The organism is Sanguibacter gelidistatuariae (assembly GCF_900096585.1).
In the GTDB taxonomy this organism is placed as follows: Bacteria; Actinomycetota; Actinomycetes; order Actinomycetales; family Cellulomonadaceae; genus Sanguibacter; species Sanguibacter gelidistatuariae.
This window is the reverse complement of sequence record NZ_FMYH01000004.1, coordinates 57,672-172,418: the sequence shown is the minus strand read 5'-3', so window position 1 is coordinate 172,418 and position 114,747 is coordinate 57,672. Positions and strand designations below refer to the sequence as shown.

Here is a 114,747-nt window from a genome sequence, read left to right as displayed (position 1 = left end):
CTCCTTGACCGTGAGGGCGTCCTGCAGGATGACGGTGAGGTCGCCGGCGCGCTCGGGGGCCATGGTCGCGATCGTGTCCGGCAGCTGGGCGGCGAGCACGGGGTCGATCTCGACCGCGACGACGCTCATGCCGGCCTCGAGCAGGCCGAGGGTCAGCGACCCGAGACCCGGGCCGACCTCGACGACGCGCTGGCCCGGCGTGAGCCCGGCCGCACGGACGATCTTGCGCACCGTCCCGGCGTCGTGCACGAAGTTCTGGCCCAGGGTCTTGGTGGGCCGGACGCCCAAACGCCCCGCCAGGTCGCGGATCTGTGCCGGACCGAGCAGGGCGTTCGAGGTATCAGTCATACGGATGAGCCTAAAGGTTCAACCGCGGTGCTGCGTCAGGTGACCGTCAGCGAAGTCCGAGCTTGGACGAGCAGGCAGGCCACTGTCCCCATCCGGAGCGGGCCTGGAGGGCCTGCGCAAGGCGCGTCTGCTCCGCGGCGCTGGCCTGCGAGGGCAGACCCGTTCCGCCGAGAGACTGCCACGTACCGACCGTGAACTGGTACAGGCCGTGGTACAGCCCGTTGCTCGAGATGATCGAGGCATTCCCGCCGGACTCGCACTGGGCGAGCTTGCCCCACACGTCACCGGTGGCCACGACTGGGGCGGGCGCGGCTGCGGCTGCGCCCTCTGTGGTGGTCGCGGTGGCGGCTGGTGCCGCTGCCTTCGGCGTGACGACCTTCGGGCGCTCCTTGGTTCCCTGGGCGACCACCTTGGTCACGGGGGCGAGCGCCACCGTGTCCGAGACGAGCGTGCGGGACTCCTCGACGCCGTCGACCGTGGTGACGGAGAAGACGGTGCTCTGCTGGCCTTCGACGCCCTCGACCTTGGTCTTGGCCGCGAGGTCCTTGTACCGGGTGGAGTCGTCCTCTGTGACCGTCTCGAAGGGGATCGCCGCGTCGACGGTCTGCTCGGCCACAGTCACGCGGTTGACGACGATCGCGAGCTCGGTGTCGTCCAGGCGCGGGTCGGTGATGACGTCCGGGGTGGCCTCGGTGGACGGCTCAGCCGCCGCCGGGTCTTCCGCGGGGGCCGCCGGGTCTGCGGCGTCTGCGGCAAATGCAGCCGGGTCGACCTCGAGCGCTGCCGCGTCTGCTGCCGGAGCTGCTGCAGCCGCCTGGGCGGCCTCACGGTCGGCGAGCTGCTGCTGGGCGACGAGCGCCTCTGCGGTGGGGACGTGCTGAACCGAGACCCGGTCGAGCTCGCCGAGCTCGACACCCTGGTCCGTGAGGACCTCGGAGACGTCCGTGGCGCCGCTGGGCACCTCGGTGACCGCGCCGTCCACCTTGAGCTGGACGGGGCCCTCGAGAGAGAGACGCAGACCGAGGTCAACACGCCCGTCACCGGCAGACCGGGATGCGACGAGGCTGACCTCGTCGGCGCGGCCGGCATAGGCGGCGAGCAACTCGTCGGCGTCGACCGCGGTCGTGGTGATGGTCGTGGCCACGCCGTCCTGCTGGAGGGTGATCTCACGCGCATAGCGCACCACGACGTCGGCATCGTCGCTCAGCTCGGCGTTCTTCGACGGGGCGACGACGTCGTCCGCGCCGACCGTGATGCCACGCTCGGAGAGCAGGCCCTCGACGGAACCGGCGAAGGTCGAGACGGTCTGGACGTTGCCGTCGACGTCCAGGGTGATGGTCTTGTGGGCGGTCGCATACACTGCGGAACCGCCTGCGACGAGGGCTAAGGCCAGTCCACCGGCGATGATCGGCCAGGTGCGGCGCCTCGTGCGGCCACTGGTGTGGCTGGGTGCGTCAGGTTCGACGCTGTCTGAGGAGAGGGTCCATGCGGGGGTTGATGCGGCGTCGGCGAGGTTGAGAGTCTCACCAGGCTTCGTCGTACGCGCGCCGGAGCGTGCGGAGGAAGCGCTGAAGGGGTTTTTCACGAGTGTCCAGACGTGGATCCATCCGGGCACAGAACTGTGGCTGCGGGATTGCACCGCCGCCCCGAGGGGCTCCACGTCGATTCTGATCCGGCCGTCGCAAGCGAGCGTCAGACGGTAGAAACCGTCCGTTCTCACCTGCATCGCCAGGGCCTGTCCGGTCGTGGGACCTCACAGAAAAACACCTTGGCGACGTTCGACCGTAACCGATCCGTGACCATGCGCCAAGTCATGCACGCGATCTTCACACCGTGTTTGGGCGTTTCTGCTTGCCTCGGGCCGCCCTCCCCTCCCCCGCCAACCCCGCTGAGTGTACGAAAATGCGCGTCTCGCGACGGCGTGTGGCGTACAAAATCGTGCACTCAGCGGAGGGGGCGTGTTCGACGGGGCCGGGGGTCCAGCAGAGGGGTCAGTACCAGCCCTTGTTCTTGGAGTGGGCCCACGCGTCGCAGGGGGTGCCGTAACGGCCCTGGATGTAGCCGAGGCCCCAGGTGATCTGGGTCGCGGCGTTCGTGCGCCAGTCAGCCCCCACGCTGGCCATCTTCGACCCGGGCATGGCCTGCGGGATGCCATAGGCTCCGCTCGAGGCGTTGGCCGCGGTGACGCTCCACTTGCTCTCCTTGGTCCACAGCGACTCCAGGCAGGCGTACTGGTCGTCGCCCCAGCCCTTCTCGAGGGCCATCGCCTGCCCCAGCGCCCGCGCCGTCCCCGGATCGACGCTCACGAGCGACGGGTCGGGCAGCTCCAGGGTGCCGATGTGGACGATCTCGTTGCGCGCCGCGACGGTCACCTGCTGGGCGACGACGGTGCGCGCTGTCTCCACGCCGTCAACGAGGGTCACGTCGTAGGTGGTGACCGCCTGGCCCAGCTTGCCCGCCTGCTTGACGATCCGCTGACCGACGACGAGCTTGGGGTCCTGGACCTCCTCGACCGTGAACGGCAGCACCTCCGAGACCGAGGTGGCACTCTCCCCCGCGCGGCCGATCGTGATGACCTGGCCGTCGGCGGCCGGGCTGGTGAGTTCGACAGAGACCATGTCCCCGGGGTTGAGGATCACCCCGGCGGTCGCGAGCACGTCACGCACGCTCTCCTGGGTGGTCACGACGGCGATCTGCTGGCCGTCGATCGCGATCGTCACGTTCTTGACCGTGGAGATCTTCAGCTGCGCGCGCCCGAGCGCCTCGCTCCGGGACGCCGACACGCTCGCACCGTCGGTGCGCGGTCCGATCTCATCAAGAACCTCACCCACCGTGAGGGCCGTGGACTGGATGGACTGCGGCGCGCCGTCGATCTCGAGGTCGACCGTCTTCATGGTCCGCACGACGATGAGGTCTCCGTCGGAGACGGCGCTCGCCGCGGAGGGGAACACCACGTCCTCGGCGCTGATGGTCACCTGATGGCCGGCCAGCACGTCCCCGACGGTGCTGCCGAAGGCCGAGACCGTCCGGACGTCACCGTCGATCTCGATCGTGATCGTCTTGTGCATCGTGGTGAAGGCCGTCGTAGCGGCCACCAGGGCCACCAGGACGGCTCCCTGGACCACGCGTCGGACGGGGCTGTGGACGGGGCGGCGCTGGCCGCTGATCCGGTCTTTCGAGCTCACGCCGGGTATCCCTCTCCACAGCTTCGGGTGCTTGCGCACAGTCTGGCACGGTCGGTCGTCGCGTTCATAGTCCGGCGGGTCCGCCACCCGGTCGCCGGGCGGGCTCGGCCCTCTCCAGACATGATCGGCACATCCTGGCCCGAACTCAACCACCGTGGGCCGGGTGGTTGCCCGCCCTTCACCACGGGCCGTACACCTGCTCGGAGGTGGCGTCGATCGCGCGGCAGGCCTGCTCGAGGGGCACGTCCTGGACCGAAGCGATCGTCGCCATGGTCAGCGCGGCCAGGTAGGGCGCGTTCGGGCGGCCGCGGAAGGGGTGCGGGGTGAGGTAGGGCGCGTCGGTCTCCACGAGCACCTGGGCCAACGGGGTCGCCCGCAGCGCCGCGCGCAGCTCGTTGTTGGCTCCGAAGGTCACCGGCCCGGCGAAGGACAGGAACCAGCCCTGCCCTGCGCACAGCCGGGCCATCTCCGCGTCCCCGGAGAAGCAGTGGAAGACCGTCCGCTCGGGTGCGCCGTCGGCCGCGAGGATGTCCAGGACCTCCTGGTGGGCGTCGCGGTCGTGGATCTGCAGTGCGAGACCCAGCTCCTTGGCGAGCGCGATATGCGCGCGGAAGGACTCCCGCTGAGCGGCCAGGCCCAGGTCACCGGTGCGGAAGAGGTCCATCCCGGTCTCCCCGATCGCCCGGATCCGGTCGTTGCCGCGGGCGATCGCAGCGATCTCGGCGATCGCCTCGTCCAGCCCGACGCCGTGCCGCTCGGCCTGGGCGGGCACCAGCCCGTCCGGGCCGACGTCGAGCATGCCGGCGTGCAGCGGTGCCTCGTTGGGGTGGATCGCGACGGCCCCGACCAGCTCGGGGTGGCCGAGCACCGCCCGGTCGGTCCACCGTGCGGCGGGCAGGTCGCAGCCGACCTGGACCATCCGCGTGACGCCGACGGCGCGCGCCGCGGCCAGGAGGTCGGCCACGGCGGGCACCGGCGCGCCGTCGGGCAGGACGTCGGGGATGGACTCCAGGTGGGTGTGGTTGTCCACAACCGGCCAAGGCAGCGCCGCCGGGGCGGGCGGCCAGCTCAGGTCGCGCTCACGCTTCTTGCCCACGTCGCTCAGGCCTTGGCGTCGTCCAGCCGGGGGAACAGCGACGGAACCTTGGTCACCTGGGTTCCCGGTGCGAGCGTCCCGAAGGTCGCCGCGGTCTGGACCGGCTGCGCGCCGAGCGGGCCGAGCTGAGCCTGAGCGCCGAGCGAGGTCCACAGACCCTCGGCCGCCTTGGGAATGACCGGGTTGAGCAGGATCGCCAGGGTCCGCAGCGCGTCGGCCGAGGTCACCAGGATGGTCGCCAGGCGACCGCCCTCCACACCCAGGCCGCCCTCGCCGATCTCACCGGGGAGCTTGGCGACCTTCCACGGCTCGGTCTCGGTGAGGTACATGTTGGTCGCGTCCACGAGCGTCCAGATCGCATTGATCGCCTCGTTCGGGGAGATCTTGTCGATCGCGGCCTCGGCGTCGGCCACGGCCTTCGCCGCGACGCCCGCGAGCGCCGTCTCGGCGTCGCTGATCGACCCGGTCCGCGGCAGCGAGCCACCGAAGTTCTTGACGATCATCGCCGCGACCCGCGAGGCGAGGTTGCCGAAGCCGTTGGCCAGCTCGGCGTTGTAGCGCGCGGCCAGGTCCTCCCACGAGAAGGACCCGTCCTGGCCGAAGGGGATCGCCCGCATGAAGTAGTAGCGGAAGGCGTCCGAACCGAACTCGTCGATGATCTGGCTCGGGGCGATGCCGGTGAGCTTGGACTTGCTCATCTTCTCCCCGCCCACCAGCAGCCAGCCGTGGGCGAAGATCGTCTTGGGCAGCGGCAGCCCGGCGGCCATGAGCATGGCCGGCCAGATGACCGCGTGGAAGCGCAGGATGTCCTTGCCGACCAGGTGCACGTTCGCCGGCCACAGCGCCGCGAAGCGCTCCTGGTCGCCCGCATCGGGCGAGTCCAGTCCGACGGCGGTCGCGTAGTTGAGCAGCGCGTCGAACCACACGTAGAGCACGTGGGAGGTGTCCCAGGGGATAGGGATGCCCCAGTTGAAGGTGTTGCGGGAGATCGACAGGTCCTGCAGGCCGCCCTTGACGAAGGCGAGCACCTCGTTGCGGGCGCTCGCCGGCTGGACGAACTCGGGGTGGGCCTCGTAGAGAGCGAGCAGCCGGTCGGCATAGGCGCTCATCTTGAAGAAGTAGTTCTGCTCGGAGAGCATCTCGACCGGCTTGGAGTGGATCGGGCAGAGCTTGAGGCCCTCGTACTCCCCCGTCCCGTCGATGAGGTCACCGGGGAGCTTGTACTCCTCGCAGCCCACGCAGTACGGGCCCTCGTAGGAGCCGGCGTAGATCTCACCCTTGTCGTGCAGGCCCTGGATGAAGGCCTGGACCCGCTCGGTGTGGCGCGGCTGGGTGGTGCGGATGAAGTCGTCGTTGCGCGCGTCCAGGGTCTCCAGGACCGGCTTCCAGGACGACTCCACGAGGCGGTCGGCCCACTCCTGCGGGGTGACCCCGTTCTCCTCGGCGGTACGCATGACCTTCTGCCCGTGCTCGTCGGTCCCGGTGAGGAACCACACGTTCTCCTGCCGCTGGCGGTGCCAGCGGGTCAGGACGTCCCCGGCGACCGTCGTGTACGCGTGCCCGATGTGCGGGGCGTCGTTCACGTAGTAGATCGGCGTGGTGAGGTAGAAGGACTGCGCCCCAGCGGGCGCTGCGTTCTCGTCGTGAGCCATGCAGCCAATGTTAAGGCGTCTTGCGACCAGCCAGAATCAGAGTCCGTCGTTGTGGACGACGCCGGTCGCGGCCTCCCGCGGGCGGCGTCAGGACGCCGGGGCGACCGCGAGCAGGAGGAGCTGGTCGTCGCCTTCGCGTGGGGTGCCGCGCCCGTCCGTGTTGTTGGTCAGGACCGCAAGCGAGCCGTCCTGGCTGGCCACGACGGCGCGCAGCCGTCCGTACTCCCCCGCGAGCAGCTCCTGCGGCTCGCCCACGCCGCGGTCGGCGAGCGGCAGGCGCCACAGGCGCTCCCCGCGCAACCCCGCGAGGTACACGCCCTCGTCCGTGACGGCCAGACCGCTCGGTGAGGCGTCCGACGTCGGCCAGGTCACGAGCGGGTCGATGAAGCCGTCGGCCTCGCCGCCGGTCCCCTCGACGTCGGGCCAGCCGTAGTTGCCGCCCGCGACGATGAGGTTGAGCTCGTCGAAGGTGTCCTGCCCGAACTCCGAGGCGAACATCCGCCCGTCCGCGGACCAGCCCAGTCCCTGGACGTTGCGGTGCCCCAGGCTCCACACCGGCGAGCCGGGGACGGGGTTGCCCGCGGGCACTTTGCCGTCTGCGGTCACCCGCAGGATCTTCCCGGCGAGGGAGTCCGGGTCCTGGGCGTGGCGGGAATCGCCTGCGTCACCGGTCGAGATGTAGAGGTAGCCGTCGGGGCCGAAGGCCAGCTGGCCGCCGTTGTGGTTGCCTGCCGCCGGGATGTCGCTGACGATCGTGGTGAGCGGTCCGAGCCTGGCCCCGTCGAGCTCGCCGCGGAGCACCTCGTTCCCAGACTCGCCCGTGCGGTAGACGAACACGAGGTGATCCTCGGCGAAGGTCGGGGAGACGGCCACGCCGAGCAGCCCGGCCTCGCCGTCTCCCACGGTCCGGTCCCGCAGGTCGTCGGCGCCCGTGCCGCTGACGGGCGTCGGGGCGCCGCCGGGGCGCACGATCAGGACCGCATGGTCGTCGCGCTGGGTGACCAGCCACGCGCCGTCGGGCAGCTGGGCCAGGCCCCAGGGCGCGGCGAGGCCGGTCGCGACCGCCCCGGTGACCGTGACGGTCACCTCGGGCACGGCCGGAACGTCCGAGCCGGCCGGCGCGGAGGCGCTGGGTTCGGGTTCGGGTTCGGCGCTCGTGGAGGTGGCCGCCGTCGACGTGGCGGCCGGGGCTGCGTCGTCGTCGTTCGAGCAGGCTGCGAGCGCGCAGACGGCGACCATCGTCGCGATGGCTACGGTGCGCCGTCCGGGAGCAGTCACAGCAGGGTCAACCCCTTTTTCAGTCCTCTGACGGCCTGACCGATGCGGTGCTCGTTCTCGATCAGGGCGAAGCGCACGAACTCGTCGCCTCCGGCACCGAAGCCGACGCCGGGTGAAACGGCCACGTCGCAGGTCTCGATGACCAGCTTGGCGAACTCGATGGACCCCATCGCCCGGTAGGGCTCGGGGATCCGGGCCCAGACGAACATGGTGCCCGCCGGCTTCGTGATGTCCCAGCCGATGCGGTTCAGGCCGTCGCAGAGCGCGTTCCGGCGGGACTCGTAGACCTCGGAGACCTCGGCGGGGAAGTCGAGGGCCTCGTTGAGGGTCACCGTCGCGGCGATCTGGATCGGCTGGAACGTCCCGTAGTCGAGGTAGCTCTTGAGCTTGCCGAGCGCACCGACCACGTCCTCGCGCCCGACGAGGAAGGCGACCCGCCAGCCGGCCATCGAGTACGACTTCGTCATCGAGTAGAGCTCGACGGCGACGTCGGTCGCGCCCTCACACTGCATGATCGACGGCGGCGTCCACCCGTCGAAGCTCATGTCCGCGTAGGCGAGGTCGTGCACGAGGACGACGTCGCGGTCCTTCGCCCAGTCCACAAGCCGCTGCAGGTCGCTGAGCTGGGCGATGGTCGTGGTCGGGTTGTGCGGGAAGGACAGCACGACGACGCGCGGCTTGGGCCAGCCCAGCTCCCATGCCTCCATCACCCGGTCGATGAAGCCCGCGGCGTCGTCCCCGTCGCCGATCGGCACCTGTCGGGCGTCTGCGCCGGCGAAGTACGGGCCCCAGATGTGGATGGGGTAGCTGGGCGTCGGCACGATCGCCGCGTCACCGGGCTGCAGCAGGACCCACATGAGGTGGCTGAACCCTTCCTTGGCGCCGATCGTGGAGATGATCTGGGTCTCGGGGTCCAGGGTGACGCCGAACCGCCGCTGGTAGAGGTCGGCAACCGCCTGGCGCAGCTTGGGGATCCCGCGGGAGGCGGAGTAGCGGTGGTTGCGCTGGTTCTGCGCGGCCTCGGCGAGCTTGTCCACCGCGATCTGCGGGCTCGGCAGGTCCGGGTTGCCGAAGCCGAGGTCGACGATGTCCCGCCCCTCGCGGCGGGCCGCGAGCTTGAGCGAGTCGATGATCGTGAAGACGTACGGCGGCAGGCCGGGGATGCGGCGGAACTCGATCTCACGGGGCATGGGGGAAGCGTAATACCGCGCAGCCCGCTGCGGCGGGAGATCTCACCACCGCTGGACGCCCGCACTCGATACTGTGGACCCATGAGCAGCCCCGCCTTCGGTACCCATCGCGCCCTCATCGTCGTCGACGTCCAGCCCACCTTCTGCGAAGGTGGCGCGCTCGCGGTCGCCGGAGGCAACGCCGTAGCGCACGCCATCGCGGTCTTCGCGGCCGACCGGCGCGACGACTATGACCTGGTGGTCACGACCCAGGACTGGCACATCGACCCGGGCGAGCACTTCTCCGAGGCTCCCGACTTCGTCGACACCTGGCCACCTCACGGGGTCGCCGGGACCGCCGAGGCCGAGCTGCACCCCGCGCTCGCCGAGCTGGCTCCCGAGGTGAGCGTCAAGAAAGGCCAGTACGCGGCCGCGTACTCCGGCTTCGAGGGGCGCGACGGCGACGGGAACCTGCTCGTGGACATTTTGCACGCAGAGACGATCACCGCGGTCGACGTCGTCGGGATCGCGGAGTCGCACTGCGTCAAGGCGACCGCGCTGGACGCGCTCGCTCTGGGGTTCGCCACCCGGGTGTTCAGCAACCTCACGGTCCCGGTCACCCCCGAGCAGGGGGCTGCCGCACGAGCCGAGATGACCCGGGCCGGGGTGCTGGTGGGCCTCGCCTGAGGCACACCAGGTTCGGCCGTCACCGGACAGCGGGCCAGATCCAACGCGTAGACGTATGCCGCGACGCTCTCGCCCCAGGACGACGCGCCCATTCCCAGATTCAAAAAACTGCTCGGCCATCCCGCGTCATGTTCGACAGATCTCGCAGTCTTCCCCTGTGACGGACGACACGGCGGGACGCCTCCCGCGTGACTTCGCCCGTGAAAGTGCCGTACACACCGCGGCTGCACGACGGAGGACCCCATGGCTACCAGCTCATCATCTGCCCCACCTCGCGGAGCTGCCCCACGACACCGACGCGCCCGGCGCGGCCTCGCAACGATGTCCCGTCTCCGACGGGCCACGGCCGCCCTCGTTGCAGTCCTGCTGGCCGCGATCGCCGTCGTGAGTCTCCCGGTCGCATCCCAGGCGACCGAGCTGGACGCCGTCACCGGCGTCACCATCACCACGTCCGGTGATCCCATCACCCAGTACCAAAAGCTCAAGATCGACGCGACCTGGGCGGTGCCTGACGCCGCCGTGGCGGGTGACACCTTCTCGTTGGCGTTCCCCACGGATCCCAAGCTGAGCGGCTTCGTCGACACCTTCGACCTCAAGGACCCCACGGGCGCGGTCGTGGCGACCTGCACGGTGGCCCCCGCCGGCTTCGAGTGCACGCTGTCCTCCTACGTCAACGACCGCAAGAACGTCAGCGGCACCCTGAGCTTCTACGCGTCCTTCACCGAGACGAGCACGAACGAGGAAGTCACGTTCGTCGCCGGTTCGAGCGCAACCATCGTGGTCGCGATCCCTGGGGGAGTCGGTGAGGTGGGCGAGGGCACCTTCGAGCCCATCACCACGCCGACGAAGTGGGGCTGGGTCGCCGACGGCACGGCCGAGACCGTGTGGCAGATCTACCTGCCCTCCAAGGATGTCGTCGGCCAGGACGGCACGCCGATCACCCTGACCGACACGATCGACCCCCGCCTGATCCCCGACATGACCACGTTCACGATCGACTTCGTGCTCGACTCCGAGTGGAACGGCGGCGACTGGGGCAACAACGTCGTCCGCCTCGCCGCGGATGCCTCCGACGGCTACGCCCTCACCGAGGGTCCCACCGCGAACCAGTTCCAGGTCAAGATCAACTACACGCCTGAGGCCACCGGCACCTTCATCATTCAGTACTGGGCCCCGCTGCCCACTGAGCGCGTCAACGGCGACACCTACGCGAACACGATCGCCGGGTCTGAGGCCTGGTCGACCAACGGCACGGCCTTCTATCAGGGGGCGAGCGGCGACGGCAACGGCGACATGGTCCGCAGCCTCGCCCTGACCAAGAAGGTCGACGGCATCGCCCCGGCCGGCAGCTTCGCCTTCTCAGTCGACTGCACGGTGGACGGCACCAGCCTCGCCACCTTCCCGCGAACGCTCACCCTCGCGGCCGACGAGGTCGCCTATATCCAGTCGATCCCTGTGGGCAGCGTCTGTGTGATCACCGAGACGGACAACCTCGGCGCGACCTCGGTCACCTACTCCGACTCGGACACGGTGACCGTGACCGCGGACTCCCCCGCCCTGATCCAAGTCACGGCGACCAACCACTTCGTGGTACCCCCGGTCAAGGTCGGCGCCCTGGCCGTCACGAAGGCCGTGACCGGTGACGGTGTCGTCCCCGCAGGCACCGAGTACGCCGTCGACTACTCCTACGTCCTCGACGGCAACACCGTCACGGGGACGCTGCCGGTTCTCGCCGGAGCCACCGCGACCCTCGAGGACCTGCCGGTCGGAACCGTGGTGACCCTCACCGAACCGGTGATCCCCGCCGTGACTGGGGCCGCCTGGGGCGCGCCGGCATTCACCATCGCCGGCGCAACCGCAACACCCACCCCCAGCATCGACGTGACCATCGCCGCCGACTCCACGGTCGCGGTGAACCTCACCAACACCACCACCCGCGTGCCCGACGTCGAGCTGGGCTCGATCGCGGTGACCAAGTCCGTCACCGGGCCGGCTGCCTCGCTCGTCCCGGCCGATACCGCCTACGCGGTGGCATACTCCTACACCCTCGACGGACAGGTCGTCACGGGGACGCTGCCGGTTCTCGCCGGAGCCACCGCGACCATCGAGGACCTGCCGGTCGGAACCGTGGTGACCCTCACCGAACCGGTGATCCCCGCCGTCACGAACGTGCAGTGGGGTTCACCGACCTTCACCGTCGCCTCCGCCACGACCCCCACCTCTGCGGCCGTGACCGTCTCCGCCGGTGCGACTGCGGTCGCCGTGACCAATACGGCCGCTCGCACGCCGGTCGTGGGTGTGCTCAGCACGAGCGGAACCGCGCCGACCGGCGCGTACACGCTCCCCAGCTCGGGTGGGCTCGCCATGACGGGCGCCTCCCCGCTCGCCGCGCTGCTCACCGCGGCCGGCCTGGCCATCGCGGGAATCGCCATGGTCAGCTCGCGACGCACGCGCAGCGAACGCTGATTCGTCTCTCCGTGGACCCGGTCAGGAGCTCGTGCTGAGCGCGGCGTACGCGCCGCCGCTCGCCACGAGCTCCGCGTGCGAGCCGACCTCCACGATCCGCCCGTTCTCCATGACCGCGATGCGGTCGGCACCGCGGATCGTGGACAGCCGGTGCGCGACGACGAAGGTCGTCCGCCCGGCCATGAGCCGTTCCAGCGCCTGCTGGACGAGGCGTTCCGACGTCCCGTCCAGGGCCGAGGTCGCCTCGTCCAGGACGAGCACCCGAGGGTTGCGGATGAGCGCACGGGCGATTGCGATCCGCTGGCGCTGTCCGCCCGAGAGGCGCGAGCCGCGCTCTCCGATGACGGCGTGCAGCCCGCCCATCTCCTCCACGAATCCCGCGGCGTTCGCGTCTGACAGCGCAGCGAGCACCACCTCGTCGGAGAGGTCCTTGCTGCCGTAGGTCACGTTGTCGCGCACCGAGCCCTCGAAGAGCAAGGACTCCTGCGGCACGACGGCGATGTGCTTGCGGTAGGAACGCAGGTCCAGCTCGGCCATGTCCTGGCCGTCGACGAGGATCCGCCCGGACGTGGGCCGCAGGAACCCGATGACCATGTTGAGCACGGTCGACTTGCCCGAGCCCGACGGACCGACCAGCGCGATCGTCTCCCCGGCGGGCACGTCGAGGGTGAGGTCGGAGATCGCCGGAGCCGCGGCGTCGTCGTACTGGTAGGCCACCTGCTCGAAGGTGACCCGGCCGTCGACGGCGGGCACGCTCATCTTGCCGTCGTTGTGTTCGATGTCCTCCTCGGACAGGACGTCGGCCATGGACCGCACCGACTCGAGCCCCTTGGTGATGACCGGGGCGAGGTTCATCAGCACGGTGACCGAGCCGGTCAGCTGCATGAAGTAGCTCGAGAGCATGACGATGTCGCCTGGAGTCAGGTCGAAGGTGCCGGTGTAGGCAGCCCACGCGGCGCCGATCAGGCAGGCCACCGAGAGCAGCTGGAACGTGATCCAGGCGAGTGCTCCGAAGCGTCCGTTGAGCATGTCGAGGCGGATGCCGGCGTCGCGCACGCCGACCAGGGTGCCGTCCAGGCGGTCCAGCTCGCGGTTCTCCAGGGCGTGCGCGCGGGTGATCGGGATGAGGTGGGTCATCTCCGAGACACGCGCGGACATCGCCTCGACCTGCTTGCGGAAGGCCGCGTTGCGGTCCTTCATGCGCCGGCGGGTCGCAAAGACCAGGCCAGCGGCGATCGGCACCGTGACCAGGAAGACCGGCAGGAACTCCGGCGTCCGCACGGCTGTGAGGACCAGCGCGCCGGCCAGGGTGGACACCGCGCCCATGGTCGAGTCGAAGGTCTGCCGGGAGGCCTCCACGACGTTCTCGACGTCGCGCACGATCTTGGCCTGCAGCACGCCGGCGCTCATCCGTCGGTGGTAGCCGATCGACAGCTCTTGCAGGCGCCGGGCCAGGGACATCCGCAGGTTCGTCTCGACCGTGCGTACAGACTGGCTGAGCCAGCGGATGTAGAGGACGGACAGCGGCAGGTTCTGGGCGATGACGACGGCCATGATCGCGGCGACCACCCACAGCTGGGACAGCGGGCGCTTCTCGACCACGATGTCGATGACCTCGGCCGTGAGGACCGGCATGAGCCATACGGGCGAGTGCTTGACCGCGTAGGCCGCCGCGGCCCCGGCGAGGCGCCATCGCTGGTCGGAGAACAGCTTGGCGGTCGTGCGCGCCGGGTACGCACCGTCGTACCAGTCTTCGATCGGTGCGCTCTCACGGGTCATCGGACCATTCTCGCGCATCGATCGAATCCATTCGATCGCCTGCCCGACGACGAAGCCCGGCCGGGCAGGCGACGTCGCCTCGCGCTACTTCTTCGGCCCCGCCGGTCGGGCCGGCTTCGCGGCGAGCGCGGCCGCATAGAGGTCGCGCTTAGGCACTCCGGCCGCCGCGGCGACTTCTGCCACGGCCTCCTTGAGCCGTTCTCCGGCGTCGGCCCGGGTCAGCACCTCGGCGACGAGCTCGGCGGTGGTCGCCGACTCCCGCTCAGGGGCACCCGCTACGACGATCGAGATCTCCCCGCGCAGCTGCTCCCCGGCCGCCCGCTCGGCGAGCTCGCGCAGCCCACCACGGATGACCTCCTCATAGGTCTTGGTGAGCTCGCGGCAGATGGCGGCCTTGCGGTCGTCGCCGAAACCGTCGGCCATCGCAGCGAGGGTCACGTCGACGCGGTGCGGGGACTCGAAGAACACCATCGTGCGGCGCTCGGCGGCAAGCAGCTCGAAGGCCCGAGCCCGCTCCCCCGGCTTGCGCGGCGGGAAGCCCTCGAAGCAGAACCGGTCCGTGGGCAGCCCCGACACCGCGAGCGCGGTGAGCACGGCGCTCGGTCCCGGCGCCGACGTCACCGGCAGCCCGCGCTCGATCGCCCGAGTGACGATGCGGTAGCCCGGGTCGGACACGCTCGGCATACCGGCGTCCGTCACGAGCAGGACCGTGCCCCCGCCGGCGACGACGTCAAGCAGCTCGTCGGCCCGCGCCGTCTCGTTGTGCTCGTGGTAGCTGATCACCCGCCCACCCGGCTTGAGCTCGAGCCGGCCGGCCAGCGCGTGCAGCCGTCGGGTGTCCTCCGCCGCGATCACATCCGCCTCGGTGAGGAGGCGACGCAGGCGCGGTGAGGCGTCTTCGACGTCGCCGATGGGCGTTCCGGCAAGGATAAGGCGGCCTGTCATGGGGCCAAGCCTGCCACGTCCCCCTACGATGGCTGGCGTGATGGGGAGCGAGAGGGCCAGCGACGAGGTCGGCGGAGACGGGCCGGACGCGGCGGAGCCCGTCCGGTCGGGCGACGTGCAGGCAGATTCTGCGGGTTCAGCCGCGCTGGAGGCGAACGGCTCGAGCGGCTTGAGCGACGTCGGACCAGACGCGTCTGGTCCCTCCGACCCGGCGCCCGCCGGGGACACCGAACGCTCCCTGCTCACCCGGCTCTTCTCCGCCCGGGTACTCGCCCTCGGGACGACAAGCTCCGACCGGTTCTGGTCCTGGATGGGTCCGGCCCTCGTCGCCGCGCTCGCCGCGCTGCTACGCCTGATCAACCTCGGCCACCCCCGCACCCTCGTCTTCGACGAGACCTATTACGTCAAGGGCGCCTTCACACTGCTCATGGCCGGTTTTGAGGCCGAGTGGCCCGACGACGCCAACCCGAGCTTCGAGTCCGGCAACCAGGACATCTACCTCAACTACGCCGACTACGTGGTCCACCCTCCGGTGGGCAAGTGGATGATCGCCCTCGGCATGCGGATCGGCGGCCCGGAGAATTCCTGGGCCTGGCGCCTGGCCCCGGCGATCGTCGGCATCATCGCGGTCTTCCTGCTGGCCCGCACCGCCCGACAGCTCTTCGGCTCGACGGCCTTCGGGGTCATCGCCGGCGGCCTGTTCGCGATCGACGGCGTCGCGATCGTCCACTCGCGCACCGCCCTGCTCGACGTCTTCGTCATGTTCTGGGTCGTTGTCGCCTTCGCCTGCCTCGTCGCCGACCGAAACTGGTCCCGACGCCGTCTCGCCGCCAGGGCCGCCCCCTTGATCGACTCCGGGGTCGGGCTGGGCCGGTTCGGACCGAGGCTCGGTTTCCGCTGGTGGCGTTTCGCCGCCGCGATCGCCCTGGGCCTGGCCTGCGGCACGAAGTGGTCCGGGCTGTACTTCTTCGCCGTCTTCGCGGTCGTATCTGTCCTGTGGGACGCCACGGCACGGCGCGCCGTCGGCATCCGACTGTGGCCGCTCGCCGCGCTCGTGCGCGACGCACTGCCCGCCGCAGCAGTCATGGTGCCCACCGTGCTGCTCACCTACCTGGCCTCGTGGTCGGCCTGGTTCGCCAACCCGAACTCCTACGACCGGGACTGGTGGGAGAAGAACCCGCACGTGTACCCGAGCTGGCTGCCAGACGTCCTGGTGAGCTGGGGCGATGCGCTGCGCTCCCTGTGGGCGTACCACGAGGCGATGTGGAAGTTCCACACGACGCTGACCAACCCGCACACCTACATGGCCAACCCCTGGGGCTGGCTGCTGCAGCTGCGCCCGACGTCGTTCTACTGGAACAAGACCACTGACGGGACCGGTGGCTGCGGGGCCCAGGAGTGCACCCAGGCGATCACCTCCGTAGGCAACCCGCTCATCTGGTGGCTCGCGACGGTGGCGCTCGTCTTTGCGCTCTATATGCTGCTGCGCTACCGCGACTGGCGGGCCGGCGCCGTGCTGGCTGGGCTGCTCGCCGGCTGGGTCCCCTGGCTGTTCATCACTGATCGCACGATCTTCACCTTCTACACGATCGCCTTCGCGCCGTGGATGTATCTGGCCCTGACGTACGCCCTCGTGGTCGGCTGGGAGCAGCTGGCCCACGACCCGGTGCAACGACGCCGGGCGCGCTGGGCCATCGGGGCACTGCTGGGCCTCATCGTCGTGATCAGCGGATTCTTCTACCCGATCTGGGTGGGCATGGAGGTGCCGTACTCGTTCTGGCACATGCACATGTGGCTGCGGAGCTGGATCTAGGTCTCGTCTCCCGACCTCCGCAGGAGTCGAGGCAGGCTGGTGCCCGACGTGCGCCCGCTCAGGGAACCACGTACCCCGCGGCGCGGAACAGCTCGTACCACTCGGCGCGAGTCAACGGCAGGTCGGAGCCAAGCGCAGCCCCTGCGACCCTGGCCGCGTTGGTCGTCCCGAGCACCACCTGCATGCGGGCTGGGTGGCGAGTGATCCAGGCTGTCGCGATCGCGATCGGCGGAACCTGGTAGGCCGCAGCGAGCCGGTTGATGACGGCGTTGAGCTCCGGGTACTTCGGGGAGTCGAAGAACACTCCGGTGAAGAACCCTGCCTGGAACGGCGACCATGCCTGGATCGTGATGTCGTTCAGCCTGCAGTAGTCGAGCACACCACCGTCGCGGACCACGGACTGGTCCTGTGCCTGCATGTTCCCGGCGACCCCCTGCGCGATCATCGGTGCGTGGGTGATCGAGAGCTGGAGCTGGTTGGCCACGAGCGGTTGGGTGACGTGGCGGCGCAGCAGCTCGATCTGGCCCGGCGTGTGGTTCGAGACGCCGAAGGCCCGGACCTTGCCCGCTGCGGACAGCTCGTCGAAGGCGCGCGCGACCTCCTCGGGCTCGACGAGGGCGTCGGGACGGTGCAGCAGCAGGATGTCGATGTAGTCGGTGTCCAGGGCCGCAAGCGAGCCGTTGACGGATTCGATGATGTGCTCGTAGGAGAAGTCGAAGTACGGTCCCTCTCGCACGATGCCGCACTTTGTCTGGATGGTCGTCGCCTCACGCTCGGACGCGGTCAGCCGCATCGCCTCGGCGAACCGCCGCTCGCACGCGTGCAATTCGCCGCCATAGACGTCAGCGTGGTCCACGAAGGTGATGCCTGCGTCCCTGGCAGTGCCCACGAGATCACGGACGGCGTCGTCGGACATGTCTCCGATGCGCATGAGCCCAAGGACCACGTTGGGGACGACGATGTCCGTGCCTGGCAGGGTAAAGGTCTTCATGGCGGTCTCCTTGAGGTTGTGCGGCCCGTCGCCTGACGGGCCGGTGGAGCGATGTGAGGTCACGCGGCGGACAGCCGTGCAACCTCGTCCGGGCTCAGGACGAGGTCGGCAGCACGCACCGAGTCCTGGATGCTCGTGGGCCGCGAGGCCCCTGGGATGGGGATGACAACTGGTGCGAGAGCAAGCTCCCACGCGAGCACCGCCTGCTGGACGCTCACCTCGTGAGCCTGGGCGACCTCCTGGAAGGCCGCATGGCGCGTGCCGAGCTCGGCGGCGTTCGCGATGCCGCCCAGCGGGCTCCATGGCAGGAAGGCGATGGCACGCCGTGCGCAGTGCGCAAGCTCAACCTGGCTCGAGCGGAAGCGCGGGGAGAACTGGTTCTGCACGGAAACCAGGCGTCCGCCGAGCACCTCGTCGGCCAGGTCGATCTGCTCAACGGTCGCATTCGAGATACCAGCCATGAGGATGACCCCCTCGTCGAGAAGCTCGGCCAGTGCGCCGACGGAGTCCGCGTAGGGAACCGCGGGGTCCGGGCGATGGAACTGGTAGAGGCCAATCGCGTCCACGCCCAGGCGTTGGGCGGACGCCCTGGCTGCCTGCTTGAGGTAGGCGGGGTCGCCGTTCTGGGTCCAGGAGCCGTCACCGGGACGCAGGTGACCGCCCTTGGTTGCCACCAGGACCGCAGCTGAGCCAGGGCCGTAGCTGCGCAGTGCCCGGGCGATCAGCTCTTCGTTGTGACCGACCTCGTTGGCGTCCCGGTGGTAGGAGTCAGCAGTGTCGATGAGGGTCACGCCGGCGTCGAGCGCGGCGTGAATGGTCGCCACGGAACGTGCCTCGTCGGGGCGCCCCTCGATCGACATCGGCATGCCGCCGAGTCCGATCGCGCTGACCTGTCGATCGCCAAGGGTGCGGTGCTGCATGGAGTGCCTCGCTTCGAATCGTGGGCGGGCCGCGAGGGCCCGTGCACCTGAGCGTAGAAAGGACTAACCTAGAAGTCCAACACTTGTTGGTTCTGTCATTCATGATCGGGAGTGCTGAATGGATCTGCGGCAGATGGAATACCTCGTCGCACTGGCGGACGAGCAGCAGTTCACGCGCGCCGCAGCGGTCACAGGTGTGTCCCAGTCCGGGCTGTCCGCAGCCATCCGCAGTCTCGAGAGCGAGCTCAACAGCGCCCTGTTCACCCGGACGACCCGTCGCGTCGAGCCCACGGCAGCCGGTCTAGCCCTGCTCCCCTACGCCAGATCCATGCTGGCACAGGCGACCGCCGCCCGAGATGCGGTGGTCCAAGCAACCCATGAGGTCTCCGGCACCTTGCACATCGGCTCCGAACAATGCCTCGGGGTGATCGACGTCCCACCCCTGCTCGAACGGTTCCACCGCCGCTTCCCCCAGGTGGAGATCCGCTTCACCCAGGCCGGCTCACACGAGCTGCTCGCCCTTGTGCGCGAGGACGAACTCGACGTCGCCTTCGTTGCCACGACAGATCACCTCGGCTCCCTGTCTCAGACGATCCTCGGTAGCGAGCCCCTGGTCCTGCTGTGCCCTCCCGAGCACCGCCTCGCCGAGCGCTCACGACTGGAGTGGAGCGACCTGACCGACGAGAACTTCATCGACTTCCACGCCTCCTGGGGTGTGCGCCCCCTCAACGACTCCGCGTGCGACGTCCACGGGATACGCCGCCGCGTCCGCTTCACCGTCAATGACGTCCACACCCTGCTCGACCTCGTCGACCGCGGCCTGGGCATCGCCCTCGTCCCCCAGCACATCGCCGCCAAGCCGCAGGCCGCCCGCCTGATCTCCGTGGCCGTCCCTGAGGACCGCGCACCCCGGTGGGTCGTCTCCGTCGTGGCGGGCCCGTGGGACCGCACCACATCGCTCGCGCCGCACCTGCTCGAGCTCCTCGACGACGCACCAGCCTGCCGCACCGCGACCCACACGACTGCGGATCACTAGGCCCGCGGCACGACCCGGCTCACCCCCGTGCCACCACCACCGGCAGGGGACCGAGCACGACATCCGGCTCCGTCCGACAGGCGTGCTCAGTGTCCGTCGCAGAGACACGGGTGTGAGGCGCTGCTGCTCACCGCAAGGACTACCTGTTCCCGCTGGTCTTCCTGGTGGAGCCGTCCACCGTTACCCTCGTCTGACATCACCACAGTTCAGGAGATGCTCCATGCCACGCCAGCTTCGCCCAGGCCAACGAGCCGAGATCTACCTCTTGGACGTGACCTCAGGTCACAAGACCCTTCGCTTCTCCACCGACTCGATCCTTGTCGAAGCACCGAACTGGAGTCCCGACGGTCGCTCGCTGATCGTCAACGGAGACGGCCACCTCTTCAGGCTCGGCGTCGACACCGGACCTCTCGAGCAGATCGATCTGGGCGACGTCCCGGACATCAACAATGATCACGTCCTCAGCCCAGACGGCCGCTTCGCCTACGTCTCATCCGATGACGGGCACATCTACGCCGTCGCGCTCACCGGCACAGACACTCGACGGGTGACGAACGACCGTGGCCCGGACTTCAGGCACTACCTCCACGGCATTTCTCCGGATGGGACGCTCCTCGCCTACATCGGGATGCAGATTCTCGACGACGGCGTGCGGACCAATGTCTATACCGTCCCTGCAGCCGGGGGCCAGGACATCCAGCTCACCGACGACGACTTCCCCGACGACGGTGCAGAGTTCTCTCCCGACGGTCAGTGGATCTACTTCAACTCTGAGCGAGCCTCGACCGCACCCGGGCACGCGCAGCTCTTCCGGATGCCTGCCGCCGGCGGCACGATCGAGCAGCTGACCGACGACGAGCGTGTCAACTGGTTCCCCCACCCTGCACCGGACGGTCGCTCTCTGGTCTACGTGAGCTTCCCGCTGGGGACGCTTGGGCACCCCGCCGACAAGGATGTCATCGTGCGTCTGCGCGACGAGGACGGAACCATCCGGGACCTGGACCACCTGTTCGGTGGACAGGGCACCATCAACGTCCCCAGCTGGGAGCCGAACGGTACACGTATCGCCTTCGTCGCCTACCCGGTGGACCACGCCGCCTGAGTCGCTCCGGAACTGCGCCGCGCCGCCCGACCCTGAGTCGGGCGGCGCCGCCTCAGCGCGCCGAGCGGAACTGCGCGGTGAGCGGGCACTGGAACGGGTCACGCGAGGCGATGCCGACCCGGTTGAGGTAGTCGATGACGATGCGGTAGGAGTCGATGAGCGTCGTCTCGGTGTACTTGATCCCACGGGAGGCGCAGAACTCGATGACCATCGGTCGGACCTGACGCAGCGCGGGACTCGGCATGCTCGGGAAGAGGTGGTGCTCGATCTGGAAGTTGAGGCCGCCCATGAAGACGTCGACCCAGCGCCCGCCGCGGATGTTGCGGCTCATGAGCACCTGGCGGCGCAGGAAGTCGATCTTCACGTCCGGGGCGATGACCGGCATTCCCTTGTGGTTCGGGGCGAAGGACGCCCCCATGAGCAGGCCGAACATGGCGAGCTGGACACCAAGGAAGGCGAAGCCGAGGCCGACCGGCATGAGCAGGAAGATCGCGGCGACGAAGCCGATCAGGCGGATCAGGACGAAGATGATCTCGACGGCGCGGCGCTTGACCGGCTCCTTGCCGAAGATCGTCTTGAGCCCGTTGACGTGCAGGTTGAGGCCTTCGAGCAGCAGCAGCGGGAAGAACAGGTGACCCTGGCGGGCCGCGAACCAGGCGCGGACCCCGGTCGTGGACTCCTCGAGCGTCTCGGTCTCCCAGACCAGGACGCCGTTGATCATGTCCGGGTCGGTGCCCAGCACGTTCGGCTTCTGGTGGTGCTTGGAGTGCTTGTGCAGCCACCAGCCGTAGCTGAGACCGCCGAAGAGGTTGGCGATGACGAGGCTGGCCCAGTCGTTCCACTGGCCGGACTTGAAGATCTGGCGGTGCGCGGCGTCGTGCCCGAGGAAGGCCATCTGGGTGAACAGCACGCCGAGCACGCCCGCGATCGCGAGCTGCCACCAGGAGCTGCCGAGCAGGACCATGCCCACCCCGCACGCGGCGAGGAGCACGACGAGGGCCGCGAACCGGGCCCAGTAGTAGGCGTAGCGACGCCGCATGAGGCCGGTCTCCTGGACCGTGCGGGTCAGCGCCGAGAAGTCGCTCACCTGCCGCTCACGGGCCGACACCGGCTTCGCCAGAGTGTCGCCTTGACCTATCACCGCACTGCTAGCCATGATCATCGTCCGCTCGTCGCCTGGAGACGGACACCGAACAGGCGCCCTTCAGCCGACTCTACGGAACCGTAGGTTAGCGATCCAGGGGGCTGTCCCCCCTATCTGAGGGCAAGTTCTCCCGCCCCCAACCGCCGGGCGGGCTCGAATGTCTCTGTGCCTCAGACGCAGAACGGGTTGGCACCCGCGCCTGGAGAGCGTCGTCGACGCTCTCCGGCTGCGGGCACCAACCCGGGTGGAGGGACTCAGACCTCGGTGACCTCGAAGGGCTCAGCCTCAACAGCGGCCCGCGCCTGGGAGGACTCGCGCTGAGCGGAGAAGGGCTGCCCGGCGACGGTCAGTCCGTCAACACGCACGCCGCCCAGCGCCGCAGCCGGCCCCGCGACGACGACGCCGTTCGGGATGTCGGCCGAGACGCCCAGAGCCGCCTGCAGCACCACGATGGACGAGGCCGCGGACCACGCCTGAGGACGGCAGGCCGCCGGGTACGGAATGGCGCGGGGGACAACCTCGGTCGAGTCGCCAGAGTGGAGCTCCGGGACCCGGAAGCCGAAGTCCGACGCCGCGCGCAACAGTCCGGAGGACAGCTCCTGAGCCTGCTCGACGAGCCCTTCACGCATGAGACCTTCGATGACCACCGCGGTGTCGTGGATCCACACCGAACCACCGTGGTACTTCAACGGCCAGTAGCCCTGCGAGCTGGTGGCCATGGTGCGCAGCCCGTACCCGGAGCTCATCTCCGGGTCGACCAGCCTGTCGGCCACGACCAGGGCCTCGTCGGGGCTGAGGATGCCCGTACCCAGGAGGTGGCCCATGTTGCTGGTGACCGTGTTGACGACCTTCTTGTGACCGTCGAGAGCGATCCCGGGGTAGGCACCGAGGTCGTCCTGCAACCAGAAGGCGGCGCGGAAACGGTCGGCCATGGCAGCGGCCCACCCGCGCCACGCGTCGGCGCCGTCGAGGCCGAAGGCCTCGAGGAGCGCAGCTCCCGACATGGCCGCCTCGTAGGCGTAGCCCTGGACCTCGGCCAGCGCGATGGGGCCGACCGCCAAGGTTCCGTCGGTGAACTGGATCGAGTCCCCGGAGTCCTTCCAGCCCTGGTTGGCGAGGCCGCGGCCGGTCTCGTCGATGTACTCCAGGAACCCGTCGCCGTCGGCGTCGGCATAGTCGCGGAGCCATCCGAGGGCGGCCTGGAGGTTGGGCAGGAGCGCTTCAACCTCGACGGCGGGCATGCCCCAGCGCCAGGCGTCGTGCAGGAGGGTGATCCACAGGGGGGTCGCGTCGACCGTCCCGTAGTAGATCGGCGGGAGGACGACGTCGTCGCCGTCGACGCTGAGCTCGGCGCGGCGGACCTCGTGGAGGATCTTGCCCGGCTGCTCGGCCGTCGTCTGGTCGATCTTGGTGCCTTGGTAGGCAGCGAGGGTGCGCAGGGTCCCGGCGGCAAGCGCGGTTCCCAGGGGCAGCATCATGCGGGCGGCGATGATCGAGTCGCGACCGAACAGCGTGAAGAACCAGGGCGCTCCGGCGGCGAGGAACACGTCGTCGGGCGTGCGCTTGCTGGCCATCTGCAGGCTTTCGAGGTCGTCGAGCGCCTGTGCCACCCAGGCGGTCAAGCGCGGGTCGTCTGCGACGACCACGGGACGGGACCAGACGGCGCCAGCCGAGCTCGCTCCGTCCACGACCGCGTCGTGGTCGACGGCGCTCAACGTCCAGGAGAGGACCACCGGTGAGCCGTTGGCCACGCGGACGGTCCACGTCGCGGTGGGTCGATCGGGGTGGTCGAGGTTCAGGGTCGCGCCCGGGGTCGAGACGACGACGTCGACCGTGCCGTCCGTCCACGTGAGGTTGTCCCCGTCGAGGGTGGCAGGGACCTCACGGAGAGGCGCCCCTCCCTTGACCTTTTCCATCGTCGCGAAATCGTTGCCCAGCACGATGGTGATGCGCGCGTCGACGGGGTCAGCAGCGGCACAGCTGAAGGTGATGGTCTCGGTGACCTCGCCCGCGCGGACCGTGCGCACACGCTCCACACGGGTGGTCGGGTCGGCTCCGGGGCCGTCGACCCCACGGGCGAGGGAGCTGATCTGAACGGATCCGGGACCGGCCGGGGCGGAGCCGATCATCTCGGGCTCTTCGCCGCCAACGTGCACGATCGCGGTCGAGAGGACGCGGACGTCGGAGTGGAAAAAGCCTTGCGCCCCGGTGTGACGAACCTGTCCGTCGGCGCCCGACCAGGCCTGCGTCGGTGCGCTCAGGGCGACGAGCAGCTCGTGAAGCAGGGGCTGGCGCTGAATGGGCGCACCGTCTGACTGCGCCGCGCCGTCGGCAGTCGTGAGTGGAGTGTCCAACATCTATGTTCCTCCAGACAGCCTGGGCCGTCAGATCGTTGCACTTGACATGAGCCACGGTTGAAGACATCCTGAGGTCCACCCCAGATTTGATCGATCAACACATGTGCCTAAGAGACTAGTTGATCGATCCAAACTGGCAAAGCACCTGGTGCGCCGATGCTCCGGGGGTAGTTATTTCGGACCGACGCTGAACTCGCGAAGGAGCGATGGGATGTTACACACGCAGGGCGCACGACCAACGCTGGCGTCAGTCGCAGCAATCGCTGGCGTCTCACGCCAGACAGTCTCCAACGTCCTCAACGAGCCCTCACGCGTTCAGGCCGAGACCCTCGCCAAGGTCCGCGCGGTCCTCGACGAGGTGAACTACCGCCCGCACCTCGCCGCGCGCCAGCTGCGCACCAAGCGCTCCCGGGTCATCGGACTTCGCCTCGAGCAGGTCACCGACGGGATCAACGGCGCCGTCCTCGACCGCTTCTTGCACGCCTTCACCGAGGGGGCGCAACGGCATGGCTACCGTATCTCCCTCTTCACCGCCGACGACGACGCCGGCGAGATCGCCCGCTACGGCGAGCTGCTCGACACCACAGACATCGACGCCTTCGTGCTCACCAGCACCCACCACGGCGACGTCCGCACCGAGTGGCTGAGCGCGCGCGACATCCCCTTCGTCACCTTCGGTCGCCCCTGGGCCCTCCCCCACGCCGCCGTGTCCGGCACTGCTCCCCATGCCTGGGTCGACGTCGACGGAAGCTTCGGAACCCGCTCCGCCACAGAGCACCTGCTGAGCAGCGGCCACCGCCGCATCGCCTTCATCGGCTGGCCGGCAGGCTCGGGTACCGGCGACGAACGTCGGCTCGGATGGCAGCAGGCCATGCGCACCTCCGGGCTGGGCGACGACGAGCTGGACCTCCTCGATCTGCAGACCGCCGACGGCGTCAACGAAGGAGCTGCCGCCATCCGCAGCCTCACCGGCCACCCGGCCGCCCCCACGGCCGTCGTCTGCGCCTCAGACTCGCTGGCCCTCGGGGCTCTCGAAGCCTCGCGCTCCCTCGGCGAGACCTTCGCCGTCGTCGGTTTTGATGACACCCCGGTCGCCGCTGCCATCGGGCTGACGTCCGTCGCCCAACCATTGATCGCCGTCGCTGAGGCGGCCCTCGACCTGCTCATCGCTCAGCTTGAGGATCGTCCAGACTCCACCGGGCACCGCCTCCTGCCTCCCCGGCTGGTCCCCCGCCGATCCACGGCGACGCCCCCCACAACTACCTGACCCGGCAAACCCGCCACCTCTAGAGGAGAATCATGTTTCACAAGAAGATGATGCTCACCGTAGCCATGACGGCTGTGGGAGCACTTGCGCTTGCTGCGTGCGGCGGCGGTTCCGACGACTCAAATGGCGCAAGCTCCGAGTCAGCATCGACCATCAACGTGCTCATCGGTTCGTCCGGCGACGCTGAGACCAAAGCAGTCACGGACGCCGTTGCGGCCTGGTCGACCGAGTCCGGCGTCAAGGCGAAGGTCAGTGTCGCCTCCGACATCGCGCAGCAGCTGTCCCAGGGATTCGCCAGTGGCAACCCCGCGGACGTGTTCTACCTGACCAACGACACCATCGCGACCTATGCGTCCAACGGTTCGCTGGACCCCTTCGTGGAGGGCTTGTCCAACAAGGACGACTTCTACCCCACGATCATGGATTCCTTCACCTACGACGGCCAGGTCTACGCCGCACCGAAGGACTTCTCCACCCTTGCTCTGATCATCAACAGCGACAAGTGGGCCGCAGCCGGCCTGACCGACGCTGACATCCCCACCAGCTGGGACGAGCTCAGCACGGTCGCTGCGAAGCTCACCACCGGTGACACCGTCGGCCTGTCGATCAGCCCCGAGTTCGCCCGCGTGGGTGCGTTCTTCGCTCAGAACGGCGGCTGGCTCGTCGACGACAAGGGAGCCGTCACGGCGGACTCCCCCGAGAACGTCGAAGCGCTGACCTACGTCCAGAGCCTGCTCACGTCCGGATCCATGAAGTACGCCTCTGAGGTCGGGGCCGGTTGGGGTGGCGAAGCGTTCGGAACGGGTGCCGCTGCGATGACCATCGAGGGCAACTGGATCACCGGTGCGCTCACGAACACCTACCCAGACGTCAAGTACACCGTCGCTGAGCTGCCTGCGGGCCCCGCCGGCAAGGGCACCATGCAGTTCAACGGTGGGTGGGGAATCGCCGCCGACTCCCAGAACAAGGACAACGCCACCAAGCTCGTCGAGTACCTGACGCAGCCCACGCAGCAGCTGACCTTCGCCACGGACTTCGGTGTGATGCCCGCTGTCGTCTCCACCGCTGACCAGTGGAAGACCGACAACCCGGCTCTTGCACCGTTCATCGAAGGCGCCGACTACGCCAAGTCGATCCCGAACATCGTCGGGATCAAGGACGTCATCGACGAGCTCAACTCCCAGATCCAGTCATTGAGCACCGGGGACCCCAAGACCATCCTCGAGAGCACCCAGACGAACCTGGAATCCATCAGCAAGTAGCTCGTCAGCAGTTCTCACTCAGTGGGCGCTGGCCACCTCACGGTGACCAGCGCCCACTGGACCATCTTTACAACGATTTACATCACGGAACGAGAGACCCTTGGCTGGCATGATGAAACGCCTCAAGAAACCAAAAGAAGGCGGCGCACACGGGCACGAAGCCGTCGCAGGCTGGCTGTTCATCAGCCCCATGGTCATCATCCTGGGACTGTTCCTGGTCATCCCGGTCCTCATGGCAGCATGGGTCTCCGTCTCTGACTGGACCGGTCGCGGGAGCCCCTTCGCCAGCACGGTGAACTTCGTGGGCACCGACAACTACGCCAAGCTGCTGACAGAGCCCGGGCTGGCGCAGTCCGACTTCGGTATGTCCATCAAGAACAACAGCTATTACGTGCTGCTGGTCATCCCCATCCAGACAGCACTCTCACTGTTCTTGGCTGTCATGGTCAACCGTCGCGTCCTCAAGGGTCGCGGGTTCTTCCGGACGGCTTTCTACTTCCCGTCGGTGACCAGCTCCGTCGCGATCACCGTCATCTTCCTCTTCTTGTTCTCCACGACCGGTGCTGTGAACAAGGCGCTCCATGCCATCGGTGTGAACGGTCCGCAGTGGTTCTCTGATCCCAAGGGGATCCTCCACATGGCCCTGGGCAACATGGGGATAGACACCCCACCAGCGGCCCTGGCCGGCCACGGATTCTTGGGGAACAGCTGGTGGCAGTGGCTCTCCGGCCCCAGCCCCGCCATGTGCGTGTTCATCATCATGGCGGTCTTCACCACCTCCGGCACGTTCATGCTCCTGTTCATCTCTGCCCTGCAGAACCTGCAGGGTGAGGTCGAGGAGGCGGGCATCATGGACGGCGCCAGCGGGTGGCAGCGGTTCTGGCACATCACGTTGCCGATGCTCAAGCCGACGACGTTCACCGTGCTGACCCTGGGGCTCATCGGGACGTGGCAGGTATTCGACCAGATCTACGTCGGGACGAAAGGCAACCCGTCGAAGACCACGTTGACCCCGGCGTACCTGTCGTACAGCTCGTCGTTCCAGAACAACCAGTGGGGTCGCGGTGCGGCCATCGCGTTCATCCTGTTCGCGATCATCGTCGCCATGACGATCCTGCAGCGCATCGTGCTGCGGGACCGCAAGACTCTGCCCAAGCGCAAGCGTTTCTACCGCGACGGACCACCCAGCGCCGTCGTCCCAGCGACGCCTACATCTCCTCTGGTTCCGACAGCGTCCGGCGCCCAGATGGATGACTCCACACCCGGCGAAGGGGACCAACGATGACCGCCAGCGAACTTCAACACACCGTTCCTGAGGTTCGTAGCGCGAAGAACCGACGCTTCGACAAGCTGGCTCGCCGCAGCCGCTACAGCGGGATCCTCGTGTACATCGCGCTGGGCATCCTGGCGCTGGTCTACATCTACCCGTTCCTCATCTCGATCGCGAACTCCTTCAAGCTGGACCCTGATGCGGCTGCGAACCCCATCAGCCTGATCCCTCAGACGTTCAGCACCGAGGCGTTGCAGCGTCTCTTCGAGGCGGACTTCCCGACGTGGTTCAAGAACTCCGCCATCGTGACGGTCGTGGTGACCAGCGGTCGGGTGTTCTTCAACTCCCTCGCCGGGTACGCCTTGTCGCGGTTGCGGTTTCCTGGGCGCGGGCTGGTCTTCGCCTTGCTCATCGCGGTCATGTCCGTCCCGTCGGTCGTCCTGCTCATCCCGAAGTTCTTGGTCATCAACGAGCTGGGCATGTATGACACGTACGCCGGTATGACCATCCCGTTGCTGGCAGACGCCGCGGGGATCTTCATCATGAAGAACTTCTTCGAGTCGATCCCCGCGTCGGTCGAGGAGGCAGCCCGCATCGACGGGGCTGGGGTGTTCCGCCGGTTCTGGTCCGTGGTTCTCCCGATGGCTCGACCTGCTCTGGTCACCATCTTCATTCTGTCGTTCCAAGGATCCTGGAACGAGATGTCACACATGATCATCTCGACGCAGTCGCCTGAGCTGTTCACCCTCACGAAGGGTGTTGCTCAACTTGCATCTGGGGCGCTGAGCGCCGGAACCCAGTACCCCATCAAGCTGGCCGCCGCCACGATCATGACGATTCCTGTCGCGGTGCTGTTCTTCATCTTCCAGAAGAAGATCATGAACTCCTCCGACGGTGCCGTGAAGGAGTAGCTCTCCGCCACGCCAGAGCGGCTCAGGGCCGGTGCTCCCCACACGGGGACCACCGGCCCTGAGCCGTTTCGCGGGGCTAGTTGGCAGCGGTGGGGCAGTGCGGCACTGACGGGACCATGACCGTTCCGTCTGCGCGTCGTTGCCCTGCTGCCACGAGCACGGTCGGGTGGCCGTCGATCCGGGGGCCTTGTCCGTCCAGCGCGATGATCTGCGGAGCATCAGTCACTGTGACGGGGACGCCGCGGACCATGACGTCCGCCGTGTCGCCGTCCTCGACGACCAGCTCGATCTCGGTGGGACGCACGCAGACCCGCACGCGGGTGCCCTTGAGCGTGATCCGGTAGGTGAGGTCGTCCCAGCCCAGGGGGAGGCGCGGGTCGATCGTGATGACGCCACGGTGGTCGCGCATGCCTCCGAAGCCGAAGACGAGGGACTCCCAGATTCCACCGGCGGAGGCGACGTGCACACCGTCGGCGGTGTTGTGGTGGAGGTCGCCCAGGTCGACGAAGAGCGACGACGTGAAGTACTCCAGCGCGAGGTCCTGGTAGCCCACCTCGGCGGCGATGATCGACTGGACCACGGCTGAGAGCGTGGAGTCACCCGTGGTGATCGGGTCGTAGTACTGGAAGTCTGCGAGCTTCTCTTCCGGGGTGAAGTCCTCCCCCTGCAAGAACAGCGCGAGCACGACGTCGGCCTGCTTGAGCACCTGGAAGCGGTAGATGACCAGCGGGTGGTAGTGCAGCAGGAGCGGGCGGTTGGACGCGGGGGTGTTGGGCAGGTCCCACATCTCACGTTCGAGGAAGTGCGAGTCCTGCGGGTGGATGCCGAGCTCTTTGTCGTAGGGGATGCACATCCCTTCCGCTGCGCGGCCCCACTCCTTGACCTCGTCGAGATCGAGGTTCAACCGCGACACCATGCGCTCGTAGGCGATGGGGTCTTCGGTGCGGAGCCGGTAGACCTCTTCGACGGCGCGGCGCAGGTTGAACCGTGCCATGACGTTCGTGTAGAGGTTGTTGTCGACGACGGTCGTGTACTCGTCGGGTCCGGTGACGCCGTGGATGTTGAAGACCTCGGCCCCGTTGGTGCGCCAGAACCCGAGGTCGGCCCACATGCGGGCGGTCTCGACGAGGATGTCGATCGCCTCCCGGGACATGAAGTCCGTGTCGCCCGTGGCGCCGACGTACTGGCTCAGCGCGTAGGAGATGTCCGCGTCGATGTGGTACTGCGCGGTTCCCGCTGCGTAGTACGCGGAGGCCTCTTCACCGTTGATGGTGCGCCACGGGAACAGCGCCCCGTCCTGGGTGAGCTCTCGTGCCCGACGGCGCGCGGCGTCGAGCATGGCGTAGCGGAAGCGCAGGGCGCTGCGGGCGCTGTGCGGGGAGGTGTACGTCAGGTACGGCAGGACGTAGATCTCCTGGTCCCAGAAGTAGTGGCCGCTGTACCCGGAGCCCGTGAGGCCCTTCGCGGGGACGCCGTTGGTCTCGGCGCGCGCGGTGGCCTGCGCGAGCTGGAAGAGGTTCCAGCGGACGGCCTGCTGCAGCTCGGGCTGCCCGCCGATGACCACGTCGGTGCGGGCCCAGTAGTCGTCGAGCCACTCCTGCTGCTTCTCGAACTGGACGTCGATGCCCTCGGTGATGACGCGGTCGAGGGTGCGGCGGCAGCGGTCGACCAGCTCGAGCGGCGGGATGCCGCGGGAGGTGTGGTAGCTGACGGTCTTGGTGACGGTGATCGTCTGGCCGGGCTTGGCCTTGACACGGTAGACGTGCTTGGCGAAGTCCTTGTCGATCTCGGTGAGGAGCTCGTAGTCGTTGTCGGTGACGATCTTGTGGTCGGCCGCGACGGCGAGGGTCATCCCTGAGTCGGTGCAGCGGTAGGTCAGGACCGCACGCTCGTCGCTGATCCACTGCGAGCACGGCTGCAGGACGCGACCTTCGAACTGTTCGGCCTTGCGGGGGTCGAAGCCCTCGCCCATGGCTGCCGAAGGGACGTTGTACTCGTCCTGACCGTCCTGGCGGTTGAGGATCTGACTGGAGATCACCACTGGGGCGTCGTCGTCGAGCATGGTGACCTCGAAGGTCATGATGGCGAGATGGCGCTCGGTGAAGGAGACCATGCGCTGGGCACGCACGTGCACCCGTTTGCCCGACGGCGTCTGCCAGACGAGGTCACGGCTGAGCACCCCGGAGGAGAAGTCGAGGGAGCGGTCGTAGGAGAGCAGGTCGGCGACACTGAGGAGCAGCGGCTCGTCATCGACGTAGAGACGGATGATCTTGGCGTCCGGGACGTTGACGATCGTCTGGCCGACCTTCGCGAAGCCGTATGCCTCCTCTGCATGGCGGATGGCCCAGGTCTCGTGGAATCCGTTGATGAAGGTCCCGTGCGCGTGGGAGTCGCGTCCTTCGGGGACGTTCCCGCGCATGCCGAGATATCCGTTGCCCACGGAGAACAGCGTCTCGCTGACGCCGAGGTCCTTGGCGCAGTACACCGACTCGGTCAGCCGCCAGGGGTCGACGGGGAACCGGCCCCGGTCGATTGGATCGATCAAATCGCTGACGTCGATTCCGCCAGGAAAAGTTGTTGTCACGAGGGGTCCTTCGGAAGTCGAACGGTCAAAGAGTCATCAGTCAGCTCGCCCAGGTCGGCGACGACAACATCGGCTCCCGCCTCGAGGAGGGCTTCGACTCCGGCGCCACGATCAACACCGATGACCAGACCAAAACTACCAGCCCGGCCGGAGGCAACACCAGATAGTGCGTCCTCGACGACAACGGCGGCCGAGGCCGGAACACCCAGCAACGACGCCGCGTACTCGTAGGTGTCAGGCGCAGGCTTACCCGGCAGGCCCTTCGCCGCTGCGACCTGCCCGTCGATGACGACCTCGAAGCGATCGCTGAGACCAGCAGCGGCCAGCACAACCGGGGCGTTGCGCGAGCTCGAGACCACGGCGACCTTGGCCCCCGTCTTCGCCAACGCGTCGAGGAACTTCACCGACCCGGGGTACGGGTCCACGCCGTCCTTCTCCAGGATCGATGAGAACACGGCATTCTTACGGTTCCCCAGACCGCACACCGTCTCCTGGTCAGCCGCGTCGCTCGGGTCGCCATAGGGCAGCTCGATGCCACGGGACTCCAGGAAGGAACGCACACCTTCGTAGCGGGGCTTGCCGTCGACATAGTCGAAGTAGTCACGCTCGGTGTACTCGGGGCTGAGGCCGCGAGCCTCCAGGTAGGTGTTGAAGAGCTCGGACCAGGCCAGCATGTGAACGTCCGCGGTGGGTGTCAGCACCCCGTCGAGATCGAAGAGGTAGGCAGCAAAATCGTGTTGATGGGTCACCCAAGAAGTGTAGAAGGCCCGCCACCCACGGCCGCACGCGTCAGCCGAGCCGCTTCTCCAGCCGGATCCGCACCTCGTCGCCCGCAGCGTCCTTGCCGACCGCCTTGCGCAGCGCCGCCCGCAGCGGGAGCCGGTGCAGCCCGCTGCCCGAGGGCATGAGCGTCGCGGCGAAGTGGTGCCCGTCGACGGTCCCGGTGACCTTCACGGCCTTGCGGGTCCCAAGGAGCTCGACCGAGCCGGGCACCGTGAGGTAGGTGTCGAAGGCACCGTCCTTCTGCAGCTGTGCCGTGAACTCGTGATCAAGCGTGAGCGGGTCATCCAGCATTGCCATTGCGGTCTCCTCCAGAACGGGGCGCCCGGCCCTGTCGACGACCGGATCATCGTCAGACTATCGCCTCGAGCGCGGCGCGAGTCACCTCGGCCGCGCTCGTCCCCGCGTCGCGCACGCAAGAAAAAAGGAGTCCCACCCCGCATGGGGTGAGACTCCTCGTGGTGATTCTCGGTGGAGCTAAGGAGATTCGAACTCCTGACCTCTTCGATGCGAACGAAGCGCGCTACCAGCTGCGCCATAGCCCCTCCACTGCAGGAAACGAACTCCCGAAGCGTTATCTAGGTTAGCACCACGGGAGACCCACTGAGCACCACGGCGACTTCGACGGCAAGCATCGTGCCAGGCGAGCCGCACCCGGGTGGGTTCGCTACTCCCCCGCCGCGCGGCGTCGGGCAAGGACGGAGTTGAGGTTGACGCCGAGGCTGTCGCTGGGCGCCTCCGCCTCGCTCGTGGCCGACGACGCGTCACCGGCCGTCTCCTCGACCGGCGCGCTGTCACCGGCTGCGAGCTCGGCCCGGCGCGCCTGGGTGATCTGCGCCATCTCGGCGGTCAGCGGCGCCGGCTCCCAGCGCGGGGCCGCGGACTTCATCGTGTAGACGGGGCGAGGAACCGGGACGGACGTCCACTCCGCGGCACCGGTCGCCTCGTCGGCTGACGTGTCGGCCTTGTCAGCCGCAGTGTCGACGCCCCTGTCGAAGCTCGTGCCCGCGGTGACGACTGCGCCGTCGGCCTCGGCGAGCACCACGGTGGCTTCCTCGACGGCGCTCGACGCCGTGCTTGCCGACGCCACCTCCGCCAGAGCCGGCCGGTCATCCGCGACGGTCGCCCCCTCGGCGGAAGAGGCCGCGGCGGTCACGGCCGCGGCTGGGCGCACCCGGGCGATCATCTGGGTGTGGGACTGCGAGGACTTCACGGCGCGGCCGGTCACCTGCGGGCGGATGGCAGGAGCCGGACGTCCGGCCAGGCGGACATCGGTCGGCGCTGCGGCGGCGGCCCGGCGCACGCGCTCACGCCCTTCCCATGCGGCGTCGGCCCGGGCGTGGGCCCGCACAGCCCGGCGGCCGAGCGCGAGGACCGCGCCGAGCAGGACTGCCGGTGCGAGCACGAACCAGCTCGAGACGGAGGTCCCGGCGGCGAGCGCGCCCGTCCCGGCCGTCAGCACGAGCAAGGTCACGGTGAGCAGCGCGCGGCGCCGCGCAGCCGCCGCACGGCGGGCATGCAGCCCCGCGCGTACAGGTGCGGCCGCGGATGTCGGGGAGGGTGGTTGCTCCATGTCCTGCTCTCCTTCCGGGTGGTGGCGCCTGGGCCGCACGGACATCCCGTGAGGCGGGGTCAAGAGTGGTGCGTTCAAGCTGGACGACGTCGTGCAGTCGCCGTGGGAGTGCAGCGCTACGGCGGTCGATCCCCGGCCGACCTTCCTCGCTGCTCCGGCGTTTGCCGAGGCACCCGAGGTCGCGACGGCCAGCACCCGGAGATTCCCGGAGAACCGGTCGTTGACTCGCGATTCGAGCATCTGCTGCCGTTGGCGCAGCCGGTGCGGGACCAGATAGGCCAACCACAGACCGACCACTGCCAGAACGACGACGCCGGCTAGTGAGTCCACACGACGACGTTAGGTGAGGCGATACACCCTGACGCGGACGCGCCCCGGTGTGTCGTGCGGACAAGTTACACCTATGCAATTCTTCCACAGGCGCAGGCGCGCGGTCTGCTACTGCTGGCCCCGCCAGCGGGCGAGCAGACCGCCGGGGACCTCCTCGGCCGTCACCGCGAAGGTCCGGTGATCGCACCAGCGGCCCTGGATGTGCAGGTAGGCGACCCTCAGGCCCTCGTCGCGCAGACCAAGCTTGGCCACCACCCGCAGGCTCGGTGCGTTCTCGGGGCGGATGTTCACCTCGATCCGGTGCAGGCCCAGCTCGAAGAGGCAGTAGTCGGCCGCGAGCGCGACCGCCGTCGGCGCGATCCCCCGACCCGCGACGTGCTCGCTCACCCAGTACCCGATGCTGGCCGAGCACATCGACCCGTAGGTGATCGAGGAGACGGTCAGCTGGCCCACGAGCTCGCCGTCGAGCTCGATCGCGAAGGGGAGGGTCGTGCCGTCTCGGGCCGCGCCGTCGAGCAGGCGGACGTACTCACCGAAGGTGGGAGCCGATCGGCTCCTCCCGCCGGGATGGCGACCGGGGAGCACGGGCGGGAGGGTCGCCTCCCAGCGGTCGAGCCAGTCGGCGTTGTGCTCGCGCACGTCCATCCAGTCGTCACGATCGCGGCGGACGAGCCGCCGCAGGATGAGCGTGCCGCCGGGCGGGTCGGTGAAGGAGTCGTCGCGCAGCACGACCGGCCAGGCCGGCGAGCGTCGCCAGAACGCCATGCTCACGCCTCGAGGACCAAACAGTGCACCCTGTCCCCGAACCGCACCTCGGTGTCCCCCTCGGGGACGACCGCGAGGGCGTTGGCCTCCGCGAGAGCGGCCACGGACAGCTCTTCCAGCCGGGTCGGGTCTCCGACCGGGGTGACCTGGTACCCCTCCTCGGGCGAGCCGACCAGCGTGGCCGGCACGAACTGGCGGATGCCTGCCGGGCTGCGCCAGCCGACCGCGGCGTGCGCGGCGACGGACGGCCGGTAGATCTCGGTGTACCCAGCCATGGCACGCAGCGCCGGGCGGACGAACACCTCGTAGGAGATCTGCGCGGCGACCGGGTGCCCGGGCAGGGAGAAGACCGGGATGGTGTCACCGGGCGCGCCCGTGTCGACGCCGATCCCGGCGTAGAGGGTGCCCAGGCCCTGGTTGCGGCCGGGCATCATCGCGACGTGGTCGAAGCGCACGGTGCCCAGCGGTGCGAGCACGTCCTTGAGGGTGTCGTGCGAGCCCTCGCTCAGCCCGCCAGTGGTGATCAGCAGGTCCGCGCGCACGAGCTGGTCCTCGATCGCGTCCCTGAGCTTGGCCTGGTCGTCGCTGACCGGGGCGACCTGGATCGCGATCGCACCGGCGTCCTGGACCGCGGTGCGCAGCGACGGGCCGTTCGCGTCGAACACCCCAGGGCGGGGTGAACCGGGCTGGACGAGCTCGTCGCCGACCGGGAGAATCACCACCCGGGGAGCTGGGTGCACCCGGATCCTGGCGTAGCCCAGGCTCGCGGCGAAGGCCAGCTGGCGGGCGTCGAGGCGGATGCCGGCACGCAGCCCCACGGAACCGGCCGCGCCGTCGGCTCCGACGGCGCGCACGTTGGCCCCCTGGCCGAACTCGGCGGTGATCCGCACCCGCGCCTCACCTCGGTCGGTGGCCCAGACCGGAACCAGAGTGTCGGCCCCGATAGGCATCGGTACCCCGGAGCTCAGCAGCACGCTCTGCCCGGGCACCAGGCGGAAGGGCTCGTCGGCGGCCGACCACACGTCGTGGATCACCGGGAGCACGACGGGCTCCTGAGCACTGGCCCCCGTGAGGTCCCGGGCAAAGACGGCGTAGCCGTCGCACGTGGCCAAGGGCCGGGCGGGGATGTTCTCGGTGACGACGATGTCTGCGGCGAGGATGCAGCCGGCCGCGTCCGTGAGGACGACGTCGAGGGCGGGGACCGGAAGGGCCACAGCGAGGACGGCGGCGAGCTGGTCCTGGACGCTCTTCACCGGATCACCGGGAGGTCACGGGTCGTGGGGCGCACGGCGTTCCAGCAGTCATGAACCACAGGCTAGTGCAGAAAAGCACATCCCCTGCGAACATCTCCGAGAGACACCATCCGCACCATTTCTTTGAGATACTTTGACCATGAGTAGTCCAGCGCAGCCCTACCCTGTCCGCCCGTCCCTCGATGCGGAGGACGCCAAGATCGCCCTCCGTGGGGCGATACGTGCGGCACGCGAGACCCGCAGCGAACGACGGCGCGACGAGGCGGCGAAGGCGCTGGCCGAGATCCTCCTGACCATCCCCGAGGTCCGCGACGCCCAGCGGGTGGGCCTCTACGCCGCTCGACCCCACGAGCCCGGCACCTCGGCGCTCATGTCCATGCTCGACGCGCTCGGCAAGCAGATCCTGCTCCCCGTGCTCGGAGCCGGGCTGCAGCGTGACTGGGCCCTGTACGCAGGGGAGGACGACCTCCTCCAGCGCGCCCCCGGGCGCCCGCCCGAGCCGTCGACCGAAGCACTCGGTCCGGAGGCGCTCGAGACGGCCGACGTCGTCATCGCCCCGGCCCTCGCGGTCGACACCCACGGCAACCGGCTCGGACAGGGCGGCGGCTGGTACGACCGCGCCCTCGCGCACGTGCGCCCGGGCGTCAAGGTGATCGCCGTCGTCTTCCCCGAAGAGATCTACGACGCCGCAGAGCGTCCGCTGCCCCGCGAGGACCACGACCGCCGGGTCGACGGCGTGGCCACCCCGCTGGAATGGCACTGGATCACCGGCTGACCCAGCCGGGCGGGTCAGCCCGGCCGGCCCGTTCCGGCTGTCCGTCCTGGCTGTCCGTTCCGGCTGTCCGTTCCGGCTGTCCGTTCCGGCTGTCCGTTCCGGCTGTCCGTTCCGGCTGTCCGTTCCGGCTGTCCGTTCCGGCTGTCAGTTCCGGCTGTCCGTCAGGGCGTGAGGGTGAGCGTGTCCTTCCCTGCGGCGGTGACGGCCTTCTCGGTGAACTGCCAGGAGTACGTCTCCCCGGCGGCCCACCGGTCGAGCTGGTCGGCGTAGTGCGAGCTGGCAGGGTGCCCTGACGTCCCGGTCACCACGACCCAGGTCGATCGGTCCAGGTCGGCGAGGTCGACCACCATCCGCATCGACGGCCCCGACGTCACGTCGTAGGAGCCGGAGGACGCGTCCCAGCCGGTCGCGTTGATGATCGAGGACCCTCCGCCCATCTCGACGGGACTGGGGTTGACGAAGCCGCGGACCACCCCGGGGATGCTCGACCCGCCGAGAACCGGGTGCTGCAGCGCGAGGCGGTGCAGCTTGCCCCACTCCCACTCGTCGGCCTTCCGGCCGAGCTTCTTGGTGAGCTGCTCGCGCGCCTTGACGAGCGCCTGCGTGAAGATCTCGTCCCGGGTCTCCACGACGTTGACCGTCCTGCGGTCGTCCCACCACAGGCTCGTCGGATCATCCAGGTGCGTGCGGACGACCTCGAGCCACCGGCTCCCCCCGTCCGGGGCGGACGCGTCGGAGAGCTCGTCGTCGAAGGTCAGTGACAACAGCTCGACCCAGACCGCGGCGAAGTACGCGGCCGGCGCCGAGTCGGCGTCCTGGCTGTAGTCCCAGCCGACAAGCAGGTCCTGGCCCGCCCGGTCGAAGGTGTTGGTGATCGTCTGTTCCAGGAGCGTGGGGACAAGCACCTCGGCATAGGGGTTGAAGGTGTCGTTCTGGATTCGCGCCATCGCGGCAACGCTGATCGGGCGGCCCGCCTCGATCTCGGTCTCGAGCAGGTCCCGGATGCGTTCGGAGCGGTAGCCATAGTCCCAGTCCAGGGCGAGGAAGGGACCGGCTCCGGCCGGTCCGACGGCCTGGTTGGCCGCGACGATGAACCCCTCGACCGGGTCGAGCACCGACGGCATGGCGGCAGGGTCGACCCAACCCTGCCAGTCGTACCGGGAGTCCCAACCGGGCCGGGGCCAGGTGCCGTCGGAGGGGACCGCACCGGAGACCTCGTCGCGCACCGGGATCCGCCCCGGGGCCTGGTAGCCGATGTGTCCGTCGACGGTCGCGAAGATGATGTTCTGGGAGGGCACCTCGAAGTACTCGGCGGCGGCCTTGATGTCCTGGGCCGATGCGGACGTGTCCATCGCGAAGATGGCCTGGGCGGTCAGCCCAGGGGTCAGTGCCGTCCATCCGAGAGAGACCTCGTAGCTCGAGCGCCGGACCGGCTCGCCGTCGACGCCGGTGACCGGGGTCGAGCCGGTCTCGTCGAGGTCGAGCACGCCGGAGACGATCGGGCCGTGCCCGGTGGACCGGATGACAAGCTCGATGTCCTCGCCGCCGTTGACCTTGATCGTCTCGGTGCGGGTGGTCAGGTCGACCCAGGCACCGTCCACCTCGTAGGTGGCGCCACTGGTCCGCTCAAGGAAGAAGTCGGTCACGTCCGCGCCCAGGTTGGTGATCCCCCAGGCCAGCGACGCGTTGTGGCCGATGATCACGCCGGGGAATCCGGCGAAGGAGAAGCCGGACACGTCGAAAGGGCAGGCCGCGCTCGTCGTCAAGCAGTGCAAGCCGACCTGGGACCAGATGCTCGGCACGCCCAGGCTCAGGTGCGGGTCGTTGGCCAGCAGGGGGCTGCCCGTGTCGGTCAGGGCTCCGGACACGACCCAGGAGTTGGAGCCGATCCCCTCGCCGTCGCCGACCAGCACGGGGACCGCGTCGATCGCGCGGGCGGCAGAATCGACGGCGAGCGCCAGCCCAGCGTCCTCGGGGTCGTAGAGGCTGGCGGTCGAGGACGCGCCCGCCCCGTCGGCCGTCTCTCCCAGCGCCGGCGCGGGGTTGGCCGCGAGGTTTGCGCTCGCCTGGTCGGCGTCGAGGATCGGGGGGTTGAGCTCCTCGGGGTAGACCGGGAAGAGCTCGTTGACCCGGGCCACGTCGCCGATGCTGGCGAAGGCCTGGGCCCGTCCGAGCTCGTCGTCGTAGTTCCCCCGCAGGTCCCAGGCCATCGCCTTGAGCCAGGCGAGGGAGTCGATCGGGTCCCACTTCTCCGGGGCGTCGACATCGACCTGGAGGCCGAGCACCGTGTACTCGAAGGCGATGTCCCCCGGTGCGCGGCCGTCGAGGTAGGCATTCACACCGTCGGCGTAGGCCGTCAGGTAGGACTTCGTCGGCGCGTCGAGGATCTCCCACTCCGCCTCGGCGACGTGGCGCCACCCGAAGGTCCGGATGACCTTGTCCGCCTCGATCGCGTCCGGGTTGTCTCCGACGAGCTCGGCGAGGCGTCCGGACGTCACGTGGCGGCGGTAGTCCATCTCGAAGAAACGGTCCTGCGCCTGGACGTACCCCTGGGCCTGGAAGAGGTCCTCGGGGGTCGAGGCGTAGATGTCGGGGACGCCTTGCGCGTCACGGACCACGCGCACGGTCCCGCTCAGGCCCGGGATGGTCTCCTCCCCGCCTGCTGACGGCAGCGGACGGCGGGTGACGACCACCACGGCGACGACGGTCGCGACGAGGGCGAGCACGACCAGGACGGCCACCGTGACGAGGGAACGACGAAGGATCACATTGCGATGAGGCACGGTGCGAGACTACTTGCTCCCACTGACACGGCGCGCTTCCACCGCGTCCACGGTCCGGCGTATGATTAGCACTCAGTTGCTTCGAGTGCCAACCCTCGACCGCGCGCGATGTCACCTCGCCGCCGGTCGGGTCGGCACCACCCACTACAGGATCACAGGAGACTTCGTGCCCCTCTACGCGTACACCTGCACCGCGTGCGGCCACAACTTCGACATCCACCAGTCCTTCGCCGACGACTCGCTCACAGTGTGCCCCGAGTGCGATGGCCTGCTGCGCAAGGTCTTCTCCCCCGTCGGAGTCGTCTTCAAAGGGTCGGGCTTCTACCGCACCGACAACAAGGCCGCGTCGAAGTCGAAGGTGCCCGCCTCCACCAAGGCGTCGGAGTCCTCGAGCTCGGCCAAGGAGTCCACGGCCGCACCCGCATCAAGCGGCTCGACGCCCAGCTCCGCACCCGCCTCCGCTTCGTCGTCGTCCTCGTCGTCGTCTTCCGCTTCATCGTCGAGCGCCGCACCGGCGGCCGCGAAGTAGCCGCCAGCAGGATCGGACGGCCCAAGAGGTCGCCCACAGCGGAAGCATCGGGGCGCTTCTCAGCGTTCTGAGCGCCCCGTCCAGCCGGTCCACCACGCCCGCGCTTAGCGTGCAGGCATGACCGATCGCCCGGCTCACCCCGCCCGCCCCTCGCCCCGCGCCGCGTCGCTGCACGGCCCCTCCGTGCGTGCCCGACGCCGCCTGCGCGGCCTGGTCTGGAAGGCCCGGTTCCTGCTCTCGGCCGGCGCGCTCGGCCTCGCGGCCGCGATCACCGTGGGCCGTCTGCAGCCGCCTCCCCCGGTGCTCGAGACGATCGTGGTCGCGGACCGAGCGGTCCTCGCCGGGGAGTCGTTGACCGCGGACGACGTCCGCACGACCCAGGTCCCCCCGCGGTCCCGACCCGCCGACGCGCTGCGCGACCCGGCCGAGGCTGTCGGGCGAATCCTGGCGATACCGGTGTCCGAGGGAACCGTGCTCAGCGCGCCGGTCCTGGTCGCGCCGCGCGGCGGTCCGCAGGGGCCGCCCGGGACGGTGGTGGCAGCCGTCCGCCTCGGGGAGCCCGCCCTTGCCCGCATCGTCGGGCCGGGGATGCACGTCGATCTTCTCGCCCCCTCCCAGAACGACGATCCAACGTCCGACGACGCGGCTGCGGCCACGTATCTGGCACGCCGCGCGCTGGTCCTGCCTGGGCCGCTCGCGGCGGCCTCCGACGCCGGGAACGGCCTGTCCCAGGGGACCAGTTCCGGGGACGAGGCCGCCGACCTCATCCTCGTCGCGGTGACGCCGGAGGAAGCCACATTCTTGGCGAACGTCGCTGGTCGGGGTGCGATCACGGCGGTCGTCGTGCAATGATCGACCGGGCGGAGCGTCCGATCTTCACCGCTCCGCCATGGCAGGGTTCATCCGCGAGTCCGTGACCCGGACCCGGACCCGGACCCGGACCCGGACCCGGACCCGGACCCGGACCCGGACCAGAGTCGACCAGCCCCTATGCACGGTGTCTTGTCAGTGCTTCTGCCGAGCCAGACAGCCCATCGCGAAATCAGAGAGGGAACCCTATGAAGAACGTGCTCGACGGTTTCAAAGAATTCATCATGCGTGGCAACGTCGTCGACCTCGCAGTCGGCATCATCATCGGCGGTGCCTTTGCCAAGGTCGTCACTGCCCTCACCGAGGGCATCCTCACGCCGATCATCGCCATGATCTTCGGCGAGCCGAATCTCGACGCGGTCGGGCGCTTCACTCTCAACGGGGCGCACTTCCTCCCCGGGATGCTACTCACCGCGCTGATCAATTTCCTGATCATTGCCGCAGCCTTGTACTTCTTTGTCGTGGTGCCGATCAACCACCTGCAGAAGCTGCGCAAGCGTGGGCTGATCGAGGAGCCCGAGGGCCCCTCCGAGGACGTCCTGCTGCTTCAGCAGATCCGCGACCTGCTCGTGGCCCAGAACGGCGGCCAGGGCACATCCGGTCACGGTCCGGCCGGGCCTGTCCCACCCGCGCCTCCCGTCGGCTACTGACGGCAGCCGGCACCAGCTGACGGCAAGCCGCAGACGCGAGCTGCCCGTCAGAACTGAACGCATGACACGAGCGGCTGACCCCAGGGTCAGCCGCTCGTGTCATGCGCGCTCCGGCTTGATCGCGCGCAGCACGGCACCGATCCCCCGGGACCACGCTCACCAGTGCGGCGGGACGTCTCTCTTCAGCTGCTCGTCGTTGCTGTCGCCTCCGGCGACCGGCGGCTCGGACCACCCGGTGGGCGCCTCGTCCGTGCTCAGCCCAGAGACGGTCTCGGTCTCCACCCCGGCGCGCACGACCCGCCGGTGACGGCGCTGACGGGCTGGCTGCGCCGGAGCGACGGCCGGGGTGCCTGTCCCGGACGGGTCCGGCGCCGAACGATCTGTGACTGATCCATCTGATCCTGCAGTCATGCACTCATCATCCACCGAGGATGCGGCGCACCGCGCCGGCGACCGCGGTGTCCACCCGGGTGCTGCGGCGGGTGATCCCGAGCTCGGCACGCAGCGCACCGGCCAGCTGCTCGGAGTCACGGTCGATCTGGTCGCTCGCGATCCACGCAACGAGCTCGTCAAGCTCGTTGTCCCCGTACGCCGAGATCGGCAGCCCCGGTTCGACGTCGGGCCGGGAGGTCCGCATGGCCGCCGGGCCACCCGCGCGCACGCCGGCAGCGGGTTCTGCGGCGCCACTACTCTCGGCTGCCTCGCCGCCGGCATCGACGACCTTCCCGTCTGGTCCCACGAGCGCGACCGCTCCGGTCACCGCGACCGGGGCGGACGGGTCGACGAGGTCCTCGTCACCGGTCCCCTGAGCCTCCTCGAGCACGACCAGCGCCGCGTCGTCGAGGACGACCATCGGCAGTGTGCCGGTGACCGGCTGGCGGGCGGCGCGGCGTCGGGCCTCGATCTCGAAGACGGCCTCGCGGATGCGGTTCGCCTGGCCCTCGGGATCGAGGAACAAGGACACCGACCATACTTGGATGACCTGCCAGCCGAGCCGTTCGAGCCGTTCTGCGCGCTGACGGTCACGGACCCGGATGCTCGGCTCGTCGGTGTAGTTCGCGTCGTCGGTCAGGACCGCGACGAGCAGCTCACCGGGCAGGTCGGGGTGGCCCACCACAAGCGGGATCTGCTCGCCACCCACGGCGCCGTGCTGGGTCTCGACCGTGAGCCCGGTGCGCCACAGGCGCTCGGCGAGGTCGATGACCAGACGGTCGGGGTGCGGCTGGTCGGCACTGGGCGACGCGTCGTCGTGCTGGGTCGCGTGCTGCGGGTCGGTGCGGTGCTCGGCGAAGTCGAGCAGCGCGCCCAGGAGCTGGGCGCCGGTGCCCCGCAGGCGCTCGGGGTCGAGGTCCTCTGCGCCGAAGCAGCTGACCACGGAGAGCCGGCGGCGGGTCGCCCCGACCGCGTTGAGCAGCAGCGCCTGGCCGGTCGGCCCGGAGATGTCGCCGAAGCGGTGCAGCACGCGCCCGTGCGGGGTACGCCCGAACCCGACCGAGAAGATGATCGCCTCACGGGTGAGGCCAGCGACGCTCTTGAGGTCGGAGATAACGACCGGCTCCCGTCGGCGCGGGTCGAAGAACGGGCCCAGCGCGGCGTTCTGGCGCACCTGGGACAGGATCGCCTCGCGCACCCGGTCGGCGTGCACCCGGGAGCCGGTGATGATCGCGAGGGACTCGTCCGGCCGGTCGAGCGCGTGGTTGATCGCGAGCTCGACGACCCGGTCCACCTCGACCTGGGTGGACTCGACCGCGCCGGAGGCCGCGTCGGGCATCCCGGCGCCGTCGACCGCGTCGAAGGTGACCAGCCGCTCTGCGGACGGCAGCGGCATCGGTCGCAGGACCCCCTGGTAGCCGTTGTTGACGAGGAAGGCAGTGAGCAGCGGGTCGCGCCGGGAGGCGTCGCCGGCGAGCGCGACCGTGGGCAGCAGGGCGGCCAGGGCGGGCACCGCTTCGCCCGGGGCGCAGCGTGCGTCACCGACGACGACGACCTGACGTCCGCGTGCGATCGCCGACAGGACCGACTCGACGGGGAGGTGCTGGGCGGCATCGAGGATGACGAGGTCGACCGTGCGGTGCGCGGGCAGCAGGTGCGGCACGAGCGTCGGGGTCGCGATGAGGCACGGGCGCAGCTTGCGCAGCACGTCACCAAAGTCGTCGTTCGCCACGCGCACGCTCGTCAGGGACTCCTCGACGAGCTGGGCGAACAGGCCCTCGGCCTGGTCGCGGTTGTCGCGCAGTGCGCCGTGGATCTGCTGGACCGCGGCGGCCCGGATCGGGGTCCCCAGGGACTCCACGTGGGCCCGGTCCAGGCGGCGGAAACGGTCGGCGAGGGCCTCGATGCCCTGTCCGTCGACCTCGGCGAGGTGCGGGTCGGCCGCGAGGATCTGCTCGAACACCGAGCTCCACCAGGCGAGGTCGAGCTCCGCCTCGACCAGGCCCACCTCGACCCGGCGCGCGGAGAGGTCCTCGAGCAACGGCCCCAGCCCGACGAAGGCAAGCTCGCGCACCACCCGGGTGCGTTCGGGGAGGGAGTGCAGCGCCGACCGATCATCGAGCAGCTTCTGCAGCCGATCGGTCACGTCGCCCAGCGAGAGGTCCGCGAGCCCCGCGCCCCCCGGGGTCGTGGCCAGCACGGCGTCGAGCGCCACGAAGTCGGTCATGACCGAGGCGTAGGTCTCCTCGATCCCGGCGAGGCCCTCAGGCAGGCGAGGCCAGCCGCCGCTCGGGCAGTGGGCCGCCCAGGTCTCGCGCTGCGCCTGCACCTCGAGCAGACCCGCGTGCAGGTCGGCGATCCGGGTACCCGGGCGGATCATGTCCTTGGCCCGCTTGACGAGGCGGCGCCGGTGCAGGCCGCTCATCTCGATCGAGTTCTCCGAGCGCCACTGGCGCGAGGCGGTCGCCGCGACGAGGTCGTCCGCAGTCCGCTCGAAGACCATCGGCTGGAAGACGTCCAGGGTGGTGCGCATGCCCGCGAGCATCGCCAGCTGCTCACCCCACTGGCTCACGGTGCGTGGCGGGAGCACTCCGGTGTCCTCGGCGACGGCCGTGATCTGCGTCCGCAGGTCGGTCAGCGTCCGGTCGAGCAGCCGGGTGATCCGGTCCACGGCGTCGGCGGCGCCGTCCTCGGTCTCCAGGTCCGCCCCGAACCACGGGGTGGAGGCCGGCCGGAGGGTGAAGGCATCGAGGTTGGCCGCGCGGACGAGGTCGGCGCCGACGGCAGGACGGGTCGCGGCGATCCGGGCCAGGGGCCCGGCCGCGAGCCGGACCTGGGTGGCCGGTGACGGGCGCTCGGACGTCAGTCGGGCGAGCGCCTGCAGCGCGTCGTAGGCGGAGATGCCCCACGGCGCATGGGCCTGGTGCAGCCCGTCGATCGTCCGGCTGAGCCGGGTGCGGGTCTCCACGAGCTGCAGGCGCAGGTCGGCCAGCGCGGCGGCGTCGATGTGCGGGGCCTCGAGGGTCATCGCGCCGAGCAGGCGCCGGGAGACGCTGGCGCGCCAGCTGGGGTGCGGGGTGACGTCGAGGACGAGGTCGTCGAGCCCAAGCTCGGCCAGGCGCAGGCTCAGCGCGTCTGCGGCGCGACGGTGCCCGGGGACGTACAGCACGCTGCGCCCGATCGCGGCGGCCTCGGCGACGACCGCGGCGATCGCTCCGGTCGAGTCCGCACCGACGGGGGCGTCGATGAAGAGGTGGCTGCCGGTGGCCAGGGCGTCGAGCACGCTGCGCCCGGACGGGTCGAGGTCGCCGACGCCGCGTTCCATGTTCGGCTCGGCGTCGCCGGTGTGCGGCGCGGGGAGCGGGTGGGCGAGCGACTTGATCGCGGCGGGGTCGCCGGCGAGGGCGGCGATGATCTCGTGGCGCTCGAGGCCGACCATGAGGTCGTCCAGGTCGTCGACGAGCATCTGTCCCGGGTGCACGAACGTCCCCACGAGCAGCTTGTCGACCATCGTGAAGTCGCTCAGCACGGCGCTGCCGAGGGAGTTGATGCGGTCCAGGGCGGTGGACGGGTCGAAGCCGGAGCCGGTGAACGCGCCGCGGGCCAGCGCGGCCGGGTCGAGCAGCGCACCGCGCGAGCGCAGCGCCCGGGCCAGGACGGGATTGATCTCGGCGGTCGGCTCGAGGGTGAGCTCGTAGTCGGACTCCCCGCCCCCACGCGCCTGGATGTTGATCGGGCGCAGCAGGACGGGTGCGCGGACCGTGCGCACGCTCTCCCGGACCGGGGCTGCGTCGTCGTACACGCCCTGGCCTGCGGGCTGGCTGCCGGTCGCCCGGGCCAGCGCCGCCATGTCGTCGGCCGCCTGGTCGACGACGTGCTCGGTCCAGGTCGCGACGCCGATCGCGAGGTAGGTCGGCGCGACGCCGTAGCGCTCGCCCTGCTCCTGGGAGCGCTGGGCCACTGCCCGTGCCCGACGCCGCGCCACCGGCAGCGAGCTGCCCTCGCGGAAGACGTTCGCCAGCCGGGTGCTCCGGCCGGCGAAGAGCTGGGCGATGCCGGAGGGGTGCGCTGCGGTCAGGTCGAGCACGGCGTCGCCGAGCAGGCCGACGTCAGCGAGCGTCGAGCCGCCGGCAAGGGCGACGAGCGTGGCGCGCCACCGGTCCACGGCGGCTCCCACGATCTCCCCGGTCGTCGCCTGCTTGACGATCGTGGGGACAGCCTGGCTGGCCTGGTCCGCGCCGACGCCGGGCGTGGTACCTGCCGCAGACGGGTCGGTCGCGGTGCTGTGAGTCATGTCGGGGTTCTCTCCGTGGACGAGTCTGGCGTGGAGGAGCGCACCCGCGTCCGGTCCAAGGAGGCGCCCCGGTGCCCCGGCGCGTGCTCGCGATCGGGAAGTGTCACCCTGGCACGCTAACCGGCCCGGAGGCGAAACGACCCCTGACGCGCCGAGGGCCCGCGATCTGAGGCGGGACGCGCGGTGTACGGGATGTGGTGAAGGAAGCCTGTCCGGAAGCCGCTGGCTGAGCGACGGGGGCCGTCCCGCGCCCGGCTCGCGCCGCGCCCGAGCGCACGAGCCCGGACATGAAGACAGTGCGTGCCGCGCAGGGGGCAGGCGGCACGCACTGTCGAAGAAGAGTGTGCACGCACAAATCGGCGGAGTCAATGCCCAAGGCGAACGTTCACAACCTGCGCCGCCCCTCTGTGACTCAGATCACAGGGAAAACGTGTATCAGGAACCGCGCCCTGCGCTCCGCGCGCGAGGTTTCTGCGGCCAGATGCCGCGCATCTGGCTGGGTCGGGTAATCTGGTCACGCTCACGCGCCCGTAGCTCAGGGGATAGAGCACCGCTCTCCTAAAGCGGGTGTCGGCAGTTCGAATCTGCCCGGGCGCACCATAGATCGGCTCGCGGCCGTGCCGTCTCAGCATCAAGCGGCATCGGTCTGGTCAGGGCAGGGCGCGCATCCACGTCAGCAGGTCAGGTATCGCGGCGGTCGCGACCGTGGCATGGGTCTTGTCGGGATAGACATGCGATTCGATGCGTGTGCCGGCCTGCTGCTGGGAGGCGACATAGGCGGCGGTGATCTCGGGTCGCACGAGAGTGTCTTTCGCGCCTTGCGCGACGAACAGCGGCATCAGGAGCGGTGCGAGGGTAGGTGAGTTCTCCGCGAGCAGTTCGCTCCAGCCTGGCGCGGTCGCGGGGTCGGTCGAGATGAATCCTCCGATGAGGGGTTTCGCGATCGCGTGGAGCGCGTCGTTCTGCCCGAGCAGGCACAGTCGCGCCATCGATGGTGCGGCTTCCGCTCCCGCGTCGGTGAGGATCGTCGTGAGCGGGTCCGCCGGGAGTCGGGAAGCGTAGGCGTCAGCGTAGGCGGTGAAGGCGTAGGCGCCGATCGAGACGCCGGCCACGTCGCCGATGTCAGCGTCCAGAAGCGCGCCGAGCTCGGTCGCCGGAGCGGCGACCGCGACGCCTGCGACGCTCAGCTCCGGCGCGTACGACGCGGCCTCCTGAGCTGCGAACAGGGCCGCATGCCCGCCCTGGGAATGACCCCACAGCACAACGCGGTTGCTGGCGTCGACGTCGTCCATGGTGCGGGCCGCGCGGACGATATCGAGGACGTTCGCCGCCTCGGTCGCGCCGATCAGATAGGAGGGTGGACCCGCGACCCCCATCCCGGAGTAGTCGGTTGCCACGACGACGTTCCCGGCTGCGAGCAGATCCGTGAGGCCCTCGATGAAGACGAACGGTGCGATACCGCTCGAGGGCGCGCACCGTGGAGCCGACCCGGTCGTCGGATGCGCCCAGGAGATGACGGTCCGCCCACCTGCCGGCGCCGGAGAGGCGGGCACCACGACGACACCCGAGACGAGGATGTCCGCACCGGACACATCCGTGGAATGGTAGATGAGCCGCCATGCTCGTGCTCCGTCGGGCGTCCCCGTGATCGGCTCCAGCCGCACGATCGTGCCCGGCGCTGCGGGCGTGGGGGTCGGCGCGTCGTAGAACGGTGCGACGGACGATTCCGCGACGACACCCTCGCCGACCCGGAACACGAAGCCGGCAAGTTTTCTCGCGTCCGGGACGAGCAGGAACACCAAGACGATGACGGCCAGAACGAGCGACGCCGACCAACGGAGGACCCGGCGACGGCGCGCCCTGCGGGTGACGTGATCGTCTGCCTCGACCTCGTGCGTTCGTTCGGGATTCCTCATGCGCCCAGTGGGGTCGAGTGTCCGAGCTCGATCCAGCTCGCCCCGCCGTAGTGCAGCGTGTTGCGGCTGAGGTAGGGCGGGACAGGTAGGTCGAATTGTGCGTACCCGTCGGCGGGGCTCATCCGCAGCAGGTCGGTGCGGCTGGCGATGTCGAGCCGGAGCGCGTCGCCGGGCTGTAGCAGCGTCGGCGCCGGAGTGAGGCTGAACCGCAGGGTCACGCACTCCCCCGGGATCAGCGGTGTCCGTCGGCCGGAGTCGATCGCGATCTCGATCGCCGTACTGCGCTGGTCGTCGACGGTGCGTGCCGCGGGGCGGATGGCACCCATCGACAGGTGATGGCGTCGTCCCTCGGCGTCGATGCGGGAGAGCCGTGCAAGCACGTAGGAGTCGATCTCGTTGCAGCTGAAGGACAGGTTCGCCGTGACGGCGCCCGCGAGCCGCGTCTGAGATGTGACGGGCCATTCGAAGGTGAGCTGCTGATTGGCGACCTCGTCGAGCCCACCGAGGACGGGAAGCCCGATCGGGACGGCAGCCCACGAGTTCGAACCGGACGCCGTCGGGTCGGCCGAGAGCTGGTGGCGCTGGGCGTCCGCGCCGCCGGACCCCAAGTGCAGGCGCAGCGACGCAGCGTCTGCAGCCGGGAAGGCCGTGGCCGATTCGAACTGGTCTGGCCCGTCGAGCCAGTACCGCACGTGCGGCTGCTCGGCGTACCCGTTGTCCGTGCCTCGCAACACATGGTCGAAGAACGCGAGCGCCTCACCCTGCCAGGAGTAGACGGGGAGATCGTAGGCGGGCGGTGCGAGGATCAACCACTTCGAATCCTCCGCGGTGCCGGCGTTCTCGACGAGGTCGTAGCTGCCGAACTGGTGCAGGTTGAAGTAGCCGAGGTTCTGCACCACGACGAACGGAACGTCGATGTCGCCGAGCGTGCCCTCGGCGCCGACCGGCACCAGGTTCGCCTCACGCGACTTCGCATCGAAGAGCCAGCTCGCGTACACCTCGCGCACCGCCTCCACGGGTGTTGCGGCCATGAACGCTGCGAACATGCGGTCGACGTTGTGATGAACCACCTTCTCGACCAGGCCGTGCAGCGGGCCGTTGGTCGCTTGGCTGATCGCGGCGCGCCGATCGGGTGAGATCCGCTCGTCGTATTCCTTCTGCGTGAAGTTCGCGCCCATCCACACGTCGAGAAAGTGCAGTGCGGGCACACCGCCAAAGTAGACGAGCTGCCGGTACAGGTCGGTGCAGATCTCGTTGGCGAAGAACGCTCTCAGCGCCGGAGGGCGCCGCGCAGCGACCATCGGCTGGGTCATGCCGTAGTAGGAGGTGCCGAACAGGACCACCTCGCCCGTGCACCATGGCTGCTCAGCCGCCCACGCGATCGCCGCTTCGTGGTCATCGATGTCCTGCGGATCGAAGAACACCACCTGCTCGCCCGTGGATCGGCCCATGCCGCGTCGCTCGACGATCACCGGCGCATATCCGCGGTCGGTGAACACCGGCGGGGATCCGATCTCGTTCGAACCGGCCGGGATGCCCGCCGTCAGGCGTTCCGTGCTGTACGCAGCGAAGGAGAGCACTGCCGGATAGCGGCCCTCGCTCTGCGGCAGGTACACGTCGGCGTGCAGCACCGCCCCGTCCGACACGGAGATGGCCTGGTCGGGCAGCATCCGTTGACCCATCCCCTCGAACGCCGCAGCGCGCGGGGTCCAGCCGGCGTACTGCCGCCCGGCCATCGACGAGTGCAGCGGGAGATGCGCATGTTCGGGCACAGGGAATACTCCTCATCGGTGGAAACTGGGGTCGCGGTGGCACTGCCGCCGATCCATCCGCTCTCCCGCCGTTTGATTGGTATATGTACCACGATGAGGTTAGGCACTACCGTCGCGGATCGCATCCCGGCGCCGCGCGCGAGCGACACCGCTACCGCGCCGAGGCCCACGACAGCCACGCCTCCAGGATCTTCAGACACGCGACACTGCGCCGCCAACGAGTAGGAAGAGGGACCCCGCAGGCTGCGGGGTCCCTCTTGTCATGCGTCGTCAGCGGGTGACGGTTGTCCTCAGCTGGTCTGCTCGATGCTCGACTCCCGGGCCAGCACCTCGTTGCGTCGTCGGCTCATGCTCGTCCAGACGACGATCCCCGCGCCGAGCAGGAGCACCCCGGCTGCGGTGTACAGCAGCGGTGCTCCGTCAGAGCCGGTAGCGGCGAGAGCGTCACCCGACTTGACGGTCGTTGCGGCCTCGTGGGCGGCGGCCACTCCGACGACCGTGGAGGACGTCGTGGTGATGACCGTGTTCTCGACCACCACCGTGTTGACCGGGTCAGTCGCAGTGTCCGTCGGCTCGTCGGTCGCGGGATCCGTCGGCTCGTCAGTCGCGGGATCCGTCGGCTCGTCAGTCGCGGGATCCGTCGGCTCGTCAGTCGCGGGATCCGTCGGCTCGGTGACGGAGACGAAGGTTGCACTGGCGTCGGAGTTGATGGCCTGCTGGCTGTCCTCGTTGAAGGTCGCGTAGACCTGGCACGGATCGAGGTCTGGGTTGATCGACTGGTTCCAGCCGATGTGCGTGACCGAGGCAGGTACGGTGCTGACCGACACGTCAGCGTCCCCAGGCGCGGTCACCGTGGCGCACAGTTCCACTCGGGTGTCCGCGGGCTCTCCAGGCGCGGGCGCGGTGACTGTGAGCTTCGAACCCGTGATGGTGGCCTTGTCTGCGCTGGCGGGGCAGACGACGAACGTGTCCGTGGAGGCGGACGTGATCGTGATCGGGCGCTCGTAGACGTTGGTCGTCAGGCTGACCTTCGCCGTCTCCCCAACCTTGTAGGTCTGGCCGGAGACGTCGAACGCGAGAGTCACGGTCGGTTCCGCAGGGATGAGGGCGAGGAGTCGGGCCCGCTCATCTGCTGGGAGATTCGTCTCGCAGGTAGCGATGAGGTCAGTGTTGGTGAACACCCCCGCGTCGCTCACACACCACACGAGCGCCTGGAGCGCGACGCGATCTGAAGTCGTCTTGTCCGAGGTTGCGAAGGTCACCGGCACATCGCCGGGCTCGTTCGTGAAGTTGTAGTATCCGATTCCCGTGTACTCGTGCCCATGCTCAATGAGGTAGGCGATCAGTCGCTCGTCGTCGGGACGTTCGGACAGTTTCGGGTTCCCTCCCGGCAGGTTTGTCATCGAGTTGAGGGGCTCGCCGTCCTCGTTTAGGAGCGTTCCGTCAAGCGCCGCGCCGCCACAGACCAGCGACGTGATGTCGGTGCAGTACATCCACTCCGAGACCGCCTTCTGAAGATTCCCATTAGAGGTCTCGACATAGCGCGTGCCGCACAGCGGCGGGTAGGCAGTGCTCTGGTGGAGGTCTCCGGTCACTCCCTCGTCCCCACCGTAGGAATCGTAGAGTGGCACGACCGCCCCCGAGTTGTACGCCACCAAACGCTCCCCCGTGACCGCAGTCAGATCGCCATCTGCCATGTACGTACCAGAGCTGGTCGGATCGAAATAGGTCTCTCCGGGGCACAAGGGCGCCGTGAACTCAGTGAACAGCGCCGACGGAACCGCAGCGGCCACGACCGGCGCAGCGTTTGCCACGCTCAGCCCGACAACCGCGGGGGCCGCGACCAGCGCGAGTGCGGCGACGGAGGCCGCCAGGCGCCGCAGCACCGGACGCTGTCGCCGATCAGCGCGTCGCGCAATGTGTCGTGCAGTCATGACTCTCTCGCATTCTGTGATGGTCTAGCGGGCCCGATCCGCAGCCTGAGCTGCAGATGCTGGAGGGTGGTCCCCGTGAACCTGTTCGTTCTACCTGCCTGTGAAGACACCCGAAACGTGCGCTCATAACGCGGCGCGCGAAACTGGAGCGGGTGAAAGATTTCACTGCCGGGACGCATCGAGGGCGGACACGCCTGGCCCCTCCCTGACGGCAGGTGCGAGAATCGACCGTATGACTGACGCCCTCGCTACCGCCCCGCAGACCGATGCCTCCACCCCCGCCCCAGAGCAGGCGCCCGAGCAGCCCGCGCTGTGGATCGAGCGGACCGGCACCCGCCGCTATGTCGGCTACTCCGAGCGCGGCGGCGTCGTGCAGATCGGCGGCGCCGGGGCGGAGGAGACGTTCACCCCCGGTGAGCTCCTGAAGATCGCCCTCGCCAGCTGCACCGGCCTGGCCTCCGACGCGGCCTTCGCCCGGCGGCTCGGCGACGACTACCCGGCCACGATCCACGTCTCCGGCGTCAACAAGCGCGACGAAGACCGCTACCCCGAGCTCGTCGAACGCCTCGAGGTCGACCTGAGCGCCCTCGACGAGGCCGCCCGCGAGCGCCTCATCACCGTCGTCACCCGGGCGATCGACCAGTCCTGCACCGTGGGTCGCACGCTCAAGGCCGGAGCGACGATCGAGCTGAGCATCGAATCCGTCGGCGCGCCGGACGGTGCGGGCGCATGAAACGGGGCAGGCAGGACGCCGCGCCAAAGGCGTCCTACGCCGTGACGCCCCCCGCGCCGCACAGCGTCGAGCCGTCACGTCCTGGAGTGGTCGCCGCGCTGACTCGGCGCACCCCGCTCCTGGACGCGGCGATCGACCAGGCGGTGACGATTCCCGCCTCGACCATCCGCGCCCACGTGGACAGCCTCCGCCGCCGCAACCCCGAGGCCGACCCGCAGCGCATCATCGGCCTGCTCACGCGGGAGTACTCGTTCCTGCTGCAGGGAGCGGGCGGGGCCGTCGGAACTGCCGCCGTCGTGCCCGGCATCGGCACCAGCGTGAGCCTCGTCCTGAGCACGGCCGACGTCGCGACCTTCTTCACCGCGTCCTGCGCCTACGCCCTGGCCGTCGCCGAGGTCCACGGCATCGAGGTGCACGACACGGAGCGCCGCCGGGCGCTGCTGCTCGCCGCCGTGCTCGGGGACTCGGGGGCCAAGGCGATCGCGGAGGTCTCCGGCAAGCCCATGGCCGCCTGGGGGACGGTGCTGCTGACCTCCATGCCCACGAACACGATCCGCCAGGTCAACAAGGTGCTCACCGGCCGCTTCGTCAAGCGGATGATGGTCAAACAGACCTCGCTGGCCCTGGGCCGGGTCATCCCCTTCGGGATCGGCGCGGCCGTGGGGATCATCGGCGGTCGGGTGCTGTCGAGAACCGTGGTCCACCAGACCGGCAAGGCGTTCGGCCCCCCGCCCCCGCGTTTCCTGACGCCCGTGAGCGAGAAGCACCGCCGAGGCGACGCTGCACCCAGCGACCCCGCGCTACCCGGCACACGATGACCGACTCCACCCAGCCGGCGGCGACCCTCGTGGCGCGGCTGGCGGCGCGCGACCCCGCACCTCGCCGCGTCCAGGTGACCCGCGTCGTCGACCTCGACGCGGCCTCCACGTTCGCCCTCCTCGCGGACGTGCGCAACCACGTCCGGTGGATCCCGCTCACCCACGGCCGGTATCCGATGACCGCCGCTGGCCCGCTCCCGGCTGGTCCCTTCCCCGTGGGCACCCGGTTCACCATGATCTCCGGCCCAGGACGCGGTCTCCCCGACCGGATGATCGTCACAGAGCTCCGCACAGCCGGGCCAGGGGCGGCGTGCACGACGTCGAGCATGACGCTGCGCAAGGCCGGGCCGGTCCTGCTCGGGGCTGCGGGCATCATCGTGGAGCCGTCCGGCCCCGGACGCTCGCGCGTCACCTGGTGGGAGGACGCCTACCTGGCCGGGCCGGTGCCCGCGCGGGTGACCCGCGCCGTCGTCGGCCCGGTGCTGGGCGCGATGATGCGGCTCGCGCTGGCCCGGTTCGCTCGCGAGGTCGCGGCCATCTGACCGAGCCCAGGCCATCCCCCTGATCCGCGCCGGTCCCCGAAGTGCATACGCAAAATGCCTGCTCAAGACGCCGCCGCGGCGTAGTCTCGAGGCCAAGCAGATCCGCTTCGGCGCCAGCCGGTGAGGGGGCAACTCGATGACGCAGGCCCACCGGTACCTCATGTGCCGCCCGGACCACTTCACAGTGAGCTACGAGATCAATCCGTGGATGAACAGCCGCGTCCCCACCGACACCGCGCTCGCCGTCAAGCAGTGGGAGTGGCTGCGCGACGTGTACCTGGACCTGGGGCACACGGTCGAGCTCATCGACCCCGTGCCCGGCCTGCCGGACATGGTCTACGCGGCGAACGGCGCGACCGTCGTCGACGGTGTGGTCTACGGCGCCCGCTTCACCGTCGCCCAACGCGCCAGCGAAGCGGCGGTGTATCTGGACTGGTTCGCCCGGCGCGGCTTCGCAGTGCACGACGCCGTCCATCGCAACGAGGGCGAGGGGGACCTCCTGACCGTGGGCGAACGGATCCTCGCCGGGACCGGGTTCCGAACCGAGGTCGCCGCGCATCGCGAAGCGGCCGCGCTGTGGGGCCGGGAGGTTGTCACCCTCGAGCTCGTCGATCCGCGGTTCTACCACCTGGACACCGCCGTGATCGTCCTGGAGGGCAGCGACGGCGACCCGGGCGATCGCGGCCGCGGCCGTCCTGGGCCGGGCCAGATCGCCTACTATCCCGGTGCCTTCTCCCCCGCGAGCGTCGACCTGCTGGCCGCGCTCTTCCCCGACGCGGTCCTGGCCACCGAGGCCGACGCGACCGTCCTCGGGCTCAATGGCGTATCTGACGGCACGCACGTCGTGCTCAGCCCGCGGGCCACACGTCTGGCTGGCCAGCTCACCGAACGCGGGTACACACCGATCGCCGTGGACACGTCGGAGCTGCTGCTCGGCGGCGGCGGAGCGAAATGCTGCACCCTCGAGATCCGCCCCGCACGCTGACCCGCCAGCCGGCCGCCCATCAGCACCCACCGTCCACAGCCCACAGCCCACAGCCCACAGCCCACCAGGAGGAGACATGGCAGTCCCGCACACCGCCGCCAGGCTCGCGCACAACTACGACCCCCTCCCGGTGACCATCACGACCGCCCTCGGCTCGTGGGTCACCGACTCCACCGGTCGGGAGCACCTCGACTTCCTCGCCGGATACTCCGCGCTGAACTTCGGCCACCGCCACCCGGCGCTCGTCGAGGCCGCCACCGCCCAGCTCGATCGGGTCACGCTCACCTCCCGGGCGTTCGGCCACGACCTGCTGGAGCCCTTCGCCGACGCCCTGTGCTCCCTGGTCGCCGACTCCCTCAAGCTCGACGGCACCACCCCGATGATGGTGCCGATGAACACGGGCGCCGAGGCCGTCGAGACCGCGATCAAGGCGGCCCGCAAGTGGGGTCACCGCCATGGGATCGCCGAGCCGACGATCATCGTCGCCGCCGGCAACTTCCACGGCCGTACGACGACGATCGTGTCGTTCTCGACCGACGCCGAGGCCCGCGACGGTTACGGCCCGTACACGCCTGGCTTCCGGATCGTCCCCTTCGGAGACGCCCAGGCGGTCGCTGACGCGATCGACGAGACCACGGTCGCGGTCCTCATGGAACCCATCCAGGGCGAGGCCGGGGTGGTCGTCCCGCCGCCGGGGTTCTGGGCGAGCCTGCGCACGCTGTGCGACGACGCGGGGATCCTGCTCATCGCCGACGAGATCCAGTCGGGCCTGGGGCGCACCGGCACCACGCTGGCGTGCGACCTGTGGAACGTCCGCCCCGACCTGGTCACCCTGGGCAAGGCGCTCGGCGGTGGGATCGTGCCGGTGAGCGCCGTCGTCGGGCGCGCGGACGTGCTGGACGTGTTCACCCCCGGCACCCACGGATCGACCTTCGGCGGGAACCCGCTGGCCTGCGCCGTGGGTCTGGCCGTCGTGGACCTGCTGGCCACCGGCGAGGTGCAGGAGCGTGCCCGGGTGCTCGGCGACCACTTTCAGACCCGGCTCGACGACCTCGTCACCGACGAGCTGGTCGCAGAGGTGCGCGGCGCCGCGCTGTGGGCCGGGATCGACCTTCAGCCCGGTCAGGGCTCCGGACGTGACCTGTGCCGCGCACTGCTCGACGCCGGCGTGCTGGCCAAGGACACCCACGGGGCGACCATCCGGCTCGCTCCCCCACTGACCATCGACGCAGGCGACCTCGACCTCGGGCTGGACCGGCTCCGGTCTGTCCTGGAGGAGCGGGCCGCGACCTCCGACCGGTAGCCGGTCAGGTCTGGATCAGGCGGAGATCACTCCGTAGGGGTTTCGCACCGCTTGTTGACCACGAGGACGGGGCACTTTGAGTGGTGCAGCACGGCCTGGCTCGTCGACCCGAGCAGCAGGCCGGCGAAGCCGCCGCGGCCACGCGAGCCGACGACGAGCAGGTCGCTCGCGTTCGAGAACTCGGTGAGCAGCTCCGCGCCGGTCCCGTCGAGCACGATCCGGCGGATCTTCACGCCGGCATTCGCAGCCTCGGCCTTGTCGACGATCGCGTTGAGACCGTCGGTCACGTCGGAGAGCACCTGCTCGTGGTCGATGGCTGCCGGCAGCCAGGCGAGCAGGCCCGCACCTGAGCCCACCGGGACCCCGGCCACCGCGACGAGCTCGGCGTCCCAGAGCTGGGCCTGCTTGATCGCCAGGTGCAGCGCACCGTAGGCGGACGGGGAGCCGTCGACGCCGACGACGATCCGTCGCAGCGGGTGGATCTCCACGGCCCCATCCCCGCCGTCGTCGCCCCGGAAGGGCACGACGACCGTCGGGCAGTGGGCGTGCGCGGGCAGCGCTGAGGAGACCGTGCCCAGCAGGCGCTCGGCGAACCCGCCGCGGCCGCGGGTGCCGACCACCGCGAGGGAGAAGTCCTTCGACATCTGGACCAGGACCCCGGCGGCGTCACCGGTCGCGATCAGGGTCGTCACCTCGACACCGGCCCGGCTGGCTCGTTCCTTGGCGTCGTCGAGGACAGCGCGGGCGCCCTCCTGGATCGCGGAGTCGTCCAACGCCGCGTATCCGCCGTCGAGAGAAGCCGCGGCAAACGAGGGCAACGAGTACGTGCAGACGACCGTCACGGGCTGTCCGCTGCGGGCCGCCTGGGCGGTCGCCCAGTCCAGGGCATGCAGGCTCGACGCCGAGCCGTCGACACCGACAAGGATGGCATCTGCGTGCGACATCGTGATCTCCCTCTGCAGGACGAACCAGTGACTGTACTTGTAGGAGACATTACCCGGTCATGACGCAAAGAGACCCGAGCCGCAGGGCGACTCGGGTCTCTTCACAGATGCTGGTGCGTTCAGCCGATCCGGATGAACACCGGGTTGGACTGCCAGATCTCACGGAACTGGACTGTCTTGCCCGGCTTCGGTGCGTCGATCTGGGTGTTGCCGCCGGCGTAGATCGCGATGTGGCCGGGAGAGGCGATCAGGTCACCGGGCTGAGCCTGGTCACGAGGGATGACCGTTCCAGCGCTGGCCTGCGCACCCGAGGTGCGCGGGAGGGAGATGCCAGCCTGGGCGAAGACGTAGGACGTGAGGCCCGAGCAGTCGAAGCCGCTCGGAGTCGATCCACCGGAGACATACGGAACGCCGACGTAGCGGCTCGCGATGTCGATGATGGAGCTGCCTGCCGCGGAGGCCGGAGCCACGGTGGCCGGTGCGGCAGCGGCCGGCGCTGCAGCCTTGGCCGCCGTCGAGGTGCCCGTAGCCGTCGCAGTGGTGAGGGCGGTACGCTCGGCGGTCCGCGAGGCGGCAGCCACCGTACGAACCTTGACCGGCTCGGGAGCCGGGGTGACAGAGATGTCGGACTGCTCGACGGTCCACGACGCATCGGCTGCGACGGTGACGGTCGGTGCGGTGCTCAGTGCGGCGCGGGCCTCGGTGGTGAGGGCCGCGACGTCGACGGTCGAGACCGCAGCATCACTGTGGACGGGAGCTGCGGAGGCCGGTGCGGCCGCCATCAGCGAGACGAGGAGGCCGGAGGAGGCCGCCACGATCGCCGAGCGCTTGCCGACAGCGACCACGTTCTCGGACGCGGCGCTTGCGAGCAAGCTCAGCGGCGTGATCGGCCGCCGTGCCGCACGGTGGCGGGCACGTGTAGTGCTAGAAGTCATGTTTGCTCCAATACGCCTGCGAGGTCAGCTGTCGGGTTCGGGTAGGAGTACACCCGGCCTCGCGAACCGAAGTCCGAAAGGCTTCACCCCAAGGATGCTGCGAGCAGCACCCGAATTTGGGTCCCCCGTCCTTGCCAGCGGGTTCTAGGCAACCATGAGCGGTGGCAAGGTTTGGCGTCCGCTCAAGTACTTCGTCGGTTTTCTATTCCTATGAAGCAAGTCGAAGGTACATCAGATGAACCCCCAATGTCACGTTCCGATCACGACGAGTTTTCCCCTCGCACGAGCCGGCGGGTGAGTCAGAGCGCGACGAAGATGTGGCGTGAAACCTCTTCGGGCAGGTCAAGCACGACGTCCGCACCTTCGGAGGTGACAGAGATGCCGGCACCACGCTCAAGAAGTTCGATGTGGACAACTCCGCCAGGCTTGACCCCGGCCGACGCCAGACGGGTCAGCAGCTCGACATCGGTCTGCAGCGGCTCGCCCAGGCGAGCCACGGTCGCGACCAACGGCGCGGCGTCGGGCAGGGCGCCCGCGCTGGACTTCGCGACGAACGCCGGGAGAGAGACCACTCCGTCGAGGAAGCCCACCTCGGGTGCGGCGTCGCCCAGCTCGGCGAGGCCGGGGATCGGGTTGCCATACGGGGAGAAGCTCGGGTGGTCCAGGAGGTCGACGAGGCGCTTCTCGACGCGGTCGCTCATCACGTGCTCCCAGCGGCAGGCCTCCTCGTGGACGAACTCCCAGTCCAGGCCGATCACGTCGGTGAGCAGGCGCTCGGCGAGGCGGTGCTTGCGCATGACCCGCATCGCCTTGTTGTGCCCGACCTCGGTGAGCTCGAGGTGACGGTCCCCACTGACGACGACGAGCCCATCGCGCTCCATGCGTGCCACGGTCTGGGACACGGTCGGCCCGGAGTGGCCCAGCCGCTCCGCGATCCGGGCACGCAGCGGCACGATGCCTTCTTCCGCCAGCTCGTAGATCGTCCGCAGGTACATCTCAGTGGTGTCGATCAGGTCGCTCACGCGTTCCTCCAGTGCGTCAGATGGCCTCGAGCGACGCTGGTCAGCGTCGTTCACACGTATCTACGCCCACCTTATCGCTCCTGTGCACAGGCCCGCGCGTGCGGCAGGGGCGAGCGCGTAGGGTGTGCTGCGTGACTGAGAACCTCACCATTCCCGCCAGCCTCCTACCCGTCGACGGCCGCTTCGGCGCCGGTCCGGGAAAGGTCCGTGAAGCACAGCTCGCCGCCCTCGCTGCGAGCGGACGATCTCTCATGGGAACCTCGCACCGCCAGGCTCCGGTCAAGGAGCTCGTGGAGCGGGTGCAGTCCGGGCTCGCCGCGCTCTTCTCCCTGCCCGACGGCTACGAGGTTGTCCTCGGCAACGGCGGTTCGACGGCGTTCTGGGATGCCGCGACGTTCAGCCTCGTCCGCGACCGCGCCGCGCACGCCACCTTCGGCGAGTTCGGGGCGAAGTTCGCCCAGGCCACGACGAACGCGCCGTTCCTGGCGGCCTCGGCCGTGACGACGAGCCCGGCCGGAACGGCCGTACTCCCCGAGTACGTGGCCGACGCCGACGTGTATGCCTGGGCCCACAACGAGACGTCGACCGGTGCCATGGCTCCCGTGCGCCGGGTGCCTGGGTCCGTCGAGGACGGCGCGCTGACGCTGATCGACGCGACGTCGGGTGCCGGCGGGTTGGCGGTGGACGTCGCCGAGAGCGACGTCTACTACTTCGCGCCGCAGAAGTCCTTCGCCTCCGACGGCGGTCTGTGGCTCGCGCTCACCTCGCCCGCGGCGATCGAGCGGATCGCCGAGATCGACGCGAGCGACCGCTGGATCCCGGAGTTCTTGTCCCTGCAGAACGCCGTGACCAACTCGCGCGCGCACCAGACCCTCAACACCCCGGCTATCGCCACGCTCTTCCTGCTCGCGGAGCAGATCGACTGGATGCTCAGGCAGGGCGGGCTGGCGTGGGCGGCCGCCCGGACCGCCCAGTCGGCCGCGATCCTCTACTCGTGGGCCGAGAGTCGCAGCTTCGCGTCGCCGTTCGTGGCCGACCCGGCCACCCGCTCCACGGTCGTGGGGACCATCGACTTCGACGACTCGATCGACGCCGCGGCCATCTCCCGGACGCTGCGCGCGAACGGCGTCGTCGACGTCGACCCGTACCGCAAGCTCGGCCGCAACCAGCTCCGGGTGGCGATGTTCCCCGCGGTCGACCCGAGCGACGTCCAGGCGCTGACGGAGTCGATCGACTACGTCATCGAGCACTCCGCCTGACCCTGGGGGGCGTTCACGCCCCTCCCTGTCCCGCCCCCTCCCTGTCCCGCCCCCTCCCCCTGTCCTGCCCCGTCCCCGTCTCCGACTCCGCCGTCTCCGCCTCCGCCTCCCGCCGAACTCGTGAGCGCGCCGCCGAACTCGTGAATCAGGCCGATTCCCTGGGCGTCTACCGCCCTAGCTCACGAGTTGGGCGGGGGATTCTCGAGTTCGACGGGAGCGAGTTCGACGGGAGGGTTCGCGGGAGCGAGTTCGACGGGAGGGCTCGCGGGGGAGGGATGGGGCGCGGGGGCCTGGGAAGAGGCTGCACACGGGACCGGTTGGTATGGGCTCGTCCACAGGCACGACCGGCGACGACGCGGTCCGGTCCGCGCCTGCCGCACCGTTGGGGGATGCGACCATCCATACAACCCGGGCCACGGCCCTTCGAGGCCCTCGCACCCGTCATCGTTGAGCCTGGTACTCCTCGCCGAGAGTTTCGTCCGGCCTTGGTCACGCCCCTTTATCGTGGCTGGGCCTGGCTGCACCCGCCCACCCCGACCGACAGCCCCGCTCGCGCCGCCCATGCCCGGACGACCGCACGGATCGCGGCCGTCCACGCCGGGCTTCGGACCGAGCACTGGTTCTGCGGCGAGTCTGCTGCCCTGATCCACGGATGCGACACCGTCGACCTCGATGGGAGCATCCATCTGATCCAACGTCACAACCAGCAGCGCGGCGCGCACCCCGAGGTGAAGCGCCACACCGCAGCGTTGCGCGCCGATGAGATGACTGTCGTCGATGGGATTCCGGTGACCAGCCTTGCCCGATCAGTGGTCGACTGCGCCCGCACGCTCAGCGAACGACAAGCCTTGGTCATCGCTGACTCGGCGCTACGACGTGGGCTGTCGGTCGACGACCTCGAATCAGCCCTCCTCCGCGCGCGCGGTTCACGGGGGATATGCAAGGCATGTTCCATCCTTCCCCTCGCGGACGCGCGCGCCGAGTCTCCCGGTGAATCGTTGCTGCGGCTCGTCGTCGTGCGCGGAGGGCTCCCTGCGCCCGAGCTGCAGATCGCGGTCGACACCCACCTGGGCCGGCGGTACGTCGACCTCGGGTGGTCAGACCTGAAGGTCGCCGTCGAGTTCGACGGTCGCATCAAATACACCACCGACGGCGGCGGCGCCGATCAGGCCTTCTACGACGAGAAACGCCGACAGGATGCCCTCGAAGAGCTCGGGTGGCTCGTCGTACGCGTGATGTGGGAGGACCTCTACAACCCAGCCGCCCTCGTCGCCCGACTCTGGGACGCCCTCCGCCGCCAACAGCGCCGTCGAACGTTCACCTGACCCACAAGGCGCCGAACTCGTGAACGAGCCGCCGAACTCGTGAACCACACCGCTCCCAGGCCGGGAAACGGCCCTAGCTCACGAGTTCGGCGAGCGGTTCACGAGTTCGGCGAGAGGACGAGCGGACCGGAGCCGGAGCCGGAGCCGGAGCCGGGGAGGATGGTCCCGGGGTGGGCGGTGTCAGGCGCCTGCCGTGCGGTCTTTGGCTTCCTGGACACCCAGGCGGTCGGCTACCTCGCGGCGCTTGGCCGGCTCGTCCGGGCGGACGGGTCCGTCGTCGGCGGACATGCCGTACGTGACAGCCACGTGCGGACGGTGGAAGACCTGGTACTTCACCGTGTAGTCCCAGTTGCGGCGAGTCCAGATCGCCGCGCCGATCGACACGATGATGGCGGTGATCGCGCCGATGCCGATGGACCAGCGCGGGCCAAAGGCCTCCGCAATCCACCCGACGATCGGCGAGCCGATGGGCGTCGCACCCAAGAACACCATCATGTACAACGACATCACTCGGCCGCGCATCTTCGGGTCGGTGGTCATCTGGATGGTGCTGTTTGCTGCCGTCATCATTGTCAAGCTGGCGAAGCCGACCGGGATGCTTGCCAGCGCGTACGTGAGGTAGGTGGGCATGAGGGCCATGGCCCCTGCCGCCACGCCGAAGGCGAACGCTGAACCGATGACCAGCCGGACGCGCGGGCGCTCCCGCCGTGCAGCGAGCAACGCGCCCCCGAGGGACCCGATCGCGAGGATGGAACCCAAGATCCCGTACTCCCCCGCGCCCTTGTGGAACACCTCGGTGGCCATGACCGCGGAGGTCAGCTGGAAGTTCAACCCAAAGGTCGAGACCACGCCGATGACCACCATGATGACGATGATGTCGCTGCGGTTGCGGACATACCGGACCCCCTCCCGGATCTGGCCCTTGGCCCGGGCAGCGATGGGGAGCCTGTTCAGCTCGCCGAGCCGCATCCGCGTCATGGCCATGATCACGGCGATAAAGGTCAGTCCGTTGATGACGAACATCCACCCGGAACCGACCGCAGCGATGAGCAGACCGGCAACACCTGGGCCGACAAGACGGGCAGCGTTAAAGCTCGCGGAGTTCAGACCCACCGCGTTGGAGAGCTTCTCTGCGGGGACCATCTCGGCGACGAACGTCTGTCGCACCGGGTTGTCGAAGGCCGTCACGCAGCCCAGGAGCGCCGCGAAGACGTACACGTGCCACAGCTCCGCCTTTCCGGAGAGCACCAGCACCCCCAGCGCCAGCGCCAACACACCCATCGCGGCCTGCGTGACCATGAGCAGCTTGCGACGATCGACACGGTCAGCGACGACCCCCGCCCATGCGGACAAGAACAGGATGGGCGCGAACTGCAGGGCCGTGACGAAGCCGACGGCCACGGCGGAGTGGTCGGTCAGCACCGTCAGGACCACCCAGTCCTGTGCGACACGCTGCATCCAGGTGCCGACGTTGCTCACCAGGGCAGCGCCGAACCAGAGGCGGTAGTTGTAATACCTCAGGGAGGCAAAGGTAGGACTCATTGGCTGGCGATCCTCGTGAGCAGCTCGCTCGCATCGGCGAGCGTCTGCCGTTCTTCAGGGGTCAGCTGACCCAGCTTCTTGGTGAGCCAGGCATCCCGACGCCGTTTGGTCACCTTGATCTCGTTGCGTCCGACATCGGTGAGCTCGACGACGACGAGCCGCTTGTCGGTCGCATCGCCGGCCTTGGCGACCAACCCGAGCTCAACGAGGGCGTTGACCGTCCGGGTCATCGACGGCGGGCGGATGTTCTCGTGCTCGGCGAGGACCCCGGGGGTCATCGGTCCGTGCCGGTTGATCGCGGTCAGAACCGCGAACTGACCCTCGGAGAGGTCCGCCTCCCCGCGCTGGGCGCGCAGCCGCCGGGAGACACGGTTCATGGAGACCCGCAGCTGCCCGCCGAGGGTTCCTGGTGTGCACGCGTCCGCCTGGCTCATACCCTTACCTTAACTCATTACCTTAGGTAAGAATATGGGATCAGCCGTCGCTCACACGACTTTCACCTTCCATGCCCGACGACGTCCCGGCCCCGAGGGGCGGGCAGCGTTCGTCAGGCGTAGGGCACGTACGCGACGACGACGACGCCCGACCCGACCAGGGTGACCTGGCCGGCGTCGTGCCCGATGAAGACGGACTCGCCCTGGGTGACGCAGACGAGCGGGCCCAGCGGGCCGGTGATCTCGACCTCGCCGTCCAGGCACAGCAGGATCCGCGGGCCGGTGTGGGTGATCAGGGCCTCACCCGCGACCCTTCCGTAGATCAGCGCGAACTCCGCCACCGGCGCTCGGTACCCGGTGAGGCCGCCGGGCTCGGCGCGCAGCACGGGGTGCTCCGGGGGCCGGGGTGCGTAGCTGGCGCAGCGCAGCAGCACGTCGACGTCGATCCGCTTGGTCGTCAGCCCGGCCCGCAGCACGTTGTCCGAGCTCGCCATGACCTCGACGCCCACCCCGGACAGGTAGGCGTGGATCTCGCCCGCACCCAGGAAGACCGCCTGGCCGGGGGCGAGGGACATCCTGTTGAGCATGAGCGAGACGAGCGCGCCGGGATCCCCCGGGAAGCAGGTCGCCAGGTCGACCGCGGTCTGGTCGCCGCGCGAAGTGGACTCGCCGCGATCGATCCGCCCCCGGATCGAGTCGATCGTGCGAGCAAGGTCGGCCGTGCAGTCCCCCTCGCGGGCCGACAGTGCGATCTCGAAGGCCGCCCGGACGCCGTCGGCCGTGGGGCGGGTGACCAGCGCGGCGCGCATCTGCCCGACCGTGTACCCCTCGAGCCCGTCGAGCAGGGCGAGGATCCGGGCCGGGCGCCGGAAGCCGCACAACCCCTCGAAGGGCGTCAACGCCACGAGCATCTCGGGCTTGTGCTGGTCGTCCTTGAAGTTGCGCTCGGGCGAGTCCGGGAGCACGCCGGCCGCGTTCTCCTGGGAATACCCGGCGCGGGCGACGTGCGGCTTGGGGTGGACCTGGAGAGAGAGCGGCGAAGCCGCGGCGAGGAACTTGAGCAGGTAGGGCAGGCGCGGGCCGTAGGCCTCGACGACCGAGCGGCCGAGCAGGCGGTCGGGGTCGGCGCGGAGCAGGTCCGCGAGCGAGCGCCTTCCGGCGGCCGCCGGGTCGGCCGGGGGGCCTGCGGGGGTGGCCGCGGCGTCGGGCAGGGCAGAGGGCAGGGCTGCGGGGGTGCCCACCGCGGCGAGCGGGAGCAGGACCGGATCGGCCATCGAGGGACCGAGCGCGTGCGCACCGAGCCACATCTCCGCGACCGGACGGCCGTCCCCGACCGCTCCGAGAAGCGTGGGGATGGCCGTCGTGGACCCCCAGGCATAGTTCTGCAGCTGGTTGGTCAGGCGGAAGATGTGGCTCGGTGTCACGGGCAAGACCTTACGTCAGGCCCGGCCAAGATGCCTCGGTCAGAAGGCGCCCAGTGCGTCGCCCAGCGGGCCGCGCACGAAGTACAGCACGAACATGACGGCCGCGACCCACATGAGCGGGTGGATGACCTTGATCTTGCCGACGAAGATCTTGATGACGACGAAGGCGACGAAGCCCGCGCCGATACCCGCGGAGATCGAGTACGTGAACGGCATGATGACGACCGTCAGGAAGGCCGGGATGGCGACCTCGTAGTTCTTCCAGTCGATGCTGGAGATCTGCATGAACATGAGGAAACCGACAACGACGAGCGCCGGGGTGGCGGCCTCGGAGGGCACCATGTCGACGATCGGGGCGAAGAACGTGGCCAGCAGGAAGGCGATGCCGGTGACGATCGAGGCGAGGCCGGTGCGGGCGCCGTCTCCGACTCCTGCGGCGGACTCGACGTAGCTCGTGTTGGAGGACACACCACCCATGCCACCGGCGACGGCGGCGATCGAGTCGACGACGAGGATCTGGCGGGTCTTGGGCAGGTCGCCGTTCTCGTCGGCGAGGCCCGCCTCGGTGCCCACGGCCACCATGGTGCCCATGGTGTCGAAGAAGTCGGCGAGCAGCAGCGAGAAGACGAGCAGGATGACCGCGACGGCGCCGATCTTCTCGAAGGAGCCGAAGAGCGAGAACTGGCCGAGCAGCGAGAAGTCGGGCACGTCGACGATCTGGTCCGGGACTGCCGGGACGTTGAGCTTCCAGCCGCTGGGGTTGACGCCGTCGGCGCCGAACATCCCACCGACCTTGGCAACGGCCTCGACGATCACGGCGATCACGGTCGAGGCGACGATGGCGATGAGGATGGCGCCCTTGACCTTGCGGACCATGAGCACGATCGAGGTGAGCAGACCGAAGACGAAGATGACCAAAGGCCAGCCGGAGATCGACCCGGCGATGCCGAGCTCGACCGGGGTGGACAAGCTCGCCGGGATCCGCACGAAGCCGGCGTCGACCATGCCGACGAAGGCGATGAACAAGCCGATGCCGACGCTGATCGCGGCCTTGAGCTCGGCCGGGACGGCCTTGAAGACCGCTTCCCGGAAGCCGGTCAGCACGAGCAGCAGGATGATGAGGCCTTCGAGGACAACGATGCCCATGGCATCGGCCCAGGTCATGTCCGGCAGGCTGGCGATCGAGTAGGCGACCACCGCGTTGAGACCCATGCCCGCTGCGAGCGCGAGCGGGAAGTTGGCCACCAGGCCCATGACGATCGAGAGCACGCCGGCGATGAGCGCGGTCGCGGCCGCGATCATCGCGATGTTCGGGCCGTCACCGCCGCCGAGGAACTGGCCAGTGCCGTCCGCGACGTTGCCGAGGATGATCGGGTTGAGCACGATGATGTAGCTCATCGCAAAGAACGTAACGAGGCCTCCGCGGATCTCCGAACCGATGGACGAGCCACGTTCGGTGATCTTGAAGAACCGGTCGATAGCGCCCTTAGGCGGCGCTTTGTCAAGGGTGTTGGTGTTCGCCATGAGCAATATTGTGCCCGACTCGAGGACTCTCCAGCGCCGCCGTCTCGGCACACGATCTGCATATTTGCGCCCGTCCCTGGTCAGGGGCCGTCGGCGGACCACTAGGCTGGGGCTGTGCGCTCGATGTTCGATCTCTTCCTCCACCCTGAGCGGCGCCGCCCCGGCCCGCAGCCCCTCCAGGTGGACCTTCGGCGCATCATCGTGGCGGGCATGGTGCTGTGGGCCGTCGCAGCTCTGGTGCTGGGCGTCCTCGCGGTCGGCTTCGACCTCGACGTCACGAGCAAGCTGGTCATCTGCGCGACCGGGCTCGGGCTCGGGCTCCTTGCCCTCGCCTGGGAGCACGTCAACCGCCGTCGCTACCGCGCCGTCGCCGAGACCCGCAACGTCGTCGTCGATCTGCCCGACGACGCACCGCCCGCCTAACCCCTGCCCCCGCCAGCCCGGCGTCCGCCAGCCCGGCGTCCGCCGAACTCGTGAACCGTCCGCCGAACTCGTGAGCCACGGTCCTTCTCTCGTGAGAAACGGACCTGACTCACGAGTTCGGCGAGCCGTTCACGAGTTCGGCGAGGGCGAGGGGGAGGTAGGGGGGAGAGGTAGGGAGGGGGTGGAGGGGTGGGACTAGAGGACTAGGACGGAGAGGGCGCCGGGGCCGTAGCCGGCGATGTCGCACTCGAGGTCGAGGCGGGCCACGTAGGACATGACCCACGGGGCGACATCGCCGGGCAGGGCCTCGTTCGGGGCGTGAACCGCGTTGAGCCGCACGTGCGGGGCGCCCTCCGCGTTGAACAACGAGGCCACCACGTTGAGGATCTCCCCGGCATTCTCCAGCAGCACGTCCGTCAGCTCGCCGTCGTCGACCGCAGCCTCCGACGCGCTCGAGGGCATGAGGGCGATGGCTGCCCCGGCCCGCGCGGCCATCGGCACGTCCATCACGACGAGCGCGGCGAGCTGCATCTGGTCGGAGATGTACTCGGCCACGACCGCGCCGCCCGGCCCGGCCGGGTCGACCATCGGACCGCCGGTGAGTACGGCCATCTCCCGACCGAACAGCCCCTCCAGGAGCTCACGGGTCTGCTTGGCGCTGGGCAGCGGCGTCTTGGTCATGCCAGGACCGGCTCGAGGACCTCGCGGAAGGACTCCGCGGTGAACGGCTTCGCGATGAGGAAGAGTGCGCCGGCGGCGTCGGCCTGGTCGCGCATCTCCTGGGATCCCTCGGAGGTGACAAACCCGAAGGGGATGTCGCACCCGGCCTGGCGCAAGGCGTTCAACGCCTCGATCCCGGTGGCGTTGGGCATGTTCCAGTCGGACAGGATGAGGTCTGGCTGCTCCGAGAGTGCGAGGTCGTAGACCTCTTGGCCGTCGGCGGCCTCGACGATCTGCCAGTCGTAGCCAGCCTGGCGCAGCGTACGGATCACGATCTGGCGCATGACACGGCTGTCATCGGCAACAAGGACGTACATGGGTTCCCTCCCTAAGCTTCTGTTCTACTTCTTCAGGTGGTCTGCGGCGGCCGCACGGCCACGCAGACCACGTCGTTGGCGCCTCGTCGGCGCGGTTCACGCCTCGTCGGCGCGGATCAGCCCTGCGTCCTCAGCCCAGCATCCACAGCGAGACCACCAGGATGTGACCGCGCCAGTCGAGGGTGAGGTCCTGCAAGAACTGCCCGGCGCCGAGCTCCGGGGCGTGGGCGGCCACGGTCGGCAGGCTGAGCACGGCGGGCGCCGCCAGGAGCGACTTCACGTTCCCGCCCACCACGTTGGCCAGCTCGCCAAAGGCGTCGGCCAGGTCCTCGGGACCGACGAACTCCGACGCGTCCATCATCAGCAGCGCCCGCGTGAGCTCGTGCGCGGCTGCGGTCTCGGTGCGCACAACAGCGCGCGCGCCCAGTCCGAGCGCCGCGACGGTCATGTCGACCCACGCACAGACAGGGTCGACGAACTCGCCCGCTGCGCCCGCACGCTCGGTGATGAGCACCTCGCCGCCGTCGATCATCGCCGCGAAGACGTCCTGCGTGATGGCCAGGATCTGGTCCTTGGCCACCACTACCAGTGCAGTGCTCATGCCAACTCCTCGATCGGGAGCAGACCGAGCAGCTCCAGCTTGTCCCGGAGTGCATCCGGGGTGAACGGTTTGATCAGGTATTCGTGGGCGCCGGCTGCGAGCGCCCGCACGATCTGGCCGTGCTCGCTCTCTGTGGTGACCATCATCAGCGTGATGCCCCGCCAAGCCCGGTTCGCCCGGACCTTCGTGACGAAGGTCAGCCCGTCCATGACCGGCATGTTCCAGTCGATGCACGCCAGGTCGAAGTCCCCGTCCCCCGCCGCGGCGAGGGCGTCGAGCGCCTGCTGGCCGTCCCCCGCCTCGACCGTGTCGTAGCCAAGATCCTTGAGCACGGACGACACGATCCGTCGCATGGTCCGAGAATCGTCGATGACCAGTGCTTTCATGCTGAGCTCCCTGAGTTCTGATAGATCGAGCTGCGGCCCACCTGGACCCGGGTCCACGCGTCATCGATTCCGACCGTGGTCTCTGCCGCGCCCAGGACCAAGAATCCGCCCGGGCGCATGGACTTGCGCAGACGCCGCAAGATGTCCCGCTTGACCTCGACGTCGAAGTAGATGAGGACGTTACGCAGGAACACGATGTCGTAGGGTCCCCCGATCGGGGGCGCCGTGAGCAGGTTGTGCTTGGAGAAGCGCACCATCGACCGCAGCTCGTCGGCGATCGCCCACTCTGCGCCCCGCTTGGTGAAGTGCTTGACGAGGAACCTCGCGGGCAAGCCACGGTTGATCTCGAGCTGGGAGTAGACGCCCCGGCCCGCCTTGTCGAGCACCTCCCCCGACAGGTCGGTCGCGATGATCTCCACCCGACGCGAGGCCCGCAGCTGCTCGAGAACCGTCATCGCGATCGAGTACGGCTCCTGCCCGGTCGAGCAGGCCGCCGACCAGATCCGCAGCGGAACCCCGGCCGTCAGCGCCCCGACTGCCTGGGGCAGGATGTGCTCGGTGAGCGCCTGGAACGGGAGCGCGTCCCGGAACCAGCTCGTCTCGTTCGTGGTGAGCGCCTCGACGATCAGCTCGAACTCGAGCGGGTTGGCAGCGACCCGCTGCCGTCGGACGTAGTCGTCGACGGTGACGCCGCAGCGCCGGGCCAACGGCATCAGCCGGCTCTCGACGAGGTACTCCTTGCCGGGGGCCAGGTGGATCGCGCTCCGCTTGCGGACCAGGTCCGCAACGAAGGTGAAGCTCTCTGCGGTCAGACTCACTGTGACACCTCCTTGATACCCGAACCGGCCTGGACGAGGCCGGAGATGGTCTGCCCGATCTCCAGGATCGGCAAGATGCGGTGGGCGTACCCCGCAGTTGCGGTCGCCCCGGGCATCCCCCACACGACCGAGGTCTGCTCGTCCTGCACGACGACGGTTCCGCCCGCCTCCGCGATCGCCCCGGCGCCGGCCTTGCCGTCCGCGCCCATGCCGGTGAGAACCACCGCGAGCAAGTCCGGGCCGATCACGTCGAGGGCCGATCGGAAGAGCACGTCGACCGAGGGACGGCAGAAGTTCACCGGCGGGGTGCGGGTGATCCGCGCCCGCAACCGGCCAGGCTTGCCCTCGACCTCGAGGTGGGTGTCGCCCGGGGCGATGTAGATCCCGCCCGGCACGAGGGCCTGACCGTCCTCGGCCTCGTAGACCTGGGACGGCCCAAGCCGGTCCAACCGGTTCGCCAGCTGGCGGGTGAACACCGCCGGCATGTGCTGGACCACAAGCATCGGGACTGCCAGCGGGACGGTGAGCCGCTCGACGACGCGGGAGAGCGCCTCGGGTCCCCCCGTCGAGCAGCCCAGCACGACGGCGCGCATCGGGTGCCGCCGGGCGCCCAGCCGCGCCGTCGCCACCTGGCGAGGCGCAGCAGACCGGGGCGCGGCGACGCCGGCGAGCGCCGCCGCGCGACCGGCCGTCCCCGGGGCGCGGCGCGCCGCCGGGACCAGCGCCCGGATCTTCGGGATGAGCTGGTCAGCCACGGCCGCGAGGGACTCGCTGATGCTGCCGACGTTGGACGGTTTCGCCACATAGTCCGACGCTCCGGCCGAGAGGGCGTCCAGCGTCGCGGTCGCCCCGCGCTCGGTCAGCGTCGAGAACATGATGATGGGCATCCGGTGCCCCCGTCGGCGCAGCTCGCGCACCGCCTCGACGCCATTGAGCTCGGGCATCTCGATGTCCATCGTGACCGCGTCCGGCGCCAGCTGCTCGACCTTGGCGAGCGCCAGCCTGCCGTTGGCCGCGGTCCCGACCACCTCGACCTCAGGGTCGCTCTGGAGGGCCAGGACGACGAGTCGGCGGATGACCACCGAGTCGTCGACGACGAGGACTCTGATCGTCATGAGAAGTCTCCAGTGTCTGGACGCATCAGATCGTGAACTGCGCGACGCGCTGGCGTAGGTCGGCGGACGTCGCGGCGAGCTCGGAGACCGACGAGCCCATCTGGGAGACGACCTGGGAGGAGTCGGTGGCCGCCGAGGCCACGCCCGTGATGTTGGCCGCGATCTCACCGACCCCGGTCGCCGCCTCGGTGACGCCGCGACTCATCTCGTTGGTGGTGGCTGTCTGCTCCTCCACCGCGGAGGCGATCGTCAGCTGGTAGTCGTTGATGCTCGCGATGATCGTCGAGATCTCGCTGATCGCGGTCACGGCGGAGCCCGTCTGCGTCTGGATCTCACCGATACGGCGGGCGATGTCCTCCGCCGCACGACCGGACTCGGCCGCAAGCTCCTTCACCTCCGAGGCGACGACCGCGAAGCCCTTGCCGGCCTCACCGGCACGGGCAGCCTCGATCGTGGCATTGAGGGCGAGCAGGTTCGTCTGCTCCGCGATCGACGTGATGACCTTGACCACGTCGCTGATCTTCCGCGAGCTCTCCCCCAGCGCACCGACCGTCGCGGCGGTCGATGATGAGTGACGCACCGCTTCGCTCGCCACCTTTGCGGCGTCGTTCGCGTTCGTCGCGATCTCGCGGATCGAGGCACCCATCTGCTCGGCGCCCGCGGCTACCGTCTGGACGTTCCGCGCGACCTGCTCGGCGGCGGCGGCCACGACCCCGGCCTGCGCGGAGGTCTCCTCGACCCCCGCTGCGACCTGGGTGTTGGAGGACGAGAGCTCCTCGGCGGCGGCGGCGACGATCTGGGCCGACGCCACGACGCCCCCGAGGACCTCGCGCAGGTTCGCCTGGGCGAGGTCGAAGGACAGTGACATCTGGCCGAGCTCGTCACGGCTGCGGACGATCACGGGACGGGTGAGATCACCCGTGGCGAGCGTCTCGAGCGACCGTTGGACATCCCTGATCCCGGAGGTGATGCGACGCGTCACGACCACCGCGAGCGTGATGGCCACGCCTGCGCCGATGACGCTCACGATCGTCAGCGCCACGATCGTGCTCGTGACCTCGCGCTGGGCGCCGGTGAGGATCGTGTTGACCTGGAAGTCGATCTGGCCCTGGGCAAGCAGGAGGGCGCGTCCGGCCCGGTCCGGATCGCCGGCGACGTCCGCGGCGAGGGCCTGCTCGACGCCGGCGGCGTCGCCCACGACGGCCAGCGGCATGACAACTGCGTCGCGGTACTGCGTCCAGGACGTCCACCGGTCGACGAAGTCCCGCCACTGCTGGGTATCAGACTGCTCGAAGGTCGCTACCTCAGCGATGAGTCGGTCGACCGTGCGGTCGTTCCAGGCTGAGGACGTGGTCAGCTGCAGGCGGAGGGAGTCGTCGGTCGCACCAGCGACCCGGCGGACAAGGAGGTGGCTGTCTGACTGTGCCGATCGGAGATCTCCGAGCGCACCCTGGAGGTTCCCGGTGAGCATGGCGATCTCCTGGAGGTTGTCTCCAGCCCGGACCAACGCGACGGCGGCGAGTCCGCCGACCGTCCCGAACACGAGGCCCATCACGACGAGCGAGGTGGCAATCTTCACGCCGACCGGGCGGTCCCAGAACCACTGCTTCCGCGGTGCGCTCGTGGAACCGGGGGTCTCGACGACCGACCGTGCGCGAGTCATCGCAGCTCATCCTCCGTGTAATAGCCGCCGCCGACGAGGATCGACTGATACGTGGCCTGGGTGACCACGAGCGGGCCGAGCAGATACGTGGGCACGATTCCCGTGCCGTTGTCGTAAGAGGTGATGTCGTTGGTCTCGGGCTCAGCGCCCTTGAGGAGCGCGTCACCCATCGCGACGGTGACCTCTGCCAGCTGGCGGGTGTCCTTGTAGATCGTCGAGTACTGCTCCCCGGCGATGATCGACTGGACCGAGGGCAGCTCGGCGTCCTGTCCGCTCACGACGGGCAGCGGCCGGTCTCCCGTTCCGTACCCGGCGGTCTTGAGCGACTCGATGACGGCCCGGGAGATCCCGTCGTAGGGAGACAGGATCCCGTCGATGACCTCGGTCGAGCTCGTATATGTCGTCGAGAGCAGCGCATCCATCCGTTCACCGCCCAGGACCGGGTCCCAGGCCTGGATGGCGATCGTCTGGAAGTCCGTCTCCCCCGAAGGAATGACGAGCACGCCGGAGTCGATGTACGGCTGGAGGACGGCGAAAGCACCCTCGTAGAAGACCGTGGCGTTGTTGTCGTCCGGGGAACCCGCGAACACCTCGATCGCGAAGGGACCGGCGGCTCCGGTGGGCTCGCCTGCGGCGTCAAGGACACCAAGGCCCTGGAGAAGCGAGGTGGCCTGCTGCGTGCCGACCCGTAGGTTGTCGAACGTCGCGTAGTAGTCGACGTCCGGTGAGTCCCGGATGAGCCGGTCGTACGAGATGATCGGGATCCCGGCCGCGGCGGCGGACGCGAGCTGGTCCTTGAGCGCCGTCCCGTCGACGGACCCGATGATGAGGAGGTCAGCGCCGTGGGAGATCATCGCCTCGACCTGAGCGACCTGCGTCGGGACGTCGTTCTCGGCGTAGACGAGCTCGACGGCATACCCGAGGTCCTCGAGCTGCGCCTTGACGTTGTTGCCGTCCTCGATCCACCGCAGCGAGGTTGTCGTCGGCATGGCCACGCCGACGAGCTGCACGATGTCGGTGGTGCCTGTCACGAAGGAACAGCCGCCGAGACCGATACCTGTGACCAGGACGGCGGATGCTGCCGCGGCCCAGGCGCGGACGGATGATCGATTCACGTGATGCTCAGCCTTCTGTGGGTGATCTTCGTGCGAGGGAGGCCGATTTCAGACGCTGAAGTGCGCCATTCGGTTGCGCAGGCCCGCGGACAGCGACGCCAGCTCGCTCACGGTCACGCCGATGACGGCGAGCACCTCGGTCGAGGTCCGGGACGACTCGGCGACGAAGTTGATGTTCGTGGAGATCTCGCCCGCGCCGCTGGCTGCCTCCGTGACCCCGCGGGTCATCTCGTTGGTCGTGGCCGTCTGCTCCTCGACCGCCGAGGCGATCGTCAGCTGGAAGTCGTTGATGCTCGCGATGATCGAGGAGATCTCACCGATAGCAGCGACCGCGGAGGTCGTCTGGGACTGCACCTGGGTGATCCGGCGGGCGATGTCCTCGGCCGCCCGGCCCGACTCCGCGGCCAGGTCCTTGACCTCGCTGGCCACGACCGCAAAGCCCTTGCCGGCCTCGCCCGCCCGTGCAGCCTCGATCGTCGCGTTGAGGGCGAGCAGGTTCGTCTGCGCCGCGATGCTCGTGATGACCTTGACCACGTCGCCGATCGCCTGGGACGTCTCGCCGAGCGCGCCGACGGTGCTGGCCGTGGAGTTGGAGAACTCGACCGCCTGGCTCGCCACCCTGGCCGCCTGGTTGGCGTTCGTGGCGATCTCCCGGATCGAAGCGCCCATCTGCTCGGCCCCGGCCGCGATCGTGTGCACGTTGCGGTCGACAGTCGCCGCGGCGATCGCCGCGATCCCTGCCTGAGCGCTCGTCTGCGCCGCGCCGTCGGCCACCTGGGTGTTCGCCGCGGCAAGCTCGGCAGCCTTGAGCGCGAGCGAGCCGGCCGCCTGGACCACACCGGTCAGGGTCTCGCGCAGGGCGAGTCGTGCGTCGTCGAAAGAGGTGACGATCGAGCCGACCTCGTCGCGGTCGACCATCACGGGCACATGGGTGAGGTCACCCGCTGCGAACTCCTCGATCGAGGAACGCAGCTCGGTGATGCTCGCCCGGACACGACGGTTCACCACAACGGCGAGGGCCACCGCCGCGACGGCGCCGATCACGAACGCGACGGCCAAGATGACAAAGGTCCTGTTCGCGGTGACCTCGGCAGCCGAGGCAAGATCGGCGGAGCGCGCCGGGTCGAGCTCGGCCGAGACCTCGCGCAGGCTCCCTGCGGCGCGGCGCAGCGCCAGCCCGCCCAGCCCTCCGACCACTGCGAACACCGCGCCGATGAGGACCAGCGGCGACGAGAACTTCAGACCGACCGGGAGATTCCAGAACCACCGCATGTCTCAGGCACCAACTCTTCGTCGTGCGATGTGCTGCGACATCGTCTTTTTCGTGGGTACTGCTTGCCCCCGCCCTATCGGCAGGGCGGGGGCCGGTGTGAGGGATCCTCTGGGTGCTCAGAAGACAAACTGGGCGACCTGCTCGTCGAGCTCGACCGAGGTCTGCTGGAGGTGGCTGACGCTCACGCCCATCTGGGCGACGATCTCGCTCGAGGTCACGGCAGCCCGGGCGACCCCGCCGATGTTGACGGCGATGTCCCCCGACCCGCTTGCAGCCTCGCTCACGCTGCGGGCCATCTCCGCGGTCGTGGCCGTCTGCTCTTCTACCGCGGACGCGATCGTCACCTGGTAGTCGTCCACGGCCTCGATGATCCGGGTGATCTCGGCGACGGACTCCGCGGCAGCCGCCGCGCCGGCCTTGATCGCCTCGACCCGCGCGACAATCTCCACGGTCGCTCGCCCGGTCGCCCCAGCGAGCTCCTTGACCTCCCCGGCAACGACGGCGAAGCCGCGGCCAGCCTCGCCGGCGCGGGCCGCCTCGATCCGTGCGTTGAGCGCAAGCAGGTTCGTCTGGGTAGCGATCTTGGTGATCGCCACGACCACGTCACCGATCTGCTCGCTTGAGTCGCTGAGCTCCTCGATGCAGGCCTGGACCGACTCGGCGACGGCCGAAGCGCCCCGGGCGACCTGGGCCGATGCCTGCGCGTTGGAGGCGATCTCTCGGATAGAGGCGCCCATCTCCTCGGCCCCGGCTGCGGCGCTCTGCGCGCTCGCGCTGACCTCGCCGGCTGCGGTGGCGACCACCCCGGCCTGGGTGCTGGTCTCGAGCGACTCCCGAGCCACCGAGTCGTTGGCCAGGGCCAGCTCGCCAGCCGCGTCCCGCACGATGTGGGAGGCGGCGGCCACCTTGGTCACCAGGTCCCGCAGGTTGTCCTGAGCGGTGTGCAGGGAGCCTGCGAGGGCTCCGACCTCGTCGCGTCCGCTCACCTGCGACCGTGCGGTGAGGTCACCTTCCCCCAGCGCGGTCAGTGCCACCTGGACAGAGCGCAGCCTGGCCCGGACGGACCGAGCCACGAGGGCTCCGAGAGCAAGCGCCGAGAGCGCTCCCACGATCGTGGCTGTGGCGATCAGCAGGGTTGAGCGCACGGTCGTGTCATGGATCTGCGCCGAACGCTCGGCGACCCGCGCGGAGTGCGCCGCCATCTCCCGCTGCAGGGGTTCGACCACGGCGACGCTGAGCGGTTGGATCGTCTCGTTGACGTAGACGCCGTAGTCCTTCAGGTCCGGGCCGTAGGCCAGTCGGAACAGCCCGGAACGGGCGGAGGAGTGGTAGTTCGTGAGGCCGAAGGTGATCGTCGAGATGTCCTTCGTCTCCATCGCGTACGGGGTGTAGTCGGCGATGAGGCCCGTCAGCTCGGTGAGGCTCGCGTCGAGCTCCTCCACCAGGATGACCCGCGTCGCGCCGTCGGCCACGCCGTACTGGATGATCCGTGCGCGGTCGGCCTGGAAGCCCTGCTGGAAGGTGGACAGGGTCTGCATCGGGACGACGTCGTCGTCGTAGAGCTGGGCGGCCTGGCGATCAACCTGCGCGAGCGAGACGGCGCCCGCGGCGCCGGCGAGCACCGCGGCGACTGCCATGACCGCGACCGCGACCATGATCTTCGTAGCGATCGACTGGTCGGTCCAGCGGCCCCGCACGCCGCGCCGCGCCGCGCTGCCGACGTCCTGTGCGACCTGGTCGGGCTGTGCGACCTGGTCGGGCTGCTCGACCTGGTCAGGTTGCTCGACCTGGTCAGGTTGCTCGACGCCGGCCGGCCCCTCCGGGAGCGCCGCGGGCCGCCGTCGCCCGAACAGACCGCGCCAGCGGGTGGCCACCCACCCACGGACACGTCGATGCACAGCCTGCTGCACGGGCTGGTCGGAGGTGGGGCGGGGCTGGGACCGTACGGAGCTCATCATTGACCTCGGATATCTGGGGGGACCTGCATGGTGGTTCAGGGGCGGCGGGTGGCCGGAACGCTCGTCGTCGGCCACTGCGCGGGAGGCGCGCCCGGATGAGCGTGCCTCCCGCGCAGGTCAGGCGGCGAGTCAGTACGTGAAGGTTGAGACCTTCAGGCGCAGCTCGTCGGCGATCCCGGCGAGGTCGCGCACCCGCGAACCCATGTCCGCGATGACGACGTTCGACGTCTCGGAGGTCACTGCGACGCCGGCGATGTTCGCGGCGATCTCGCCCGAACCGGTCGCCGCCTCGGCGACCGAGCGGCTCATCTCGTTCGTCGTCGCGGTCTGTTCCTCGACCGCGGAGGCGATCGTCAGCTGGTAGTCGTTGATGTTCGCGATGATCGTCGAGATCTCCGCGATCGCCTCGACCGCGGAGGCCGTGTCGACCTGGATCGCGACGACCCGCCGCGCGATGTCCTCGGTCGCCTTCGCCGTCTCCTGCGCGAGGTCCTTGACCTCGCTGGCCACGACCGCGAAGCCCTTGCCGGCCTCACCGGCGCGGGCTGCCTCGATCGTGGCGTTGAGGGCGAGCAGGTTCGTCTGCGCGGCGATCGAGGTGATGACCTTGACCACGTCGCCGATCTCCTGGCTCGAGGTCCCGAGCTTGGCCACGGTCACGTTGGTCGACTCCGCGACGGCGGTCGCGGCCTGGGCGACCTTGGCCGCCTCGTTCGCGTTCGTGGCGATCTCACGGATCGAGGCACCCATCTCCTCGGCGCCGGCGGCGACGGTCTGCACGTTGCGCGAGACCTGCTCGGCCGCGGCTGCCACGACGCCGATCTGCGCGCTCGACTCCTCCGCGCCCTGGGTCATCTGCTGCGACCCGGCGGTCATGTCCTGCGCGGACTCGTTGACGTGCCCGGCCGCCTCGACGACTCCGGAGAGGGTCGCGCGCAGGCGCAGCAGCGCGTCGTTGAGGTCGGCTGCCATGACGCCCAGCTCGTCGTTGGACGTGACGTTCGCCGGCACGGTGAGGTCGCCGCGGGCCATGGCCTGGAGCGAGGCCTGGACCTCGACGACCGAGCGGCGGATCGCCCGGGCCACGTAGAGCCCGGTCACGAGCGCCACGATCGCTCCGAGCATGCTCACCACGAGGATGACCAGCTGCGTGCTGCTCGCCGACGAGGCGGCATCGTCGGCGAGGGAGGTGGAGTAGCCGGAGAGCTCGGCGGCCGCCTCGTCGAGGTTCGCGACGTACTTGTCGATCAACGGCTGGGATACGGAGTTCAGGACGCCGGCGTAGATCGTCTTGTCGTCCTTGAGCGCGGCCGGCACGATCGTCGCGTCCCGGGCCGCGCGCCATGCGTCGAAGTTCGTGTAGAACTCCAGGAGCGACGCGCTCTGGTCGCCCACGGACACCTTGAGCTGAGTGATCGAAGCGTCGATCTCCGCGTCGTTCTCGTCCTGAGCGAGCAACCAGGATGCGGCCCCTGCCGCGTCCGGGGACGCCGCAATCTGCGCAACGATCATCCGGGCCTTGATCTGGTTCTGGTGCACCATGTTCAGCGGCACCGAAACGCCCGACTGCACCGAGGCCAGCTCCGCGGACTTCTTCGACAGGGACTGCGTGCCCACCGAGGCGATGACCGTGACTGCGGCGAGAACCACCACGAAGGTCGCGATGAGGGCACCGATCCGCATGCGGATGCCGAACCGGACGGTCGGGCGGGCCGACGCCGGCGCCTGCGCCTGCGCGGAGGGTTCCTCCGGCTGGCGGGCGCGCTCGGGCCGAGCGAGCGTGGGGGGGGCAGGCGGCTGTGTCAGCACGGAGAGTGCCATGGGAGTCCTAGTCAGTCTGGGGGACCCGTCGGGGCTCCTGCGGACAGGAGCCCCGACGGGCACAACGGCGGTGTGGTGCCAAGGTCGGTGTGGTGCTGGATCGATGTGGTGCTGAGTTGACGTGGTGCCAGGGCGGAGATCTCAGGCGGCGAGGGCCGCGTCGACGTCCAGGGTGAGCAGCAGTCCGGTCTCGAGCTTGAACGCACCGGTGATGAGCTCGCGCAGGTCCGCCCCGAGGGTGTCGGGCGGGGACTCGAACTGGTCCTCGTCGAGGGTGAGCACCTCGCCGACCTCGTCGACGAGGAGGCTGATGGAGTCGTCGGCGACCTCGACGACGACCATCATCGACTCGGCGTCGGCCGCGAGGGGGGGCAGGCCCAGTCGCGGGCGCAGGTCGACCGTGAGGACAACCTGCCCGCGCAGGTTGACCAGGCCGGCGATACCCATCGGGGCGAGCGGCACCGGGGTGCGGGGGTGGTGCCCGAGGGTCTCGGAGATGCGCATGACCTCGACGCCGTAGAGCGCCTCGCCGATCCGGAACGTCACATACTGGGTCGACATCAGACACCCACCATCTCTGCGCTGCGTGGATCGAGACCGGCGGCGAGGGTGCCGCCGAGCTCGGCGGACGGGTCGTCGCTCGCGTCGTCGTAGAACCGTGGGTCGACCTGGGTGAGGGCCGCCGGGACGTCGAGCAGCTCGGTGACCCGACCGGACAGGACGATCGAGCCGAGCAGGCCGATGTCGTCGACCGTGCTGTGCCCGGCTCCGTCGTCGCTGACGATCTCGACGATCTCGGAGACGACCATCGCCACGGTGCGCGCGCCCCGGGTGAACACGACGAGGGGGATCTCCTCGCCGGCGTCGTCGTCGTAGGAGCCCAGCGACCGTGCCAGCCGGGAGATCGGGACGATCGCGTCGCGGTACTGGATGACCTCGTGGCCTCCCACGAGCTCGACCCGGTCAGCGGCGATCAGCTCGAGGCGGGTGACCAGGGCCAGCGGGATCGCCACCCGGCGCCCGGACCCGATGCCGACGACGAGGAGCTCGTTCACCTCCGCGGAAGAGGTGGCCCGCCCAGCCGTGGCACGTTGGTCGGTGTCGACGATCTCACCGGTCAGAGTCCGGCGGGCGATCGTCTGGACATCGAGGATCAAGGCGACCTGCCCGTCACCCATGAGCGTCGCCCCGGCGAAGACGCCGATGGACTTGAGCTGGGCGGCGAGCGGCTTGACGACGATCTCTTCGTTGTTGAGGACCCTGTCGACCACGAGGCCGAAGCGCTGGTTGTCGGCCTGGAGCACCGCGATCACCGCGGAGCCCGCATCGCCGCGCGGCTGGCCCAGCACGTCGCTGAGCCGGACGAGCGGCAGCAGCGAACCGCGGAGCCGGTAGACCTCGGCGGAACCGATGTGCTCGATCGCCTCCTGCGTCTTCTGGGTGTCCAGCGCGACCAGCTCTTGCAGGTTGACCTGTGGGATCGCGTAGATCTCGGATCCGCTGCGGACCGTCAGAGCGGGCATGATGGCGAGGGTCAGCGGGATCCGCAGGCGCCACGTAGTGCCTCTGCCGACCTCGCTGTCCACCTCGACCGCGCCGCCGATGGACTCGATGTTGGACCGGACGACGTCCATCCCCACGCCTCGGCCGGAGACGTTCGTGACCGCGGCAGCGGTCGAGAAGCCGGGCAGGAAGACGAGGTTGAGGAGGTCTGCGGGGGCCATGGCCTCGAGCTGCTCGACCGTCTTGAGCCCCCGTTCGATCGCCTTTGCGGCGACCCGCTCCGGGTTGATGCCCGCGCCGTCGTCGCGCACCTCGACCATGACCTGACCGCCCGCGTGATACGCCCGCAGAGTCAGCACGCCCGTGGACGGCTTGCCGGCCGCGAGGCGGTCGGCTGCGGACTCGATGCCGTGGTCGATCGCGTTGCGCACGAGGTGGGTCAGCGGGTCCTTGACCGACTCGAGCAGGGAACGGTCGAGCTCGGTGTCGCCACCGATCATGTCGAGGCGGACCTCACGCCCGCAGGCCGAGGACAGATCACGCACGATCCGGGGCATCTTCGACCAGATGTGGTCGATGGGCTGCATGCGGGTCTTCATGACCCCCTCCTGCAGCTCGGAGGCGATCAGGCTCAGCCGCTGGGAGGAGCGGGTCAGCTCCGCGTCGGAGTCGGACCCGGCCAGCTGGGCGATCTGGTTGCGGACCAGCACGAGCTCGCCGACCTGGCGCATGAGGGCGTCGAGCAGGTCGACGTCGACCCGGATCGAGGAGTCGGACGTGGCGCGGGAGGTCGGGGCATCGGGCACGTCGACCTGGACCGCCGCAACGGGCTTGATCGGCGCTGGAGCAACGCGGACCGCGGCGGGGGCCGGGGGTGCGGCTGGGGCGGGCGCGGCGGGAGTCGGGGCGGCTGCGGCAGGAGCCGGGGTGGGCGCGGCGATCACAGCGTGGTCCGGCGTGCCGGCGTCGGCGGCCTCTGTGACGTCAGTGCCGTCGAGCGCGGCCTGGATCACGGCGATCACCCCGTCGACCTCGATGCCGCTCTCGGCTCCGGTCGACTCGATGCAGCCGAGCAGGTCACGGATCGTGTCGACCATGCGCAGCAGGACGTCGGTCGTGTGCTGGTCCATCTCTCGGCGGCCGTCGCGCAGCTCGACAAGCAGGCTCTCCCCCACGTGCGCGACCCGTTCGAGGTCGCTGAACGCGAGGAACCCACTGGTCCCCTTGATGGTGTGAATCGTGCGGAACACGCTCGAGAGAAGGTCCCGGGAACCGGGTGCACCCTCCAACGCGACGAGGTCCTGGTCCAGCTGGTCCAAGTTCTCGTAGCTCTCGATCAGGAATTCCCGAACGATGTCGTCAATGTCATCCACTGACGCACTCCCTCCACCTAGCGACGGATGGAACTATCCGTCACTGATGCAGATCGGTCAGGAGCATAGGTGTATGAGGAAAGCCGTGAGGGAAGGGAGCACCGGAGCGGATGAAGTTCACAGGCGGGACACAGCGGGCGGGCCTGTGCGAGCGAGGCCAGCGAGCGGGCCTCAGTAGGCGGTCGTCCGCGGCGGGAGAGCCACGAGACGGATGAGGTCATCCTCGGCGGCCGCGTCACCCGTGGTCGCGGCGACGTTCGACACCTTCACGGCCTCGACCACCTCGGCGCGGTTGACCCGGGTCGACCGCGGGGCGTCGATGCCGATCCGCACTCCGTCGCCTCGGGAGTCCAGGATCGTCACGACGATGTCGTCACCGATGAGGATCTGTTCTCCCACGCGTCGACTCAGCACCAGCATGCCCCGAGACTACCCCAGCACGCAGGCCCGCCTCTCGGCCGACCGGTCCCGGGCACCGGTCCCGGGCACCGGTCGCCGAACTCGTGAATCAGTCGCCGAACTCGTGAGCGAGCGCACCTTGCGGCCTCGAATGCCCCGTAGCTCACGAGTTCGGCGACCCGCTCACGAGTTCGGCGGGTGGGGTTAGGCCCACTGCGGGTCCCACTGGGGGTCAGTCCCATTGGGGGTCGGCTAGGTGCTCGCTGAGGAGCGCCGCCCAGACGACGGCCGTCGCGGGGAGTGCGTCGATCATGCCTACCGGGACGTCGAAGTCCAGGATCGCCGCGGGCGCGCTCGTGCTGGCGACGTTGCTCGCCGTGATCGCGTCGATGCGGCGGTTCTCACTCATGGCCGCCATCCATCGCCGGACATCAAGCACGTTGCGGTCCGCCTCGACGACCGCCCACACCTGGTCCGGGTCGAAGGACGCCACGAGAGCGGATGCGATCGCCCAGTCGGAGGCATCCGACCCGACGCCGAGTGCCACGACGAGCGGGGACTCCGACTCGACCGTCGCGGCACGCAGCCGGCGCGCGGAGACGCCCGTGAGCACCCACGGCCCGTAGCCGGTGTGCGGGGCGAGCCGTCCGGCGAGCGCCACGTCCGTGTCCGGGATCCCCACCCGGCGGGCGATCACCGATGCCGCCGCGATGACGGCCTCGCCCTGACCCGCGACGATGATCACTGCGGCCGGGTCCCGGACGAGCTCGGGTGCACGCGGCACGTAGGAGAGCACCTGGGACAGGGTGTACCTCTCCTGAGTCTGCGGCAGCTTCGCGAGGATCCGCCGGGGTAGCCCCAGCGATGCGAGCTCGCGGAGTGTGGCGCCGGTCCGGCGTACGACGACGAACTCGGCCGGTGTGACCGTCCGGGCGATGATCTCCCCCGCGTCGCCCGAGGGACGCACGGTCGCCCGTCCCCCACGCCCAGTGCGTCCGTAGACCCCGGCGGTGCTCGCCGTCGTCTCCGCGGCGAGCTGGCGGACGGCGTCGAGGACGGTGACGAACGTGTCCTGCTCGGTCGAGACCTCACCGAGGACCGGCCCCGGCTGGTTCCAGCCGTTCTCCACGCCGCGACCGACCTCCGCGCTGTGCCGGTCCGCAGCATCCGCCGCGGCCAGGAGCGCGTCGATCCCGACCGCGGTCGACTCCGACTCGGCCTCGCCAGTCCCGCCCGACGGGCCGCCCGACAGACCGCCCGACGGACCGCCCACAGCCGCGCCGCCCACCCCGCGCCCGGCCGAGGCCGACGCGGTGCGCAGCCCCGGCGACGCGTCGTCGGGCACGTCGACGGTGAGCTCGAACCGCTCCTTGGCGAAGAACCCGCCAACTCCGCCCGAGCGCACGCGCTCGGCCTTGACCACCCGGGCACGCGGGCCCAGCTCGGCCCGGACCCTGATCATCAGGGCCTCCAGGTCGGTTCCCTCAAGCAGCAATCGCTTCGACATCGCGGACAACTCCCACCGCCTCGATCTTCACGCCGGATCCGGTGACCTCGGAGTAGGACAGCACCGGCGCCTCGCCGTGGTGCATGGAGATGAGCGAGCGGAGCGCAGGGCGCAGTGCGGGCGCGCAGACGAGGACGCCCGTGCTGCCCTGGTTCTCGACCGTCGTGCGCAACCCGGCGAAGGACCGCAGCATGGCCTCGAGACGGTTCGGGTCGAGCAGGATCTGGGTGCCCTGGTCCCCCGGCCGCAGGCCCTCCAGGAGCGCCTGCTCAAGGACCGGGTCGAGCGTCATGACCCGCAGCACACCCTCGCGGGCGTGCTGGGCGGTGATCGCCGGGGCGAGCGTGCCGCGGGCGGCCTCGACGAGCCCCTCGGCGTCGGTGCTGACCTTCGCGCGGAGGGTGAGCGCCTCATAGATGCGGCCGAGGTCGCGGATCGGCACCTGCTCGGAGAGCAGCCGCTGCAGCACCCGCTGCACCTCGCCGAGGGTAAGCAGGCTGGGCACGAGCTCGTCGACGACAGCCGGGTTGACCTGCTTGACGCCCTCGGTGAGCACCCGCACGTCCTCCCGGCTCAGCAGCCGGTCGGCGTTCTCGGCGATGACGCTGCTCAGGTGGGTGATCAGGACGGAGACCCTGTCGACGACGGTCGCCCCGGTCATCTCGGCGGCGAACCGCATCTCGGCTGGCACCCACTTCCCGGGCAGCCCGAACACCGGCTCGTGCACCTCGGTCCCGGGCAGCGACCCGAGGTCGTCGCCGAGGGCCAGCACCCGGCCGGGCGGCACCTCCCCGCGCGCCACCTCGACGCCGGAGATCCGCAGCACGTAGGTCGCCGACGGCAGCTCGACGGAGTCCCTGGTACGCACGGGCGGCACGACGATCCCGAGGTCCAGGGCGATCTTGCGGCGCAACCCACGGATCCGGGCGAGCAGGTCGTCGTCGGACCCGGAGACCAGGTCGACGAGGTCGGGGGCGAGCAGGATCTCCAGCGCGGAGACCCGCATCTCCTCGATGAGCTTCTCGGGGGTGTCCGCGGCCGGACCGACCGTGGCGATCGCGGCGTCGAGCAGGACCTCCTTGGCGGCCTTCGCCTCGTTGGACTTCATCCGCTGCGCGGCGAACAGCAGGACCGCGCCGGTCAGCACGAAGGGCAGCTTGGGCATGCCGGGCAGCAGCGCGAGCGCGACCGCCGCGCTGCCGGCGATGACCAGGGACGTGCGCGACTGGCCCAGCTGCTTGCTCGCCGAGGTGCCGAGGTCGGACTCGGCTGTCGCCCGGGTGACGATGAGGCCGGTCGAGACCGAGAGCAGCAGCGCCGGGATCTGGGTGACGAGGCCGTCGCCGATGGTCAGCAGGGAGTAGGTCTCGACGGCCTCACTGATCGGCATCCCGCGCTGCAGCAGGCCGATCGCGATCCCGCCGACGAGGTTGATGATCGTGATGATGATGCCCGCGATCGCGTCACCCTTGACGAACTTGGACCCACCGTCCATGGCGCCGTAGAAGTCCGCCTCGGCGGCCACGTCGGCGCGGCGCTGGCGGGCCTGGTCTTCTGTGATCAGACCCGAGTTCAAGTCTGCGTCGATGGCCATCTGCTTGCCGGGCATGGCGTCGAGGGTGAAGCGCGCACCGACCTCGGCCACCCGGCCGGCGCCGTTGGTGATGACGACGAACTGGATGACCACGAGGATGAGGAAGATGACGAGCCCGATGATGAGCGAGCCGCCCACCACGAAGTGGCCGAAGGCACCGATCACCTCTCCGGCGTAGCCGTCACGGAGCACGAGCCTGGTCGAGGCCACGTTGAGCCCGAGCCGGAACAGCGTCGCGATGAGCAGGAGCGAGGGGAACACCGAGAAGTCGAGCGGGCGCTGCACGTACATCGTGGTGAGCAGGATGACGAGCGAGCCGACGATGTTGACGACGATGAGCAGGTCGAGCAGCCAGGCAGGCAGCGGGACCACCAGGAGCAGCACGATGCCGACGACGCCGACCGGCACCGCCATCTTGCCGAGGTCACGAGCCTTCATGGTCGTACCTCCTTCGGGGACGGGCACCGCGGGTGCGGGCGGGGCGGGTGCGTGCGCCGCGGGTGCGGGCGGGGCGAGGGGCGCAGCGGCGTGGGAACCGAGCCGGGCTGGGAAGTGGGGATCATGCTGCGACCTTCGGGTCTGACGGAGCGGGGACAAGTGTGGGGGTAGACATCGTGCGGATGCCGTCGGTCCCGCCGCCGCGGCGCTTGAGCGCCATGACGAAGGCGAGCACCTGGGCGACGGCGGTGTACAGCTCGGCGGGGATCTCCTGCCCGATCTCGCAGGCCCCGTGCAGGGCCCTGGCGAGGGGGATGTCCTCGATCATCGGGACGCGCGCCTCGGCCGCCTTCTCGCGGATCCGGGTGGCGACGTGACCGGCACCCTTGGCCACCACGCGCGGGGCACCGGTGCCGGCCTCGTACTTGATCGCCACCGCGACGTGCGTGGGGTTGACGAGCACGACGTCGGCGTCGGCCACCGAGGAGATCATCCGATTGCGGCTCATGGACAGCTGCTTGGACCGGATGGCCCCCTTGAGCTGGGGGTCACCCTCGGAGGACTTGTTCTCCTGCTTGATCTCGTAGCGCGACATCCGGGTCTTCTTGCGGTTGCGGCGGATGATGACGATGATGTCGGCCACGGCGAGGGCGATCCCCGCCGCGACCGCGCTCCACAGCAGGGTGGCGATGCCGCCCCCGGCCGCAGTGAGCAGCGCGGCGACCGAGAGCCCACCGGCGGTGAGCAGCACGGGCATGAGGTTCTGGATGGCGAGGTAGAGCACCCCGCCCACGACCGCCGTCTTGGCCAGGGCCTTGGCCCCCTGCCACAGCGACTGGGCACCGAAGGTGTTCTTGATGCCCTTGGCGATGTTGAACTGGCTGAACCGGGGCTTGAGCTTCTTGGTGGAGATGTGGATGCCGCCCTGGGCGGCGTTGGCGATGATCGCGGCGAGCACGACGACGATCAGCAGCGGGGTCAGCGAGTGCAGGATCGTGTCCAGGGCCGCGCCGAGCAGGTCGACCAGCACGAGCGGGTCCGGGTTGGCGATCACGTCACGCACCTGCATGAGCTGCTTGCTGGCGGCCGCGCCGGCGTTGGAGAGCACGGTCGGCAGCATGACGGCCGCGGCCCCGATGCCCAACCAGGAGCTGAGGTCCTGGGACTTCTGCAGCGAGCCGTCCTTGCGGACCTCCTTCATCCGCTTCGGTGTGGCCTTCTCGCTCTTCTCCCCGGAGTCGCCGCCGCTCATGAGGTCACCCCCACGATCGCCGACAGCGACGTCCCGGTCAGGGACTTCACGATGCGCGGCAGCGCGAGGAAGGTCAGCGAGGACAGGGACAGCGTGAGCAAGATCTTCAGCGGGAAGCCGAGCGCGAAGGCGTTGAGCGCGGGGGCGACCCGGGTGAGCAGGCCGAGCCCGACGTCGGCCAGGAAGAGCACGACGACGAGCGGGCCGGCGATCTGCAGGGCGGCCAGGAACATGCCGGTGAGCCCCTCGGTCGCGGCCGCGCCCAACTTGGCCAGATCGAGGGAGGCCCCCAGCGGGACCGCGTCGAAGGTGCGGACCAGGCCGAGGACCACCATCTGGTAGCCGTCCGAGGCGAAGAGCAGCACGATCGCCGTGAGCTGGTAGAGGCGGGCGAACTGGGCGCCGTTGACCTGCGTCATCGGGTCGAAGCCCTGGGACAGCGAGAAGCCACCCATGAGGTCGATCAGCGCGCCCGCGGACTGCACGGCCGAGAAGACGAGCGAGACGAGGAAGCCGAGCGCCGCGCCGATGACGACCTGCTGGACGAGCGCACCCATGTACGCGCCGGTGTCCGCCGCGGACGGGCCGCTCACCCGCGGGGAGACCGCGAGCGCGAGGCCCATGGCAAGCATGACCCGGACCGTCGAGGGGATGCCCTTGTGCGCGAACGGCGGGGCGATCACGAGGAACGCGATCATCCGCACGCTCACGAGCATGAGCGACTCCAACGAGGCGAGCGACAGGCTCAGGGTCATCGCGGGTCAGCTGCCCAGCAGGCCGGGGATGCGCCCGAACAGCTCGTTGGTGAAGGCGACCATCTCGGAGATCATCCAGTGACCGGAGATGAGCAGCGCGAGGGAGACGGCGATGGCTTTGGGGACGAAGCTCAAGGTCACCTCCTGCACCTGGGTGATCGACTGGAGCAGGGAGACGGCGAAGCCCACGACGAGGGCCGTGATGAGGATGGGGGCGCACAACTTGGCCGCGATGATCAGGCCCTGCACGCCGATGTCTAGGACGGCTGAGGTATCCACGGCGGGCCTATCCGTAGCTTCCGACGAGGGCCGTGACGATCAGGCCCCACCCGTCGATGAGGACAAAGAGCAGCAGCTTGAACGGCAGCGAGATCATCACCGGCGGCAGCATCATCATGCCCATGGACATGAGCGACGCGGAGACGACGAGGTCGATGATGAGGAAGGGGATGAAGATGACGAAGCCGATGATGAACGCGGCCCGGAGCTCGGAGAGCATGAAGGACGGGATGAGGGTGAGCATCGGCACGGAGGCAGCGTCGGCCGGGTTGACCTGGTCGGCGGCGCGGGTGATCAGGGCGATGTCCGCTTCTCGGGTCTGGCCGAGCATGAAGTCCCGCAGCGGCGCAGAGCCGGCGTCCAGGGCGGCCGAGAAGTTCAGGCCTCCGTTGAGGTAGGGCTGGACGCCGAGGTCGTTCACCTTGGTCAGCACGGGGGCCATGATGAACAGGGAGAGGAACATCGCGAGACCCGCGAGCACCTGGTTGGGCGGCACGCCGGTGAGCCCGAGGGCGTTGCGGGTCAGGGCGAGCACCACGAAGATCTTCGTGAAGCTCGTCATCATGAGCAGCAACGAGGGCACCACGGAGAGCAGCGTGATGCCCAGCAGCACGACGATCGAGCTGCTCGGCTTGGCGTTGTCGCCGTTGAGGTCGATCGAGATGACCCCGGTGGACTCCTCGACCGGGGCCACGGGGGTGACCGGGTCGATCGGGTCCCCCGGCGCCGCCGGGAGCGTCACTGCACTCTGGATGCCCGACGGCGCACTGCTGGCCAGGTGCGCGGCGCTGGCTGAGTACGTCGTGCTGGCCAGGTGCACGGTGCTGGCCGCGTGCGCGACCTCACCGGAGGTGGCCACCCCGCCCAGAACCGTCACGAGGGCGACGATCGCGAGCAGCACCACCTGTGCCCCACGCCCCACCCGCCCCACCCGTCGTCGCTGAGTGCGGGCAGATGGCTGCCCGGTGTCCGTTATGGGCAGCCATTCGGCCGCACTCAGCGGGAGGGGGCGGGTCATGTGGTTGGTCCGGGGCGTAGGGCGGCGCGGGCCTGGCGCCAGGTGGCCGGAGAGAGGATCGAGCCGGCGACGCCGCCCGTCTGGGGGGCTGCGGTCGCCGCGGCGAGGACCTCGTCGAAGTCGGCGAAGATCTCGTCGAAGTCGGGGAGGACGACGGGCGTGGGGACGGTGGGTTCTGCGGCCGCGACGGGCACGGCAGGTTCGACGGGCGCGGCAGGTTCGACGGGCGCGGCCGGCTCGACGACGCTGGTCGGGGCAGCCGGCTCGATGACATGGCTCCGGGCGACCACCTCGCTCGCGCCGACCGGCTCGACCGGCGCGTCCATCGTGGTCAGCAGGGTGACCCCCGCGTCGCTGACACCGAGCACCAGGCGCTGGCCGCCGACGTCGACCACGGCGACGCTCGCCTTGGGACCGATTGCCTGGCGGCCCACGACGGCCACGACGGGCGCGGGGCGCGCTGCGCGGCGTCGGCCCGGGGCCTTGGGGGCACGGCTGACGACGCCGCCGGCCTTGCGCACCCAGACCGCGAGCATGCCGTCCCCGCCGCGTCCGCTCGTCGAGTCGTTCAGTCGACGGCCCGCATACCAGATGAGGCCGAGGACGACTGCGAGCGAGAGGATCGTGCGCACGGCGAGGACAGCGGTGTCCATCAGGCAGAGGCCTCCGCCTGGTCGACGATCTCGGTGATCCGCAGGCCATAGTCCTCGTCGATGACGACGACCTCGCCGCGGGCGATGAGGCGACCGTTGACCATGAGGTCCGCGGGGCTCCCGGCGACCCGGTCGAGCTCGATGACGGCCCCGGGGACCAGCTCGAGCACCTGACGGACCGGCAGCTTCGCCCGGCCGATCTCAGCGGTCAGCGTCATCTCGACGTCGTAGAGCAGGCGCAGGTTGTCCCTCAACGCACCGCCGCGGGCGGCCGGCGCTGCCACGGGTGCGACGTTCTGGTCGGCGCGCAGGCGCAGCCCGAACCACCCCCGGACCTGACCGGCGGCCTCGAGGGAGAAGACGTGCACGTCGTCGGCCCCGAAGGCGGTCCCGGCGTCGCGGATCTGCGCGTCCCCGAGCACTCCCTCGCCGAGGGTGGCACCCGCGGCTTCGAGGGCAGGTCGCAGTGCGTCGGCGATCGAGACGAGCGCTCCCGCGCCAGCGCCAGAGAGCGCCTCCTCGATCGCGGACTTCGCGACGACGACCAGGTCGGCGCTGCGCGTGCCCACGAGAGACGCTGTGACGCTGACCTCGTCAGGGGAGGGGCCGTAGCCCGGTCCCTGGGCGACCGCGGTGAGCGGGACCTCGGAGGGCACGAGGAGCGCAAGCGCGTCGGCTGCGTCCTGGGTCAGCCGGGCGAGCTCGGGGGTCAGCCCCGCATCGGTGGTGTTCATCAGTCTGTCTCCTCAGCGTCCACGATCTTGCAGGCCAGTTGTCGTCCGTTGTTCCCGGCCACGCCGCGGGCCAGGACGAGGTCGCCCACCACCACGTCGAGGGGGCGGGACACGGGGTGGTTCAGGTGGATGACCTCACCGACGGTGAGGTTGACGACGTCGCGCGGGTGGATGGTCAGCGGGCGCATGCGCACGCCGACGTCGACCGGCACGGTGTGCATGGTCTGGTGCAGGCGGTCGCTCGCGGTCGCGTGCTCGGCCTCTTCTTCCTTGCTCCGCACGACCACGCCCTCCCCGGCGCGCAGCGGCGCCAGCAGGACGTCGGCCGGGATCATGAGCGTGGCCGACGTCGCCCGCTCGGCGATGACCAGGGTGAAGGTCGCCGCGATGACCGCCTCGGAGGCCGGGACGGCCTGCACGAACTGGGGGTTGTACTGGATCGAGCGGACCCGCACGTCGAGCGGCACGACCGCGGCGAAGGCGTAGCGCAGGTCGGCGAGCGCACCGGAGAGCATGTCGGTGATGAGCGTCGTCTCGATCTCGGTGAGTTCGCGCGGCGCCTCCTCCCGGACCAGGCCCGGGCCGCCGAGCACGTAGTCCACCCAGAGCAGCGCCGTGTCGCTGGGGAACTGGAGCACCGCGGTCGAACGCGTCTGCTCGACCGCGCACAGCACCATCGTGGTGTGCGGGGGAAGCCTGCGCACGTACTCGTCGTAGGAGATCATCTCGACGCCGTCGAGCGTCACCCCGACCATGACCCGGAGGCGGGAGGTGAGCTGGGTGCCCCACTGGCGGGCGAAGGTCTCGAAGGACATCTCGAATGCTCGACCGTGCTCACGGGCGAGAGTCATCGGGCGCCGGAAGTCGTAGGCCTCCGGCTGAGCTGGGCGTTGTCGGCGCGTCGCAGTGCGCGCCTTGTCCTGAACCGTCACGAAGGCCATCATCGGCACGTGCGGTGCGGGTATGAGGAAAAGCACGGGCTCCGTGCTCTCCACCCCCCTGTACGACGGCGCGCGGCTTCCCCTCGACGGGGAACAGCATGCGTCGATCAGGTCATGTGGCGCCCTCCATGGCGCCCCGGATCACCGGCTTCCGTGCCGGTCACTGGTCACTCACTGAGTGACGTAGTCGGTCAGGTAGACCCCCATCACCTCTCCGTCGTACAGCTCGGTCAGCGCGGCGGCGAGCTCGGTCTTGAGCGCCTCTCGCGTGGCAGGGTCAGAGATCTCGGCGATCGTCCGGCCCGAGAAGAGCGCGATGGCCTCGTCGCGGGCCTTCGCGGAGTCGACCTCGAGCGCGTCGGTCGTGAGCTGCAGCCCGAGGCCGAGACGCAGGTAGTGCCCCTCCGCGAGGTTGATGCTCATGGCCTCGACGACGAGCACCGCGCCTGGCTCGGGGGCTGGCTCCGCCGTCTCCCCGCTCTTCGGGGCGAGGACGAAGAAGTACGCCGCCGCGCCCGCCGCGACCAGCACCGCCGCGATCACGACGAGCCGCTTCTTGCTCTTGCGGGCCTTCGGCTCTTCGGTCTCCGCCGCGCCAGCGACGGGCGCGGCCCCTGGGCGCGCACCGATCGGCTTGCGGGGGGCGTTCATGACCCGTTGTTCGATGGGCATCCTGCTCACCCCTCCTCAAGGGTTGGAACCAACGGGAGCAGCTCCCGGATTCGTTCTGGTTTGTCGCTCAGGACCACGAGGTCGACCCGGCGGTTGCCCGCCAGCCCTTCGGGGGTGTCGTTCGGCAGCAACGGGCGGGCGTCGCCGAAGCCGACCGCGGCGGCTCGGACTCCGGGCAGGGCACCCACCTCGACAAGCCGACGCAGCACCTGCGTCGCCCGGTCGGAGGAGAGTTCCCAGTTCGTCGTGTACTTCGAAGTCGTGGGCACCGAGTTGGCGTGCCCCTCGACCGAGATCTCGTTGGGGAGCGGCACGAGGTAGGGGGCCAGCGTGTCGACGATGATCTGCGAGGTCTCGGTCAGCACTGCGCTCTCGGCCGCGAAGAACACCTCATCGGTGACCATCCCGATGATCAGCCCGCGCTCGTTGATCCGGAACTGCAGGGCCCCCTCGAGCCCGCGCTCACGCAGGGCCTCGTCGATCCGCGTGGCGAGGTCGTCCAGGTTGGCGTACTCGGCCCGGGCGGCGGCCAAGTCGGCCGCAGCGATCGTCTCACCCGTAGCAGTCCCGCTCCCGGTCATGCCGGCCTGGGCCGCGATGTCCTTGCTGAGCACCGGGATGATGTCGTCGATCGTGGGAACCGTGACCTGCGAGCTCACATCCGGCATGACCCCGGCCCCGTCGGTCAGGATCGAGACCTGCGGCGCACCGAATCCAGCCGCCAGCGATGTGCGCAGCTCGTTGAACTTGTCGATGTCGACCTGGCTCATGGCGTAGAGCACGATGAACAGGGCCACCAGGACCGTCATCATGTCCGAGTAGCTGACGAGCCAGCGTTCCTTGTTCTCGTGCTCCTCTTCCTCGCCGCCGCGGCTGCGACCCCTGCCCCTGCCTCTCGCCGAGCTCACGCCGCGGCCTTGAGTCGGAGCGCACCGGCGGGTACGAGGCTGCGCAGCCGCTCCCCGACCAGGCGTGGGTTCGCACCGGACTGGACAGAGAGCAGTCCCTCGAGCACCAGCTCCATCTGCGCGCACTCCAGGTCGGAGAGCCGCTTGAGCCGGTTGGCGATCGGGAACCACATGACGTTTGCCGACGCGATGCCCCACAGCGTGGCGACGAAGGCCGCAGCGATCATATGGCCCAGCTCGGACGGCTCGGCCAGGTTCTCGAGCACGTGGACCAAGGACACCACGGTGCCCACGATCCCGATGGTCGGCGCGTAGCCGCCCATATCATTGAAGAACTTGTACGAAGTCTTGTCGGACTGCCGCTTGGAATGGATCCGGTCCTCGAGGATGGTCCGCAGGTCGTCCGGATCGGTCCCGTCGATCGCGGAGCGCAGCCCCGACTTGAGGAACTCGTCCTCGATCTCGCGGGCGGAGTCCTCGAGGGCGAGCAGGCCCTCCCGGCGAGCACGCTCGGCCAGCGAGACGATCGTGTCGATCGAGTCGTCCGGGGAGGTCGGCTTGCGGGTGAACGCCCCGGGGACGGCCTTGAGCGCACCGATCGCATCCCGCAACGTGCCGCCGGCGAGGGTCGCACCGAAGGTCGCTACGAAGACGAGGAGCATCGGCGCCGGCAGCAAGACCGACATGGGCGTGGCGCCCTCGATGTAGATCGCTCCGACGATCGCCCCGAACGCGATGACGAGGCCGATCAGAGATGCCGGATCCACTATGCGTCCTCCTCGAGGATCTCCCTGACCAGGGCCAGTTCAGGCTGGCCGTCCCGGCGCGACGAGCCGTCGCTCGCGGGGGTCGTCGGTTCGCTCACGTCGCTCGGGTCTGCGGGCAGCGGCGGTGCGCTGCGCAGGTCGGCCCGGCTGGGGAGCTCGGCGGACTCGCGCTGGATCTCCTGGGCCCGGGCGATCATTCGCGACCGGTGCTCGTTGACCAGCTCGATGATCTCGTGCATAGATTCTTGGACGATGTACTTGGTGCCGTCCACGAGCGTCAAGATCGTGTCGGGGGCGCTGTCGATGCGCTGCACGAGGTCAGGGTTGACCGCGAAGGGGGGCCCGTTCAGGCGCGTCACGACTATCACTTGTCTATCCATCCGTGGAAAGTGCTCCGGTCCATCCATGAACCGTCTCTGTGGTCCATTCGGCAGCTGAGCGGCACATATAAGAAATTCCCCCACCCGCCTCACGCTCCCGGCCCCTCCCGCACCGTCCCCCCCGCGGTGCCCGGCGCCGCGGCGCCCGGCGCCCGGCGCCGCGCCCAACTCGTGAGCCAGCCGCCCAACTCGTGAGCCAGCGAGGTTACTGGCGTCAGAAGCTCAGTAGCTCACGAGTTCGGCGAGGGATCGGGGCGCCGGACGGGCGGGTTGGCGGGGGGCGGAAGCCGGACGTGCGGGCGGGCGGGGGGTGGTCGGGGTGGGTGGGCGGGGGTGGTGGGCGGGGGTGGTGGTTAGCGCTTGAGGTTGACGAGCTCTTGGAGGAGCTCGTCGGAGGTGGTGATGACGCGGGAGTTCGCCTGGAATCCGCGCTGGGCGATGATGAGGTTCGTGAACTCCGAGGACAGGTCCACGTTCGACATCTCGAGCGCTCCACCGACGAGCGCGCCACGCCCACCGGCCCCCGCGGTGCCGACCTGCGGCTCGCCGGAGTTGACCGACGTCGTGTAGAGCGAGCCGCCGACCTTCTCCAGGCCGACCGGGTTGGCAAAGGTGCTCAGCGCGATCCGGCCCACGGCGGACTTCATCCCGTTGGAGAAGGCGCCGATGATCGTGCCGTCGGGGTTGATCGTGAAGGACTGCAGCGTCCCGGCGGCCTGACCGTCCTTGGACGCGGCCTCGACCGTGGAGAGCTTCGCGAAGCCGGTCACCGTGGACAGGTCGACGGCGACGCCGTCGACGGTGACCGTGGTGGCGCTGGTCATCTTGCCCGCGGCGTCGAAGGTGACGTCCTGGGGCGTCGCGTTGTCGGAGGTGGTCATCGCCCAGCCGTCGCCCTTTGTCGGGTCGGCCGCGTTCGCCTTCTGGGTGAAGATCAGCGAGATGATCCGGGAGTTGCCCAGGTTGTCGAAGACCTCCACGTCCCGGTTCAGGACCGTCGGAAAGGGTGCGTCCGAGGGCAGGTTCCCGTCGAAGGCCACCTTGGTGGTCGCCTGGGCCGGGTTGAGGGCCGTGACCGGCAGCTTCAGGTCGGTGAGCGGGCCGTTCGGGTCCACGACGCCGTTGACGGCGCCCCAGCCCTGCACGAGCGCCCCCTCGCCGGTGACGAGGTTGCCGTTGGCGTCGAAGTCGAAGGCGCCGGACCGGGTGTAGAAGTCCTGGCCGTTCTTGCTCACGACGAAGAACCCGTCACCGGAGATCATCATGTCGGTGCTGCGGTTGGTCACCTGGGCAGCGCCCTGCTGGAAGTTCGTGGTGATGCCGGCGACCTGGACCCCGAGGCCGACCTGGGCCGGGTTGGTGCCACCGACCCCACCCTGGGCGCCACCGGCGTTGGTGAGCACCTGGGACAGGGTGTCCTTGAACTGGATCTGGGAGGACTTGAAGCCGGTCGTGTTGACGTTGGCGATGTTGTTGCCGGTGACGTCGAGCATGGTCTGGTGGGCACGGAGCCCGGAGATGCCGGAGAAGAGTGAGCGAAGCATGAGGTGTCCCTTCGGAAGGTGCGGAGCTGGGGGCGGTACGTGAGGTGTCTGTGGGTCAAGCTGCGGGTGGAGCTGCGGGTCAGGCCGCGGCCGAGTCGCTCGAGTCGTCAGGATCGGCCGGGTCGGCCGGGTCGGCCGCAGCACCTGCCGGGCGCACGGAGGCGACCGCGTCGAGGGTGATCTCCTTGCCGCCGACAGTGACCAGCGGGACGGAGTACTTGTAGGAGACCGACGACGCGATCCCCGAGACCGTCTTCCCGTCGTCACCGGTGTAGGTGACCTGCTTCCCGATCAGGCTCGAGGCGGTGTCCCGCATCTGTAGCGCGAAGCTCTCCCCCATCGTTGTGTTGAGCCTCGTGAGCTGTTCCATGCTCGCCAGCTGGGTGGTCTGGGCCATCATCTCGTTGGTGTCCATCGGCGAGCTCGGGTCCTGGTACTTGAGCTGGGCGACCAGCAGGGTCAGGAACGTCTCGGAATCGAGGCTCTTCTTAGGGTCCCGAACGCCGGCGGAGCCGGTGTACAGACCGGTCGCGTTCTTGACCGACGTCGTGTCGACCGGCGTGGTCATCGTGGTGTCGATGGGCATGTGCGGTCCTTAGGTGAGTACGTCGACGCCGTGGGCGCCCGAGGTGGTGGGAAGGATGGGAACCGGTGCGGAGACCTGGAGCTCGCGCACCTCGGCTGCGTCGGGACGTGCGGGGCGGCCCTGGGCGGACCCGTCTCCGGTCCCACCGAGATTGCCGGGATCGCCGGGAGCGCCCTGACCTGTCCGCCCGCCCTGGCTCGAGTCAGACCCGAGGCTGAGAGTGGCGTTCATGCCGGTCCCGGCGAGGTCGCGGCGCAGGTCGGTGAGCAGGGTCCGCAGGCCCTCGCGGGCCGCGTCGGTCGCACCGACCAGCTCGATCCGGATGCCGTCCGCACCGATGTGGGCGCGCACCTGGACCGGTCCGAGGTTGTCAGGGGTGACCTTGAGCGTGAGCAGATGCTCCCCCGGAGCCGCGGTCCGTAGCGCGAGGACCGGGCCGCGGATCTGCTCCGCGAGGGAGACCTGAGAGGCGGAGCCGGCTGCGGCCGGCGCGGCCGCACGGTCGACGCCGCCGAGCCCGGCGAGGGTCTGCGCGAAGATGCCCACCGGGGCAGCCCCCGACGCGGGTGCCGCAACCGGCGTCATGCCCTCGGTCCCTGAGGCACCGGTCCCGGAACCACCGGCCTGGCCACCCGCAGCACTGCCCGCACCACCACCCGCGCCGACCCCGAGGGCACCGACCGTTCCCGACGCAAGCACAGAGGGCTCGACCGAGGCGGTCGCGGCCGGTCCGGCGGGCGCAGCTGTGGCTCCCGGGATGGTGATCGCGAGCCCGGTCACGGCAGCTGCAGACCGGCCCGCCCGGTCGGCGGGCTCCCCGGCGGGGGCGGCCTGGACTGCAACCGCCACGGATCCCGCCGACGGCGCGGCTACCGCAGGCAGGCTTGCCCCGGTGAGCGCGCCGGCGGACCCGTCGAACGAGCCGACGCCGGGCACAGCCTCGCCGAGAAGGGCCGCACCACGCAGGGCCGCTCCGTCCGTCGCCGCACCTGAGATCGCGGTGACCGCCGGGCCGAGTCCCGAACCCGGATCTGCCGCATCGATGCCACCCTCGGCACCACCGCCGCCCTCGGTATCACCGGTATCACCGACCACACCGGCGGCCTGGGGCACCACGGCACCCCGGACGAGCATCTCGGCCGAGACGGAGCCGCTCCCCGCGAGGTAGCCGAACGCGGCGGTAGCCGCCTGGTCAGCTGCGGTCGCGCCCGGTTCTGCAATGCCCTGTCCGGCGATGCCCTGTCCGGCGACGCCCTGTCCTGCAACACCCTGTCCGGCAATACCCTGCGATCCGGTCGCCGCATCCCCGGTACCCAACGCGGCCTGGCCCGCGGTCGAGGCAGCGGCCCGGCCGGTCCCCTCGACGGACCCGCCGGAAGCCTGGTCGCGCCGCTGATCGATCCGGCGTGCGTCCGCGCGTGCGGACCGGGCGACGTCGCTGCGGTCGTCGCGACTGGCCGAGCCGCCGGCCGTGCGCCTGACCGAACGGTCAGCCTCACGTTCGGGGCGCGCGACCTCGCGCGGACGCGCGGCGACGCGGTCCTGGGTCTCCTGGCGCAGGGCACGGGCGAAGTCGTCGCCCGAGCCCGTCGGGGCCGACCGGGCCGCGCCCTGGACGCCGACCGCGGGCGAGGTCTGGGCGCGTAGGCCCTGCGGTGTCATGGGAATCATGCGGCATCTCCAAGGCGAAGGGACAGTGCGGAACGCTGGGCCGACGACGCGGCCAAGATCTCCTGCAGCGACGCAGCCGAGCTGGTCATCGAGGCGGCCGCGGAGGCGGCGAGTGTGGTCGAGCCGGTCCCCACCACGCGGCGGATGGCGGTCGGCGTCGCGTAGACGTCGCGTTCGCGCACCACGTCGCCGGGCTGCGGGGCGTCGATCATCTTCCCGTTGCCGGTGTAGATCGCGATGTGCGAGCCGCCGTTGAAGACGAGGAGGTCCCCCGGTACGGCGTCGGCCAGCGAGGCCACGGGTGTGCCCGTCGTCATCTGCTCCCGGGCCACCCGGGGCATGTCGACGCCGAGCGCGCCGAGAGCGCGCTGGACCAGTCCCGAGCAGTCCAGGCCCGCCGCCGTCGTGCCGCCCAGGACGTAGGGCACGCCCAGATACTTGCGGGCCTCGGCGACCAGGGCGTCCCCGGTCGCCGTCGAGGTGGTTGCGGCGGTCGCCGTCTTGGCGGTTGCCGCCGCGATCAGCGCGTCGACGCCGGTCGCGGTCGACAGGTCGGCGCCGGCCAGCACGGAGGCGAAGTCGCTCGCCGTCGAGGTGGCAGAGGCCGTCGACGCCGTGGCCGCGCTGGCCGTAGAACTTGCCTTCGCTGCGGCGAAGGATGAACCCAGACTTTCGATCCGGGTCGTGATCTCCCCGATCCGGTCCCTGATCGCCGACACGCCGGCGATCTGCGAGGCGGTCATGACTTGCCCCCGAGGCTGTCCCGGGGCGTTCCGCGGGAGGCGATCTCGTCCAGCACGATCTGCTCCTGACGCAGGTCTTCTATCTTCTCGGTCTCTTCGTGGCGCTCTTCGAGCTTCTCGAGCGGGATGGCCCGCCGACGGGCGTCGGCCCAGGCCAGCTCGCGCTGGTTGACCTCGGTCGCGGCCACCTCGGCGGCCACCGAAGCCTCGAGCACAAGTCCGCGGAGCGCGACCCGGCTCGCGATGGCGGACCGCCAGGCTCCGACGTCGGTGACGGGGTCGAAGCCGTGATCGGCCAGCGCGCCCTCGGCCGCAGACTGCCGATCGAGGGCCGCGCGGCGCGCGGCGTTCGCGACCGCGAGGTCGGAGGCGGCCTGGTCTTCCTGGAGCTTGCGCAGGCGCAGCAGACCGGCGAGGCGGTATGGGCGGCTCATGCGGGCATCCCCGGAGCGTGGACGAGCGCGCTCAGCGCAGCCCAGGACTCCGCGGCCGGGGCGCTCTCGTCGACCCCCTGCTGGAGGAAGGCGTCGATCGCGCCCTGGTTCGCGAGCGCGGCGTCGACCAGCGGGTTGCTGCCCGCGACGTAGGCGCCGACGTCGACGAGGTCCTGCACGGACCGGCGCGCGGCCATGACCTTGCGCAGCGTCGTCGCGTCGGCCCGCTGACCGGCGTCGGTCACCCGGGTCGCGACGCGGGAGATGGACGCGAGCGCGTCGATGCTCGGGAAGTGGCCGGCGACGGCGAGCTTGCGGTCCAGGACGACGTGGCCGTCCAGGATCGACCGGGCCGCGTCGGCAATCGGCTCGTTGTGGTCGTCGCCGTCGACCAGGACCGTGTAGATGCCGGTCACCGAGCCGCGCGCGGACGTCCCGGCGCGCTCGAGCAGCTCGGCGAGCAGGGAGAAGGTGGAGGGCGGGTAGCCGCGGGTGGCCGGAGGCTCCCCGACGGACAGGCCGATCTCCCGCTGGGCCATCGCCACCCGGGTGAGGGAGTCCATCATGAGCACGACGTCCTGCCCCGCCTCGCGGAAGTGCTCCGCGATCCGGGTCGCCACGAAGGCGGCACGCAGCCGCACGAGGGCGGGCTCGTCGGAGGTCGCCACGACGACGACGGACCGGGCCAGGCCTTCGGGGCCGAGGTCGTCCTCGATGAACTCGCGGACCTCGCGCCCGCGCTCCCCGACGAGGGCGATGACCGAGACGGCCGCGTCGGTGCCCCGGGCGATCATCGAGAGCAGGGTGGACTTGCCGACGCCCGAGCCTGCGAACAGCCCCATGCGCTGGCCGCGGCCCACGGTCGTGAGGGTGTCCAGGGTGCGCACGCCGAGGGTGAGCGGCTGCTTCACGCGCTGACGTTCCAGAGGGTGCGGGGAACGCCCGTCGAGCGGGACGGTCGTGGTCCCGGTGAGCGGACCGCGCCCGTCGAGGGGTCGGCCGAGGCCGTCGACGATCCTGCCCAGCAGACCAGATCCGACGGGCACCCGCAGGGAACCGCCGGTCGCCCGGGCCACCAGCCCCGGGCGCACGCCGCGCATGGCCCCGAGCGGCATGCACCGGGCGGCCGCCTCGGTGACGGCCACGACCTCGGCGAGCATCGAGGACTCTGGGTCGTCGGTCTCGCCGAGGGCAAGCACGTCGCCGATCGCACAGTCGAGCCCGACCACGTCGAGGGACAGCCCGACGGCGGCGCTGACCTTCCCGACGCGCTCGGGCTGGGCGGCGCTGAGCACCTGAGCCCAGTCGGCGGCCACGGTCGAGGTCGCCATCACAGGCCTCCGGCGAAGCTCGGCATGAGCGCCGGGCTGGCCAGCAGGGCCGTGCGGGCCCGCTCGAAGGCGGTCTCGATCCTGGCGTCGAAGAACCCGCCCTCGAAGGTGCTCACCGCGTCGCCGGGGGCGAGCGTGGGGTCGGCCACGAGCTCGACGCCGGTCATCTCCGCCGACCCGTCGCGGCCGGCCGCGGTCAATGCCGCGAGGTCGCTCGGGTGCAGCCGCACGGTCTGGACCCGGACGTCGTGGGGCACCCGGGCCGCCCGGGCCAGGGCCGTCGTCGCCGACGCGTCTCCATCGGAGAGCTCCGCGCCGACGACGGCCCTGGCCAGCTCGAGGGCACGGGAGTAGAGCAGGTCGCGGGCCTCGTCCAGGACGGGGAGCACGCGCGCGGTGGCCGCCTCAGCGGCCCGCGCGAGCGCGAGAACGGCCGCGCGGTGGGCGGCCTCGCGGGCGTCCTCGGCCGTCGCGGCCTCGCGGCGCAGGTGCTCGTGCAGGCCCTGGGTGGCCGCGGCCGCGGCCCGGCTCCCGGCCGCGAACCCGGCCGCATAACCGGCGACGCGGGCGCGTTCGGAGGTGAGGCGCACGCGGTCGTCTGTCACCACGGTCAGCCGCGCGGAGCCGAAGCCTGAGGCAGTCTCAGGAGACATACTCGTCCTCGCCCTCGCGACGGATGACGATCTGACCGGCCTCCTCGAGCCTGCGGATGACCTGGACGATCTCCGAACGGGCCTCCTCGACCTGGGACATGCGCACCGCACCGAGCAGCTCGATCTCCTCGAGGAGGTTCTCGCTCGCCCGCTCGGACAGGTTGCGCAGCACGGCGTCACGCTCGCCCGCACCAGCTCCCTTGAGCGCGAGCGCAAGGCTCGCGGACTCCACGCCCCGCAGCACGAGCTGCAGCGCACGGTCTTCCAGAAGCACGATGTCGGCGAAGACGAACATGCGCGAGCGCACCTCTTCGGCGAGCTCGACGTCGCGGCTCTCCAGGCCTTCGAGGATGAGCTTCTCGGTCCCGGGGTCCGCGCGGTTGATGATCTCGACGAGCGGGCCCACGCCGCCGATCGCGGAGGTCTCGCGCGGGGTGAGCACGGCCGAGGCCTTGCGGTGCAGCGACTCCGCGACGACGGTCACGACGTCGGGCGCGGCGCGTTCCATGAGCGCGATGCGGTGGGCCACCTCGCCCTGGGTCTGGCTGGGCAGCCCGGCCAGGATCGCCGAGGCGTGCTCGGGGCGCAGATGCGCCAGGACTAGTGCCATGGTCTGCGGGTGCTCCCCGCTGAGCAGGGCGAGGACCTGGCGGGCGTCGGCCTGCTGGAGGAACTCGAAGGGCTGGCCGGCCATCGACGTGGCGAGGCGGTCCAGCATGTCCTGGGCCTTGGCGCTGCCCATGGATGCCTCGAGGAGCTGCTGGGCGTAGCCGAGGCCACCGTTGGCGATGTTCGAGGCACCACCCAGGGTGATCGCGTGAAACTCCGCGATGACCTCGTCGGCGACCTCGCGGTCGACCCGCTCCATCCGCAGGATCTCGGCTGTGAGCTCCTCGATCGTGGTGTCGTCGAGCTGGGACATGACCTTGACGGCCCGTTCGCGACCGATCTGCATGAGGACCAGGGCGGCCTTCTGCGTCCCGCTCAGCGTCGCTGACCTCATGCGCTGGACCTCGTGTCCATCCACTCGCGCAGCAGCTCGGCGACCTGCTCGGGCTGCTCGTCGACGAGGTTGACCACGTCGGCGCGCTTGCGCTCGATCTGCAGCTGCTCGGGGGTGGGCCCGCTCGGGCTCTCCGGCAGCTCGAGGATCTCCGCGTTGGCCAGGGCCGCGGCGCTCAGCGCGAGGGCGTCCTCGACCAAGCTCAGCTCGCCGAGGTCGAGGGCCTCGCGTGGGTCCTCCCCGACGTGCCGGCGCCTGGCAAGCACGATGGCGAGGATCACGAGGGCGAGCAGCACTCCCCCGGCGATGATCAGGGTCTGCATGTTCTTGGCCTTGGCGGCGGCGGCGTCGGACGCCGCGGCGGCGTCGAGCGCGGACTGGGCGGCCGCGGCCGAGGTGGTGTCGAAGGCCATCCGGGAGACCGTGACCACGTCCCCGCGGGCTGGATCGATCCCGGCCGCGGAGGCGACCATGGCCTGGAGGTCGGTCATGTTGATCGCCGCGGCGGCCTTCTGGTCGACCGCGACGGACACGGACTGGCGGCGCACGGTCCCCGGGGCGGCGACGGTGTGCTCGGTGAGCTTGTCGACGGCGTTGTTCGCCTCGTTCGAGGAGTTGGTGTAGGCGCCGTCACCGTTCTCGCCGGTGGGAACAGCGATGTTGTCCGGGCCGAGCACGCCGGTCGCTGCGGAGTTGGTCCCGGTGAACTCCTCGAGGGTGTTGCGCTCGGTGAGCGGCGGCACCCCTTCGGTCGCGGTGAACGTCTCCTGCGTGCGATCGGTCGCGTCGTAGTCGAGGTCCGCGGTCACCGTGACCACGGCCTTGCCGGCTCCCACGATCGGGTCGAGCATCGACTGGACGGACGCGGCGACGCGCTCCTCGTAGGCGACGGTCTGCTTGTTGGCGCCGGTGCCCGTGGTTCCCGTGCCGACCGCGGAGAGCACCGTGCCGGAGGAGTCGATGACCGCGACGTCGGTCGTCTTCATGCCCTCCACGCTCGCCGAGACGAGGTTGATGATCGACTGGACCTGGTCGTCGTTGAGCGTGGACCCGGACTTGGCCTGGATGAAGACCGAGGCGGTCGGGTCCGCCTTGGTCGAGACGAAGACGCTCTCCTCCGGCATGGCCAGCTTGACCGTGGCCAGCTCGACGCCGGCCATCGACGAGATCGTCTTGGCGATCTCACCCTCGAGGGCGCGCTTGTACGTGACGTCCTGCTGGAACTCCGAGGAGCTCATGCCCATCGAGTCGAGCAGGGAGTACCCGCCCTCGCTCGAGGGCGACATGCCGCTCGCGGCGACCTTGAGCCGCATGTCGTAGACCTTGTCGGAGGGCACCAGGACGGTTGAGCCGCCGTTGCTGAGCTCGTAGGCCACGCCCTGCGTGGTGAGCTGGTCGACGATCGCGCTCGCGTCGGCGGGGGCGAGGCCGGTGTAGAGCGGGGAGAACTGGGGCCGAGAGAGCCAGGCGCTCAACGCGATGACCGCGAGGGCGATGACCGCGACGCCGATCAGCGCCAGGGTGCGCTGGGCGACGGTGAACTCGCGGACGGAGCTCGTGATCCGACCGAAGGCGGAGGTGATCTGCGGTGGCATCAGGCCTGCATCCTCATGATCTCGGTGAAGGCGTCGACGGCCTTGTTGCGGATCGCCGCGGTGAGCTCAAGGGTGACCTTGGCCTCGGTCGCGGCGATCGTGTAGTCGTGGATGTCGTCGAGGTCACCGGTGACTGCCTTGACCGCAAGCTCGTTGGACGTGTTCTGCAACCCCTGGAGGTTGTTCACAGCTCCGGTGAGCACATTGCCGAAGGCACCCGACGACGACGCAGCCCGGCTCGGGTCGATCGAGTCGGTCCCGGGAACGTATCCGGTGGGGGCCACGGAGGCGCCGCTGGTCAGGGCCGAGACGGCCTCGAGTGCGGAGATGGTCATCAGTTGCGTCCGATCTGGAGTGCGGCCTCGTAGGTGGCCTTGGCACGGTCGACCACGGCGGCGTTGGCCTGGTAGCCACGCTGCGCCATGATCATCTGGGACATCTGGCTGCCCATGTCGATGTCTGGGTACTTCACGTAGCCCTCGGCGTCGGCGAGGGGGTGCTCGGGCTCGTAGACCATGCGCCCCTCGGCGCTGCCCAGCTCGATGCCGGCGACCTGGACGCCCTGGCCGTTCTCGGGGTAGCCGACGGCCGTGGCCACGACGTACTTCGCCTGGAAGGCGGCGCCGTCGGTCGCGGTGACGGTGTTCATGTTCGCGAGGTTGTCGCTGATCGCGTCCAGCCACTTGCGGTTCACCGTCATCCCGGTGCTCGCGATCCCGATCGCTCCGAAGGTTGTCATCAGTTGGTCCTCATGGCCACGCGGAGGGAGGAGTACGTGCCGTCGACCGCTTGGGTGGCCAGCTGGTAGCGCAGGTTGGTGTCGACGTTGAGCAGGGTCTCCGCGTCGAGGTTGACGTTGTTGCCGTCGAGGCGGGTGGGCTCGAGGGAGCGGGCCTCGGTCGCTGTGGCTGCCCCGTCGCCGCGCTTCACAGCTGACGCGAGCGCGCTCTCGAAGGAGACACGCCCCGCAAGGTAGTTCGGGGTGTTGATGTTGGCTACGTTGTTCGCGATCACACGCTGACGGAGCGCGAGCCCGTCGAGGGCGCTGTTGAGCGCCACATAGGTCACTGAATCGAACACGGCTGTCCCCTGGTCTTCATGGGTTGAACGGCCGATCCTTGGCCTCCTGCGCGAGCCATCCTGGCTCTACCTGCATATCGGTTGCCCGGTGAGGGCTATGAGGACTTTTTATCTGGCAGCTCGCAGGGCACCCGGTTTCTTCACCCGAGGATGTCGAGATAGACGGCCTGGGGGGCGTTGCGCTTCACGAGGGACTCGACCACGCGCAGGTGGGCGCGGGTCGCCTGGAGCGCCTCGGACAGCTCCCGCTGGACGGCCTGCTGCCGGTTGAGGACCGCGTGAGCGCGCACCCGAAGGCCGTCGGGGACGGGGCCGAGGCCGGCTGCGGCGGCCGGGGTGAACTGGTTCTCCGCCGACTGCGCGGCGAGAATCTCCGGGTCCGCGGGACTGGTGATCAGGGTCTGCGCCCGGGCGACGTCCGCCTCGATCTGATCGAGGGCCTCCTGCCATCCCGCGTCCTGGTCAGCCGACACCGAGCACGCTCCCGCGGGAGCCCGCACCGACGGGGGCCTCTGGGCGGGACGGCGCGGCCGGGGCCAGGCTCGCGGCTGCCTCGTGCCAGGCAGCGCGCAGCGGCTCGACCAGGTCACGGCAGGCGCGGGTGCGCTCGGCGTCGTGGGTGAGGTTGGCGCTGATGAGCTCGGAGAGCAGGTGGGAGTAGAGGGCCTTGAGCCCCGGTCCGCCCGACCAGACGGTGACGTCTAGGGTCACGAACAGCTCCGAGACGATGTCCTGGGCGTGGGTGAGGTGGGTGTTTGCCTCAACATGGTCGCCAGTCATCTGCGCGTGACCCGCGCGGTCGATGTCGAGGACCAGACGGTCGTAGAGCATCGTCAGGAGGCGGGCCGGGCTCGCGCTCAGGACGGTGTCGTTGAGGAACTGCGCACGTTGGGTCGCGCTCGTCGAGAAACTCATACCGATTATATCGACGCACGGAGGGGCGGTATGAGGAATTGTGCTCCTCGTACCGCCCCGAAGGACGTGCTGGCCGGTCAGTCCCGCCGAGTCAGGAGCTCCATGAAGGCAGCGACGCCAGCTGCGAGGTGAGCCAGCTCTGCGTGGACTGCATCTTGCCCAGCGCGACCTCGAGCGCGGAGTAGGTCTTCTCCAGCGACGCGCGACGCAGGGTAAGCCGGTAGTCCCAGTTGGTGATCTGGTCCCCCATCGTCTTGACCGAGCTCTCCTGTCCGGTGATCTTCTGGGTCAGGTTGCCGGTGTCCTTGTTCGACGCCGTGTCTGCGGCGACCTGCAACCGTTCGGCGATGGTCTGGACGATCTTTTGAGTCTTGGCCGGGTCGGCGGCCAAAGCTGCGGAGAACTTCGCCTCGTCGAAGGTGAAGGTACCGTCCTTGCCGATGATGATCCCGACGTCGGACGGGGAGACCCCATCCACGGGCGCGGAGCCAAGGCTCTGCAGGTTCTGCTGCAGCAGGCGGATGGCCGAGTCGCCCGAGAAGAGACCACCGGTGAGGATCGTGCGGCCGTCGGACGCCTTGGACTCGGTGCTCTTGGTGCGCGAGGTGATCTCGGACAGGACCGTCTGGAGGTTGGTGACGATCCCCGCGGCAACGTTCTTCAGCGCGGCAGCGTCTGGGGTCGTGGTAATCGTGACGGGCGTGTTCTCGACCGCCGAAACCGTGACCGAGACCCCGGTGAGCAGCTCGCCGAAGGTGTTGGTGGACGACGTGAGCTTGAGCCCGGTGGTGGCGTCCGGGCCGGAGCCGATCACCGCTCCCGGCCAGAGCGTGATCTCCGCGTCGCCCGCGGCGCTCAGCACGATGGCGTCCTGGCCTGTGAGCTTGGTCGCGCTTGCGGCAGCGTTGCCGGCCCGCAGGTCGGCGACGGCAGCGGAGTCCCCGAGGTAGACCTCGAAGGCCGCATCCGCGCCGGTGGCGTCACCTGTTAGCTGCAGCTTGTACTGAGGTTCGCTGCCGTCCGCGCCCGCGTTGCCCACACGGACCGCGACGGCCTTGATCCCGGAGTCCGATGCTGCGTTGATCGCCGCTGTGATGTCGGCCAGGCTGCCGGAGGCCGGGGAGATGGTGGTGAGCTTGTCGCCGCGTGCGATCGTGATCGTGGGCGGCTGGGTCGGGTAGCCGCTGCCGTCGGTGGGGAGCGTGACCAGGGTCGCCTGTGCGCGGGCGAGCTTGTCGACCGAGAAGGTCACCGCCGAGGGCTGTGCGGTGATCCCCGCGGAGGCCGTCACCGACGTGGCCGACGACCTGGTCGCCATCGCCTTCCAGGCATCGTCCGTGGCTGCGGTCTTGGCGAACTGCGCCAGAGACGCGACCTTCGTGTTGAGGGACTGCAGGGCGGTGATGAAGCTCGTCGCGGCGGTCTGCTTCTGCTTGAGCAGCGTCTGCTGGTTGCCCTCGACCGCCATGAGCTGGTTGATGAGCTCGGTCGTGTTGTTGCCGCTGATCAACCCGTCCAGTGCCAGGCCCATGGTTGTTCCTCCTGTGTTGTGTGTCGTTCACCCGTGATATGCCGTTGACCGGCGGCGGAGCGTGAGCTCCACCACCGGTCAACGGCCGTGCGTGCTACCTGTCAGCTAGAGCCGACCAGATCAGCGCAGGAGCGAGAGAACGCCCTGAGGGATCTGGTTGGCCTGAGCAAGCATGGAGGTACCGGCCTGCGAGAGGATCTGCGCGCGGGTGAAGTTCACCATCTCCGACGCCATGTCCGTGTCGCGGATGCGGCTCTCGGACGCGGAGAGGTTCTCGACCGCGACGTTGAGGTTCTTGATGGTGTGGTCAAAACGGTTCTGCACGGCACCGAGGTCTGAACGGGTCGCGGAGACCGTCTTGATGGCAGCGTTGATCTTGGTGATCGCGTCGTCGGCACCGGTGACCTTGTCGAACTTGACCGATGCGGCGGCGACCTGGTTGGCAGTGGCGGTGGCGGCCGGGGTTGCGCCAGTGAAGACCAGGGCGGCACCCGCGCCACCGGTGACGACGACGCCGGTGGCGTCGAGGACCTGCTTCGCGAGGGCGGCCTGACGCGTGGTCACGTCGCTCTGCGCAGCCGTGAACTTGACCGTGGCCAGGTCGAAGCTCTTGTCGCCGACCGTGATCGTGCCGTTCAGCTTCTCGTACGACGACGCGTCCGCGGCGTCCGTGGCGGACGCGTCGAAGGTGACCGTTCCAGCGGCGCTGGCAACTGCGTTGACGACCGTGCCGGCCAACGCCGATGCGGGGCTGGCGGTGACGTCGACGCCGGAGACGCCGAGCGGGTTTGCGCCCATCCCGGTGGTGACGGCGACCGAGATGGACTCGCCGACGTTGGCGCCGACCTGGAACTTGCCGTTGTAGGAGCCGTCGAGCAGCTTGGTCCCGTTGAACTGCGTGGTGTCAGCGATACGCGTGAGCTCGGACTTGAGCTGGCCCATCTCCGACTGGATGCTGCCCTTGGCGTCGTCGCTCAGGCCACCGGCGTTGGCGCCCTGGACGGACAGGTCGCGCATACGCTGCAGGATGGCGTGCGTCTCGGTGAGTGCACCTTCAGCGGTCTGCACGACGGAGATGCCGTCCTGGGCGTTGCGGACGGCAACCTTGAGGCCACCGACCTGCGAGCGCAGGCCCTCGGAGATCGCGAGGCCGGCAGCGTCGTCGGCTGCGCGGTTGATGCGGAAACCGGAGGAGAGCTTCTCGAGCGACTTGCTCAGGTCGTTCTGAGTGTTGGAGAGGTTGCGGTAGGAGTTGGTTGCCGCGATGTTCTGGTTGATCGAGAGACCCATGATGATCTTCTTCCGTGAAAAGGGGGCCGAACTGAGGCGCCCGTCCGTGGGCTGCCACTCTGCCTATCGGGTAGTCCCCCGAGGGCATAAGAATTTCGTGGGAAGCATTTTCGCGCTGCCGGTCAGGCGGCGCTCACCAGGCCTGGCGCGACGATGTCGAGCTGGGCGATGAGCTCCGCCTCGTCGTCGGGCGCCACCCGCGCCAGTGCGTCACCAAGACCTGGAAGCGCGCGGTCATCGCCGTAGATGTCGACGGCCATGGCGCCGGCTATCGCGCGCTGTCGCGGGTCGAGAGCTTCGTTGCCCGCGATCGCGACCAGCGGGCACTCCTCCGCGAAACCCTGCTGCCTCAGCTCGATCGCCCACGACGCCGCTTCTTCGAGGCTCAGGCGCGGCGCCAGGGCAGACCCTGCCAGGAGCACGGCAGCGTCGCCCGGTCGAGCGGCGTTCATCGCCTCGAGGAAGCGCCGCGAGCTCCTGGACCCGTCCTGGACACACTGCATGACGAGCGTCATCCACAGAGAGTCGTCGATCTCCGTGAGCAGCGCGGATACGTGGAGGCCTGCGTGGTCGAAGAGCTCCGTCAGTGCCCCGGGAACGAGCGAGGGGCGTCCCTTGCGGGCAGCATCGATCGCTACTCCCACGGCACGCTTGTGCTTGCCGGACATCAGGAGCGCCCACACGTGCAATGGGGCGAGGTCCACCTTGAGGAACCGTTCGCCCGAGGGATCCACGACAGTTGTCGGGATGCGGTCGAGGACCGACAGGAGCTCGTCTACCATCCCGCGGCGGGCGAGCCAGGGGGCAATCCAGGCGAGGGCCCAGACCGGGTTCTCGCCGGAGTCGTGCCACCGCTGCCACCAGCGTTCGACCTTCTCGTTGTCGTCAAGAAGCATCGCAGTCGCGCACATGGCCTTCGCAAGTGTCGCGAGATCGCGGTCCGCCAGAGCCCCCTCGGCGAACGCTGCTTCAGCGAAGCTCAGCGCGTCGTCGAACGATCCGCCGAAGCTCATCGACCGCGCAACGTTCGCCTTCCGGAGCGCAATGGCAGCGTCACTGTCCCCTCGCGAGATGGACTCAGCAAGGTCCCGCCGTGCGAGATCGAGGTTCCGCTCCCCTTTGCCCCGCTCGATGATGCGCGCCGCTTCATAGCCCGAGTGCAGCAGCTTGACATGGTGCAGCGGCCGCGGAGAGAGCGGTGCGGTCGCGCCCGGCCGTTGCACCGCCTGTTCGTGGAGGCGACCCGCAAAGCAATAGAGGTCCTTCCTGAAGAGGCGGATGATCGACACCGTCCCACTCGCGCCCGCATTCTCGTCCACACTCTCGACGAGGATGGAACGCGACGTCACCCCGGACCTGAGAGCGCTACGAATCGCCTCGGGGGGCCCGACGAACACCTCGTCCGCGTCGACGTTCAGTACCCACACGTGCGTCGCGTGATCCAGCGCCCGGTTGCGGGCCGCTCCGAAGTCGTCGTCCCAGTACCCCTCGACAACCACGTCGGTGTACTTCGCGGCGATCTCCCGCGTCGCGTCGCTCGACCCGGTGTCGTAGACGACGATCTCGTCGGCCCAGTGCAGGGCCGCGAGGCACTCGTCGAGCACAGCCTCTTCGTCCTTGACGATGAGTACTGCTGAGATCTTCGGCGCGCTGAGCACGGACATCCTGGCTCCCTGGTTGCTGGTGGGTGTCCCATCGGCAACGTCGCGGCTGGTATTAGTCCGGCTCCGACCGCCACAGACGGGGAGCGGTGACGACCCACCCGACGACGGAAGGCGTTGTGAGCGTTAACCCGTTAACCCACAGCCACCAGGCCGGCGTGCCCCCCCGGCGCCCCGGAGCCGTCCCGCAGCGCCCCCGCGACGGTCATCCCGGCGAGCGCAACGCTCGAGGAGCTGTGGGCGGCCCGCTCGGCGATCGCCGAGAAGTATGTCTCGCGCCGGCGCTGGGCCACGCCGTCGGGCTGGGCGGGGGTCGGGACCATCGCCGGGTCGAGGTGGGTGTTCATGCCGTCGCGCAACAGCAGCATCGCCTCGGCGCGCAGCTGGCTGACGCGGGATTGAGTCACCCCGAGATCCTTGGCGATGTCGGTGACCGACCGGTCGTGGAAGAACACCTGCTCGACGACGGTGCGCAGCCGCTCGGGGAGCGTCTCGACGGCCGCGGTGAGGTAGCGCAGCCGCTCGTCGACGATCACGGACTCCTCGGGACCGATCCCGCGGGCCGGCAGCACCTCGGCGAGCGCACCGTCGTAGCCCTCGAGGCTGAGCACCCGGGTCGCAGCGTGCTGCCGGGCGGTGTCCACCTCGCTGACCTCGACGCCGAGCGCGGCCGCGACCTCGTCACGGGACGGAGCCCGTCCGAGGTTCGCGGTCAGCTCGTCGGCCACCGTGGTGAACTGACGGGCGCGTTGCCGGGCGCCCCGGGTGACCCAGTCCATCGAGCGGAGCTCGTCGACCATCGAACCCTTGATCCGGATCGAGGCGTAGCGGTTGAAGGGGACCCCGGTCGTGGCGTCGTAGGCTCGGGCGGCTTGGACCAGGGCCAACGCCCCGGCCGAGGCCAGATCGTCTCGCGATACGTGGTTGGGGACGCGCATGAGCATCTCGCTGACGTGATAGCCGATCAGCGGGAGGTTCTGTGTGACCAGCTGGGTCTGGTCGGCGTCCATGGGCTGCATATGAACCAATATCAGGGGTGAAACCGATTTGTTCAACCATTGACCATCGTTTTCACCCGCTCCGATCCACAGTCGGCGTCAGATAGCAATGGGGAGAAGTACCCATCAGTGCCGCGTCCCGTTGACAGCGTTTTCACGCCATCTCCCTCCCACCAGCACAAACGCCGACCGGAGCCCCCATCGCCGCTCCTCGAGGGGCGTCCTATCCTGATCTCAGAAGAGATCTCGGGCCAGATGTGACACACACGATGCTGTCGTGGATGACACAGGTGAGATCGGCGGCATGGAAACCTCATGGACTCGCGTCGTCGTCCGATGTGAACCGTGTGCGGATCCTCATACCGTCTACCAACGACAAGGAGCGAAGCCCTCATGACCCTTCAAGCGCTGACAAGCGTCCTCTGGCGCGAACGCCAGCTCCTTGAGCTGCTGCTGTTCAAACTCGAGGAGGAGCAGCTGCTCCTGACCAGCGGCAAGACCCGTTGGCTCGGCCATGCCACCCGCGAGGTGGAGAACGTCCTTGAGCAGATCCGCGAGGTCGAGCTCGGCCGCTCCGTGGAGTCCGACGACGTCGCCCGCAGCCTGGGCCTAGAGCCCGGCCGCACCCTCCACGAGCTCGCCGACGCGGCCCCGGCCCCGTGGGACGAGCTGTTGCGCGCCCACCGCCAGGCCTTCCTTGAGCTGACCACCCAGATCGACTCCCTCGCAGCCGGCAACCGCGAGCTCATCTCGACGTCGCATCGCGCCACGCAGGAGGCCCTCGCCAACCTCCACCACGACTCCCAGACATATGACGCCACCGGCTCGACCGCCCAGCGCGAGGTCGCGGCTCGTCTCCTCGATCAGAAATTCTGAGAACCTATGAGCACCTTCTCCGGACTGTCCACGGCCCTCTCCTCCCTGACCACGCAGCGTCAGGCTCTGGAGATCGCCGGCCAGAACATCGCCAACGTCAACACCGTGGGCTACACCCGGCAGCGGTTGGACACGGCGTCAGTCGGCGCCGGTCAGGGTGCCACGCTCTTTTCTCAGGGCAGCCTGATCGGCAACGGCGTCCAGGCCACCGGGGTCTCCCGGCTCGGTGATCTGTTCATGGACGCCCGGGTGCGCACCACGACCTCCTCGGCGTCCTACCTCGCCGCGCGCACCGACGCGTACAAGCGCCTCGAGTCGACGATCGCCGAGCCCGGGGACAACGGCATCTCCAAGCAGCTCGACGACTTCTGGGCGACCTGGCAGGACATGGTCGCCTCCCCGGGCAGCGCCGCCGTCGGCCAGGTCCTCCTGGAGGGCGCGAACTCGGTCCAGCGATCCATCGCCACCGGCTACTCCGCGGTCGTCACCCAGTGGGACCAGACCAGGTCCAAGGCGGACATGCTCGTCTCCGACATCAACTCGGCTGCCTCCGCCGTCGCCGAGCTCAACGAGAAGATCCGGTCGATCTCGGTCTCGGGTGGCAACGCCAACGAGCTGATCGACCAGCGCAACCTCCTCACCACGTCCCTCTCCGCGCTCGCCGGGACCACGGTGCGTAACCGTGAGGACGGGACGGTCGACGTCAACCTCGCCGGCAACCCCCTCGTGTCCGGGGTGACTGCCAACAAGATCAAGCTGGTGGGCAGCACCGAGATGCTCGGGGCCACCGGCACCGACGCGGATCCGGTCCGTGTCGAGTGGGACCGAGTTCCCGCCGGCACCCCGGCCGCGCTCGAGGGCGGGGAGCTTGCCGGGGCGCTCAGCGTGCTGGCCCCCTACAACGACCAGGGAACCGGTGGGCTGCTGGCCCAGGCGGCCCAGTCGTACAACGCCCTGGCCGACAAGCTGAGGGACACCGTAAATGCGATCCACAACATCCCGGTCGCGTCGGGCGGGACCGGTGTCGACTTCTTCTCGATCGACGCCGGCTCGCCCGCCGCACTCGGCCTGCGGGTCGCCATCACCGACACGACCCAGATCGTCACCGGCGACCCGGCCAAGGGCGCGAAGGACAGCTCGATCGCCGACAAGATCTCCCAGATCGGCGAGTCCAAGGACAGCCCCGACACCGTATGGTCAACCTTTGTGGTCGCGACCGGCGTCAAGGCGAAGGCCGCCCTGCAGAGCGCGACGGTCTCGGAGGCGGCCCGGATGACCGCAGAAAGTCTCCAGCTGTCCCAGACCGCGGTGGACCAGGACGAGGAGAGCATCAACCTGCTGTCCTTCCAGCGCGCCTACCAGGGCGCGGCCCGTGTCATGACCACGATCGACGAGATGCTCGACCAGCTCATCAACCGAACAGGAGTCGTTGGCCGATGATCACCCGCGTCACGCACCAGTCCACCCAGCGCACCTCCCTGGCCAACCTGCAGGCCAACCTCAGCAAGATGTCGGACCTGCAGGCCCGGGCCTCGAGCGGGAAGCTCATCACCAAGGCCTCCGACGACCCGGCCAAGACAGCCGATGCGATGGCCCTGCGCAAGGAGCAGCGCGCCTCGACCCAGTATGCGCGCAACGCCCAGGACGGCGTGAGCTGGTTGACCGCCGCCGACACCGCCATGAGCACGTCGCTGGGATTCCTGAACCGTGCGCGCAACCTCGTCGTCCAGGGCTCCAACACCGGTGCGCTCGGCCCCGAGGGCCGCGAGGCGCTCGCCGTCGAGCTCGAGGGCATCTCGAAGGCCCTCGCCGCCCAGGCGAACACGACCTTCCTCGGCCGTTCGATCTTTGCCGGCACCGCTGACGGACCTGCGTTCACCGAGACGACGCCGGGCGTGTACGAGTTCACTGATCCCAAGGGAATCGTCGAGCGCCGGGTGGGTGCAGGCACGACCGTACGGGTCGACACCGACGGCGGCAAGGTGTTCGGCACCAATTCAGACCCCGCTGGCGTGGACCCGACAATCTTCGCGGTGCTCACCGACGTCGCCGACAAACTCCGCAAGAACGAAGACGTCTCCGGCGCCCTGGCCACGATCGACACCCGCCTCTCGGGGATGCTCAGCCAGGCCGCGAGCATCGGCGCGCGCACCAACCAGCTCACCTCGGCCCAGGAGAATCTGACGAACAAGATCATGACCCTCAAGAGCGACATCTCCGGGGTCGAGGACATCGACCTGCCCCTGACCATCATCGAGCTGCAAATGCAGGAGGTCGCCTACAAGGCGGCCCTCGGCGCGACTGCCCGCGTCCTGCAGCCCAGCCTGATGGACTACCTGCGGTGATCACCGAGGTCCACTTCGTCGAGAAGCTCCCCGGGCTGTCGGCCGGGATGCACTTCTCCCTCGCCTCGCTCGACGACAACGGGCTGCTGTTCAGCCTCCGCGGCACAGGGGACGACCCGACCCGGCTGTTCCTCGTCCAGCCCGGCCCGTACTTCGAGGAGTACACGCCGTCGCTCGAGGCATCGTCGCTCGCGGCCGTCCACCTCGATGGCGGCACCGACCCGCGCTGCGCGGTCCTGGTCATCGTCACCCCACGCACCGACGCGGCCCCGGCCACGGCAAACCTCCTTGCCCCCGTCATCCTGAACACCGAGACCGGAGACGCGCTCCAGGTGATCCTCGAAGGAACACCCTGGCCCCTGCGCGCCCCGTTCGCCGCTGCCTGAACGTCCCGCTTCCC

The 114,747-nt window shown here is 69.4% G+C and carries 102 protein-coding genes, 2 tRNA genes and 1 riboswitch (1 of these 105 cut by a window edge); of the genes, 26 read left to right on the top strand and 78 right to left on the bottom strand.

Going from position 1 to position 114,747, the window contains the following annotated elements:
• The 7 genes from rsmA to BLQ50_RS10720 all read right to left on the bottom strand — a co-directional run.
• Window positions 1-348, bottom strand: the start of a protein-coding gene (rsmA, locus tag BLQ50_RS10750; protein WP_093183592.1) for a 16S rRNA (adenine(1518)-N(6)/adenine(1519)-N(6))-dimethyltransferase RsmA. Its footprint begins 606 nt before the window's first position; only the first 348 of its 954 coding nucleotides appear in the window; it begins with the start codon at window positions 346-348; the stop codon falls past the left edge of the window.
• Window positions 349-394: 46 nt separating this feature from the next.
• Entirely contained in the window at window positions 395-1,933 is a 1,539-nt protein-coding gene (locus tag BLQ50_RS10745; RefSeq protein WP_175559102.1) for a resuscitation-promoting factor, read from the bottom strand.
• A gap of 406 nt (window positions 1,934-2,339) precedes the next feature.
• On the bottom strand, window positions 2,340-3,533 hold the full coding sequence (locus tag BLQ50_RS10740) for a resuscitation-promoting factor (protein ID WP_245701107.1): 1,194 nt from the start codon (window positions 3,531-3,533) through the stop codon (window positions 2,340-2,342).
• A gap of 178 nt (window positions 3,534-3,711) precedes the next feature.
• Window positions 3,712-4,629, bottom strand: a complete 918-nt coding sequence (locus BLQ50_RS10735) for a TatD family hydrolase (RefSeq protein ID WP_093183589.1) — start codon at window positions 4,627-4,629, stop codon at window positions 3,712-3,714.
• A gap of 5 nt (window positions 4,630-4,634) precedes the next feature.
• Window positions 4,635-6,281, bottom strand: coding sequence for a methionine--tRNA ligase (gene metG / locus BLQ50_RS10730; protein WP_093183588.1), 1,647 nt, complete (start codon window positions 6,279-6,281; stop codon window positions 4,635-4,637).
• Between the two features lie 87 nt (window positions 6,282-6,368).
• Window positions 6,369-7,559 (bottom strand): PQQ-dependent sugar dehydrogenase, encoded by a 1,191-nt coding sequence (locus BLQ50_RS10725; RefSeq protein ID WP_245701105.1) that lies wholly within the window; start codon window positions 7,557-7,559, stop codon window positions 6,369-6,371.
• On the bottom strand, window positions 7,556-8,749 hold the full coding sequence (locus BLQ50_RS10720; protein WP_093183586.1) for an aminotransferase class I/II-fold pyridoxal phosphate-dependent enzyme: 1,194 nt from the start codon (window positions 8,747-8,749) through the stop codon (window positions 7,556-7,558). The genes BLQ50_RS10725 and BLQ50_RS10720 overlap by 4 nt, the downstream gene beginning before the upstream one ends.
• A gap of 81 nt (window positions 8,750-8,830) precedes the next feature.
• On the opposite strand from BLQ50_RS10720, the gene BLQ50_RS10715 reads away from it, so the two are divergent.
• Both BLQ50_RS10715 and BLQ50_RS10710 read left to right on the top strand, forming a co-directional pair.
• Complete coding sequence (locus tag BLQ50_RS10715) at window positions 8,831-9,415, top strand: isochorismatase family protein (RefSeq protein WP_093183585.1); 585 nt, start codon at window positions 8,831-8,833, stop codon at window positions 9,413-9,415.
• A gap of 321 nt (window positions 9,416-9,736) precedes the next feature.
• Window positions 9,737-11,881, top strand: coding sequence for a DUF5979 domain-containing protein (locus BLQ50_RS10710; RefSeq protein ID WP_093183583.1), 2,145 nt, complete (start codon window positions 9,737-9,739; stop codon window positions 11,879-11,881).
• A 21-nt stretch (window positions 11,882-11,902) separates the two neighbouring features.
• Here the strand turns inward: BLQ50_RS10710 and BLQ50_RS10705 are convergent, their stop codons facing one another.
• Both BLQ50_RS10705 and rsmI read right to left on the bottom strand, forming a co-directional pair.
• Complete coding sequence (locus tag BLQ50_RS10705) at window positions 11,903-13,660, bottom strand: ABC transporter ATP-binding protein (RefSeq protein ID WP_093183805.1); 1,758 nt, start codon at window positions 13,658-13,660, stop codon at window positions 11,903-11,905.
• 84 nt (window positions 13,661-13,744) lie between these two features.
• A complete protein-coding gene (gene rsmI / locus BLQ50_RS10700; RefSeq protein WP_093183582.1) occupies window positions 13,745-14,605 on the bottom strand; it encodes a 16S rRNA (cytidine(1402)-2'-O)-methyltransferase in 861 nt (286 codons plus the stop codon).
• 40 nt (window positions 14,606-14,645) lie between these two features.
• Between rsmI and BLQ50_RS10695 the strand changes: the two genes are divergently transcribed.
• Window positions 14,646-16,418 (top strand): dolichyl-phosphate-mannose--protein mannosyltransferase, encoded by a 1,773-nt coding sequence (locus BLQ50_RS10695; protein ID WP_093183580.1) that lies wholly within the window; start codon window positions 14,646-14,648, stop codon window positions 16,416-16,418.
• A 58-nt stretch (window positions 16,419-16,476) separates the two neighbouring features.
• On the opposite strand, the gene BLQ50_RS10690 is transcribed toward BLQ50_RS10695, so the two are convergent.
• Together BLQ50_RS10690 and BLQ50_RS10685 are read right to left on the bottom strand one after the other, a co-directional pair.
• Entirely contained in the window at window positions 16,477-17,409 is a 933-nt protein-coding gene (locus BLQ50_RS10690; RefSeq protein WP_093183579.1) for an aldo/keto reductase, read from the bottom strand.
• A gap of 59 nt (window positions 17,410-17,468) precedes the next feature.
• Window positions 17,469-18,329 carry an aldo/keto reductase gene (locus tag BLQ50_RS10685; RefSeq protein ID WP_093183577.1) on the bottom strand — a complete coding sequence of 287 codons (861 nt, stop codon included), beginning with the start codon at window positions 18,327-18,329 and terminating at the stop codon, window positions 17,469-17,471.
• Between the two features lie 118 nt (window positions 18,330-18,447).
• Between BLQ50_RS10685 and BLQ50_RS10680 the strand changes: the two genes are divergently transcribed.
• Window positions 18,448-19,365 carry a LysR family transcriptional regulator gene (locus BLQ50_RS10680; protein WP_093183576.1) on the top strand — a complete coding sequence of 306 codons (918 nt, stop codon included), beginning with the start codon at window positions 18,448-18,450 and terminating at the stop codon, window positions 19,363-19,365.
• Window positions 19,366-19,585: 220 nt separating this feature from the next.
• Window positions 19,586-20,467, top strand: a complete 882-nt coding sequence (locus tag BLQ50_RS10675; protein WP_093183574.1) for a TolB family protein — start codon at window positions 19,586-19,588, stop codon at window positions 20,465-20,467.
• A gap of 52 nt (window positions 20,468-20,519) precedes the next feature.
• Here BLQ50_RS10675 and BLQ50_RS10670 read toward each other — a convergent pair whose 3' ends face one another.
• Both BLQ50_RS10670 and BLQ50_RS10665 read right to left on the bottom strand, forming a co-directional pair.
• Window positions 20,520-21,623, bottom strand: coding sequence for a fatty acid desaturase family protein (locus BLQ50_RS10670; protein ID WP_093183803.1), 1,104 nt, complete (start codon window positions 21,621-21,623; stop codon window positions 20,520-20,522).
• Window positions 21,624-21,865: 242 nt separating this feature from the next.
• Entirely contained in the window at window positions 21,866-23,968 is a 2,103-nt protein-coding gene (locus tag BLQ50_RS10665) for an amylo-alpha-1,6-glucosidase (protein ID WP_093183573.1), read from the bottom strand.
• Between the two features lie 211 nt (window positions 23,969-24,179).
• On the opposite strand from BLQ50_RS10665, the gene BLQ50_RS10660 reads away from it, so the two are divergent.
• From BLQ50_RS10660 to BLQ50_RS10645, 4 genes are all read left to right on the top strand, one after another.
• Entirely contained in the window at window positions 24,180-25,235 is a 1,056-nt protein-coding gene (locus BLQ50_RS10660) for a LacI family DNA-binding transcriptional regulator (RefSeq protein WP_093183571.1), read from the top strand.
• Between the two features lie 32 nt (window positions 25,236-25,267).
• Window positions 25,268-26,497 carry a sugar ABC transporter substrate-binding protein gene (locus BLQ50_RS10655; RefSeq protein WP_093183570.1) on the top strand — a complete coding sequence of 410 codons (1,230 nt, stop codon included), beginning with the start codon at window positions 25,268-25,270 and terminating at the stop codon, window positions 26,495-26,497.
• A gap of 109 nt (window positions 26,498-26,606) precedes the next feature.
• Window positions 26,607-27,782: a carbohydrate ABC transporter permease gene (locus BLQ50_RS10650; RefSeq protein ID WP_093183568.1), complete on the top strand. Its 1,176-nt coding sequence runs from the start codon at window positions 26,607-26,609 to the stop codon at window positions 27,780-27,782.
• Window positions 27,779-28,678 (top strand): carbohydrate ABC transporter permease, encoded by a 900-nt coding sequence (locus tag BLQ50_RS10645; RefSeq protein WP_093183566.1) that lies wholly within the window; start codon window positions 27,779-27,781, stop codon window positions 28,676-28,678. The genes BLQ50_RS10650 and BLQ50_RS10645 overlap by 4 nt, the downstream gene beginning before the upstream one ends.
• A gap of 76 nt (window positions 28,679-28,754) precedes the next feature.
• Here BLQ50_RS10645 and BLQ50_RS10640 read toward each other — a convergent pair whose 3' ends face one another.
• From BLQ50_RS10640 to BLQ50_RS10610, 7 genes are all read right to left on the bottom strand, one after another.
• Window positions 28,755-31,262, bottom strand: coding sequence for a glycoside hydrolase family 65 protein (locus BLQ50_RS10640; protein ID WP_245701100.1), 2,508 nt, complete (start codon window positions 31,260-31,262; stop codon window positions 28,755-28,757).
• Window positions 31,259-32,011, bottom strand: coding sequence for an HAD family hydrolase (locus BLQ50_RS10635; protein WP_093183565.1), 753 nt, complete (start codon window positions 32,009-32,011; stop codon window positions 31,259-31,261). Before BLQ50_RS10635 ends, BLQ50_RS10640 begins: the two co-directional genes overlap by 4 nt.
• Before the next feature lie 40 nt (window positions 32,012-32,051).
• Complete coding sequence (locus BLQ50_RS10630; RefSeq protein WP_093183564.1) at window positions 32,052-32,342, bottom strand: DUF1905 domain-containing protein; 291 nt, start codon at window positions 32,340-32,342, stop codon at window positions 32,052-32,054.
• 172 nt (window positions 32,343-32,514) lie between these two features.
• Window positions 32,515-32,587: transfer RNA gene (locus BLQ50_RS10625), tRNA-Ala, on the bottom strand.
• Window positions 32,588-32,709: 122 nt separating this feature from the next.
• The gene (locus tag BLQ50_RS10620) at window positions 32,710-33,615 is read right to left on the bottom strand and encodes a hypothetical protein (protein ID WP_093183562.1); all 906 of its coding nucleotides are present in this window, start codon (window positions 33,613-33,615) and stop codon (window positions 32,710-32,712) included.
• 438 nt (window positions 33,616-34,053) lie between these two features.
• Window positions 34,054-34,710 carry a GNAT family N-acetyltransferase gene (locus tag BLQ50_RS10615; RefSeq protein ID WP_093183561.1) on the bottom strand — a complete coding sequence of 219 codons (657 nt, stop codon included), beginning with the start codon at window positions 34,708-34,710 and terminating at the stop codon, window positions 34,054-34,056.
• Between the two features lie 2 nt (window positions 34,711-34,712).
• A complete protein-coding gene (locus BLQ50_RS10610; RefSeq protein WP_093183559.1) occupies window positions 34,713-35,963 on the bottom strand; it encodes a molybdopterin molybdotransferase MoeA in 1,251 nt (416 codons plus the stop codon).
• Window positions 35,964-36,102: 139 nt separating this feature from the next.
• On the opposite strand from BLQ50_RS10610, the gene BLQ50_RS10605 reads away from it, so the two are divergent.
• The gene (locus tag BLQ50_RS10605; RefSeq protein ID WP_093183558.1) at window positions 36,103-36,738 is read left to right on the top strand and encodes a 5-formyltetrahydrofolate cyclo-ligase; all 636 of its coding nucleotides are present in this window, start codon (window positions 36,103-36,105) and stop codon (window positions 36,736-36,738) included.
• 161 nt (window positions 36,739-36,899) lie between these two features.
• Here the strand turns inward: BLQ50_RS10605 and BLQ50_RS10600 are convergent, their stop codons facing one another.
• A complete protein-coding gene (locus BLQ50_RS10600; protein WP_093183556.1) occupies window positions 36,900-39,521 on the bottom strand; it encodes a penicillin acylase family protein in 2,622 nt (873 codons plus the stop codon).
• Between the two features lie 166 nt (window positions 39,522-39,687).
• Here BLQ50_RS10600 and BLQ50_RS10595 point away from each other — a divergent pair, with 166 nt between their 5' ends.
• The 3 genes from BLQ50_RS10595 to mscL all read left to right on the top strand — a co-directional run bounded on the left by BLQ50_RS10595 (window position 39,688) and on the right by mscL (window position 41,570).
• The gene (locus BLQ50_RS10595) at window positions 39,688-40,050 is read left to right on the top strand and encodes an FmdB family zinc ribbon protein (RefSeq protein ID WP_093183800.1); all 363 of its coding nucleotides are present in this window, start codon (window positions 39,688-39,690) and stop codon (window positions 40,048-40,050) included.
• A gap of 117 nt (window positions 40,051-40,167) precedes the next feature.
• Window positions 40,168-40,902 carry an SAF domain-containing protein gene (locus BLQ50_RS10590; protein ID WP_093183554.1) on the top strand — a complete coding sequence of 245 codons (735 nt, stop codon included), beginning with the start codon at window positions 40,168-40,170 and terminating at the stop codon, window positions 40,900-40,902.
• 206 nt (window positions 40,903-41,108) lie between these two features.
• The gene (mscL, locus tag BLQ50_RS10585) at window positions 41,109-41,570 is read left to right on the top strand and encodes a large conductance mechanosensitive channel protein MscL (RefSeq protein WP_093183553.1); all 462 of its coding nucleotides are present in this window, start codon (window positions 41,109-41,111) and stop codon (window positions 41,568-41,570) included.
• Window positions 41,571-41,726: 156 nt separating this feature from the next.
• On the opposite strand, the gene BLQ50_RS18340 is transcribed toward mscL, so the two are convergent.
• Window positions 41,727-41,981, bottom strand: a complete 255-nt coding sequence (locus BLQ50_RS18340) for a hypothetical protein (protein WP_139185800.1) — start codon at window positions 41,979-41,981, stop codon at window positions 41,727-41,729.
• A 7-nt stretch (window positions 41,982-41,988) separates the two neighbouring features.
• Window positions 41,989-46,296 (bottom strand): hypothetical protein, encoded by a 4,308-nt coding sequence (locus BLQ50_RS10580; RefSeq protein ID WP_093183551.1) that lies wholly within the window; start codon window positions 46,294-46,296, stop codon window positions 41,989-41,991.
• A gap of 524 nt (window positions 46,297-46,820) precedes the next feature.
• On the opposite strand from BLQ50_RS10580, the gene BLQ50_RS10575 reads away from it, so the two are divergent.
• Window positions 46,821-46,896, top strand: a tRNA-Arg gene (locus BLQ50_RS10575).
• A gap of 50 nt (window positions 46,897-46,946) precedes the next feature.
• On the opposite strand, the gene BLQ50_RS10570 is transcribed toward BLQ50_RS10575, so the two are convergent.
• The 3 genes from BLQ50_RS10570 to BLQ50_RS10560 all read right to left on the bottom strand — a co-directional run bounded on the left by BLQ50_RS10570 (window position 46,947) and on the right by BLQ50_RS10560 (window position 51,918).
• A complete protein-coding gene (locus BLQ50_RS10570) occupies window positions 46,947-48,212 on the bottom strand; it encodes an alpha/beta fold hydrolase (RefSeq protein WP_093183550.1) in 1,266 nt (421 codons plus the stop codon).
• Entirely contained in the window at window positions 48,209-49,984 is a 1,776-nt protein-coding gene (locus BLQ50_RS10565) for a CocE/NonD family hydrolase (protein WP_093183548.1), read from the bottom strand. The genes BLQ50_RS10570 and BLQ50_RS10565 overlap by 4 nt, the downstream gene beginning before the upstream one ends.
• Window positions 49,985-50,274: 290 nt before the next feature.
• Window positions 50,275-51,918, bottom strand: a complete 1,644-nt coding sequence (locus BLQ50_RS10560; protein WP_139185799.1) for a hypothetical protein — start codon at window positions 51,916-51,918, stop codon at window positions 50,275-50,277.
• A gap of 232 nt (window positions 51,919-52,150) precedes the next feature.
• Between BLQ50_RS10560 and BLQ50_RS10555 the strand changes: the two genes are divergently transcribed.
• From BLQ50_RS10555 to rocD, 5 genes are all read left to right on the top strand, one after another.
• The gene (locus tag BLQ50_RS10555) at window positions 52,151-52,651 is read left to right on the top strand and encodes an OsmC family protein (RefSeq protein WP_093183545.1); all 501 of its coding nucleotides are present in this window, start codon (window positions 52,151-52,153) and stop codon (window positions 52,649-52,651) included.
• The gene (locus BLQ50_RS10550; protein WP_245701099.1) at window positions 52,648-53,469 is read left to right on the top strand and encodes a hypothetical protein; all 822 of its coding nucleotides are present in this window, start codon (window positions 52,648-52,650) and stop codon (window positions 53,467-53,469) included. Before BLQ50_RS10555 ends, BLQ50_RS10550 begins: the two co-directional genes overlap by 4 nt.
• Window positions 53,466-54,011 carry an SRPBCC family protein gene (locus BLQ50_RS10545; protein ID WP_093183541.1) on the top strand — a complete coding sequence of 182 codons (546 nt, stop codon included), beginning with the start codon at window positions 53,466-53,468 and terminating at the stop codon, window positions 54,009-54,011. Before BLQ50_RS10550 ends, BLQ50_RS10545 begins: the two co-directional genes overlap by 4 nt.
• A gap of 136 nt (window positions 54,012-54,147) precedes the next feature.
• The gene (gene ddaH / locus BLQ50_RS18825; protein WP_139185798.1) at window positions 54,148-54,996 is read left to right on the top strand and encodes a dimethylargininase; all 849 of its coding nucleotides are present in this window, start codon (window positions 54,148-54,150) and stop codon (window positions 54,994-54,996) included.
• Between the two features lie 76 nt (window positions 54,997-55,072).
• Window positions 55,073-56,299, top strand: a complete 1,227-nt coding sequence (rocD, locus tag BLQ50_RS10540; protein WP_217629151.1) for an ornithine--oxo-acid transaminase — start codon at window positions 55,073-55,075, stop codon at window positions 56,297-56,299.
• 26 nt (window positions 56,300-56,325) lie between these two features.
• Here the strand turns inward: rocD and BLQ50_RS10535 are convergent, their stop codons facing one another.
• The 3 genes from BLQ50_RS10535 to BLQ50_RS10525 all read right to left on the bottom strand — a co-directional run bounded on the left by BLQ50_RS10535 (window position 56,326) and on the right by BLQ50_RS10525 (window position 59,200).
• On the bottom strand, window positions 56,326-57,243 hold the full coding sequence (locus BLQ50_RS10535; RefSeq protein ID WP_093183537.1) for a universal stress protein: 918 nt from the start codon (window positions 57,241-57,243) through the stop codon (window positions 56,326-56,328).
• A 119-nt stretch (window positions 57,244-57,362) separates the two neighbouring features.
• Window positions 57,363-58,178, bottom strand: a complete 816-nt coding sequence (locus BLQ50_RS10530; protein ID WP_093183535.1) for a C40 family peptidase — start codon at window positions 58,176-58,178, stop codon at window positions 57,363-57,365.
• Window positions 58,177-58,339: riboswitch (cyclic di-AMP (ydaO/yuaA leader) on the bottom strand. Its footprint overlaps the gene before it by 2 nt.
• Window positions 58,340-58,477: 138 nt before the next feature.
• Complete coding sequence (locus BLQ50_RS10525; RefSeq protein ID WP_093183532.1) at window positions 58,478-59,200, bottom strand: iron-dependent transcriptional repressor DtxR; 723 nt, start codon at window positions 59,198-59,200, stop codon at window positions 58,478-58,480.
• Between the two features lie 131 nt (window positions 59,201-59,331).
• On the opposite strand from BLQ50_RS10525, the gene serC reads away from it, so the two are divergent.
• Window positions 59,332-60,459, top strand: a complete 1,128-nt coding sequence (serC, locus tag BLQ50_RS10520) for a phosphoserine transaminase (RefSeq protein WP_245701097.1) — start codon at window positions 59,332-59,334, stop codon at window positions 60,457-60,459.
• 485 nt (window positions 60,460-60,944) lie between these two features.
• Window positions 60,945-61,784, top strand: a complete 840-nt coding sequence (locus tag BLQ50_RS10515; RefSeq protein ID WP_093183528.1) for a hypothetical protein — start codon at window positions 60,945-60,947, stop codon at window positions 61,782-61,784.
• A gap of 180 nt (window positions 61,785-61,964) precedes the next feature.
• Here the strand turns inward: BLQ50_RS10515 and BLQ50_RS10510 are convergent, their stop codons facing one another.
• From BLQ50_RS10510 to BLQ50_RS10495, 4 genes are all read right to left on the bottom strand, one after another.
• Window positions 61,965-63,326: an MFS transporter gene (locus BLQ50_RS10510; protein WP_093183526.1), complete on the bottom strand. Its 1,362-nt coding sequence runs from the start codon at window positions 63,324-63,326 to the stop codon at window positions 61,965-61,967.
• Entirely contained in the window at window positions 63,323-63,760 is a 438-nt protein-coding gene (locus BLQ50_RS10505) for a MarR family winged helix-turn-helix transcriptional regulator (RefSeq protein WP_093183524.1), read from the bottom strand. Before BLQ50_RS10505 ends, BLQ50_RS10510 begins: the two co-directional genes overlap by 4 nt.
• A 113-nt stretch (window positions 63,761-63,873) precedes the next feature.
• Window positions 63,874-65,184 (bottom strand): mannose-6-phosphate isomerase, class I, encoded by a 1,311-nt coding sequence (gene manA, locus BLQ50_RS10500; RefSeq protein ID WP_093183522.1) that lies wholly within the window; start codon window positions 65,182-65,184, stop codon window positions 63,874-63,876.
• A 39-nt stretch (window positions 65,185-65,223) separates the two neighbouring features.
• A complete protein-coding gene (locus BLQ50_RS10495) occupies window positions 65,224-66,708 on the bottom strand; it encodes an NCS2 family permease (protein WP_093183520.1) in 1,485 nt (494 codons plus the stop codon).
• Between the two features lie 123 nt (window positions 66,709-66,831).
• On the opposite strand from BLQ50_RS10495, the gene BLQ50_RS10490 reads away from it, so the two are divergent.
• On the top strand, window positions 66,832-67,131 hold the full coding sequence (locus BLQ50_RS10490) for a DUF2530 domain-containing protein (protein ID WP_245701144.1): 300 nt from the start codon (window positions 66,832-66,834) through the stop codon (window positions 67,129-67,131).
• A gap of 195 nt (window positions 67,132-67,326) precedes the next feature.
• Here BLQ50_RS10490 and BLQ50_RS10485 read toward each other — a convergent pair whose 3' ends face one another.
• The 45 genes from BLQ50_RS10485 to BLQ50_RS10265 all read right to left on the bottom strand — a co-directional run bounded on the left by BLQ50_RS10485 (window position 67,327) and on the right by BLQ50_RS10265 (window position 111,147).
• Window positions 67,327-67,812, bottom strand: a complete 486-nt coding sequence (locus BLQ50_RS10485; protein WP_093183516.1) for a hypothetical protein — start codon at window positions 67,810-67,812, stop codon at window positions 67,327-67,329.
• Window positions 67,809-68,168: a response regulator gene (locus tag BLQ50_RS10480; RefSeq protein WP_093183514.1), complete on the bottom strand. Its 360-nt coding sequence runs from the start codon at window positions 68,166-68,168 to the stop codon at window positions 67,809-67,811. Before BLQ50_RS10480 ends, BLQ50_RS10485 begins: the two co-directional genes overlap by 4 nt.
• Before the next feature lie 130 nt (window positions 68,169-68,298).
• Entirely contained in the window at window positions 68,299-68,769 is a 471-nt protein-coding gene (locus BLQ50_RS10475) for a chemotaxis protein CheX (protein ID WP_093183512.1), read from the bottom strand.
• Entirely contained in the window at window positions 68,766-69,155 is a 390-nt protein-coding gene (locus BLQ50_RS10470; RefSeq protein WP_093183510.1) for a response regulator, read from the bottom strand. Before BLQ50_RS10470 ends, BLQ50_RS10475 begins: the two co-directional genes overlap by 4 nt.
• A complete protein-coding gene (locus BLQ50_RS10465; protein WP_093183508.1) occupies window positions 69,152-69,973 on the bottom strand; it encodes a CheR family methyltransferase in 822 nt (273 codons plus the stop codon). Before BLQ50_RS10465 ends, BLQ50_RS10470 begins: the two co-directional genes overlap by 4 nt.
• On the bottom strand, window positions 69,970-71,088 hold the full coding sequence (locus BLQ50_RS10460) for a protein-glutamate methylesterase/protein-glutamine glutaminase (RefSeq protein ID WP_093183506.1): 1,119 nt from the start codon (window positions 71,086-71,088) through the stop codon (window positions 69,970-69,972). Before BLQ50_RS10460 ends, BLQ50_RS10465 begins: the two co-directional genes overlap by 4 nt.
• Window positions 71,089-71,113: 25 nt before the next feature.
• Window positions 71,114-72,751, bottom strand: coding sequence for a methyl-accepting chemotaxis protein (locus BLQ50_RS10455; protein ID WP_245701095.1), 1,638 nt, complete (start codon window positions 72,749-72,751; stop codon window positions 71,114-71,116).
• Entirely contained in the window at window positions 72,748-73,866 is a 1,119-nt protein-coding gene (gene chvE / locus BLQ50_RS10450) for a multiple monosaccharide ABC transporter substrate-binding protein (protein ID WP_245701093.1), read from the bottom strand. Before chvE ends, BLQ50_RS10455 begins: the two co-directional genes overlap by 4 nt.
• Window positions 73,867-73,914: 48 nt before the next feature.
• The gene (locus BLQ50_RS10445; protein ID WP_093183504.1) at window positions 73,915-75,138 is read right to left on the bottom strand and encodes a methyl-accepting chemotaxis protein; all 1,224 of its coding nucleotides are present in this window, start codon (window positions 75,136-75,138) and stop codon (window positions 73,915-73,917) included.
• Window positions 75,139-75,255: 117 nt separating this feature from the next.
• Window positions 75,256-77,094, bottom strand: a complete 1,839-nt coding sequence (locus tag BLQ50_RS10440; RefSeq protein WP_175559101.1) for a methyl-accepting chemotaxis protein — start codon at window positions 77,092-77,094, stop codon at window positions 75,256-75,258.
• Between the two features lie 132 nt (window positions 77,095-77,226).
• Window positions 77,227-78,918: a methyl-accepting chemotaxis protein gene (locus tag BLQ50_RS10435; protein ID WP_245701091.1), complete on the bottom strand. Its 1,692-nt coding sequence runs from the start codon at window positions 78,916-78,918 to the stop codon at window positions 77,227-77,229.
• 141 nt (window positions 78,919-79,059) lie between these two features.
• A complete protein-coding gene (locus BLQ50_RS10430; RefSeq protein WP_093183500.1) occupies window positions 79,060-79,479 on the bottom strand; it encodes a chemotaxis protein CheW in 420 nt (139 codons plus the stop codon).
• Entirely contained in the window at window positions 79,479-81,794 is a 2,316-nt protein-coding gene (locus tag BLQ50_RS10425) for a chemotaxis protein CheA (RefSeq protein WP_093183498.1), read from the bottom strand. The genes BLQ50_RS10430 and BLQ50_RS10425 overlap by 1 nt, the downstream gene beginning before the upstream one ends.
• 171 nt (window positions 81,795-81,965) lie before the next feature.
• Window positions 81,966-82,214: a carbon storage regulator CsrA gene (gene csrA / locus BLQ50_RS10420; RefSeq protein ID WP_093183496.1), complete on the bottom strand. Its 249-nt coding sequence runs from the start codon at window positions 82,212-82,214 to the stop codon at window positions 81,966-81,968.
• Window positions 82,215-82,425: 211 nt separating this feature from the next.
• Entirely contained in the window at window positions 82,426-83,700 is a 1,275-nt protein-coding gene (locus tag BLQ50_RS10415) for a hypothetical protein (RefSeq protein ID WP_093183494.1), read from the bottom strand.
• Window positions 83,678-85,732 (bottom strand): flagellar biosynthesis protein FlhA, encoded by a 2,055-nt coding sequence (gene flhA / locus BLQ50_RS10410; RefSeq protein ID WP_093183492.1) that lies wholly within the window; start codon window positions 85,730-85,732, stop codon window positions 83,678-83,680. Before flhA ends, BLQ50_RS10415 begins: the two co-directional genes overlap by 23 nt.
• 121 nt (window positions 85,733-85,853) lie before the next feature.
• Window positions 85,854-86,984, bottom strand: a complete 1,131-nt coding sequence (locus BLQ50_RS10405; protein ID WP_093183491.1) for an EscU/YscU/HrcU family type III secretion system export apparatus switch protein — start codon at window positions 86,982-86,984, stop codon at window positions 85,854-85,856.
• Window positions 86,981-87,739: a flagellar biosynthetic protein FliR gene (locus tag BLQ50_RS10400; RefSeq protein ID WP_093183489.1), complete on the bottom strand. Its 759-nt coding sequence runs from the start codon at window positions 87,737-87,739 to the stop codon at window positions 86,981-86,983. The genes BLQ50_RS10405 and BLQ50_RS10400 overlap by 4 nt, the downstream gene beginning before the upstream one ends.
• Before the next feature lie 6 nt (window positions 87,740-87,745).
• A complete protein-coding gene (gene fliQ / locus BLQ50_RS10395) occupies window positions 87,746-88,018 on the bottom strand; it encodes a flagellar biosynthesis protein FliQ (RefSeq protein ID WP_093183487.1) in 273 nt (90 codons plus the stop codon).
• 7 nt (window positions 88,019-88,025) lie between these two features.
• A complete protein-coding gene (fliP, locus tag BLQ50_RS10390) occupies window positions 88,026-89,036 on the bottom strand; it encodes a flagellar type III secretion system pore protein FliP (RefSeq protein WP_342672060.1) in 1,011 nt (336 codons plus the stop codon).
• A complete protein-coding gene (locus BLQ50_RS10385) occupies window positions 89,033-89,689 on the bottom strand; it encodes a FliO/MopB family protein (RefSeq protein WP_093183485.1) in 657 nt (218 codons plus the stop codon). The genes fliP and BLQ50_RS10385 overlap by 4 nt, the downstream gene beginning before the upstream one ends.
• Window positions 89,689-90,423 carry a flagellar motor switch protein FliN gene (fliN, locus tag BLQ50_RS10380; protein WP_093183483.1) on the bottom strand — a complete coding sequence of 245 codons (735 nt, stop codon included), beginning with the start codon at window positions 90,421-90,423 and terminating at the stop codon, window positions 89,689-89,691. Before fliN ends, BLQ50_RS10385 begins: the two co-directional genes overlap by 1 nt.
• Entirely contained in the window at window positions 90,423-91,364 is a 942-nt protein-coding gene (locus BLQ50_RS10375) for a flagellar motor switch protein FliM (protein WP_245701140.1), read from the bottom strand. The genes fliN and BLQ50_RS10375 overlap by 1 nt, the downstream gene beginning before the upstream one ends.
• Window positions 91,365-91,535: 171 nt before the next feature.
• Entirely contained in the window at window positions 91,536-92,036 is a 501-nt protein-coding gene (locus BLQ50_RS10370) for a flagellar basal body-associated FliL family protein (RefSeq protein WP_093183481.1), read from the bottom strand.
• A gap of 5 nt (window positions 92,037-92,041) precedes the next feature.
• Complete coding sequence (locus BLQ50_RS10365) at window positions 92,042-92,944, bottom strand: OmpA/MotB family protein (RefSeq protein WP_093183479.1); 903 nt, start codon at window positions 92,942-92,944, stop codon at window positions 92,042-92,044.
• A complete protein-coding gene (locus BLQ50_RS10360; protein WP_093183478.1) occupies window positions 92,941-93,711 on the bottom strand; it encodes a motility protein A in 771 nt (256 codons plus the stop codon). The genes BLQ50_RS10365 and BLQ50_RS10360 overlap by 4 nt, the downstream gene beginning before the upstream one ends.
• Window positions 93,711-94,070: a flagellar FlbD family protein gene (locus BLQ50_RS10355; protein ID WP_093183792.1), complete on the bottom strand. Its 360-nt coding sequence runs from the start codon at window positions 94,068-94,070 to the stop codon at window positions 93,711-93,713. Before BLQ50_RS10355 ends, BLQ50_RS10360 begins: the two co-directional genes overlap by 1 nt.
• A gap of 374 nt (window positions 94,071-94,444) precedes the next feature.
• A complete protein-coding gene (locus tag BLQ50_RS10350; RefSeq protein WP_093183476.1) occupies window positions 94,445-95,635 on the bottom strand; it encodes a flagellar hook protein FlgE in 1,191 nt (396 codons plus the stop codon).
• A 79-nt stretch (window positions 95,636-95,714) separates the two neighbouring features.
• Window positions 95,715-96,221: a flagellar hook capping FlgD N-terminal domain-containing protein gene (locus tag BLQ50_RS10345; RefSeq protein ID WP_093183475.1), complete on the bottom strand. Its 507-nt coding sequence runs from the start codon at window positions 96,219-96,221 to the stop codon at window positions 95,715-95,717.
• 9 nt (window positions 96,222-96,230) lie between these two features.
• A complete protein-coding gene (locus BLQ50_RS10340) occupies window positions 96,231-97,892 on the bottom strand; it encodes a flagellar hook-length control protein FliK (RefSeq protein WP_093183473.1) in 1,662 nt (553 codons plus the stop codon).
• Window positions 97,889-98,635 (bottom strand): C40 family peptidase, encoded by a 747-nt coding sequence (locus tag BLQ50_RS10335; protein ID WP_093183471.1) that lies wholly within the window; start codon window positions 98,633-98,635, stop codon window positions 97,889-97,891. The genes BLQ50_RS10340 and BLQ50_RS10335 overlap by 4 nt, the downstream gene beginning before the upstream one ends.
• A complete protein-coding gene (locus tag BLQ50_RS10330) occupies window positions 98,632-99,069 on the bottom strand; it encodes a flagellar export protein FliJ (protein WP_093183469.1) in 438 nt (145 codons plus the stop codon). Before BLQ50_RS10330 ends, BLQ50_RS10335 begins: the two co-directional genes overlap by 4 nt.
• Complete coding sequence (locus BLQ50_RS10325) at window positions 99,066-100,400, bottom strand: FliI/YscN family ATPase (RefSeq protein WP_093183467.1); 1,335 nt, start codon at window positions 100,398-100,400, stop codon at window positions 99,066-99,068. Before BLQ50_RS10325 ends, BLQ50_RS10330 begins: the two co-directional genes overlap by 4 nt.
• Window positions 100,400-101,053 (bottom strand): FliH/SctL family protein, encoded by a 654-nt coding sequence (locus BLQ50_RS10320; RefSeq protein WP_093183465.1) that lies wholly within the window; start codon window positions 101,051-101,053, stop codon window positions 100,400-100,402. Before BLQ50_RS10320 ends, BLQ50_RS10325 begins: the two co-directional genes overlap by 1 nt.
• Window positions 101,043-102,056, bottom strand: a complete 1,014-nt coding sequence (gene fliG / locus BLQ50_RS10315) for a flagellar motor switch protein FliG (RefSeq protein ID WP_093183463.1) — start codon at window positions 102,054-102,056, stop codon at window positions 101,043-101,045. Before fliG ends, BLQ50_RS10320 begins: the two co-directional genes overlap by 11 nt.
• Window positions 102,053-103,651 carry a flagellar basal-body MS-ring/collar protein FliF gene (fliF, locus tag BLQ50_RS10310; protein WP_093183461.1) on the bottom strand — a complete coding sequence of 533 codons (1,599 nt, stop codon included), beginning with the start codon at window positions 103,649-103,651 and terminating at the stop codon, window positions 102,053-102,055. The genes fliG and fliF overlap by 4 nt, the downstream gene beginning before the upstream one ends.
• Window positions 103,651-103,986 carry a flagellar hook-basal body complex protein FliE gene (gene fliE / locus BLQ50_RS10305; RefSeq protein ID WP_093183459.1) on the bottom strand — a complete coding sequence of 112 codons (336 nt, stop codon included), beginning with the start codon at window positions 103,984-103,986 and terminating at the stop codon, window positions 103,651-103,653. The genes fliF and fliE overlap by 1 nt, the downstream gene beginning before the upstream one ends.
• Window positions 103,986-104,390: a flagellar basal body rod protein FlgC gene (gene flgC, locus BLQ50_RS10300; RefSeq protein ID WP_093183457.1), complete on the bottom strand. Its 405-nt coding sequence runs from the start codon at window positions 104,388-104,390 to the stop codon at window positions 103,986-103,988. Before flgC ends, fliE begins: the two co-directional genes overlap by 1 nt.
• Window positions 104,390-104,731, bottom strand: coding sequence for a flagellar basal body rod protein FlgB (gene flgB / locus BLQ50_RS10295; protein ID WP_093183455.1), 342 nt, complete (start codon window positions 104,729-104,731; stop codon window positions 104,390-104,392). The genes flgC and flgB overlap by 1 nt, the downstream gene beginning before the upstream one ends.
• A gap of 140 nt (window positions 104,732-104,871) precedes the next feature.
• Entirely contained in the window at window positions 104,872-105,204 is a 333-nt protein-coding gene (locus BLQ50_RS10290; protein WP_093183453.1) for a hypothetical protein, read from the bottom strand.
• Window positions 105,194-105,646 (bottom strand): flagellar export chaperone FliS, encoded by a 453-nt coding sequence (fliS, locus tag BLQ50_RS10285; RefSeq protein ID WP_093183451.1) that lies wholly within the window; start codon window positions 105,644-105,646, stop codon window positions 105,194-105,196. Before fliS ends, BLQ50_RS10290 begins: the two co-directional genes overlap by 11 nt.
• A gap of 91 nt (window positions 105,647-105,737) precedes the next feature.
• The gene (fliD, locus tag BLQ50_RS10280; RefSeq protein ID WP_093183449.1) at window positions 105,738-107,177 is read right to left on the bottom strand and encodes a flagellar filament capping protein FliD; all 1,440 of its coding nucleotides are present in this window, start codon (window positions 107,175-107,177) and stop codon (window positions 105,738-105,740) included.
• Window positions 107,178-107,297: 120 nt separating this feature from the next.
• Complete coding sequence (locus tag BLQ50_RS10275) at window positions 107,298-108,467, bottom strand: flagellin N-terminal helical domain-containing protein (RefSeq protein WP_093183447.1); 1,170 nt, start codon at window positions 108,465-108,467, stop codon at window positions 107,298-107,300.
• A gap of 122 nt (window positions 108,468-108,589) precedes the next feature.
• Window positions 108,590-110,131 (bottom strand): glycosyltransferase family 2 protein, encoded by a 1,542-nt coding sequence (locus BLQ50_RS10270; RefSeq protein WP_093183445.1) that lies wholly within the window; start codon window positions 110,129-110,131, stop codon window positions 108,590-108,592.
• 131 nt (window positions 110,132-110,262) lie between these two features.
• A complete protein-coding gene (locus BLQ50_RS10265) occupies window positions 110,263-111,147 on the bottom strand; it encodes a sigma-70 family RNA polymerase sigma factor (protein WP_245701089.1) in 885 nt (294 codons plus the stop codon).
• Between the two features lie 372 nt (window positions 111,148-111,519).
• On the opposite strand from BLQ50_RS10265, the gene flgN reads away from it, so the two are divergent.
• Genes flgN through BLQ50_RS10245 form a run of 4 tightly spaced genes read left to right on the top strand, consistent with a single transcriptional unit; the run spans window position 111,520 to window position 114,733 of the window.
• Window positions 111,520-112,002 carry a flagellar export chaperone FlgN gene (gene flgN, locus BLQ50_RS10260; protein ID WP_093183443.1) on the top strand — a complete coding sequence of 161 codons (483 nt, stop codon included), beginning with the start codon at window positions 111,520-111,522 and terminating at the stop codon, window positions 112,000-112,002.
• Between the two features lie 6 nt (window positions 112,003-112,008).
• Complete coding sequence (gene flgK, locus BLQ50_RS10255) at window positions 112,009-113,442, top strand: flagellar hook-associated protein FlgK (protein WP_093183441.1); 1,434 nt, start codon at window positions 112,009-112,011, stop codon at window positions 113,440-113,442.
• Window positions 113,439-114,347 carry a flagellar hook-associated protein FlgL gene (gene flgL / locus BLQ50_RS10250; protein WP_093183439.1) on the top strand — a complete coding sequence of 303 codons (909 nt, stop codon included), beginning with the start codon at window positions 113,439-113,441 and terminating at the stop codon, window positions 114,345-114,347. Before flgK ends, flgL begins: the two co-directional genes overlap by 4 nt.
• Window positions 114,344-114,733, top strand: coding sequence for a flagellar assembly protein FliW (locus tag BLQ50_RS10245; protein WP_093183437.1), 390 nt, complete (start codon window positions 114,344-114,346; stop codon window positions 114,731-114,733). The genes flgL and BLQ50_RS10245 overlap by 4 nt, the downstream gene beginning before the upstream one ends.
• Window positions 114,734-114,747: the final 14 nt, after the last annotated feature.

Coding starts and splice junctions, on each gene's coding strand:
- BLQ50_RS10685 (WP_093183577.1), bottom strand. CDS start 18,329: ATGCAGCACCGCACCCTTGGCGATCGACAGGTCAGCGCGATCGGACTC.
- fliD (WP_093183449.1), bottom strand. CDS start 107,177: ATGGGCCTGGCACTGGACGGGTTGATCAGCGGCAACAACACGACCGAG.
- BLQ50_RS10660 (WP_093183571.1), top strand. CDS start 24,180: ATGTTACACACGCAGGGCGCACGACCAACGCTGGCGTCAGTCGCAGCA.
- BLQ50_RS10445 (WP_093183504.1), bottom strand. CDS start 75,138: ATGCGGTGGTTCTGGAATCTCCCGGTCGGTCTGAAGTTCTCGTCGCCG.
- BLQ50_RS10630 (WP_093183564.1), bottom strand. CDS start 32,342: ATGGCAATGCTGGATGACCCGCTCACGCTTGATCACGAGTTCACGGCA.
- BLQ50_RS10620 (WP_093183562.1), bottom strand. CDS start 33,615: ATGGAGCAACCACCCTCCCCGACATCCGCGGCCGCACCTGTACGCGCG.
- BLQ50_RS10675 (WP_093183574.1), top strand. CDS start 19,586: ATGCCACGCCAGCTTCGCCCAGGCCAACGAGCCGAGATCTACCTCTTG.
- BLQ50_RS10265 (WP_245701089.1), bottom strand. CDS start 111,147: ATGCAGCCCATGGACGCCGACCAGACCCAGCTGGTCACACAGAACCTC.
- BLQ50_RS10560 (WP_139185799.1), bottom strand. CDS start 51,918: ATGACTGCACGACACATTGCGCGACGCGCTGATCGGCGACAGCGTCCG.
- BLQ50_RS10270 (WP_093183445.1), bottom strand. CDS start 110,131: ATGTCCGTGCTCAGCGCGCCGAAGATCTCAGCAGTACTCATCGTCAAG.
- BLQ50_RS10345 (WP_093183475.1), bottom strand. CDS start 96,221: ATGCCCATCGACACCACGATGACCACGCCGGTCGACACGACGTCGGTC.
- BLQ50_RS10320 (WP_093183465.1), bottom strand. CDS start 101,053: ATGTCTCCTGAGACTGCCTCAGGCTTCGGCTCCGCGCGGCTGACCGTG.
- BLQ50_RS10605 (WP_093183558.1), top strand. CDS start 36,103: ATGAGTAGTCCAGCGCAGCCCTACCCTGTCCGCCCGTCCCTCGATGCG.
- BLQ50_RS10350 (WP_093183476.1), bottom strand. CDS start 95,635: ATGCTTCGCTCACTCTTCTCCGGCATCTCCGGGCTCCGTGCCCACCAG.
- BLQ50_RS10325 (WP_093183467.1), bottom strand. CDS start 100,400: ATGGCGACCTCGACCGTGGCCGCCGACTGGGCTCAGGTGCTCAGCGCC.
- BLQ50_RS10545 (WP_093183541.1), top strand. CDS start 53,466: ATGACCGACTCCACCCAGCCGGCGGCGACCCTCGTGGCGCGGCTGGCG.
- fliN (WP_093183483.1), bottom strand. CDS start 90,423: ATGAACACCACCGATGCGGGGCTGACCCCCGAGCTCGCCCGGCTGACC.
- BLQ50_RS10550 (WP_245701099.1), top strand. CDS start 52,648: ATGAAACGGGGCAGGCAGGACGCCGCGCCAAAGGCGTCCTACGCCGTG.
- fliG (WP_093183463.1), bottom strand. CDS start 102,056: ATGAGGTCAGCGACGCTGAGCGGGACGCAGAAGGCCGCCCTGGTCCTC.
- rsmI (WP_093183582.1), bottom strand. CDS start 14,605: ATGACAGGCCGCCTTATCCTTGCCGGAACGCCCATCGGCGACGTCGAA.
- BLQ50_RS10495 (WP_093183520.1), bottom strand. CDS start 66,708: ATGGCGAACACCAACACCCTTGACAAAGCGCCGCCTAAGGGCGCTATC.
- fliS (WP_093183451.1), bottom strand. CDS start 105,646: ATGAGTTTCTCGACGAGCGCGACCCAACGTGCGCAGTTCCTCAACGAC.
- BLQ50_RS10715 (WP_093183585.1), top strand. CDS start 8,831: ATGAGCAGCCCCGCCTTCGGTACCCATCGCGCCCTCATCGTCGTCGAC.
- BLQ50_RS10530 (WP_093183535.1), bottom strand. CDS start 58,178: ATGACTTCTAGCACTACACGTGCCCGCCACCGTGCGGCACGGCGGCCG.
- BLQ50_RS10680 (WP_093183576.1), top strand. CDS start 18,448: ATGGATCTGCGGCAGATGGAATACCTCGTCGCACTGGCGGACGAGCAG.
- BLQ50_RS10480 (WP_093183514.1), bottom strand. CDS start 68,168: ATGTACGTCCTTGTTGCCGATGACAGCCGTGTCATGCGCCAGATCGTG.
- BLQ50_RS10375 (WP_245701140.1), bottom strand. CDS start 91,364: ATGGCCTTCGTGACGGTTCAGGACAAGGCGCGCACTGCGACGCGCCGA.
- BLQ50_RS10570 (WP_093183550.1), bottom strand. CDS start 48,212: ATGAGGAATCCCGAACGAACGCACGAGGTCGAGGCAGACGATCACGTC.
- flgK (WP_093183441.1), top strand. CDS start 112,009: ATGAGCACCTTCTCCGGACTGTCCACGGCCCTCTCCTCCCTGACCACG.
- BLQ50_RS10460 (WP_093183506.1), bottom strand. CDS start 71,088: ATGACGATCAGAGTCCTCGTCGTCGACGACTCGGTGGTCATCCGCCGA.
- flgN (WP_093183443.1), top strand. CDS start 111,520: ATGACCCTTCAAGCGCTGACAAGCGTCCTCTGGCGCGAACGCCAGCTC.
- fliP (WP_342672060.1), bottom strand. CDS start 89,036: ATGACCCGCCCCCTCCCGCTGAGTGCGGCCGAATGGCTGCCCATAACG.
- BLQ50_RS10435 (WP_245701091.1), bottom strand. CDS start 78,918: ATGGCACTCTCCGTGCTGACACAGCCGCCTGCCCCCCCCACGCTCGCT.
- BLQ50_RS10710 (WP_093183583.1), top strand. CDS start 9,737: ATGTCCCGTCTCCGACGGGCCACGGCCGCCCTCGTTGCAGTCCTGCTG.
- csrA (WP_093183496.1), bottom strand. CDS start 82,214: ATGCTGGTGCTGAGTCGACGCGTGGGAGAACAGATCCTCATCGGTGAC.
- flhA (WP_093183492.1), bottom strand. CDS start 85,732: ATGAAGGCTCGTGACCTCGGCAAGATGGCGGTGCCGGTCGGCGTCGTC.
- BLQ50_RS10385 (WP_093183485.1), bottom strand. CDS start 89,689: ATGGACACCGCTGTCCTCGCCGTGCGCACGATCCTCTCGCTCGCAGTC.
- BLQ50_RS10505 (WP_093183524.1), bottom strand. CDS start 63,760: ATGAGCCAGGCGGACGCGTGCACACCAGGAACCCTCGGCGGGCAGCTG.
- BLQ50_RS10340 (WP_093183473.1), bottom strand. CDS start 97,892: ATGATTCCCATGACACCGCAGGGCCTACGCGCCCAGACCTCGCCCGCG.
- fliE (WP_093183459.1), bottom strand. CDS start 103,986: ATGACCATCTCCGCACTCGAGGCCGTCTCGGCCCTGACCAGCGGCGCC.
- BLQ50_RS10455 (WP_245701095.1), bottom strand. CDS start 72,751: ATGACTCGCGCACGGTCGGTCGTCGAGACCCCCGGTTCCACGAGCGCA.
- metG (WP_093183588.1), bottom strand. CDS start 6,281: ATGGCTCACGACGAGAACGCAGCGCCCGCTGGGGCGCAGTCCTTCTAC.
- BLQ50_RS10490 (WP_245701144.1), top strand. CDS start 66,832: ATGTTCGATCTCTTCCTCCACCCTGAGCGGCGCCGCCCCGGCCCGCAG.
- BLQ50_RS10705 (WP_093183805.1), bottom strand. CDS start 13,660: ATGACCCGTGAGAGCGCACCGATCGAAGACTGGTACGACGGTGCGTAC.
- BLQ50_RS10555 (WP_093183545.1), top strand. CDS start 52,151: ATGACTGACGCCCTCGCTACCGCCCCGCAGACCGATGCCTCCACCCCC.
- fliF (WP_093183461.1), bottom strand. CDS start 103,651: ATGCCACCGCAGATCACCTCCGCCTTCGGTCGGATCACGAGCTCCGTC.
- BLQ50_RS10470 (WP_093183510.1), bottom strand. CDS start 69,155: ATGAAAGCACTGGTCATCGACGATTCTCGGACCATGCGACGGATCGTG.
- BLQ50_RS10485 (WP_093183516.1), bottom strand. CDS start 67,812: ATGACCAAGACGCCGCTGCCCAGCGCCAAGCAGACCCGTGAGCTCCTG.
- BLQ50_RS10670 (WP_093183803.1), bottom strand. CDS start 21,623: ATGGCTAGCAGTGCGGTGATAGGTCAAGGCGACACTCTGGCGAAGCCG.
- BLQ50_RS10665 (WP_093183573.1), bottom strand. CDS start 23,968: ATGTTGGACACTCCACTCACGACTGCCGACGGCGCGGCGCAGTCAGAC.
- BLQ50_RS10330 (WP_093183469.1), bottom strand. CDS start 99,069: ATGAGCCGCCCATACCGCCTCGCCGGTCTGCTGCGCCTGCGCAAGCTC.
- flgC (WP_093183457.1), bottom strand. CDS start 104,390: ATGACAACCTTCGGAGCGATCGGGATCGCGAGCACCGGGATGACGGTG.
- BLQ50_RS10645 (WP_093183566.1), top strand. CDS start 27,779: ATGACCGCCAGCGAACTTCAACACACCGTTCCTGAGGTTCGTAGCGCG.
- BLQ50_RS10475 (WP_093183512.1), bottom strand. CDS start 68,769: ATGAGCACTGCACTGGTAGTGGTGGCCAAGGACCAGATCCTGGCCATC.
- BLQ50_RS10695 (WP_093183580.1), top strand. CDS start 14,646: ATGGGGAGCGAGAGGGCCAGCGACGAGGTCGGCGGAGACGGGCCGGAC.
- BLQ50_RS10335 (WP_093183471.1), bottom strand. CDS start 98,635: ATGACCGCCTCGCAGATCGCCGGCGTGTCGGCGATCAGGGACCGGATC.
- BLQ50_RS10430 (WP_093183500.1), bottom strand. CDS start 79,479: ATGTCGACCCAGTATGTGACGTTCCGGATCGGCGAGGCGCTCTACGGC.
- BLQ50_RS10535 (WP_093183537.1), bottom strand. CDS start 57,243: ATGTCGCACGCAGATGCCATCCTTGTCGGTGTCGACGGCTCGGCGTCG.
- BLQ50_RS10275 (WP_093183447.1), bottom strand. CDS start 108,467: ATGGGTCTCTCGATCAACCAGAACATCGCGGCAACCAACTCCTACCGC.
- BLQ50_RS10590 (WP_093183554.1), top strand. CDS start 40,168: ATGACCGATCGCCCGGCTCACCCCGCCCGCCCCTCGCCCCGCGCCGCG.
- ddaH (WP_139185798.1), top strand. CDS start 54,148: ATGACGCAGGCCCACCGGTACCTCATGTGCCGCCCGGACCACTTCACA.
- BLQ50_RS10690 (WP_093183579.1), bottom strand. CDS start 17,409: ATGAAGACCTTTACCCTGCCAGGCACGGACATCGTCGTCCCCAACGTG.
- flgL (WP_093183439.1), top strand. CDS start 113,439: ATGATCACCCGCGTCACGCACCAGTCCACCCAGCGCACCTCCCTGGCC.
- BLQ50_RS10405 (WP_093183491.1), bottom strand. CDS start 86,984: ATGAGCGGCGGCGACTCCGGGGAGAAGAGCGAGAAGGCCACACCGAAG.
- BLQ50_RS10655 (WP_093183570.1), top strand. CDS start 25,268: ATGTTTCACAAGAAGATGATGCTCACCGTAGCCATGACGGCTGTGGGA.
- BLQ50_RS10440 (WP_175559101.1), bottom strand. CDS start 77,094: ATGAGCTCCGTACGGTCCCAGCCCCGCCCCACCTCCGACCAGCCCGTG.
- rocD (WP_217629151.1), top strand. CDS start 55,073: ATGGCAGTCCCGCACACCGCCGCCAGGCTCGCGCACAACTACGACCCC.
- BLQ50_RS10720 (WP_093183586.1), bottom strand. CDS start 8,749: ATGCCCCGTGAGATCGAGTTCCGCCGCATCCCCGGCCTGCCGCCGTAC.
- BLQ50_RS10370 (WP_093183481.1), bottom strand. CDS start 92,036: ATGCCCATCGAACAACGGGTCATGAACGCCCCCCGCAAGCCGATCGGT.
- mscL (WP_093183553.1), top strand. CDS start 41,109: ATGAAGAACGTGCTCGACGGTTTCAAAGAATTCATCATGCGTGGCAAC.
- BLQ50_RS10580 (WP_093183551.1), bottom strand. CDS start 46,296: ATGACTCACAGCACCGCGACCGACCCGTCTGCGGCAGGTACCACGCCC.
- BLQ50_RS10510 (WP_093183526.1), bottom strand. CDS start 63,326: ATGAGTCCTACCTTTGCCTCCCTGAGGTATTACAACTACCGCCTCTGG.
- BLQ50_RS10415 (WP_093183494.1), bottom strand. CDS start 83,700: ATGTCGAAGCGATTGCTGCTTGAGGGAACCGACCTGGAGGCCCTGATG.
- BLQ50_RS10615 (WP_093183561.1), bottom strand. CDS start 34,710: ATGGCGTTCTGGCGACGCTCGCCGGCCTGGCCGGTCGTGCTGCGCGAC.
- BLQ50_RS10400 (WP_093183489.1), bottom strand. CDS start 87,739: ATGACCCTGAGCCTGTCGCTCGCCTCGTTGGAGTCGCTCATGCTCGTG.
- BLQ50_RS10650 (WP_093183568.1), top strand. CDS start 26,607: ATGATGAAACGCCTCAAGAAACCAAAAGAAGGCGGCGCACACGGGCAC.
- BLQ50_RS18340 (WP_139185800.1), bottom strand. CDS start 41,981: ATGACTGCAGGATCAGATGGATCAGTCACAGATCGTTCGGCGCCGGAC.